Source organism: Hydrogenophaga sp. GW823-FHT04C09 (assembly GCF_058796355.1).
The window spans coordinates 54,560-168,600 of sequence record NZ_JBXAIO010000010.1; the positions used below are offsets into that span (position 1 = coordinate 54,560).

The 114,041-nt window shown below is 69.1% G+C and carries 99 protein-coding genes (2 of these 99 running past the window's edge); 59 read left to right on the plus strand and 40 right to left on the minus strand.

What is annotated here, in order from left to right; genetic code table 11:
• Window positions 1-2,473: the 3' portion of a sulfatase-like hydrolase/transferase gene (locus AC1Q9M_RS22895; RefSeq protein ID WP_492435918.1), read on the plus strand. The gene continues 224 nt to the left of window position 1, outside the view; only the last 2,473 of its 2,697 coding nucleotides appear in the window; the start codon falls outside the window, past its left edge; the stop codon is at window positions 2,471-2,473.
• 16 nt (window positions 2,474-2,489) lie between these two features.
• Here the strand turns inward: AC1Q9M_RS22895 and AC1Q9M_RS22900 are convergent, their stop codons facing one another.
• Genes AC1Q9M_RS22900 through def form a run of 5 tightly spaced genes read right to left on the minus strand, consistent with a single transcriptional unit; the run spans window position 2,490 to window position 5,614 of the window.
• A complete protein-coding gene (locus AC1Q9M_RS22900; RefSeq protein WP_291121731.1) occupies window positions 2,490-2,825 on the minus strand; it encodes an AzlD domain-containing protein in 336 nt (111 codons plus the stop codon).
• On the minus strand, window positions 2,818-3,561 hold the full coding sequence (locus AC1Q9M_RS22905) for an AzlC family ABC transporter permease (RefSeq protein ID WP_382153081.1): 744 nt from the start codon (window positions 3,559-3,561) through the stop codon (window positions 2,818-2,820). Before AC1Q9M_RS22905 ends, AC1Q9M_RS22900 begins: the two co-directional genes overlap by 8 nt.
• Window positions 3,561-4,541: a methionyl-tRNA formyltransferase gene (gene fmt, locus AC1Q9M_RS22910; RefSeq protein WP_492435921.1), complete on the minus strand. Its 981-nt coding sequence runs from the start codon at window positions 4,539-4,541 to the stop codon at window positions 3,561-3,563. Before fmt ends, AC1Q9M_RS22905 begins: the two co-directional genes overlap by 1 nt.
• Window positions 4,542-4,580: 39 nt before the next feature.
• Entirely contained in the window at window positions 4,581-5,096 is a 516-nt protein-coding gene (locus AC1Q9M_RS22915) for a hypothetical protein (protein ID WP_382322269.1), read from the minus strand.
• Window positions 5,093-5,614, minus strand: coding sequence for a peptide deformylase (gene def, locus AC1Q9M_RS22920; protein ID WP_291121735.1), 522 nt, complete (start codon window positions 5,612-5,614; stop codon window positions 5,093-5,095). The genes AC1Q9M_RS22915 and def overlap by 4 nt, the downstream gene beginning before the upstream one ends.
• 221 nt (window positions 5,615-5,835) lie before the next feature.
• Between def and AC1Q9M_RS22925 the strand changes: the two genes are divergently transcribed.
• Entirely contained in the window at window positions 5,836-7,071 is a 1,236-nt protein-coding gene (locus AC1Q9M_RS22925; protein ID WP_492435923.1) for a LysM peptidoglycan-binding domain-containing protein, read from the plus strand.
• Between the two features lie 8 nt (window positions 7,072-7,079).
• A complete protein-coding gene (gene dprA / locus AC1Q9M_RS22930; RefSeq protein ID WP_382322270.1) occupies window positions 7,080-8,186 on the plus strand; it encodes a DNA-processing protein DprA in 1,107 nt (368 codons plus the stop codon).
• A gap of 16 nt (window positions 8,187-8,202) precedes the next feature.
• On the opposite strand, the gene AC1Q9M_RS22935 is transcribed toward dprA, so the two are convergent.
• The 5 genes from AC1Q9M_RS22935 to AC1Q9M_RS22955 all read right to left on the minus strand — a co-directional run bounded on the left by AC1Q9M_RS22935 (window position 8,203) and on the right by AC1Q9M_RS22955 (window position 17,665).
• Window positions 8,203-10,599, minus strand: a complete 2,397-nt coding sequence (locus tag AC1Q9M_RS22935; RefSeq protein ID WP_492435925.1) for a DUF1631 family protein — start codon at window positions 10,597-10,599, stop codon at window positions 8,203-8,205.
• 83 nt (window positions 10,600-10,682) lie between these two features.
• A complete protein-coding gene (gene secF, locus AC1Q9M_RS22940; RefSeq protein WP_382322271.1) occupies window positions 10,683-11,636 on the minus strand; it encodes a protein translocase subunit SecF in 954 nt (317 codons plus the stop codon).
• A gap of 15 nt (window positions 11,637-11,651) precedes the next feature.
• Window positions 11,652-13,526, minus strand: coding sequence for a protein translocase subunit SecD (gene secD / locus AC1Q9M_RS22945; RefSeq protein ID WP_291121740.1), 1,875 nt, complete (start codon window positions 13,524-13,526; stop codon window positions 11,652-11,654).
• Window positions 13,527-13,619: 93 nt separating this feature from the next.
• The gene (gene yajC / locus AC1Q9M_RS22950) at window positions 13,620-13,946 is read right to left on the minus strand and encodes a preprotein translocase subunit YajC (RefSeq protein ID WP_291121741.1); all 327 of its coding nucleotides are present in this window, start codon (window positions 13,944-13,946) and stop codon (window positions 13,620-13,622) included.
• 119 nt (window positions 13,947-14,065) lie between these two features.
• Window positions 14,066-17,665: an indolepyruvate ferredoxin oxidoreductase family protein gene (locus AC1Q9M_RS22955; protein ID WP_492435928.1), complete on the minus strand. Its 3,600-nt coding sequence runs from the start codon at window positions 17,663-17,665 to the stop codon at window positions 14,066-14,068.
• 182 nt (window positions 17,666-17,847) lie between these two features.
• Here AC1Q9M_RS22955 and AC1Q9M_RS22960 point away from each other — a divergent pair, with 182 nt between their 5' ends.
• The 7 genes from AC1Q9M_RS22960 (at window position 17,848) to AC1Q9M_RS22990 (ending at window position 23,762) form a co-directional block, all read left to right on the plus strand.
• Complete coding sequence (locus tag AC1Q9M_RS22960) at window positions 17,848-18,351, plus strand: Lrp/AsnC family transcriptional regulator (RefSeq protein ID WP_382325775.1); 504 nt, start codon at window positions 17,848-17,850, stop codon at window positions 18,349-18,351.
• Window positions 18,352-18,558: 207 nt separating this feature from the next.
• Window positions 18,559-19,149, plus strand: a complete 591-nt coding sequence (locus AC1Q9M_RS22965) for a hypothetical protein (RefSeq protein ID WP_291121743.1) — start codon at window positions 18,559-18,561, stop codon at window positions 19,147-19,149.
• Between the two features lie 131 nt (window positions 19,150-19,280).
• Entirely contained in the window at window positions 19,281-19,940 is a 660-nt protein-coding gene (locus tag AC1Q9M_RS22970) for a hypothetical protein (RefSeq protein WP_382153060.1), read from the plus strand.
• Window positions 19,937-20,398 (plus strand): hypothetical protein, encoded by a 462-nt coding sequence (locus AC1Q9M_RS22975; RefSeq protein ID WP_382322273.1) that lies wholly within the window; start codon window positions 19,937-19,939, stop codon window positions 20,396-20,398. Before AC1Q9M_RS22970 ends, AC1Q9M_RS22975 begins: the two co-directional genes overlap by 4 nt.
• 7 nt (window positions 20,399-20,405) lie before the next feature.
• On the plus strand, window positions 20,406-21,224 hold the full coding sequence (locus AC1Q9M_RS22980) for a COG1470 family protein (protein ID WP_382322274.1): 819 nt from the start codon (window positions 20,406-20,408) through the stop codon (window positions 21,222-21,224).
• A gap of 8 nt (window positions 21,225-21,232) precedes the next feature.
• Entirely contained in the window at window positions 21,233-23,209 is a 1,977-nt protein-coding gene (locus AC1Q9M_RS22985; RefSeq protein ID WP_382322275.1) for a hypothetical protein, read from the plus strand.
• Between the two features lie 85 nt (window positions 23,210-23,294).
• The gene (locus tag AC1Q9M_RS22990; RefSeq protein ID WP_382328024.1) at window positions 23,295-23,762 is read left to right on the plus strand and encodes a hypothetical protein; all 468 of its coding nucleotides are present in this window, start codon (window positions 23,295-23,297) and stop codon (window positions 23,760-23,762) included.
• 126 nt (window positions 23,763-23,888) lie between these two features.
• Here AC1Q9M_RS22990 and AC1Q9M_RS22995 read toward each other — a convergent pair whose 3' ends face one another.
• Window positions 23,889-24,317, minus strand: coding sequence for a helix-turn-helix domain-containing protein (locus AC1Q9M_RS22995; RefSeq protein ID WP_382153045.1), 429 nt, complete (start codon window positions 24,315-24,317; stop codon window positions 23,889-23,891).
• A gap of 352 nt (window positions 24,318-24,669) precedes the next feature.
• Between AC1Q9M_RS22995 and wbaP the strand changes: the two genes are divergently transcribed.
• The 17 genes from wbaP to AC1Q9M_RS23080 are packed head-to-tail and all read left to right on the plus strand — an operon-like array spanning window position 24,670 to window position 44,074.
• Window positions 24,670-26,256: an undecaprenyl-phosphate galactose phosphotransferase WbaP gene (wbaP, locus tag AC1Q9M_RS23000; RefSeq protein ID WP_382322278.1), complete on the plus strand. Its 1,587-nt coding sequence runs from the start codon at window positions 24,670-24,672 to the stop codon at window positions 26,254-26,256.
• Window positions 26,256-27,236, plus strand: a complete 981-nt coding sequence (gene fcl / locus AC1Q9M_RS23005; RefSeq protein WP_382322279.1) for a GDP-L-fucose synthase — start codon at window positions 26,256-26,258, stop codon at window positions 27,234-27,236. The genes wbaP and fcl overlap by 1 nt, the downstream gene beginning before the upstream one ends.
• A gap of 19 nt (window positions 27,237-27,255) precedes the next feature.
• The gene (gene gmd, locus AC1Q9M_RS23010) at window positions 27,256-28,407 is read left to right on the plus strand and encodes a GDP-mannose 4,6-dehydratase (RefSeq protein WP_382322280.1); all 1,152 of its coding nucleotides are present in this window, start codon (window positions 27,256-27,258) and stop codon (window positions 28,405-28,407) included.
• Window positions 28,408-28,427: 20 nt separating this feature from the next.
• On the plus strand, window positions 28,428-29,771 hold the full coding sequence (locus tag AC1Q9M_RS23015; RefSeq protein ID WP_492435934.1) for a lipopolysaccharide biosynthesis protein: 1,344 nt from the start codon (window positions 28,428-28,430) through the stop codon (window positions 29,769-29,771).
• On the plus strand, window positions 29,768-31,363 hold the full coding sequence (locus AC1Q9M_RS23020; RefSeq protein ID WP_444687707.1) for a GMC oxidoreductase: 1,596 nt from the start codon (window positions 29,768-29,770) through the stop codon (window positions 31,361-31,363). The genes AC1Q9M_RS23015 and AC1Q9M_RS23020 overlap by 4 nt, the downstream gene beginning before the upstream one ends.
• Window positions 31,360-32,295, plus strand: a complete 936-nt coding sequence (locus AC1Q9M_RS23025) for an aldo/keto reductase (protein ID WP_492435937.1) — start codon at window positions 31,360-31,362, stop codon at window positions 32,293-32,295. The genes AC1Q9M_RS23020 and AC1Q9M_RS23025 overlap by 4 nt, the downstream gene beginning before the upstream one ends.
• Window positions 32,292-33,557, plus strand: a complete 1,266-nt coding sequence (locus tag AC1Q9M_RS23030) for an O-antigen ligase family protein (RefSeq protein WP_492435939.1) — start codon at window positions 32,292-32,294, stop codon at window positions 33,555-33,557. The genes AC1Q9M_RS23025 and AC1Q9M_RS23030 overlap by 4 nt, the downstream gene beginning before the upstream one ends.
• On the plus strand, window positions 33,554-34,666 hold the full coding sequence (locus AC1Q9M_RS23035; protein ID WP_382322285.1) for a glycosyltransferase: 1,113 nt from the start codon (window positions 33,554-33,556) through the stop codon (window positions 34,664-34,666). The genes AC1Q9M_RS23030 and AC1Q9M_RS23035 overlap by 4 nt, the downstream gene beginning before the upstream one ends.
• Window positions 34,663-35,817: a polysaccharide pyruvyl transferase family protein gene (locus tag AC1Q9M_RS23040; protein WP_382322286.1), complete on the plus strand. Its 1,155-nt coding sequence runs from the start codon at window positions 34,663-34,665 to the stop codon at window positions 35,815-35,817. Before AC1Q9M_RS23035 ends, AC1Q9M_RS23040 begins: the two co-directional genes overlap by 4 nt.
• A 5-nt stretch (window positions 35,818-35,822) precedes the next feature.
• Entirely contained in the window at window positions 35,823-36,386 is a 564-nt protein-coding gene (locus AC1Q9M_RS23045; RefSeq protein ID WP_492435942.1) for an LbetaH domain-containing protein, read from the plus strand.
• A complete protein-coding gene (locus AC1Q9M_RS23050; RefSeq protein ID WP_492435944.1) occupies window positions 36,379-37,335 on the plus strand; it encodes a nitroreductase family protein in 957 nt (318 codons plus the stop codon). Before AC1Q9M_RS23045 ends, AC1Q9M_RS23050 begins: the two co-directional genes overlap by 8 nt.
• 11 nt (window positions 37,336-37,346) lie before the next feature.
• Window positions 37,347-38,321 (plus strand): glycosyltransferase family 2 protein, encoded by a 975-nt coding sequence (locus AC1Q9M_RS23055; RefSeq protein ID WP_492435946.1) that lies wholly within the window; start codon window positions 37,347-37,349, stop codon window positions 38,319-38,321.
• Window positions 38,322-38,332: 11 nt separating this feature from the next.
• Window positions 38,333-39,199 (plus strand): LamG domain-containing protein, encoded by an 867-nt coding sequence (locus tag AC1Q9M_RS23060; protein WP_492435948.1) that lies wholly within the window; start codon window positions 38,333-38,335, stop codon window positions 39,197-39,199.
• Window positions 39,196-40,458 (plus strand): glycosyltransferase WbuB, encoded by a 1,263-nt coding sequence (locus tag AC1Q9M_RS23065; protein WP_382322291.1) that lies wholly within the window; start codon window positions 39,196-39,198, stop codon window positions 40,456-40,458. The genes AC1Q9M_RS23060 and AC1Q9M_RS23065 overlap by 4 nt, the downstream gene beginning before the upstream one ends.
• A complete protein-coding gene (locus AC1Q9M_RS23070) occupies window positions 40,437-41,201 on the plus strand; it encodes a polysaccharide biosynthesis/export family protein (RefSeq protein WP_382322292.1) in 765 nt (254 codons plus the stop codon). Before AC1Q9M_RS23065 ends, AC1Q9M_RS23070 begins: the two co-directional genes overlap by 22 nt.
• Before the next feature lie 13 nt (window positions 41,202-41,214).
• Window positions 41,215-43,605: a GumC family protein gene (locus tag AC1Q9M_RS23075; RefSeq protein ID WP_492435951.1), complete on the plus strand. Its 2,391-nt coding sequence runs from the start codon at window positions 41,215-41,217 to the stop codon at window positions 43,603-43,605.
• Window position 43,606: 1 nt separating this feature from the next.
• Complete coding sequence (locus tag AC1Q9M_RS23080) at window positions 43,607-44,074, plus strand: J domain-containing protein (protein ID WP_382153001.1); 468 nt, start codon at window positions 43,607-43,609, stop codon at window positions 44,072-44,074.
• Here the strand turns inward: AC1Q9M_RS23080 and mltA are convergent.
• A complete protein-coding gene (mltA, locus tag AC1Q9M_RS23085) occupies window positions 44,014-45,282 on the minus strand; it encodes a murein transglycosylase A (RefSeq protein WP_492435954.1) in 1,269 nt (422 codons plus the stop codon). The two genes, AC1Q9M_RS23080 and mltA, sit on opposite strands and share 61 nt — an antisense overlap.
• Between mltA and AC1Q9M_RS23090 the strand changes: the two genes are divergently transcribed.
• On the plus strand, window positions 45,215-45,367 hold the full coding sequence (locus AC1Q9M_RS23090) for a hypothetical protein (RefSeq protein ID WP_382152996.1): 153 nt from the start codon (window positions 45,215-45,217) through the stop codon (window positions 45,365-45,367). The two genes, mltA and AC1Q9M_RS23090, sit on opposite strands and share 68 nt — an antisense overlap.
• Window positions 45,368-45,382: 15 nt before the next feature.
• Here AC1Q9M_RS23090 and AC1Q9M_RS23095 read toward each other — a convergent pair whose 3' ends face one another.
• The 4 genes from AC1Q9M_RS23095 to AC1Q9M_RS23110 are packed head-to-tail and all read right to left on the minus strand — an operon-like array spanning window position 45,383 to window position 53,158.
• On the minus strand, window positions 45,383-46,012 hold the full coding sequence (locus tag AC1Q9M_RS23095; RefSeq protein WP_382152994.1) for a response regulator transcription factor: 630 nt from the start codon (window positions 46,010-46,012) through the stop codon (window positions 45,383-45,385).
• On the minus strand, window positions 46,009-48,102 hold the full coding sequence (locus AC1Q9M_RS23100; RefSeq protein WP_444687721.1) for a two-component system sensor histidine kinase NtrB: 2,094 nt from the start codon (window positions 48,100-48,102) through the stop codon (window positions 46,009-46,011). The genes AC1Q9M_RS23095 and AC1Q9M_RS23100 overlap by 4 nt, the downstream gene beginning before the upstream one ends.
• 11 nt (window positions 48,103-48,113) lie before the next feature.
• Window positions 48,114-48,920 (minus strand): carbon-nitrogen hydrolase family protein, encoded by an 807-nt coding sequence (locus tag AC1Q9M_RS23105; protein ID WP_444687722.1) that lies wholly within the window; start codon window positions 48,918-48,920, stop codon window positions 48,114-48,116.
• Between the two features lie 29 nt (window positions 48,921-48,949).
• Window positions 48,950-53,158, minus strand: coding sequence for a YhdP family protein (locus tag AC1Q9M_RS23110; protein WP_492435957.1), 4,209 nt, complete (start codon window positions 53,156-53,158; stop codon window positions 48,950-48,952).
• Between the two features lie 14 nt (window positions 53,159-53,172).
• Between AC1Q9M_RS23110 and glnE the strand changes: the two genes are divergently transcribed.
• Both glnE and AC1Q9M_RS23120 read left to right on the plus strand, forming a co-directional pair.
• Window positions 53,173-56,052, plus strand: coding sequence for a bifunctional [glutamate--ammonia ligase]-adenylyl-L-tyrosine phosphorylase/[glutamate--ammonia-ligase] adenylyltransferase (glnE, locus tag AC1Q9M_RS23115; protein WP_382322298.1), 2,880 nt, complete (start codon window positions 53,173-53,175; stop codon window positions 56,050-56,052).
• Window positions 56,053-56,066: 14 nt separating this feature from the next.
• Window positions 56,067-56,669 (plus strand): rhomboid family intramembrane serine protease, encoded by a 603-nt coding sequence (locus AC1Q9M_RS23120; protein ID WP_492435960.1) that lies wholly within the window; start codon window positions 56,067-56,069, stop codon window positions 56,667-56,669.
• A 30-nt stretch (window positions 56,670-56,699) separates the two neighbouring features.
• On the opposite strand, the gene AC1Q9M_RS23125 is transcribed toward AC1Q9M_RS23120, so the two are convergent.
• A complete protein-coding gene (locus tag AC1Q9M_RS23125; RefSeq protein WP_291111587.1) occupies window positions 56,700-57,545 on the minus strand; it encodes a ferritin family protein in 846 nt (281 codons plus the stop codon).
• Window positions 57,546-57,755: 210 nt separating this feature from the next.
• Between AC1Q9M_RS23125 and AC1Q9M_RS23130 the strand changes: the two genes are divergently transcribed.
• From AC1Q9M_RS23130 to AC1Q9M_RS23170, 9 genes are all read left to right on the plus strand, one after another.
• Window positions 57,756-58,352 carry a glutathione peroxidase gene (locus AC1Q9M_RS23130; RefSeq protein ID WP_382322300.1) on the plus strand — a complete coding sequence of 199 codons (597 nt, stop codon included), beginning with the start codon at window positions 57,756-57,758 and terminating at the stop codon, window positions 58,350-58,352.
• A 338-nt stretch (window positions 58,353-58,690) separates the two neighbouring features.
• Window positions 58,691-60,115, plus strand: coding sequence for an NAD(P)/FAD-dependent oxidoreductase (locus tag AC1Q9M_RS23135; protein ID WP_382322301.1), 1,425 nt, complete (start codon window positions 58,691-58,693; stop codon window positions 60,113-60,115).
• On the plus strand, window positions 60,112-60,921 hold the full coding sequence (locus AC1Q9M_RS23140; RefSeq protein WP_444687726.1) for a DUF1365 domain-containing protein: 810 nt from the start codon (window positions 60,112-60,114) through the stop codon (window positions 60,919-60,921). Before AC1Q9M_RS23135 ends, AC1Q9M_RS23140 begins: the two co-directional genes overlap by 4 nt.
• Window positions 60,918-62,147, plus strand: coding sequence for a class I SAM-dependent methyltransferase (locus AC1Q9M_RS23145; RefSeq protein WP_444687727.1), 1,230 nt, complete (start codon window positions 60,918-60,920; stop codon window positions 62,145-62,147). Before AC1Q9M_RS23140 ends, AC1Q9M_RS23145 begins: the two co-directional genes overlap by 4 nt.
• A gap of 10 nt (window positions 62,148-62,157) precedes the next feature.
• Entirely contained in the window at window positions 62,158-62,721 is a 564-nt protein-coding gene (locus AC1Q9M_RS23150) for a chalcone isomerase family protein (protein ID WP_492435964.1), read from the plus strand.
• Complete coding sequence (locus tag AC1Q9M_RS23155) at window positions 62,718-64,034, plus strand: MFS transporter (protein WP_492435965.1); 1,317 nt, start codon at window positions 62,718-62,720, stop codon at window positions 64,032-64,034. The genes AC1Q9M_RS23150 and AC1Q9M_RS23155 overlap by 4 nt, the downstream gene beginning before the upstream one ends.
• Before the next feature lie 9 nt (window positions 64,035-64,043).
• Window positions 64,044-64,583: a DUF3833 domain-containing protein gene (locus tag AC1Q9M_RS23160; protein ID WP_444687730.1), complete on the plus strand. Its 540-nt coding sequence runs from the start codon at window positions 64,044-64,046 to the stop codon at window positions 64,581-64,583.
• Window positions 64,584-64,666: 83 nt separating this feature from the next.
• On the plus strand, window positions 64,667-65,431 hold the full coding sequence (locus AC1Q9M_RS23165) for an SDR family NAD(P)-dependent oxidoreductase (protein WP_492436017.1): 765 nt from the start codon (window positions 64,667-64,669) through the stop codon (window positions 65,429-65,431).
• A gap of 7 nt (window positions 65,432-65,438) precedes the next feature.
• Window positions 65,439-65,879, plus strand: a complete 441-nt coding sequence (locus AC1Q9M_RS23170; RefSeq protein WP_382322307.1) for a nuclear transport factor 2 family protein — start codon at window positions 65,439-65,441, stop codon at window positions 65,877-65,879.
• 93 nt (window positions 65,880-65,972) lie between these two features.
• Here AC1Q9M_RS23170 and AC1Q9M_RS23175 read toward each other — a convergent pair whose 3' ends face one another.
• A complete protein-coding gene (locus AC1Q9M_RS23175; RefSeq protein ID WP_382322308.1) occupies window positions 65,973-66,587 on the minus strand; it encodes a glutathione S-transferase C-terminal domain-containing protein in 615 nt (204 codons plus the stop codon).
• Window positions 66,588-66,712: 125 nt separating this feature from the next.
• Here AC1Q9M_RS23175 and purB point away from each other — a divergent pair, with 125 nt between their 5' ends.
• Window positions 66,713-68,140: an adenylosuccinate lyase gene (gene purB, locus AC1Q9M_RS23180; protein ID WP_444687731.1), complete on the plus strand. Its 1,428-nt coding sequence runs from the start codon at window positions 66,713-66,715 to the stop codon at window positions 68,138-68,140.
• Here purB and AC1Q9M_RS23185 read toward each other — a convergent pair whose 3' ends face one another.
• Window positions 68,141-68,563 (minus strand): DUF3717 domain-containing protein, encoded by a 423-nt coding sequence (locus AC1Q9M_RS23185; protein ID WP_291111565.1) that lies wholly within the window; start codon window positions 68,561-68,563, stop codon window positions 68,141-68,143.
• A 442-nt stretch (window positions 68,564-69,005) separates the two neighbouring features.
• Here AC1Q9M_RS23185 and AC1Q9M_RS23190 point away from each other — a divergent pair, with 442 nt between their 5' ends.
• Window positions 69,006-69,758 carry a TerC family protein gene (locus AC1Q9M_RS23190; protein WP_382152949.1) on the plus strand — a complete coding sequence of 251 codons (753 nt, stop codon included), beginning with the start codon at window positions 69,006-69,008 and terminating at the stop codon, window positions 69,756-69,758.
• A 94-nt stretch (window positions 69,759-69,852) separates the two neighbouring features.
• Complete coding sequence (locus AC1Q9M_RS23195) at window positions 69,853-70,203, plus strand: phage holin family protein (RefSeq protein WP_382152946.1); 351 nt, start codon at window positions 69,853-69,855, stop codon at window positions 70,201-70,203.
• Between the two features lie 26 nt (window positions 70,204-70,229).
• Here AC1Q9M_RS23195 and AC1Q9M_RS23200 read toward each other — a convergent pair whose 3' ends face one another.
• Window positions 70,230-71,924 (minus strand): M48 family metalloprotease, encoded by a 1,695-nt coding sequence (locus AC1Q9M_RS23200; protein WP_444687733.1) that lies wholly within the window; start codon window positions 71,922-71,924, stop codon window positions 70,230-70,232.
• Window positions 71,925-71,981: 57 nt separating this feature from the next.
• On the opposite strand from AC1Q9M_RS23200, the gene moaC reads away from it, so the two are divergent.
• Window positions 71,982-72,479: a cyclic pyranopterin monophosphate synthase MoaC gene (gene moaC / locus AC1Q9M_RS23205; RefSeq protein WP_382322311.1), complete on the plus strand. Its 498-nt coding sequence runs from the start codon at window positions 71,982-71,984 to the stop codon at window positions 72,477-72,479.
• A 10-nt stretch (window positions 72,480-72,489) separates the two neighbouring features.
• On the opposite strand, the gene tfpZ is transcribed toward moaC, so the two are convergent.
• From tfpZ to sucC, 9 genes are all read right to left on the minus strand, one after another.
• Window positions 72,490-73,251 carry a TfpX/TfpZ family type IV pilin accessory protein gene (tfpZ, locus tag AC1Q9M_RS23210; RefSeq protein WP_382322312.1) on the minus strand — a complete coding sequence of 254 codons (762 nt, stop codon included), beginning with the start codon at window positions 73,249-73,251 and terminating at the stop codon, window positions 72,490-72,492.
• A gap of 11 nt (window positions 73,252-73,262) precedes the next feature.
• Window positions 73,263-75,092 (minus strand): PglL family O-oligosaccharyltransferase, encoded by a 1,830-nt coding sequence (locus AC1Q9M_RS23215; RefSeq protein WP_492435970.1) that lies wholly within the window; start codon window positions 75,090-75,092, stop codon window positions 73,263-73,265.
• A 74-nt stretch (window positions 75,093-75,166) separates the two neighbouring features.
• Window positions 75,167-75,646, minus strand: a complete 480-nt coding sequence (locus AC1Q9M_RS23220; RefSeq protein ID WP_492436019.1) for a pilin — start codon at window positions 75,644-75,646, stop codon at window positions 75,167-75,169.
• A 195-nt stretch (window positions 75,647-75,841) separates the two neighbouring features.
• Entirely contained in the window at window positions 75,842-76,645 is an 804-nt protein-coding gene (locus AC1Q9M_RS23225) for a 3',5'-cyclic-nucleotide phosphodiesterase (RefSeq protein ID WP_492435972.1), read from the minus strand.
• A gap of 187 nt (window positions 76,646-76,832) precedes the next feature.
• A complete protein-coding gene (locus AC1Q9M_RS23230; RefSeq protein ID WP_382152925.1) occupies window positions 76,833-77,462 on the minus strand; it encodes an FHA domain-containing protein in 630 nt (209 codons plus the stop codon).
• A gap of 50 nt (window positions 77,463-77,512) precedes the next feature.
• A complete protein-coding gene (locus AC1Q9M_RS23235) occupies window positions 77,513-78,298 on the minus strand; it encodes a Stp1/IreP family PP2C-type Ser/Thr phosphatase (RefSeq protein ID WP_382322316.1) in 786 nt (261 codons plus the stop codon).
• A 10-nt stretch (window positions 78,299-78,308) separates the two neighbouring features.
• Entirely contained in the window at window positions 78,309-81,002 is a 2,694-nt protein-coding gene (locus AC1Q9M_RS23240; protein ID WP_492435975.1) for a CHASE2 domain-containing serine/threonine-protein kinase, read from the minus strand.
• 228 nt (window positions 81,003-81,230) lie between these two features.
• A complete protein-coding gene (sucD, locus tag AC1Q9M_RS23245) occupies window positions 81,231-82,124 on the minus strand; it encodes a succinate--CoA ligase subunit alpha (RefSeq protein WP_291111541.1) in 894 nt (297 codons plus the stop codon).
• Between the two features lie 15 nt (window positions 82,125-82,139).
• Window positions 82,140-83,300 carry an ADP-forming succinate--CoA ligase subunit beta gene (gene sucC, locus AC1Q9M_RS23250; protein ID WP_444687736.1) on the minus strand — a complete coding sequence of 387 codons (1,161 nt, stop codon included), beginning with the start codon at window positions 83,298-83,300 and terminating at the stop codon, window positions 82,140-82,142.
• 171 nt (window positions 83,301-83,471) lie between these two features.
• Between sucC and argC the strand changes: the two genes are divergently transcribed.
• Both argC and AC1Q9M_RS23260 read left to right on the plus strand, forming a co-directional pair.
• Window positions 83,472-84,383, plus strand: a complete 912-nt coding sequence (gene argC / locus AC1Q9M_RS23255) for an N-acetyl-gamma-glutamyl-phosphate reductase (protein ID WP_444687737.1) — start codon at window positions 83,472-83,474, stop codon at window positions 84,381-84,383.
• A gap of 101 nt (window positions 84,384-84,484) precedes the next feature.
• Window positions 84,485-86,044: an MFS transporter gene (locus tag AC1Q9M_RS23260; RefSeq protein ID WP_444687738.1), complete on the plus strand. Its 1,560-nt coding sequence runs from the start codon at window positions 84,485-84,487 to the stop codon at window positions 86,042-86,044.
• Window positions 86,045-86,053: 9 nt separating this feature from the next.
• Here AC1Q9M_RS23260 and recX read toward each other — a convergent pair whose 3' ends face one another.
• Both recX and recA read right to left on the minus strand, forming a co-directional pair.
• Complete coding sequence (gene recX, locus AC1Q9M_RS23265; protein WP_382152914.1) at window positions 86,054-86,515, minus strand: recombination regulator RecX; 462 nt, start codon at window positions 86,513-86,515, stop codon at window positions 86,054-86,056.
• 17 nt (window positions 86,516-86,532) lie between these two features.
• Window positions 86,533-87,654 (minus strand): recombinase RecA, encoded by a 1,122-nt coding sequence (gene recA / locus AC1Q9M_RS23270; RefSeq protein ID WP_382322321.1) that lies wholly within the window; start codon window positions 87,652-87,654, stop codon window positions 86,533-86,535.
• 134 nt (window positions 87,655-87,788) lie between these two features.
• Here recA and AC1Q9M_RS23275 point away from each other — a divergent pair, with 134 nt between their 5' ends.
• From AC1Q9M_RS23275 to AC1Q9M_RS23285, 3 genes are all read left to right on the plus strand, one after another.
• Window positions 87,789-88,307, plus strand: a complete 519-nt coding sequence (locus AC1Q9M_RS23275; RefSeq protein WP_382328000.1) for a MarR family transcriptional regulator — start codon at window positions 87,789-87,791, stop codon at window positions 88,305-88,307.
• A gap of 100 nt (window positions 88,308-88,407) precedes the next feature.
• Complete coding sequence (locus tag AC1Q9M_RS23280; RefSeq protein ID WP_382152905.1) at window positions 88,408-89,082, plus strand: response regulator; 675 nt, start codon at window positions 88,408-88,410, stop codon at window positions 89,080-89,082.
• Window positions 89,083-89,197: 115 nt separating this feature from the next.
• Window positions 89,198-90,577 carry a sensor histidine kinase gene (locus AC1Q9M_RS23285; RefSeq protein ID WP_382163823.1) on the plus strand — a complete coding sequence of 460 codons (1,380 nt, stop codon included), beginning with the start codon at window positions 89,198-89,200 and terminating at the stop codon, window positions 90,575-90,577.
• Window positions 90,578-90,581: 4 nt separating this feature from the next.
• Here AC1Q9M_RS23285 and AC1Q9M_RS23290 read toward each other — a convergent pair whose 3' ends face one another.
• Both AC1Q9M_RS23290 and AC1Q9M_RS23295 read right to left on the minus strand, forming a co-directional pair.
• On the minus strand, window positions 90,582-91,232 hold the full coding sequence (locus AC1Q9M_RS23290) for a glutathione S-transferase family protein (protein ID WP_382322323.1): 651 nt from the start codon (window positions 91,230-91,232) through the stop codon (window positions 90,582-90,584).
• 22 nt (window positions 91,233-91,254) lie between these two features.
• Window positions 91,255-94,200, minus strand: coding sequence for a DNA topoisomerase III (locus tag AC1Q9M_RS23295; protein WP_382327996.1), 2,946 nt, complete (start codon window positions 94,198-94,200; stop codon window positions 91,255-91,257).
• A gap of 97 nt (window positions 94,201-94,297) precedes the next feature.
• Between AC1Q9M_RS23295 and AC1Q9M_RS23300 the strand changes: the two genes are divergently transcribed.
• Genes AC1Q9M_RS23300 through AC1Q9M_RS23310 form a run of 3 tightly spaced genes read left to right on the plus strand, consistent with a single transcriptional unit; the run spans window position 94,298 to window position 96,424 of the window.
• Window positions 94,298-94,837: an SET domain-containing protein gene (locus AC1Q9M_RS23300; protein ID WP_382322325.1), complete on the plus strand. Its 540-nt coding sequence runs from the start codon at window positions 94,298-94,300 to the stop codon at window positions 94,835-94,837.
• A gap of 16 nt (window positions 94,838-94,853) precedes the next feature.
• Window positions 94,854-95,657 (plus strand): biotin--[acetyl-CoA-carboxylase] ligase, encoded by an 804-nt coding sequence (locus AC1Q9M_RS23305; RefSeq protein ID WP_382322326.1) that lies wholly within the window; start codon window positions 94,854-94,856, stop codon window positions 95,655-95,657.
• The gene (locus tag AC1Q9M_RS23310) at window positions 95,651-96,424 is read left to right on the plus strand and encodes an SPOR domain-containing protein (RefSeq protein ID WP_382322327.1); all 774 of its coding nucleotides are present in this window, start codon (window positions 95,651-95,653) and stop codon (window positions 96,422-96,424) included. Before AC1Q9M_RS23305 ends, AC1Q9M_RS23310 begins: the two co-directional genes overlap by 7 nt.
• A 19-nt stretch (window positions 96,425-96,443) precedes the next feature.
• Here the strand turns inward: AC1Q9M_RS23310 and AC1Q9M_RS23315 are convergent, their stop codons facing one another.
• From AC1Q9M_RS23315 to tkt, 5 genes are all read right to left on the minus strand, one after another.
• A complete protein-coding gene (locus AC1Q9M_RS23315) occupies window positions 96,444-98,012 on the minus strand; it encodes a S8 family peptidase (RefSeq protein WP_444688133.1) in 1,569 nt (522 codons plus the stop codon).
• A gap of 481 nt (window positions 98,013-98,493) precedes the next feature.
• Window positions 98,494-99,390 (minus strand): alpha/beta hydrolase family protein, encoded by an 897-nt coding sequence (locus AC1Q9M_RS23320; RefSeq protein WP_382322329.1) that lies wholly within the window; start codon window positions 99,388-99,390, stop codon window positions 98,494-98,496.
• A gap of 10 nt (window positions 99,391-99,400) precedes the next feature.
• Window positions 99,401-100,003 (minus strand): TetR/AcrR family transcriptional regulator, encoded by a 603-nt coding sequence (locus AC1Q9M_RS23325; RefSeq protein ID WP_382322330.1) that lies wholly within the window; start codon window positions 100,001-100,003, stop codon window positions 99,401-99,403.
• 113 nt (window positions 100,004-100,116) lie between these two features.
• A complete protein-coding gene (gene gap, locus AC1Q9M_RS23330) occupies window positions 100,117-101,115 on the minus strand; it encodes a type I glyceraldehyde-3-phosphate dehydrogenase (protein ID WP_492435982.1) in 999 nt (332 codons plus the stop codon).
• Between the two features lie 44 nt (window positions 101,116-101,159).
• Entirely contained in the window at window positions 101,160-103,253 is a 2,094-nt protein-coding gene (tkt, locus tag AC1Q9M_RS23335; protein ID WP_444688989.1) for a transketolase, read from the minus strand.
• Between the two features lie 206 nt (window positions 103,254-103,459).
• On the opposite strand from tkt, the gene AC1Q9M_RS23340 reads away from it, so the two are divergent.
• From AC1Q9M_RS23340 to AC1Q9M_RS23370, 7 genes are all read left to right on the plus strand, one after another.
• Entirely contained in the window at window positions 103,460-104,164 is a 705-nt protein-coding gene (locus AC1Q9M_RS23340; RefSeq protein ID WP_382325778.1) for a nucleotidyltransferase family protein, read from the plus strand.
• A 45-nt stretch (window positions 104,165-104,209) separates the two neighbouring features.
• Window positions 104,210-105,607, plus strand: a complete 1,398-nt coding sequence (locus AC1Q9M_RS23345) for an aminopeptidase P N-terminal domain-containing protein (protein WP_382322332.1) — start codon at window positions 104,210-104,212, stop codon at window positions 105,605-105,607.
• 132 nt (window positions 105,608-105,739) lie between these two features.
• Window positions 105,740-106,924, plus strand: coding sequence for an imelysin family protein (locus tag AC1Q9M_RS23350; RefSeq protein WP_492435985.1), 1,185 nt, complete (start codon window positions 105,740-105,742; stop codon window positions 106,922-106,924).
• A 148-nt stretch (window positions 106,925-107,072) separates the two neighbouring features.
• Window positions 107,073-108,566: a di-heme oxidoreductase family protein gene (locus AC1Q9M_RS23355; protein WP_492435987.1), complete on the plus strand. Its 1,494-nt coding sequence runs from the start codon at window positions 107,073-107,075 to the stop codon at window positions 108,564-108,566.
• The gene (locus AC1Q9M_RS23360) at window positions 108,563-109,657 is read left to right on the plus strand and encodes an imelysin family protein (RefSeq protein WP_492435989.1); all 1,095 of its coding nucleotides are present in this window, start codon (window positions 108,563-108,565) and stop codon (window positions 109,655-109,657) included. Before AC1Q9M_RS23355 ends, AC1Q9M_RS23360 begins: the two co-directional genes overlap by 4 nt.
• A complete protein-coding gene (locus AC1Q9M_RS23365) occupies window positions 109,647-110,762 on the plus strand; it encodes a DUF1513 domain-containing protein (RefSeq protein ID WP_492435991.1) in 1,116 nt (371 codons plus the stop codon). The genes AC1Q9M_RS23360 and AC1Q9M_RS23365 overlap by 11 nt, the downstream gene beginning before the upstream one ends.
• Window positions 110,763-110,859: 97 nt before the next feature.
• Window positions 110,860-111,774, plus strand: coding sequence for an AraC family transcriptional regulator (locus AC1Q9M_RS23370; protein WP_382322337.1), 915 nt, complete (start codon window positions 110,860-110,862; stop codon window positions 111,772-111,774).
• A 3-nt stretch (window positions 111,775-111,777) separates the two neighbouring features.
• On the opposite strand, the gene AC1Q9M_RS23375 is transcribed toward AC1Q9M_RS23370, so the two are convergent.
• Window positions 111,778-112,698, minus strand: a complete 921-nt coding sequence (locus tag AC1Q9M_RS23375; protein ID WP_382322338.1) for an AraC family transcriptional regulator — start codon at window positions 112,696-112,698, stop codon at window positions 111,778-111,780.
• Between the two features lie 107 nt (window positions 112,699-112,805).
• Here AC1Q9M_RS23375 and AC1Q9M_RS23380 point away from each other — a divergent pair, with 107 nt between their 5' ends.
• Window positions 112,806-113,798, plus strand: a complete 993-nt coding sequence (locus AC1Q9M_RS23380) for a carbon-nitrogen hydrolase family protein (protein ID WP_492435994.1) — start codon at window positions 112,806-112,808, stop codon at window positions 113,796-113,798.
• 5 nt (window positions 113,799-113,803) lie between these two features.
• Here the strand turns inward: AC1Q9M_RS23380 and AC1Q9M_RS23385 are convergent, their stop codons facing one another.
• Window positions 113,804-114,041 carry the 3' end of an amidase gene (locus AC1Q9M_RS23385; RefSeq protein ID WP_382322340.1) on the minus strand. 1,268 nt of this gene lie beyond the right edge of the window, so only the last 238 of its 1,506 coding nucleotides appear in the window; its start codon lies beyond the right edge, outside the window — the gene reads right to left on this strand; its stop codon occupies window positions 113,804-113,806.

A 114,041-nucleotide genomic window follows, 5' to 3' on the forward strand; every position in this document is an offset into this window, starting at 1 on the left:
GCTGCTGCTCTGCGCCTGGGCCTGCTGGCCCGGGCTGCAGATGCCCCGGCGCGAACGCTGGACCGTGGTGACGCTGGCCACGCTGTCGCTGCTGGCGGTCAACCTGGTGAAGAACACCAGCCTGACCAGTTGCCCCTGGGACCTGCAGGCCTTCGGCGGACCGGCCCGCTGGGTGTCGCACTGGGCCTGGGGCGTGGCCGACGGCGGCCCGGGGCGTTGTTTCCCGGGCGGCCATGCGTCCAGCGGTTTCGCGTTCATCGGCCTGTGCCTGCCCTGGCTGGACGCGCCGCCAGGCACGCCCCATCGCCCGCGCGCGACCGGCCTGCGCTGGCTGGCCGCCGTGCTGTTCGTGGGCGGGTTGGCGGGTGCGGTGCAAACCCTGCGGGGAGCCCATTTCCCCAGCCACACGCTGTGGACGCTGCTGATCTCCGCCGGCGTGTCGTGGGCGGGCTGGCGGCTGGCCCAGCCGTGGCTGACCCCGTCGAAGAGCGCACGGCCTGCGCCGGCCGTGGGGGAGGCCGATCACCCACCTCGCCGGCCCCGCCCGACCCACCTCCTCGCCGTGCTGCGCCCCCTGCTTATGCCCATGGCCTGCATGCTGGCGGTGCTGTGGCTGTCGCGCGCCGGGCTGGCCTGGTGGCAGGCCGACCGCATCGCCCAGGCCCAGGCGGCGCCATTGGTGTGGTGGGAAGGCTTGCGCTTTGACGCGGTGCTGATGGGCCTGGCCTGGGTGTTGCCCGCCACGCTCACGCCCTGGATGGCCACCCACCGGCGCAGCCAGCGCGCGTGGGGTGTCTTCCTGCGCGTGTATGGCGGCATCGCCCTGCTGCTTGTGGTCTTCATGGAACTGGCCACCCCTGCCTTCGTGCTGCAGTACGACAGCCGGCCCAACTACCTCTTCGTGGAGTACCTGGGCTACGCGAAGGAAGTGGGCGGCACGCTGATCAAGGACTATTGGGCGCACCTGCTGACCACGGCGGTGCTGCTGCCCACCATCGGCTGGGCCTATGTCCGGCTGACCCGCCGCGCGCCGCACCCACCCGCAACCCTGCGGGTCTGGCAGGCCGGGCTGCTGTCGGCGCTGCTGTTCGTGGCGCTCGCGATCTGCGCACGCGGCGCGCTGGGGCACCGCCCGGCCAACCCCGCCACGGCGGCCGTGACCACCGACCACCTGGTCAACGAGTTGCCCCTGAGTTCGCTCTACACCGTGACGTACGCGATCTACCAGTCGCGCAAGGCCGAAGAAGGCGGCATCACCTACGCCGAGATGCCGCAGGATCGCGTGATCGACATCGTGCGGCGAGAAACCGGGCTGCCGCCCGGCGCCTTCACCGACCCCGCTTCGCCCCTGCGCCACACGCTGACCAGCCCGCACCCGCGCGAGCGGCCGCTGAACCTGGTGATCGTGCTCGAAGAAAGCCTGGGCGCCGAGTTCGTCGGCCGCCTGGGAGGCCTGCCGCTCACGCCGAACCTGGACCGGTTGGGCGACCAGGGCATCTGGTTCGACCAGCTCTACGCCACCGGCACGCGTTCGGTGCGCGGCATCGAGGCGGTGGTGGCGGGTTTTCCGCCGACCTCGGCGGTGAGCACGGTGAAGCTGGCGAAATCGCAGCGCGACTTCTTCACGCTGGCCAGCTTCCTGAAGCCCAGGGGCTACGAGTCCACCTTCTACTACGGCGGCGAATCGCACTTCGACAACATGCGCAGCTACTTCATGGGCAATGGCTTCGACCGCGTGGTGGAGCAGAAGGACATGCCCGCCAGCGCCTTCATCGCCACCTGGGGCGCGTCCGATGGCGACCTGTTCGATGTGGCCCACCAGCGCTTCAGCCAGCAGCCCGCCGACAAGCCCTTCTTCGCCCTGGTGTTCAGCTCGTCCAACCACGCGCCCTTCGAATTCCCGGACGGCGGCTTCGAGCTGCACGAGCAGCCGAAGAACACCGTGAACAACGCGGTGAAGTACGCCGACCACGCCCTGGGGCGCTTCTTCGACCAAGCGAAGCAATCCGCCTACTGGGACAACACCCTCTTCCTCGTGGTGGCCGACCACAACTCGCGCGTGTACGGCCCCTCGGTCATCCCGATCGAGCGCTTTCACATCCCCGGCCTGATCCTGGGCGGCGCGGTGCGCGCACCCGAGCGCATCCGCACGGTGGCCAGCCAGATCGATCTGGCGCCCACGCTGATCTCCATGATGGGCCTGAGTGGCGAGGTTCCGCTGACCGGCCGCGACCTGAGCGACCCGGCGCAGCGCACCCGGCCCGGCCGCGCCATCCTGCAGTTCGACAAGATCCAGGCCTACATGGAAGGCTCCCACGTGGCGGTGCTGCAGCCCGACAGCCCACCCCGGCTCATGAGCTACCGGGATGGCCAGCTGAAGGACAGCACCGAGAGCCACCCGGCCCTGGTGGACAAGGCGCAGGCGCATGCGCGCTACGCGCAGTGGGCCTACCAGAAACAATGGCACCGTTGAAAAACGGTGCCGGACCTCACCAGCCCAGACCCAGGCGCAGCGGCAGGTAGACCGCCATGCCGCAGACGATGGTGCCGAGCACGCCGCGCTTCCAGAAGAACCAGGCCATGCCGGCGGCCGCGGCGAACAGGCGCGCGTCCTTCCAGGTGGTGATGAGCGCGCCCTGGTTCATCACGATCTCGGGAACGATCACCGCCGCCAGCGCCGCGATGGGCGCGTACTGCAGGCCGCGCTGGGCCCAGTGCGGCAGGCTCCAGGGCTTGCTGGAGATGAAGAAGAAGCCGCGCGTGATCACGGTGATGCAGCCCAGCGCGACGATGGTGAGCAGGGTCCAGGGATCGAGGTCAAACATGGTGTGCCCCCTGCCCCGGCGCCTGGGGTCTGAATTTCTCGAGCACCAGGCAGATCGCCACCGCGCTCGCGATTGCCACCAGGATGTTGAGCTTGAGCGGCAGCGCCCAGGCCGCGACCGCCGCCGCGCCGGCCACGCCGGCCGAAACGAAGCGCAGCTTCGATGAGGCCAGCGAGCACAGCACGCCCAGCAGCGCAAGGATGCCGGCGAAGCCCAGGCCCCAGGCCACGGGGATCGCGTTGGCCAGGGCAATGCCGGCCAGGCTCGCGCCCATCCAGGCCACGTAGTTCACCGCGCAGTTGCCCATGAGGTAGGCCTGCTGCTGCGCCAGCTCTTCCTCGTTGGTGCCCGGGTGCGGGTAGCGGCGCGCGAAGAACACGTAGCTCAGGTCGCCGGTGATGTAGCCCTTGATCAGGCGCTCCCAGCGCGGCAGGTGCATCAGGTAGGGCCGCAGGTGCGCCGAGAACACGACGAAGCGCAGGTTCACGCAGAAAGCCGCCGCCAGGATCACCCACAGCGGTGCGCCCGCGGCGATCATGGGCACGGCGGCGAGTTGCGCGCTGCCGGCGTAGACGATCAGCGTCATGAGCACGGCCTCCAGCGCCGACAGGCCGGACTGCACCATGGCCACACCGGTCATCAGGCCCCAGGCACCGATGCCCATGGCCACCGAGACCTGGTCGCGCACGCCATCCCAGTACTCGGGGCGGTCGCGGTATTCACGGCGGTGGAACATCAGGGCGCCTCTTTCGGCGAGGGCGCGGCGTCCAGCACCTGACCGGGTGCGAGCGCAAACCCGCGCAGGAACTCCGCCGCCGCGAGGCGCTTGCCGCCCGCGCGTTGCAGCTCGGTGAGCACCAGCACACCGCCGCCGGTGGCCACGCGGATGCCATCGGCGTCCACCGCCAGCACCTGGCCGGGCGTGCCCTGCGCCGCTGCGGCCTCGGCGTGCGCGGACCACACCTTGATGGCCTCGCCCGCCAGCGCCGTGGCAGCCCCCGGGAAGGGGTTGAACGCGCGGACCCGGCGCGCCAGTGTCTCGGCCGGCGCGGTCCAGTCGATCGCGGCCTCGGCCTTTTCGATCTTGTGCGCGTAGGTCACGCCCTCGGCGGGCTGTTTCTCGGCCTTCAGGCCACCACAGGCGGCGATCTCCAGTGCTTCCACGATCAGGCGCCCGCCCAGCGTGGCCAGGCGGTCGTGCAGGCTGCCGGTGGTGTCCTGGGCCTGGATGGGCAGGCGCTCGATCAACAGCATGTCGCCGGTGTCCAGGCCGGCGTCCATCTGCATGATGGTCACGCCGGTCTGCGCGTCGCCCGCCTCGATGGCGCGGTGGATCGGCGCCGCGCCACGCCAGCGGGGCAGCAGCGAGGCGTGGATGTTCAGGCAGCCCAGGCGTGGCGTGTCCAGCACCCACTGGGGAAGGATGAGCCCGTACGCGGCCACCACCATGGCATCCGCCTGCGCGGCCTCGATGGCGTCACGCGCCGCCCGCGCGTCGTCGGGGTACTTGCCGTCCAGCCGCAGGCTGCGCGGCTGCGCCACGGTGATCTGCTGTTCCTGCGCGAGTTGTTTGACGGGCGAGGGCTGCAGTTTCATGCCGCGCCCCGCCGGCCGATCGGGCTGGGTCAGCACCAGTGGCACGCGAAAGCCGGCGGCGAGCAAACGCTCGAGCGCCACACGCGCGAATTCCGGCGTGCCGGCAAAAATGAGGTTCATGAAGAAGAAAAGGGACCGATGGCGCGACGCCGCGCGGCATCAGGGATGGGACACGGCGTCGACGGGATCGCCGAGCACCTGGTCGTCGGAGAACATCAGCTGCCGCACCACACCCGAGGGGTCCAGGTGCACATGCACCAGGCGCGGCCGCGTGGCTTCCAGGAAGCGGTAGCTCCAGACCTCGCCATCGAAGCGCGCCACGCGCTCCACCATGGCCGGGCGACCCATGCCGCGCAACACGTCTTCGCGCGTCCAGCGGCCGATCTCGATGTGCCGCAGCAGCCAGCCCGCGTCCATCACCTGCTCGTACCGCACCAGGCGGCCATCGGGTCCGAGATCGAGGTTGTGCACCCAGGGGCCCGAGGGCTGACCCGAGTACTGCAAGCGCGTGCCCGCGGGCAGCGTGTGAACCAGCGTCGGCCGGCCCAGCCGGGTCTCGATCTCGCTGCGCGGCGTGCCCGTCGCCACCTGTTCGGGCATCAGTGAACAGCCCGCCAGTGCCAGCGCGCTCACCACGACCAGGCCACGCAGCGAAGAAGCCAGAGAGATGTTCATGCGCGCAATGCCTCTCGTTGAGCCTTAACAAGTTTGGATTTGATGCGATCGCGCTTGAGCGGCGAGAGGTACTCCACAAAGACCTTGCCGAGCAAGTGGTCCATCTCGTGCTGGATGCACACCGCCAGCATGCCCTGGGCATCGATCGTGCGCTCCACACCGTTGCCGTCGAGCGCGCGCACCCGCACGGCGATCGACCGCTCCACGCCGTCGTAGATGCCGGGCACCGACAGGCAGCCCTCTTCGCCCTTGCGCTTCTCCGGGCTGGCCCATTCGATCTCGGGGTTGATCAGCACCAGGCGCTCGTCGCGCGTCTCGCTCACGTCGATCACGATCAGGCGCTCGTGCACATCCACCTGCGTGGCCGCCAAGCCAATGCCATTGGCGTCGTACATGGTCTCGAACATGCGCTCGATCAGCGAGCGGATGCGATCGTCCACCGCCTTGACCGGCTGGGCCACGGTGTGCAGGCGCGGGTCGGGGTAACGCAGGATGGGCAGAAGCGACGGCGAATTCATGAAAATCGGGTGGGTTCGGGACAGGTCCAGGCAGGGGCCTCCATTGTCGCGGGGCGACGGCTGGCGGCAAGCCGGTGACAGGCGGAAGACGATGTCGCTATTTTCGCCACTTTTGCGACGGCGCGTGAAATCCCTCCGCCATATACGTTGCCCAATCAATGGCTTGGGCGCAAAATCAAAAGCGACTTGTCAAGACGCGATCGCCGCTCAGGGGCCACTTCATGCCATTGCAAACCCGCCAGTCCGCCGAATTTTTCTTCTTGCGCCAGCGACGTTCGCTGGTCTGTGCCGCCGCCGTGCTGGCCACCTCGATCACCGGCAGCGCCTTGGCGCAGAACTTCCCGATCACCCCCGGGCAACGCGCCACCGCCGACCAGGTGGCGCAGAACGGCGTGCCGCTGTCCGAACTCGCGCCCAATGCGCCCGACAGCTACACCATCAAACGCGGCGACACCCTGTGGGCGATTTCCGGCGTGTTTCTCAAGACGCCGTGGCGCTGGCCCGAGCTCTGGGGCATGAACCGCCAGGACATCCAGAACCCGCACCGCATCTACCCCGGCCAGGTGCTGTACCTGATCAAGTCCGGCGACCGCGCCATCCTCAGCACGCGCCCCGCCGGCAACGGCGACCCGGCCACCGTTCGCGTGTCGCCCCGCACCCGCTACGAAAGCCTGGGCGACTCGGCCATTCCGCCGGTGTCGCTGCAGGCCATCGAGTCGTTCCTGACCGAACCCATGATCGTCGACGAAGCCACCTTCGCGCGCGCACCGCGCATCGTGGCCACGCAGGAAAACCGCGTGCTGCTCACCCGGGGCGACCGCGCCTATGCGCGCGCCCTGTACGGCGACGGCCCGCAGAACGAACCGCTGCGGGTCGTGGACGGCAAGTCGATCGACTACCGCGTGTTCCGCAACGCCACCCCCCTGCGCGATCCCACCACGAGCGAAATCCTGGGCTACGAAGCCCAGTATCTGGGCAAGGCCCAATTGGTGAGCGGCGAGACCCAGCGCCCGGCCGCCGACGGCAAGGCCCCGGCCGAGATCGTGCCGGCCTCCATCGACATCGTCGCGGCCAAGGAAGAGATGCGCATCGGCGACCGGCTGTTGCCCGAACCGGAACGCGAACTCAGCCACTTCGTGCCACGCGCGCCCGACACGCCACAAAGCGGCCAGATCGTCTCGGTGTATGGCAACGCGGTGCGCTATGCGGCCCAGAACCAGGTGGTCTCCATCAACCGCGGCCGCGCGCACGGCATCGAGCGCGGCCATGTGCTGGCGCTGCAGCGCGAAAGCAGCCTGATCACCGACACCACCGACCAGACCCGTCCGCAACTGCGCCTGCCCGGCGAGCGCAACGGCCTGATGATGGTCTTCCGCACCTTCGACAAGGTGTCCTACGCGCTGGTGCTGCAGATCACCGACGGCGTGAAGGTCGGCGACCGCTTCGTCAACCCCTGATCGGCGCGATGCCCCGACCCGAGTTGGCCGCCTGGTTGCGGCTGCTGCTCACGCCAGGCGTGGGCCTCGACTCCGCGCGAAAACTGCTCGCGGCCTTTGGCCTGCCCGAAGCGGTCTTCGCGCAACCGGCCTCGGCCTGGCAGGCGGTCGTCGGTGCCCGCGCGGCGAGCGCGCTGGAGCAGCCCCCCGAAGACCTCGAGGCGCAGGTGGATCGCACGCAGGCGTGGCTGGCCGACGCCGCGGACCGCCACATCCTGACCCTGGGCGATCCGCTCTACCCGCCCGATCTGCTGCAGATGGCCGATCCGCCGGTGCTGTTGTACGTGCTGGGCGACGTGCAGGCCCTGCACCACCCCCGGCGGCTGGCCATCGTGGGCAGCCGCAACCCCACACCCCAAGGCGAAACCAACGCCCGCCAGTTCGCGCAAGCACTTGGGCAGGCCGGGGTCTGCGTGGTCTCGGGCCTGGCCCTGGGCGTGGATGGCGCCGCGCACGATGGCGCGATGCTGGGCGGCGCTCCCACGGTGGCCGTGGTGGGCACCGGGCTGGACCGCGTCTATCCCAAACGCCACCTGGCCTTGGCCCACCGCATCGGGGCGCAGGGCGCGATCGTCAGCGAGTACCCCTTGGGCACCCCCCCGCTGCCAGCCCATTTCCCGCAACGCAACCGCATCATCGCCGGCTTGTCGCAAGGCACGCTGGTGGTGGAAGCGGCCGTGCAGTCCGGCTCGCTGATCACCGCGCGGCTGGCGGCGGAGCAGGGTCGCGAGGTGTTTGCGATCCCGGGCTCGATCCATGCGCCGCAATCGCGCGGCTGCCACGCGCTGATCCGCCAGGGCGCCAAGCTGGTCGAGTCGGCGCAGGACATCCTGGAAGACCTGCGCTTCGCCGAACCGGTGCCGCCGGACGACAGCGCCGGGCCGGGCAGCGACCACGGCGCCAAGGAAGACAGCCTGTTGCGGGCCATGGGCCACGATCCGGTGAGCCTGGATGCCTTGCAGGCCCGCACCGGTCTGGACACGGCGCACCTGCAGGCGCGCCTGCTCGAACTGGAACTGTCGGGAGAGGTGGCCCGCCTGCCGGGCGGGTTGTTGCAACGGCAGGGCCAGGGCTGAGCCCCGGCAGGCCCGCTCAGTTGAGCAGGCGCTCGGGGTTGGCCTCGAGCTTGGCCATCGCGTCGCGCGTGGCGCGCACGGTGAGGGCCTCTTCCTCGCTGGGCACCAGCAGGCCAGCCTGCAGGTAGGACGCCACACGCATCGCCTGGATCAGAAAACAGCGCCCACCGTTGGTCACGAACAGGTAGAGCTGGCCACGCTCGCTGCGCCAGGCCAGTTGCACGCTGTTGAGCTTGCCGTTGTGGTCCAGGCCGAACCACGAACCGATCTGCAGCTCCACCGCCCAAGAGCGCATCGCCTCGTTGGGCTGGCTGCCTCCCTGGTTGATCACCTCGATGTTGCTGGCGTCCACGCCGGTGATCATCTCGATGCTCTCGGTGTCCAGGTCCAGGTCGCCCACACCGTTGGCCGGCAGGTAGTCTTCCAGGTTGGCCAGCCGATCGGACAGGTTGTCCAGGCTTTCCTGCGAGATGGGTTCGGTGCGCGACATGAAGGCATCGGCCAGCGTGTCGCTCACCGACTTGATGTGCTGGTCCTGCAGCGAGGTGGGGAAACCCAGCAGCCCCATGCCATGGCGCAGGCGCTGCAGCAGGCCGGGCAGTTGCTGGATCACGCGGGCGCGGTCGTTGCGATTGGGCTTGGCGCTGGCCGCCCACAGCAGGTCGGACGCGACCTGCTTGAGCGAGGTCGTCTCTTCGTGCTTCAGGCCGTACTTCACGCTGGCCACGGCCAGCACATCGACCCACACCTTGAACAGGAAATCGCGTACCTCGTCGCGCACCGGCACATCGTCCAGCAGCTTGCGCAACTCGATCGTGTACTGCACCGACAGGGTTTCCTTCTGCTCCACCTGCTGCGCGACGCTCACGAAGCGGCTGGCGCTGCCTTGCTCGCTGAGGTAGGTGGAGAGGAATTTCTGGAACTCGTCGAACACCAGTTGGAACACGCGCCGCCCGGTTTCGGGGTATTGCTCGATCACCTGCACCACGCGCTTGATCTCGGCCTCCAGCGCGGCCGAGCCGACGTTGGACTCGAAGCCCATCACACAGGAGCCCATGCGGTCGATCAGGCGGCGCGCCGGGTGCTGCAGGGCGCTGAAGAACTCGGGTTCGGCCAGCGCAACACGCAGCACCGGGATTTGCAGCCGCGCGAACCAGACCCGAACGCTCGGCGGAATGCGCTCTTCGGCCAGGATGCTCTGGAACATCAGCGCCACCACCTCGATGGTGGCCTTTTCGGTCGGCGTGCTCGCGGCCTGCTTGAGTTCGGCGGTGCGCTGGCGCAAGGAGGTGGCGACCCGCTCCACATGCGAGGCGTCCACATACACCGCGCCCACACCCGAGGAGCCGGACACGTAGAGACCCGCGGCCACGCTGGGCGACGCCACCTGATGCTGGATCGCCTGCTGCAGACGGGGCGAGGGCGGCAACAGCTGTGTGGCCTCGAAATCGCCACCGACGCGGTCGATCAGCATGCGCTTGAGACGCCCGACCACGCCCTGCGCCCGCATGCGCGCCCGCGCCAGCGGAGACGTGCCCGTCATGAGCCGGGTTTCATCGTGCACACCCATGCCGGACGATGGTGCGCCCGCGCGGCCAGCACCGAAGTTCGATCCCGGCCCCATGCCGGACACACCGCCAGGCGCGGAGGCGGGCATGGACGCCGGCCCGCCGGCCATCCGCTGTCCCGCCGTCATCGGGCGCGGCGCGGTGGTGGCCGCCGCCGACGCGTCGCGGCGCACCACCGGACCTTCGCTGCGGCTGCCCGGCACCCGCTTGACCAGGGCCTGCAGGTCGATTTCCTTCATCACCCCGCTGGCCACCAGAAACTCGTTCGCGGCCTTGTAGGCCTCATGCAGCTTGGTGGCCATGACCGGCGCCAGCGCGTCCTGCACCAGCACCCAGGCCTCCCGCGTCATGTGAGCGTCCAGCCACTGGTCCACCAGGATGCGCGCGGTGACGTCGGGCAACAGCACGTCGCCCCGAGGCAGCTCCAGCCGGCCTTCCAGGTGCTGGATGCGCAGGCGCAATTCGTTGAGTTCGGTGGACGACTTGTCGAGCACCTGCATGGCCAGGCGCGAGGCCAGGATCTGGTCGTCGATCGCGCCTTCGGCCACCAGCTCCAGCTGGCCCGAGACACTGGTGGGACTGCCGGAGTTGGAGAAGCGCGGCAGCAGCGAACGCTGCAGCGCCTTGCGGCTCTGGTTGAGCCAGGTGGTCTGGTTTTTCTGGAACCCGGTCCATGCGTCGCGACGGGCCTGCATGTCGCGCGCCGAGCCGGCCTGATCGAGGATCGAGGTCAGCCGCGTGTCACAGACCTTGACCCATTCGGGAAGCGCCCGTCCCACATGAACCACGAAGAGTTCACGTGCCTGTTTGGCCAGGGATGAAACGTGCTGATCGGGCGGCGACACAATGTGTGCAGTATGACACGATTGGATTCATCCACAGGCGCCAGGCGCGCGAGGCGCGCTGTATAAGGCGCGCGCTTTCGCGCTTAAACGACAGCACCGGCGTTCGGGTCGTCCGGATCGCCTTCGGTTTTGCTGCTGGTCTTGACCAGGTCTTCGCGCTTGATGCCCAGCCACATCGCCATGGCCGCGCCGACGAACACCGACGAGTAGATGCCGAAGCAGATGCCGATGGTCAGGGCCAGGGAGAAATAGAACAGCGTGGGGCCGCCGAACACCAGCATGGACAGCACCATGGCCTGCGTGGACCCGTGGGTGATGATGGTGCGGCTGATGGTGGAAGTGATCGCGTGGTCGATCACCTGCTGCGTGTTCATCTTGCGCTGGCGCCGGAAGGTCTCGCGGATGCGGTCGAAGATCACGACCGACTCGTTGACCGAATAGCCCAGCACCGCGAGCACCGCCGCCAGCACGGCCAGCGAGAACTCCCACTGGAAGAAGGCGAAGAAGCCCAGGATGATGACCACGTCATGCAGGTTGGCCACGATGGCCGAGACCGCGTACTTCCATTCGAAACGGAACGCGAGGTAGATCATGATGCCCACGATCACCAGCCCCAGCGCCAGCAGGCCGTTGGTCACCAGTTCCTGGCCCACCTGCGGGCCGACGAACTCGGTGCGGCGCAGCTCCACGGCGGGGTTCTGCGCCTTGAGGGCCGCGAGCACGGTCTCGCTCTGCTGACTGGAGGTCTTGCCCGCCTGCACCGGCAGGCGCAGCAGCACGTCGCGCGAGGTGCCGAAGTTCTGCACCGGCACATCGGCGTAACCCAGCGATTCGATGACCTTGCGCACCGAGGTGAGGTCGGCCGGCTGTTCGTAGGCCACCTCCATGACGGTGCCGCCCGTGAACTCGACCGACAGGTGCAGGCCGCGCGTGGTCAGGAAGAAGACGGCGGCGATGAAGGTGAGGAAGGAGATCGCGTTGAGCAACAACGCGTTCTTCATGAACGGGATGTCGCGGCGGATGCGGAAGAATTCCATGGCGTGAGGTCCTGATCAGTCGGCCTTGGCCGTGGCGTTCTGGGCGTCGGGACGCCAGACGGTCCCGATGGAAACGGTCTTGAGCTTCTTCTGACGGCCGTACCAGAGGTTGACCACGCCGCGCGAGAAGAACACCGACGAGAACATGCTGGTGAGGATGCCCAGGCAGTGCACGACGGCGAAGCCGCGCACCGGGCCGGAGCCGAAGATCAGCAGCGCGATGCCCGCGATCAGCGAGGTGACGTTGGAGTCCAGGATGGTGGACCACGCGTGGTCGTAGCCCGCGTTGATGGCCATCTGCGGTGAAGCGCCCCGGCGCAGTTCCTCGCGCACGCGCTCGTTGATCAGCACGTTGGAATCGATGGCCATGCCCAGGGCCAGCGCCATGGCGGCGATGCCGGGCAGGGTCAGGGTGGCCTGCAGCATGGACAGCAGCGACACCAGCAGCAGCACGTTGAAGCCCAGCGCGATGCTGGAGAACACGCCGAACAGGGCGTAGTAGATGCACATGAACACCACGATCGCGATGAAGCCCCACAGCACGCTGTGGAAACCCTTGGTGATGTTCTCGGCACCGAGGCTCGGGCCGATGGTGCGCTCTTCGATGATTTCCATCGGCGCGGCCAGCGAACCGGCGCGCAGCAGCAGCGCGGTGTCGTTGGCTTCCACCGTGGTCATGGCGCCCGAGATCTGGACCCGGCCACCGCCGATTTCGCCGCGGATCACGGGCGCGGTGACGACCTCGCCACGGCCCTTCTCGAACAGGATGATGGCCATGCGCTTGCCGACGTTCTCGCGCGTGACGTCGCGGAACACGCGCGCGCCCTTCGCGTCCAGCGTGAGGTGCACGGCCGCTTCCTGGGTCTGGCTGTCGAAGCCGGCCTGGGCATCGGTGAGGTTCTCGCCAGTCAGCAGCACTTCGCGCTTGACGACCACCGACTGGCCGCCGCGCTCCGGATAACGCTCGGCACCGAACGGCACCGGCCCGGTGCCGCGCGCGGCCGCCTGGGCTTCCATGCTCTCGTCCACCATGCGCACTTCCAGCGTGGCGGTGCGGCCCAGGATGTCCTTGGCCTTGGCCGTGTCCTGCACACCCGGCAGTTGCACGACGATGCGGTCGGCGCCCTGCTGCTGGATCACCGGCTCGGCCACGCCGAGTTCGTTGATCCGGTTGTGCAGCGTGGTGATGTTCTGCTTGAGCGCCTGCTCCTGCACGCGCCGCGCGGCTTCGGGACTGATGGTGCCCACCAGCCGGAAGTCGGCCGTCTCGGTGACCTGCAGGTCGGCGAACTGGGTGCGGATCAGGTCGCGTGCCGCGCCCAGGGTCTGGGCGTCACCGGCGCGCAGCTCGATGGTCTGGCCGCTGCGGTTGATGCCGCCATGCCGCAGGCCCTTTTCGCGCAGCAGGGTGCGCAGGTCGGTGGCGAGCACGTCGGCGCGCCGCTGCAGGGCGGCCTGCATGTCCACCTGCAGCATGAAGTGCACGCCCCCGCGCAGGTCCAGGCCCAGGTACATGGGCGAGGCGCCCAGGGAAGCGAGCCAGGCCGGTGTGCGGGGCAGCAGGTTGAGGGCCACCACATAGCTGGCATCGGCCGGATCCGGGTTGAGCGCTTTCTCCAGGGCATCGCGCGCCTTGAGCTGATCGTCGGTGCTGTCGAAGCGGGCCTTGACCGAATTGGCATCGAGCTGGATGCGCGTACTCTGCACGTTCTGCGCCGCCAGCGCCTGCTCCACCCGAATGACCGTGCTGGGCTCGATGCGCACCGTGGACCGGGCCGCCGAGACCTGCACGGCAGGCGACTCCCCGAACAGGTTGGGCAGCGCATAAAGCGCACTGATCAGCAGGGCGACCAGGATGATCGCGTACTTCCACAGCGGGTAACGGTTCATGGTGAAGCCGGGCCTGAGGCCTGGAGTTGTTCAGCGGAGGCGAAAGCGCATTTCAAGGGCCCGGTCCGACACAGCGGCGCCGGGCCGGCTTGCTCAGACGCTCTTGATCGTGCCCTTGGGCAGCACCTGCACGACGGCGGTGCGTTGCATCTGGACTTCCATGCCGTCGGCAAGTTCAACGCCCACATAAATCTCGCCGATCTTGGACACCTTGCCCAGGAAACCACCGGCGGTGACGACTTCATCGCCCTTGGCCAGGGCCGAGACCATGGCCTTGTGCTCTTTCTGGCGCTTCATCTGGGGGCGGATCATCACGAAGTACAGCACCACGAACATCAGCACCAGGGGCAACATGCCCAGCAGGGTGGATTGGGTGTCGCCAGCGGCTGCGGCTTGGGCGTAAGCGGAGGAAATGAACACGGGAGGTCTCCAACAGGTTCGGGGTCAGGACAACGCCAAAGGCCCGGGGCCGCCTGGATGAGGCGACGCCGGGCACTCCGGACTCAACCGTCGATTGTATGCCGGGGTGGTTCCGCGGATCAGGCGGCGCGGGCCAGGTTCGGCGCCGCTTCGGGCTGGCGCCATTGCTGCAGCAGGCCTTCCCGGCGGCTGCGCGCGGCGGCGAGGTGACGCTCCTTCACATGGCCAAAGCCCTTGATCTGCTCGGGAAGGCGCGCGATCTCCACCGCCAGGGCGTGGTTCGTGCTGGTCAGGCCGGTCAGCAGGGCCTCGACATCGGAGCGGTACTGCCCGATCAGGGCCCGCTCGGTGCGGCGCTCTTCGGTGCGGCCGAAGATGTCCAGCGAGGTGCCACGCAGGCCCTTGAAACGCGCCAGCAGCTTGAACACCTTGAACATGAAGGGGCCGAACGGCTGCTTGACCAGTTCGCCCCGCTCGTTCTTCTTGGCGATCAGCGGTGGGGCCAGGTGCACCTTGAGCTTGTAGTCGCCTTCGAACTGGCTGGCCAGGCGGGCGTGGAACGCCGGGTCGCTGTGCAGGCGGGCGACCTCGTACTCGTCCTTGTAGGCCATGAGCTTGAACAGGTTGCGCGCCACGGCTTCGGTCAGCGTGGTCTTGCCCAGCGAGGCTTCCGACGCGCGCACGCGGTTCACGAAGTGCCGGTACTGGTCGGCGTAGCCGGCATTCTGGTAGCCGGTGAGGAAGTCGACGCGGCGGGCGATCAGGTCGTCGAGCGAGTCGCGCTTCTTGAACTGGATCACCTGCTCGCCCGCCCCGGCCTTCTGCCACAGCGCGGCCACGGCCTGCAGGTCGTGCGCGGCGCGGCGGCCCCATTCGAAGGCCGCCTTGTTCTTGTCGATCTGCACCGCGTTGAGTTCGATGGCGCGCATCAGCGAAGCCAGCTCCAGCGGCAGCCAGCCCTTCTGCCAGGCGTAGCCCAGCATCATGGGGTTGGTGTACAGGCTGTCGCCCATCAGGCGCGTGGCCGCCGTCTCGGCGTCGAACGTGCCCACCGCATCGGCCCCCAGGCTGTGCACCAGCGCGTCCACGCAGGCCTGCGCCGGGTTCTGCCAGTCGGGGTTCTTGACGAAGGCCGCGGTGGGCGTGGCGTTCACGTTGAGCGCCACGTGCGTGCGGCCGGCGCGCAGGCGGGCCCAGGTTTCCTTGTTCGCGCTGACGATCGGGTCACAGCCCAGGATCAGGTCGGCCGACGCGGCCGACACGCGGGTGGTGCGGATGTCGTCCTGCCGTGCGCCGATGAGCACATGGCTCCAGGTCGCGCCGCCCTTCTGCGCCAGACCCGCCGCGTCCTGCGTCACGATGCCCTTGCCTTCCAGGTGCGCGGCAACACCCAGCAGCTGGCCAATGGTGATGACACCGGTGCCGCCCACGCCGGCGACGATGATGCCCCAGGCCTCCGCGTCCAGGGTGGGCAGCACGGGCAGCGGCAACGCGCCACCGGTCCATTCGAGCTTGGCCCCGCCTTTTTCCTTCTTGCGCAACTGGCCGCCTTCGACAGTGACGAAGCTCGGGCAGAAGCCCTTCACGCAGGAATAGTCCTTGTTGCAGGTGCTCTGGTTGATGGTGCGCTTGCGGCCGAATTCGGTCTCCAGCGGCTCGACGGACAGGCAGTTGGACTGCACGCCGCAGTCGCCGCAGCCTTCGCACACCAGCTCGTTGATCACCACGCGCTTGTCCGGGTCGACCATGGTGCCGCGCTTGCGGCGGCGGCGCTTCTCGGTGGCGCAGGTCTGGTCGTAGATGATGACCGTGGTGCCCTTGATCTCGCGGAACTCGCGCTGCACGGCATCGAGCGTGTCGCGGTGCTGGATCGCAATGCCCTCGGGCAGGCCCTTCACACTGTCGTACTTCTCGGGTTCGTCGGTGACGATGGTGATCTTCACCGCGCCTTCGGCGCGCATGCTCTGCGCGATTTGGACCACGCTGTGGCCTTCAGGGCGCTCGCCCACCTGCTGGCCGCCGGTCATGGCCACGGCGTCGTTGTAGAGGATCTTGTAGGTGATGTTCACACCGGCCGCGATGCTCTGGCGCACCGCCAGCAGGCCGCTGTGGAAGTAGGTGCCGTCGCCCAGGTTGGCGAACATGTGCTGGTCGTGGCTGAACGGCTGCTGGCCGACCCAGGGCACGCCTTCGCCGCCCATCTGGGTGAAGCCCACGGTGGCGCGGTCCATCCAGATCGTCATGAAGTGGCAGCCGATGCCGGCCATGGCGCGCGAGCCCTCGGGCACGCGCGTGCTGGTGTTGTGCGGGCAGCCCGAGCAGAACCACGGCTGGCGCTCGGCGCCGGCCACGCCCTGCGTGAGCAGGGTCTGCATCGACTGCTCCTGCGCCGTCAGGATGGCGAGCTGGGCATCGATGCGCGCCATCACGTCCTCAGGGACGCCGCCGATCTTCTTGAGGCGCTTGGCCACGGCGCGCGCGATGATGGCCGGTGAGAGGTCGGCGTTGGCGCGCAGCAGGGTGCGCGCGCTGGGGTTGGGCATGCTCCATTCGCCACCGCTGAAATCGCCCTCGACCTCGTCGAACTTGCCCAGCACGTTCGGGCGCACGTCGGGGCGCCAGTTGTAGAGCTCTTCCTTGAGCTGGTACTCGATGACCTGGCGCTTCTCTTCCACCACCAGGATCTCGCGCAGGCCGGTGGCGAACTCGCGCGTGGTCTGCGCCTCCAGCGGCCAGACCACCGACACCTTGTGCAGGCGCAGGCCGATGCGGCGGCAGGTCTCGTCGTCCAGCCCCAGGTCCAGCAGGGCCTGGCGCGTGTCGTTGTAGGCCTTGCCGCTGGCGATCAGGCCGAAGCGGTCGTTCGGCCCGGCGATCACGTTGTGGTTGAGCTTGTTGGCGCGCACATAGGCCAGCGCGGCGTACCACTTGTAGTCGAACAGGCGGGCTTCCTGGTCGAGCGCGTGGTCGGGCCAGCGGATGTGCAGGCCACCGGGGGGCATCTCGAACTCGGGAATGACGATGTTCACGCGCCCGGGATCGATTTCGGCCGTGGCGCTGGATTCGACGATCTCCTGGATCGTCTTCATGCCGGCCCACACGCCGCTGAAGCGGCTCATGGCCAGGGCGTGCAGGCCCAGGTCCAGGATGTCCTGCACCGAGGTCGGAAAAAACACCGGCAGGCCGCAGGCCTTGAAGATGTGGTCGCTCTGGTGCGCGGCGGTGGAGCTCTTGGCCACGTGGTCGTCGCCGGCCACGGCGATCACGCCGCCCCAGGGCGTGGTGCCCGCCATGTTGGCGTGCTTGAAGACGTCGGAGCAGCGGTCCACGCCCGGGCCCTTGCCGTACCAGATGCCGAACACGCCGTCGAAGCGGTTGCTGCCCGCTGGCGCGAAGCCCAGTTGCTGGGTGCCCCAGAGCGCGGTGGCGGCCAGTTCCTCGTTCACCCCGGGCTGGAACACGATGTTCTGCGCCTTCAGGTACGGCGCCGCCTTCTGCAGGGCCTGGTCGTAGCCGCCCAGCGGCGAACCCCGGTAGCCGCTGATGAAGCCCGCGGTGTTCTTGCCCAGCAAGGCGTCTCGCTGGCGCTGCAGCATGGGCAGCTTCACCAGCGCCTGCACGCCGCTCATGAAGGCGCGACCGTGATCGAGTGCGTATTTGTCGTCGAGGGTGACCGTCTCGAGCGCGCGGCGGATGTGGTCGGGCAGGGGGGCGTTCATCGGCTTGTCTCCGTGGGGGATGTGGGGCCTGCTTCGTGGGCGGGTCGTGAACGGGGTGTGCAACGGGTAGATGCACGCCTCCAGTGTGGCGCACAGTGTATGCCCCAGTGCGCGATAGGTGTTTGCGTTTCATGCCTGTTTTCACGATGATCGAGAAAGATTCATTCCCAAAACAGGCCATCATGGAAACACTCGATAAGTTCGACATCGCCATCCTGCAAGAACTGCAAAGCGACGGCCGCCTCACCAACGCCGAGCTGGCGCAGCGTGTGGGCCTGTCGGCCGCGCCGTGCTGGCGGCGCGTGCGGGCGCTCGAGGAATCGGGCTTCATCCGGGGCTACCGCGCGGAGATCGACCGCGAAAAGATCGGCCTGGGCGTGCTGGCCTTCGTGCGCCTGGACGCCGACCGCAACAGCGGCGACGTCACGCGCACCCTGGAAAACGCGATCCGCCGCATCCCCGAGGTGGTGTCCTGTCATTACATCAGCGGCTCCGGCACCTTTGAGCTGCAGGTGGTCAGCCGCGACCTGAACCACTTCAGCCAGTTTGCCCGGGAGGTCCTGCTCAACCTGCCCAACGTGAAAGACCTGCACACCAGCTTCTCCCTGGGCGAGGTGAAGTCCGGCAGTGCACTTCCGTTGCAGCACCTAGTAACCAGAAGTACGAACACGGCAAAAGGTGCGTGAACTTGAGCACTTTTTTCGCCGCTCGCCTTCGTTTTTTTACCGTCGGTTAACAAAGTCGCCGTAAGTGCTTGAAAAGTGTGAAATTTTTCCTCGGCCACATATTGATCCTCGAAGTGACTTTCCGTAACATCCGCCCATCACCCACCCGTGGGCCGCGTACCTAAAAGTGCTCAGACCCCACTTCTGCACCGTCCTGAAGGAAACGTCGTGAAAAAAGCCCTGTTGCTCCAATCCGCCCTGGCGCTGGCCTTGGCCACCCCGCTGATGGCTTCGGCCGAATCCCAGCTCGTCACCGGCGCGGGCAGCGCGGTGGCCCGCCTGGACTTCCGCGTGACGATTCCCCGGGTGCTGTTCCTGGCCGTGGGCACCGGTGCCGGCGCCTTCGCGACCAACACCACGATCGACACCGTGACCTTCGACTACACCAGCAACCCGGCCGCCGTCGGCACGGGTGCGACCGCCGGCGCGGTCACCGGCAACGTGGTGCCGGTCCGCGTGGTGGGCAACAACGGCCAGGTCACCCTGGCCGCGTCCACCACCGGCGCGCTGACCAACGGCACGGCCGACACCATTCCCTGGTCCGAGATCTCGGCCACCAGCAACCTGGCCGCGCTGCCCAGCCCGGCCATTCCGAACACCGGCGCGGGCGCGGCCTCCAACGTCACGCTGTCTTCGGGCACCAAGATCACCGACCGCACGGCCAACTGGACCTTCAGCTACGCCAACTCGGCCGTGGTGGCACCCGGCACCTACGGCACGACCAACGGCCGCGTGACCTACACCGCCTCCATGCCCTGAGTCTGCGCGGCAGACCTTGAGAGGGCGGCCCCACCGCCGCCATCGGCCTCCCGGAGGGTTTGCCCCGTGCAACCCTCCGTCGCCATTTCAGGCGCCAAGCTTTTTCGGACAGCCACGGTCAGCCAGACACCATGAAGCGCACGACAACCCGATCCAGCCAGGCCCGCCTCGCGGCGGCCGCCGGCCTGGCTTTGTTGTGTCTGGCGGAAATGGCCGCCGCGCACGCCTGGTCGCTGACGATCACCTCCGGCAGCCGCCGCCTGTTCCTGCACGTGGGCAACGGCGCCATGAGCGGCACCAGCGGCACCTTGAATGGCACGGCCGGCACCAGCGGGCCCGTCAACCTGGTACAGGTCACCGTGCCGGCGGCGCAGCTGGGCAATGGCACGGACCTGGCCATGACCAGCGACAGCACGCAGTCCACCAGCCTGTACGCCGACGGCTACACCACCTGCCCCACGCCCGCCAGCCAGGTCATGGTGGGCGCCGGCTACCGCCGCAACAGCGGCTCGGCCAACGCCACACTCACCGTCTCCTCGCCCACCAGCCTGACCAACGCGGGCGGCGACACCATTCCCTTCACCGAGATCAGCTGGACCGTGTCGGCCCCGGGCAGCGGCGCGCCCAACGTGATCCCGGCCGGCACCTTCAACGGCGGCACGCAGACGCTGGCGACGGTCCCGGGCAACACGTATTTCGAGAACTGCCACTCCTACGTCTACGCCAACAACGCGGTGCGGGCAGCCGGCACCTACAACGGCCGGGTGACCTACACCCTGAGCAGCCCATGACGGCTTTCCGACGCTTCGCCCTGGCGACGCTGTGTGGCCTGCTGACCAGTACCGCCTGGGCCAACCCGCACCGCCTGGACGACTCGCTGAGCCACACGGTGCCACCCAACGTGCAGATGCAGTGGCTGCCCCTGAAATCGGGCCAGCCCTTCGCGGGCGGCATGGAAGCCTGGCTGCGCGTCAACATCCGCATCGACACGCGCGACTGGATCGGGCGCAGCGGGCGCATCTACATGGTGCTGCCGCGCGACGAGGCCTCCACCGTGGAAGCGGTCTGGACCACCCAGGGCCGCCTGCAGGCGGGCCGGCTGGTGTCGGGCGAGCGCGCGCTGGTGCATGCCGGCCCGATCACCACCCCCACGCTGGAAGACCAGTTGCAGGTGCGCCTGCGCTCGAACGCCGACTGGCAGTCGAACAGCCGCCGCCTGAATTTCCATTTCGAACTGGATGCCGACTGATTCCGCCATGCGCCCTGCATTCCTGAGCCTCTTTCGCTGCCCCGCCCTCGCGCTGGGCGCCCTCGCCCTGGCCAGCGCCTCCCACGGCGCGTTCGCGCAGGGCTTCGCGGCCTACATCACGCCCCCGCGCTTCGAGGTGCAGGTCGCGCCCGGTCAGAACCTGCGCCAGGTGGTGGAGATCCAGCACGTGGGGCAGCAAAAAGGCAACTACCGCATCTACACCAACGACTGGACCTTCCTGCCCGACAACTCGGTGGCCTTCAGCGACGCGCTCGCCGCCGACAGCTGCCGGCCCTGGGTCGCGGTCGAGCGGCGCGAGCTGACGATCGAGCCCGGCGCGCGCTACCGCTACCGCTTCGAGATCACGCCCCCGCCGGGCACGCCGGCGCGCGAGTGCCGCTTCGCGCTGATGATCGAGGGCCTGGAGCCCGCGCGCGTGCAGGGCGACCTCAATTTCCCCGTGGGTGGCCGCATCGGCGTGATCGTGTACGCCACCATCGGCGACGCCACCCCGAAGCTGGAGATCACCGGCACCCGCGTGGCCCAGGTGGATGGCCAGCCCAGCGCCGTGGTCGAGGTGCGCAACCTGGGCAATGCCCACGGTCGCCTCGAAGGTTTCGTCAACGGCACCGACGCCAGCGGCGCGCGCTTCGAGATGGCGCCGGCCGACCTGCCCATCCTGCCGGGCGAGACGCGGCGCATCGCGATCACGCCGGTCGCCGAGAACGGCAAACCCACGCCCACGGTGCGCTTTCCGCTGACGGTCAAGGGCAACCTCGAATGGGGCAAGAACCGCCTGCCGCTGGACGCGAGCTTCGCTCCATGAGGGGGCTGGTGCCGCGCCCGTCCCATTGCCTGCTGGCGCTCCTGGGTGCATCGACCCCCTGGCTGGCGGCCTGGGCGCAGAGCGCGGCCCCACCTCCCCCCTCCCCCACCAGCGCACCCGCCTACGAAGACCGGGTGATCGAGGGCCTGCCGCCCGAACCGGCGGAGGACGCCGAGGCCTATGCCTACGACCGCCAGGGCTGGCCGCGTTTTCTGCGCCTGGAGACCCGCCTGGGCACCCAGCCCTTCGACGCGGCGCGCAAGACCCGCATCGGCTATGGCATCTACGGCCTGCTGGAGACGCCCAACCACGGCTCCCTCTCCATCGACGGCACCTACGCGCCCAGCGACAGCAGCGGCACGCTCACGCTGCGCCAGCGCGCGATGCCGCTCTCCGGCGGCTGGCTGATGAGCAACGAGCTGGGCGTGATCAACCCGCCCACGCCCGGCATCCTGCGCCTGCCCGCGCGCATCTACCTGCCTTCGGCCATCGTGCAGGGCATCAGCACCGAGTGGGAGAACCCCGGTGCCGGTCTGCAACTGCAGGCCAGCACCGGTGAACCCGGCCGGCTGGACTTCCTCCCGGCCAACGGCTTTCGCAAGCTTCCGGGCCAGCGCACCTCGTTCGGTGGGCAATGGCGCCTCAACGCGGACGGTGCGAACCCCCTGTCCCACCAGGGCTGGACGCTCGCCCTGCAGCACGAGGACGCGCGCAAGGTCTCCAACCTGGACGTGCCGCTGCAGGCCAGCGACATCGTCGACGCCAACTCCACCCTGCTGGCGCTGCGGCACGAAGGTGCCGAGCACCGCATCCAGGGCCAGGTGCTGCGCACCCAGGCCAACAACCTGAACGGCGCGCGCAGCGGCTTCTGGGTCGACGGCGAATGGGACGACGGCCCGCGCCGGCACGGCCTGGGCGCCTACCGGCTCGAGCAGGACCTGAGCTGGGCCAACCTGCCGCTGGCCAACGACCTCGTGGGCGCCTACGCGCGCACCAGCTGGCGCACGCGCCAGTGGTCGGCCGAGGGCTCGGTGGACTGGCTGGACTCGATCAGCGGGCGCAGCGGCAGCGGTTTCTTCGCCACCGGCTCGGCGCGCTGGCGCCTCAACCGCGACCACACCGTGGGCGCCGGCACCACGGTGCGCCGCTTCGACGGCGACGCCTGGAGCAGCTACGGCGACTGGCGCTTCCAGAACGGCTGGGGCCACAGCGGCCTGCGCCTGGAGTTCGTGCACAGCGACAACGAGGCCAACTCGCGCTGGCTGACCTGGGACCAGGAATGGCTGGTGCCGCAGAGCTGGGCCGTCTCCACCAGCCTGGGCACCGGCGCCTACGACGCCTACCAGGGCCGCCCCCGGGAATCGGTCTGGAGCGCCGCGCTCAGCGTGTCCGCGCCGATCACGAACAAGGCCAGCCTGCGCGGCAACCTCAACACCGAACACAGCAACACCGGGCAATCGCGCCACAGCCTCAACCTGGGCGGCCACTGGCGCATCGACCCGCGCTGGAGCGTGGAGGCCAACTACAACCGCTCCACCGGCCGCAGCCGCTTCAACCCCTCGCTGGACCCGCTGGCGCCGCCGCTGGCCATCGTGATCCCCGAGTCGGACCGCTCCTTCTACGCCGTGCTGCGCTACGAGCTCGAAGCCGGCAGCCGCAACGTGCCGCTGGGCGGCCGGGCCAGCGACGGCGGCGGCCGCATCGTCGGTACGGTGTACTTCGACGCCAACCGCAGCGGCACCCAGGAAGCCAGCGAACAGGGCGTGCCCAACGTCACCGTCTACCTGGACAACCGCTACGCCGTGCGAACCGACAGCCAGGGCCGCTTCGAATTCCCCTTCGTGGCCGGCGGCCCGCGCACCGTGAGCGTGCGCGGCGAGACGCTGCCACTGCCCTGGAACGTGGTGGACCAGGGCCAGGCCAAGGTCGACGTGCGCCTGCGGGAAAGCGCCTCTGTCAGCATTCCGGTGCAGCGCAGCGAGTGAACCCGCGCCGGGCATGCCCTTGCGGCGCGCCAGCCTTCCCCGAGCAGGGGTATTAAGTTTGGAGGAAGTGGGCCGATAGTGGGTCATGCCCCCCCACCGCCTCGCCCTCCCCGCACTGGCCGCCAGTGCCCTGATGCTGGTCCCCGCGACCAGCATCGGCGAGAGCGTGCTGGTGCCTCAGGGCAAGGCCGGCGCCTCGCTCGACTTCCGCATCGTCATCCCGCCCATCATGCGGGTCATTGAAAACAGCCACCCCCAACTGCTCGACACCGCCGACGGCAAGGCCAGCGCCGAACAACGCCTGGTGGTGATGTCCAACATGAAACGGGGCTTCTGCGTCTCGCTGCGGCGCGCCGCGCCCCAACTCGGCACCTGGGAGCTGCAAACCGCCCCACAAAGCGGCGTTCAGCTCAGCCCGGTGGCCGACGGCTACCGCCTCTGCGGCACCCGCCCGGGGCAATACACCGTGCTGCTGCAGCACCGCTTCGGCACCGGCGACAGCCGCGCCAACGCGCTTCACTGGCCGGTGCAGACCGACATCTCGGCCATTTAACCGTTCGTCGTGGCCGCTGGTCCACGAAAACGGGTTTCGGGATGTAAACCCCTCATCCGCGCGCAAACGGCCATTCAACAGGTCAATTGCTGCACTGCGCCATTTTGGTCTGCACTTATGACTTGATCACTCCGCCGCGTGCGGTTTGATGCCATTGCGCTGCCACACCCGGCGGATGGTGGTGGCGCCCAGACCCAGGTAAGAGGCCAGCGTGCGCGTGCTCCACTGCGCGGCTTCGGCCGGTTGTTCGTGCAGCGTCGTGCTCACGATATGCGACTCGAGCGCCGACGTCACGCTCGGTGTGCGCCCCGAACGCGGCGCGTCCTGCAGCAGGACCTCGAGGCCGCCTTCGATGAAGCGCCGCCGCCACAAGGCCACCTGCCGCCGATCGAGCTTGACCTCGTCCGCAATGTCCTTGTTCTGCCAGCCCTGCGCCGCCAGCAGGATGACGCTGGCGCGCTGCTTCACGCGGGCCTCGACCCGCCGTCCCTGGGCCAGCGTGCGCAAGGCACGCTCGGTTTTTGCATCCAGCTCGATCGCTTCGGCCACTCGCATCGCTTCACCTCCTGGCGCATTGTGAGTCCGCTCAAAAACATAAGTTCCATCAATTAAGGCGCACACCCCTCGCACGGCACTTGGCCTCGCATCGAAGCAAGGTTCAGTCCTACACAAGCCTCGTGGCTTAACTCAAAGCTCGTTACATCTCGCGCTTTTTCGTGGCCTAAAAAGAAAAGGCGAACGCAGCGCTGCATGCCTGCGAACCGTCAACGAACCCAGGGAGTGCACCTATGCCGTGCTTCAGTCACCCGTTATTCCTGTGCGCCGCGCGCGCTTTCCGAGTGCATTCCATGCACCGGCATGGGGCCCCGCCATCGGCCCGTTCCATCTTCAGCGGGCGCTGACTGACATGGCCCGCGCGCGCACCCATCCCCGGGAGAGGCCGTCACCCTCGCCCGCGCCCACCGAAGCCGGCCCGGGCGTCGTCGTCCCGCTCTACAACGAACACGACCTCGCCCGCAGCCTCACCCCCTGGGCCGATCTCGCGCGGCGCCAGCAGAAGGTCAAGGCCTGGCTGGTGCTCACCGATCTGTGCGTGCTCGCGCTGTGTTTCGTGGCGGGCCGCCTGCCCGCGTGGCTGCGCGACGAGATCAGCCTCTCGCAGGCCATGAACGTGTGGTGGGCCGCCAATGGCCACCTGCGCCTCACGCTGTTCGCCGCGGTCGCGCTGACCATGGTGAGCTGGATGTGGACCGTGCAGGGCCACTACTCGGCGCACCGCCGCAAGCCCTGGTGGGACGAGACCCGCCAGCTGATCCAGGTGATCGTGCTCGCGGCCTTGCTCGATGCCATGGTCATCTACCTCGCCAAGTGGCCGCTCTCGCGCCTGTGGACCGGCGCCACCTGGGGCCTGGTGCTCGTCCTGCTGCCGCTGTCGCGCCTGGCCGTGCGCCACGGGTTGCTGCGCGCGGGCCTGCTCGCGCAACCCTATGTGCTCATCGGCCACCCCGACGACGTGGAGAAGGCCGCGGCCGCCCTGGCCAGCGAGCCGCTGCTGGGCTACAAGCCGGTGGCCGTGGTCTGTCCCGACCCCGGCGCGCGGCTGGTCCAGCTCGGCGGCGGGCACGTCGCCGCACCGACCGCGCTGACCCCGGGCGTGCGCGAGTTCCTCGCCCGGCCCGGGCCCCACCAGCTGGTGGGCGTGCTCGGCATCCGGGACAACAACTGGCTGCGCGAACTCGCCGAGGAGCTCATGCTCACGCGCGACGACCTCGTCATGGTGCCCGCGCTCGGCGGCCTGCCCATCTACGGCATGGAGGTCTCGCACTTCTTCAGCCACGACGTGCTGCTGCTGCGCGCGCGCAACAACCTCAACCGGCGCGGTCCGCAGGTGCTCAAGCGCGCGCTCGACATCGTGGGCGCCACCGCCCTGCTGGTGCTGCTCGCACCGCTGTTTGCCTGGGTCGCCTGGCGCATCAAGCGCGACGACGCGGGGCCCGCCTTCTTCGTGCAGAAGCGCGTGGGCGTGGACGGCCAGCTGTTCGACTTCATCAAGTTCCGCAGCATGGTGATGGACGCCGACGGCGCCCTGGAGCGCTGGAAGACCGAGAATCAAAAACTCTACGTGCAGTACCTGGCCAGCAACTTCAAGCTCGCCAACGACCCGCGCATCACGAAGATCGGCCGCCTGATCCGCCGCACCAGCATCGACGAGCTGCCCCAGCTCATCAACGTGCTGCGCGGCGACATGAGCCTGGTCGGCCCGCGCCCGCTGCTGGCGCGCGAACTGGACGAGTACGGCAAGAGCATCGCCGCCTACGGCAAGGCCCGCCCCGGCATCACCGGCCTGTGGCAGATCAGCGGCCGCAGCACCAGCACGTTCCAGCACCGCATCAACATGGACCTCTGGTACGTGCGCAACTGGTCGCTCTGGTACGACCTCGTGATCATGCTGCGCACCGTGCGCGTGGTCCTCAGACAAGAAGGAGCCTGCTGATGAACACCCCTGACACCATTTACGTCGCCGGTCACCGCGGCATGGTCGGTTCGGCCATCGTGCGGCAGCTGCGTGCGGCCGGCCATCCCGCCAGCCACATCGTCACGCGCACGCACGCCGACCTCAACCTGACCGACCAGGCCGCCGTGCGCGCCTTCTTCGCGCGCACCAAACCGCAACAGGTCTACCTCGCCGCGGCCAAGGTCGGCGGCATCCACGCCAACAGTGTGTTCCCCGCCGACTTCATCTACCAGAACCTCATGATCGCGGCCAACGTGATCGAGGCCGCCTTCTGCAACGGCGTGCGCAAGCTGCTGTTCCTCGGCTCGAGCTGCATCTACCCCAAGCTCGCGCCGCAGCCCATGAGCGAGCACGCCCTGCTCACCGCGCCGCTGGAAGCCACCAACGAGCCCTACGCCGTGGCCAAGATCGCCGGCATCAAGCTCTGCGAAAGCTACAACCGCCAGTTCGGTGCCAGCCACGGCGTGGACTACCGCAGCGTCATGCCCACCAACCTCTATGGCCCGGGCGACAACTACCACCCCGAGAACAGCCACGTCATCCCCGCGCTGATCCGCCGCTTCCACCAGGCCCGGATGGCGGGCACGCCCGAGGTCGCCATCTGGGGCAGCGGCAAGCCGATGCGCGAGTTCCTCTACGTCGACGACATGGCCGCCGCCTGCGTGCACGTGATGAACCTGGCCAAGGCCGACTACGAGCAGCACACCCAGCCCATGCTCAGCCACATCAACGTGGGCTCCGGGTCGGACCTGACCATCGCCGAGCTCGCGCACAGCGTGGCCCGCATCACCGGCTTCGAGGGCGGCATCCGCTTCGATGCCAGCAAGCCCGACGGCACGCCCCGCAAGCTGATGGACAGCAGCCGCCTGCACAGCCTGGGCTGGCAGGCCAAGGTCGATCTCCCCGCCGGCCTGGCCCTTACATACCAGGACTTCCTGCAGCACGCCGCCGCCCACTGACCTTCGCGAGCCCAACACCATGACCCAGAACCCGCCCATCCCCCACACCCAGCCCAAGGTCGCGCTCATCACCGGCGTCACCGGGCAGGACGGCTCCTACCTCGCCGAGCTGCTGCTCGAAAAGGGTTACATCGTGCACGGCATCAAACGCCGCAGCAGCCAGTTCAACACCCAGCGCGTGGACCACATCTACCAGGACCCGCACATCGACGACGCGCGCTTCCACCTGCACTACGGCGACCTGAGCGACACCAGCAACCTGATCCGCATCGTGCAGGAGACCCAGCCCGACGAGATCTACAACCTCGGCGCGCAAAGCCATGTGGCGGTGAGCTTCGAAAGCCCCGAATACACCTCCGACGTGGACGGCCTGGGCACGCTGCGCCTGCTCGAAGCGATCCGCATCCTCGGGCTGGAGAAGAAGACCCGCTTCTACCAGGCCAGCACCTCCGAGCTCTACGGTCTGGTGCAGGAAATCCCGCAGAAGGAAAGCACGCCCTTCTACCCGCGCAGCCCCTACGCCGTGGCCAAGCTCTACGCGTACTGGATCGTGGTGAACTACCGCGAGGCCTACGGCATGTACGCCTGCAACGGCATCCTGTTCAACCACGAATCCCCGCGCCGCGGCGAGACCTTCGTCACCCGCAAGATCACGCGCGGCCTGGCCAACATCGCCCAGGGGCTGGAGCCCTGCCTCTACATGGGCAACCTGGATTCGCTGCGCGACTGGGGCCATGCCAAGGACTACGTGCGCATGCAATGGATGATGCTGCAGCAGGCACAACCCGAAGATTTCGTCATCGCCACCGGCGTGCAGTACAGCGTGCGCCAGTTCATCGAGATGAGCGCGCGCGAGCTGGGCATCACCCTGCGCTTCGAGGGCCAGGGCGTGAACGAACAGGCCATCGTGCAGGCCGTCGAAGGCGACAAGGCGCCGGCGCTGCGGCCGGGCCAGGTGATCGTGAAAGTGGACCCGCGCTACTTCCGCCCGACCGAGGTGGAAACCCTGCTGGGCGACCCGGCCAAGGCCAAGAACACGCTGGGCTGGGTGCCCCGGATCGCACTGCAGGACATGGTGACGGAGATGGTGGTCTCCGACCTGGCCGACGCCCAGCGCCACGCCCTGCTCAAGCACCACGGCTACGCCGTGGCCGTCTCCAGCGAACACTGAGCACCCCGGTGCCGATCCCCATGTCCGCCCCCTTGCGCACCGCCCCCACCCGCCGCGCGTCCATCGCGCGCCGCATGGCCTCGGGCGCGGGCGCCTACGGTTATGCGCAGGCGGTGAGCATCGGCACGCAACTGGTGGCCTTGCCGGTCTTCCTCCACCATTGGGACATGGCCACCTACGGCTACTGGCTGGCCCTGACGGCACTGCCCTTCTACCTGTCGATGGCCGACGCCGGCATCTCCACCGCCTCGTGCAACCGGATGATCGGTCTCATCACGCAGGGCCAGAAGGCGCGCGCGGCCGGGGTGTTCCAGAGCGCCGTGGCCTTTCTGCTGAGCGTCTCGCTGCTGGCCCTGCTCGCGGTGGGCGCCGCGCTGCTGCTGTTGCCCGACACCACCTTGCAGGCGCCGCAGTGGAAGGCCGTGCTCATGCTGCTGTCCCTCAGCGTGGTGCTCAGCCTGTTCTGCAGCCTGGCCGAGGTGGTCTACAAGGCCACCGGCGGCTACGCGGCGGGCACCTACCTCGTCACCACCGGGCGCCTGGTCGAATGGGCCGGTGGCCTGGCCGGTCTGGTGCTCACGCAGACCTTCATCGGCGTGGCCAGCTCGGCCCTGCTGGCCCGGCTGGGCTACACGGCGCTGAGCATCGGCCTGAGCCAGCGGCGCACCGATTTCCTGCGCTGGGGCGTGGCGCGCGCCAGCTGGGCCGACGTGCGACAGACCGCCGCGCCGGGTGCGCTGTTCTTCTCGATCTCGATGACCAACGCGCTCAGCCTGCAAGGTTTCACCCTGCTGGTGGCGGCCACGCTGGGCCCCGCCGCCACCGCCGTGTTCAACACCTACCGCACCGTCGCCCGGGTCGTGGTGCAGGTCACCAACGCGCTGAGCAACCCGCTCTGGCCAGAGCTCACCGCCCTCAAAGGCCAGCAGGACTACCACGCCTTCTGGAAGCTCTACCGCCGGGCCAAGCACCTGGGCCTGCTCATCGCCGCCGCGGGCGCGCTGCTGGTGTACCTGGTGTCGCCCTGGCTGCTCGAGGTCTGGACGCACGGCCAGATTCCCTTCACCGCCACCAGCATGGCGCTGTTCCTGCTCTACGCCGCCGTGTGCTCGGCCACCCAGGTCCCGCGCGTCGTGCTCATGTCCATCAACCGCCATGCCGGCCTGGCCGCGCAGAGCCTGATGGCCGCCGTGGTCTCGCTGGTGGTGGCCTGGCTGGTCTGGCGCAGCGCCGGCATGACGGGCGTGGTGGCCGCCATGGTGCTGGGCGAGGCCCTGGTCTGGCTCACCGCCACACGCGCCGTGCGCCGCCTGCACCGCCAGCACCGGCTTCAGGGCCCGCCGGCCACAGGGGTCGCCGCATGATCATCGACCTGAACCACGCCCCGCCACCGGAGACCGCGCAGGACGTCGTCATCGTCGGCGGCGGCACGGTGGCCCTGTTGCTGGCCGTGCTGCTCGAGCGCCAGGGCCAGCGCGTGACGGTGCTGGAGAGCGGCGGCGGCGGTTTCGAAACGCCGGCCCAGGCGCTCAACGACGCCACCGTCGTCGGTCGGGCCCACAGCGGCATCGCCGTGGCGCGCGGGCGCGCGCTGGGCGGCACCTCCAACCTCTGGGGCGGCCAGCTCACCGGCTTCGTGCCCTCGGATTTCGAGGCCCGCGCCGGTGTGTCGGACGCGCCCTGGCCCATCACCTACGAGGAACTGCTGCCCTGGTACGAGGCCGTGGCCAAGGAACTGCGGCTGGCCGACGCGCTCGACGAGCACACGCCCCAGGCGCGCAAGCTCTTCGGCGGCGGCTACCCCGACATTCCCGGGTTCACGCTGTTCCTCACGCGCTGGCTCAAGGAGCCCGCCATGGCGCGCCACTTCCGCGAGCGCCTGCAGAACGCGCCCAAGCTCACGGTGCTGCTGCACGCCCACGCCACGGGCCTGGACCTGTCGCCCGACGGCGAGCGCGTCAGCACGGTCCGCGTGGCGCGGCCCGACGGCAGCCTCACCGCCATCGCCGGCCAGCGCGTGGTGCTGGCCAACGGCACCATCGAGATCGCCCGCCTGCTGCTGGCCAGCGCTGCCGAGCAGCCTCAGGCGCCCTGGGTCGGCAACCCCTGGGTGGGCGCCGGCTTCCAGGACCACCTGGAAATGCGCGGCGGGCGCGTGCACCCGCTGGACAAGCCGCGCTTCCTGCGCACCTTCCAGAACATCGTGCTCGGCGGCCACAAGTACCAGCCCAAACTGCGGCTGGCCAGCGCCGGCGCGGGCGCCCTCGCCGCCGACCCGGCGCTGCAGGTCACCGGCTATTTCGCGTTCGAGTCCAGCATCGCCGAGCACCTGCAGCACCTGAAGGTGATGGCCAGGTCGCTGCGGCGCGGCGCGCTGCCGCGCCAGGGCCTGGGCGAGCTGTTGCGCCACCTGCGCGGCATGGGCAGCGCCTGGCTGCCGATGGTCGTGCAGTACCTGCGGCACCACCGCATCCACAACCCGGCCGACCGCGGCGTCTGGCTCGTCATGCACGCCGAGCAGCTGCCGCGCCACGACAGCCGCATCACCCTCGACCCGCAGCGCAAGGACCGCTTCGGCATGCCGCTGGCCAAGCTGGACTGGCGCATCGGCGGCCAGCCCGAGCTGCGCGCCATGGCCGGCTTCATGCGCCGCATCGGCGACAGCCTGCAGGCGGCCGGGCTGGCGCGGGTGGAGATCGACGCGCTGCTCGCCAACGAGGACGCGCGCGCGCTGGACCAGGCCACCGACACCTACCACCAGTGCGGCGGCGCCCGCATGGGCCACCACGCGCGCGACGGCGTGGTCGACCGCGGGCTGCGCGTGTTCGGCACGGACAACCTCTACGTCGCCGGGGCCGCGGTGTTCCGCACCTCCAGCTACGCCAATCCCACCTTCACCGCCATGGCGCTCACGGCCCGGCTGGCCGAGCAGCTGCGCCCGGAGGTCCCTGTATGAACCTCACCGCCAACGACCTGATGACCCAGCGGCTGGGCTTCGGCTGCGGCCGCCTCAACGGCGGCGCCGACAAGGCGACCTCGCTGCGCCTGATCCACGCCGCGCTGGACCAGGGCATCCGCCACTTCGACACCGCGCCGCCCTATGGGCTCGGCGCGTCCGAATCCGTGCTGGGCGAGGCCCTCAAGGGCCGGCAGGAGGACGTGACCGTGGTGACCAAGGCCGGGCTGGCCCGCCCCGCCTCGCCCGGCCTGATGCAGAAGGCCCGGGCCGTGGTCAAGCCGCTGGCCCGCTGGGTGCCCGGCCTGCGCCAGGCCGTGCTCAAGGGCATGGCCCGGCGCGCCCCCGCCGGCAACTTCGACACCGGGTTCATCGCCCAGTCCTTCGAGGCCAGCCTGCGGCAGCTGCAGCGCGAGCGCGTGGACTGCCTGCTGCTGCACGAGGCGCAGCCGCACCACACGCTGGCCCCCTTGCGGGAGCTGCTCGATCGCTACGTCGCCCAGGGCCAGCTCGGTGCCTACGGCAGTTCCACCGGCGCACCGATGAACCAGCTCGTGCGCTTCGGCGCCGTGTCGCAATACCGCAGCCCGGCCCCGGGCGCCGAGTGGACACCGGTGGCCGCGGACGACGTGCTGCACGGCGCCCTGCGCTTCGTGGCGCCGGCCATCGGGCCCGCGATGGCGCGCGACCCCCAGCTCAAGGCCCGGCTGGCCAGCCTGCTGCCCGAAGGCACCGACCCGGCCAGTGCCACCGGATCGCTCGCCCTGGCCTATGCGCTGGCCCGTTTCGAGAGCCGGCTGCTCATCTCCACGCACCAGCCGCAGCGCCTGACCCGCACCGTCGACGAACTGCGGCACATCACGGCCTCGCCCGAATGGCTGCCCGCCATGTCGGCCCTGCACTGCGCCTTCAAGCGGGCGCCCGCGCCATGAGCCCGCTGCTGCGCCTGCTCTCGCTGTGGCTGCTCGGCCTGGCCGTCTACCTGGGCGGCTGGTACGTGGAAGGCCCGGCGTTCCAGGCCGTGCAGATGGGCTCGGTCGCGCTGTTCATCGGTGCCGGTTTCCTGGCCCTGCTGGCGGGGGACACGCGCCGCATCGAGCTCAGCACCGCCGAGTACATCGTGGGCGGCGCTTTCCTGTTCGCCATGCTGGTGGCCTTCGCGCGCGAGAACACGATGTCGGTCGCATACGGTGCCATGTTCCTGATGGTGCTGGTCTCGGCCGCGGTGCTGGCGCGCCAGCCCTGGGGGCCCAGCGTCGACCAGGTGTTCCGGCGCGTCTACATCGCCCTGATCGCCTCCGTGCTGGTGGTCCAGCCGGCCGACTACCTGACCTCGGTGGTGGGCACGGTCGAGCGCAGCGTGGGGCTGGTGCGCTTCACGCCGCTGGGCATGCACCCCAACCTCGCCGGCCTGGTGTACGGCGGGGGCAGCCTGCTGTTCTTCCAGCACTTCCTCGGCAGCACCCGCGCCCACCAGAAGCTGTTCGCACTGGCGATGTCCGGGCTGTGCCTGAGCATGGTGCTGGCCGCGTCCGCGCGGGCCAGCCTGCTGGCCCTGGGGGTCACGGGCGCCGTCGCCGTGCTGCTCATCGCCTGGCGCGGCTCCCGCCGCGCGCGCACCGCCCTGGGCCTCGCGGCCGTCGGCGCGCTGGCCCTCGGCCTGGCCAAGGCGGGCGCCATCGCCGGCTACCTGAGCACCATCCTGGACCTGGACTCGCCCACGCGCGGCACGGCCTCGGGCGCGACGGGCCGCGAGGACCTGTGGCGCGACGGCATCGAGCTCGTGTTCTCCGACCCGGTGCTGTTCTTCACCGGCCGGGGCGTGCGCGCCGCCGGCCCCGAGGTGATCGGCTTTCCGGTGGAGAGCTCCTACATCAACCTCGCGCTCGAACACGGCGTGGTGCTGGGCGGGCTGATCGCCCTGACCTTCCTGTTCACCGCATGGCGCGCCCTGCGCCGCGGCTTCGACACCGGCGCGATGAACCCGACCCTCTTCCTCTGCGGCTCGATGCTGTTGTTCGCGCTGGTGCAGTCGGTCTTCAACCGCTACCTGATCGCGGTCGGCAACCCCTTCTCGCTGCTGATCCTGTTGCTGCTCCTGCAACTCAACCTCGGCCCGCCCCGGCTTCGCGCCGCGGCCCTTCCTCCATCGCCAGGCCCCGTCCTGCGCCACCCCGCGGGATTCTCACCATGACCTACGTCTTCTGGCATTCCTACCTCATGTTCCACCAGGCCGCGTACATCCGTGCCCTGGCCGAGCTGCCCGGCAACACCGTGCACTGGTGCGTGACGCAGGACCTGCCCGCCTACTACCGCGACCGCGGCTACCCGGTGCCCGACACCGGCCAGGTCCAGGTGCACCGGGCGCCCACGCCGGCCCAGACCGCCGAGCTCGCTTCGTTGCCCGGCTCGGTGCAGGTGTTCTTCGGCCTGCGCGGTTTCGCGCTGCCGCTGGCCGCCTTCCAGGCCAGCCTGGGCGCGCCGGTGCACCGCTTCCTGATGACGGAGAACCGCTACGAGCCGGGCGCGCGCCTGCTGCCTCGCTGGCTGGCCTACACCTGGGACGCGCTGCGCTACCGCCGCCACCTCAGCGGCGTGTTCTGCATCGGCCACTCGGGCCGCTACGGCGGCGCGCGCTTCTTCTCCGCCTGCGGCTACCCCCGCGAGCGCATCGTGCCCTTCGTGCACGTGGTGGACTGCACGCCGGTGCGGCACGCGCCGGTGCGGCGCGGGCACAAGGAGATCCTCTACGCGGGCCAGCTGATTCCGCGCAAGCGGATCGATGTGCTGCTGCAGGCGTTCAGCCAGCTCGCCGTGCCCTCGGCCCACCTGCGCATCATCGGGCAGGGCCAGGAGGCCGCGAACCTCCAGCAGCTCGCCCATGAACTCGGCATCGCCGAGCGGGTGGATTTCTCGCCGGCCCTGCCCAACGCCGAGACCGTCGCGGCCATGGCCGCCGCCGACGTGCTGGTGCTGCCCAGCCGCTTCGACGGCTGGGGCGCGGTGGTCAACGAGGCCTTGATGGTGGGCACGCCGGTGATCTGCAGCAACCGCTGCGGGGCCAGCGACGTGATCGAGAACGGGCGCAACGGCTACGTGTTCGAGGCCGGCAACGCCCGCTCGCTGCGCGAGCGCCTGCAAAGCATCTGCCAGGACTTCCACTGGAACCGCGCCGCGCTGGCGGCCGCCGAGTCCACCCGCCTGGGCGGTGCCGCGGTGGCCGCGCGCTTTCAGAAGAACGTCCTGCGCCTGCTGGCCGCCGAGCCGGCCAGCCTGGCCTGGAAACCGGAGGTGTCCCAATGAACATCGGCATTCTCACCTTCCATTTCAGCGACAACTACGGTGCCGCGCTGCAGGCCTATGCCCTGCGCCGCTGGTTGACGGAGCGGGGCCACCGCGCCAGCTTCATCGACTACCGGCCCGCGCACATCGAGCGCGGCGGGCGCCTCTGCGTGCCCACCTCGCCGGCCAAGCTCAAGGCCGACCTGAAGGTGGTCTACCTGGCGGTGTCCTCGTTCCTCCACCAGCACTTCGGCCACCGGGGCCAGCGGGAGAAGTTCGTGCGCTTCCGGGAACATTTCCTGGGCATCTCCACCGATGCCGCGCCCACGGACAACGGCGCCTCGCTCGCCGCGGCGCAGGCCTACGACCTGATCGTGGCGGGCAGCGACCAGATCTGGAGCCCGTCCCAGCATTTCGGTTTCGACCCGAACTACTTCCTGGCCTTCGCGCAGTCGTTCCGGGCCCGCAAGATTTCATACGCCGCGAGCTTCGGCCGCGACCGCGTGTCCCCGGACGAGGCCGCGCAGCTGCCCGAGCTGCTGCACCACTTCGACGCGATCTCGGTGCGCGAGGCCTCCGGCGCCACGCTGGTCGAGCGCACCACCGGGCAGCGCCCCGCCAACGTGCCCGACCCGACCCTGCTGCTCAACAGCTACGCGGAACTGACCGACCCGGCGCCCACCGCCGGCCCCGGCACCGAGCCCTACCTCTTCTGCTACGGGCTGCGCTCGCCCGACAACATCCGCCAGACCGCCGAGCTCGTGGCCAGCCAACTGAGCTGCCCCATCCTCTCGCCGCACAACCCGCACCGGCGCTGGGTCGAGATCGGCCAGACGGTCTATCCCGATCCGGCCGAGTGGGTGGCCCTGGTCAAGAACGCGCGTTTCGTCGTGACCAACTCGTTCCACGGCACCGTGTTCTCGCTGCTGTTCAAGAAGCCCTTCATCGTGGCCGGGCTGACCGGCGACAAGGCCGCCGCCAATGCCCGCGCCATCCACCTGCTGCGGGCCGTCGGTCTGGAAAACCGTTTCGCGGCGTCGTTCTCGGCGCAGCAGACCGAGGCCCTGATGGCCACGGCGATCGACTGGGCCGCCGTGGACCAGCGGCTGGCGGACCTGCGGCAGGCCGGCAACGAATTTCTGAACGGGCAACTGAAGGCGGTGGCGCCATGAACCCCATGAGCGACTTCGGAGCGCTGAGGTACCGCAACCGGTTCAGCTCCACGGACAAGCTGCGGCGCTGGGCCTGGGAGCTGGTGTGGCTGCTCGGGTTCCGGCCCACGCCGCGCTGGGCCCTGCACGGCTGGCGGCGCTTCCTGCTGCGCTCGTTCGGGGCCCAGGTCGGCACCGGTTGCCGCATCGCGCCCTCGTGCCGAGTCTGGGCGCCGTGGAACCTGAGCATGGGTGAGTTCTCGGCCCTCGGCGACGGCGTGGACTGCTACAGCATGGACCGCATCACCCTCGGCTCCAAGGTCGCGGTCAGCCAGCGCACCTTCCTGTGCGCCGGCTCGCACGACATCCGCTCCCTGTCCCGGCCCCTGATCACCGGCCCCATCACGATCGAGGACCACGTGTGGATCGCGGCCGAGAGTTTCGTGCACCCGAACGTGCTGATCCGGGAAGGCGCCGTCATCGGCGCGCGCTCGGTCGTGACCAAGGAGATGCCGGCCTGGTCCGTCTGCGCCGGCCACCCGTGCCGCAAGCTCAAGGACCGCGTGGTGAAGGAGCGCCACCATGTTTGACAAGCTGCTCAAGGTGGCCGGCATCTTCAGCGAGGCCTTTCGCGACGCCGTGCTGTTCCTGCGCTTCAACTCGTACTCGCCCTTCGTGGACCCGTCCCGGCGCGCGTTCTACAAGATCCTCATCGAGGCCCACACGATCGAGAAGGGCCTGTCCCTGCCGAACCCGAAACCGCTGTTCGGCAAGGACAAGATCCGTTTCGTCATGAACGCGCTGTCGCGCTACGACATCCGGCACTCACCGATTCCCGCCCACATGTCGCTGGGCGCGCTGGACGCCTACGTGAACTTCCACGCCAAGGCGGGCCTGAGCGACCCCTTGCTCGACGAGATCTCGGGCTACCTGAAAGCCTGGGAAGCCAAGCTGCCCAGGCCCTGGAAGGGCGGCACGCGGGACTACTCCTTCCTGGGCCAGCCGCTGAACAACCTGCAGCAGCTGATGGCCAGCCGCTCGAGCATCCGCACGATGCGGTCCACGCCGCTGCACCCCGACCGCATCCTGGAGGCGATCGCGCTCGCGCAGCTCGCGCCCTCGCAATGCAACCGCCAGTCCTCGCGGGTCCATGCCTACCAGGACCCCGCCCTCATCCAGCAACTGCTGGCGCTGCAGGGCGGCTCGCGCGGCTTTGCGGAAACGGTCGGCAACCTGTTCGTGGTGAGTTCGGAGATCTGCGCCTGGGGTGGGCCCGGGCAACGCAACCAGGCCTACGTCGACGGCGCGCTGTTCGCCATGTGCCTGATGTTCGCCTGCCGCTCCATGGGCTGGGGCGCCTGCCCGCTGAACCTGGCGATCGACCACAAGACCGAGGCCGCGATCCGCCGCGCCGGCGGCATCCCGGCGGGCGAGCGGCTGATCATGATGATCGCCTTCGGCGAGCCGGCGGCGCCCGACACCAAGGTGGCTTTCTCGCCGCGCAGGCCTGCGGCGGAAATCGCCACCCTTCACGCCTGAGGAGCCCCCCGATGAACATCACCGCCGTCATCCTGACCTACAACGAAGCCCTCCACCTGGAGCGCGCCATCCGCTCCATCCAGGCGTTCACGGACCAGATCCTGGTGGTCGACTCCGGCTCCAGCGACGGCACAGCCGAGATCGCGCAACGGCTCGGGGCCGAGGTCCACACGCACGCCTTCGTCAACCAGGCCCGGCAGTTCCAGTGGGCGCTCGACACGCTCGACATCCGCGGCGAGTGGGTGCTGCGCCTGGACGCCGACGAAATCATCGAGCCCGACCTCGCGCGGGAGATCAGCGAAAAACTGCCGCAGCTGCCGGCCGAGGTGGTGGGCGTGAACCTCCAGCGCAAGCACATCTTCATGGACCGCTGGGTGCGCCACGGCGGGCGCTACCCGCTCGTGATGCTGCGGCTCTGGCGCCATGGCAAGGGCCGCGTGGAAGACCGCTGGATGGACGAGCACGTGGTGGTCTGGGGCGGGCGCACCGTCACCTTCGACGGCGGCTTCGCCGACCACAACCTGCACGACCTGAGCTACTTCACCGACAAGCACAACAAGTACGCCACGCGCGAGGCCATCGAGGTGCTCAACCAGCGGCTCGGCCTGTTCGCCCGCGACGAGGCGCTCAACGCGCGCAGCGCCTCGTTCCAGGCCTCGTTCAAACGATGGGTCAAGGAGCGTGTCTACAACCGCATCCCGTTCACCGTCAGCGCCACGCTGTATTTCCTGTACCGCTACATCGTCCAGCTCGGTTTTCTGGACGGCCGCAGCGGCCTGGTCTACCACTTCCTGCAGGGCTGTTGGTACCGCTTCCTGGTGGGCGCCAAGGTCATGGAGCTGGAACGGGCCGTGGCCCATCTGCACGACGACAAGGCCGCCATCTGCGCCGAATTGAGCCGACTGACCGGGCACAAGCTGGTGGCCCGAAGCGAGGCCGTGGCGCCCACCGACGTGCGCGACCCGCAGCTCGCCCCCCGACTTTGAAAAGGACCGGCATGCACACCCCCACCCCGTCCCAGTTCATCACCGCCCTGTGCCTGGCGTGGCCCGCCTGGGCGCACGCCAACGACGCGCTGATCTGCCAGGACGCCTCGACACCGGAAGGCGCCACGCAGGTGGGCGCGCTGCAAGCGCTGTTCCGCGATTGCCCCCGGGTCGACGACGTGGACTTCACGGGCCGGGCCGACGGGCGCAAGTACTACAACGGCCTGTACTTCACGCCGCCGAAAGACCGCAGCCTCTACGAGCAGGCCGACGATGGCGTGGTGCTGCAGCGCGGCGGCGTGATGGCCACCGCGAAGATGAGCTCGCACCCCGGCCAGTTCCCCTTGCTGCGCGGCGACCGGCCGTTCTACATCGAGGCGCAGGTCGCGATCTCGTCCAACCACCGCGACAACTTCCCGGCGATCTGGCTGATGCCGATCGAGCACAACCTGCGCATGGAGGACGTGTACGAAGGCGATCCGAAGAGTTTCGAGCGCTGGTTCGAGCTGGACATCGACGAAGGCGGCTTCGGACCGGGCGGCCACCACACCGCGATTTCCTGGACCGGCATCTTCCCCAACTACAAGAAGATCCAGAACCCCAACCCGACCTCGAAGGAGCCGCTGGACCGCACCCAGCCCAACGTCTTCGGCGTCTCCTATTCCCCCGACACCCTCACCGTGCGCTGGTGGCTCAACGGCCGGCAGGTGCTGGAGGCGGGCCCGCCCTACGTGCCCGAGATCGCCCGGCGGCAGAACTTCTACCTGATCGTCTCCGCGCAAAGCCACAAGAACGTCAGCCACTACCAGATGAAGTTCATGGGCGTGCGCGCCTTCGTGGGCGGCGCGGTGGCATCGAAAGCGAAAGGCCGGCCGTGAAGCTGCTCATCTACGGCATCAACTTCGCGCCCGAACTCACCGGCATCGGCAAGTACACCGGCGAGATGGCGCAGTGGCTGGCCGCCGCGGGGCACGAGGTGCGTGTGATCACCGCGCCGCCCTACTACCCGGCCTGGAAGGTGGGCGAGGGCCACAGCGCCCGGCGCTACCGCACCGAGTCCTGGCAGGGTGTTCGGGTGATGCGCGCGCCGCTGTGGGTGCCGCACCAGCCCGGCGGCCTCAAGCGCCTGCTGCACCTGGGCAGCTTCGCCCTGAGCAGCCTGCCGGTGCTGTGCGCGCAGTGGCGCTGGAAACCCGACGTGGTGTGGGTGGTGGAGCCGCCCCTGATGTGCGCCCCCGCCGCGGTGGCCTTCGCGTCCCTGCGCGGCGCCAGCAGCTGGCTGCACATCCAGGACTACGAGGTGGACGCCGCGTTCGACCTGGGTCTGATCCAGGGCCCCACGCTGCGCCGCTGGGTCGAGCGCGCCGAGCGCTGGCTGATGCGCCGCTTCGACCGCGTCTCCACCATCTCGGGCCGCATGGTGGACCGCGCGCGGCGCAAGGGCGTGGCGGCCGAGCGGGTGCTGCACTTCCCGAACTGGGTCGACATCAGCGGCATCACGCCGCTGGCCGCGCCCAGCGCCTACCGCGCCGAGCTGGGCCTGGCGCCCGACGCCGTGGTGGCCCTCTACTCCGGCAACATGGGCAACAAGCAAGGCCTGGAGACCCTGGCCGAGGTGGCCCGCCTGCTGCAGGACGAGCCGCGCATCCAGCTGGTGCTGGGGGGCAACGGCTCCGGCCGGGCCGATCTGCAGGCGCGCTGCGCGGGCCTGCCCAACGTGCGCTTCCTGGACCTGCAACCGCTGGACCGCCTGAACGACTGGCTGGGCCTGGCCGACGTGCACCTGCTGCCCCAGCGCGCCGATGCCGCGGACCTGGTGATGCCGTCCAAGCTCACCGGCATGCTGGCCAGCGGCCGCGCCGTGCTCGCCACCGCGTTGCCCGGCACCGAGCTGTGCCGGGTGGTGGTGCAGGACGCCGCCTGCGGCCTCGTGGTACCGCCCGAGAACCCGGCCGCCCTGGCCGACGCGCTGCGCGCACTCGCGGCCGACCCGGTGCGCCGCGCCGAATGGGGCGCCAACGGCCGCCGCTACGCGGAGGCCGAGTTGAGCCAGGACGTGGTCCTGCGCCGCTTCGAAATGCAATTGCTGGCCTTGGGCCAGAAAGGGGAAACGCTATGCGCCACCAGCTCTTCATGACCCTCCGGCCCTGGGTGTTCTGGGCCACCGGGATGCTGATCCTGGCCGCGGCCGGGCCGCTGCAGGCCCAGACCCAGACGCCCGTGGCGGCGGACGCCGCGAAGGCGCAGGCCGTGCCGGCCAGCGCGCCGCTGGACCCCAACGGGGCCACCCTCGGGCCCACGCCCTCACCCGCCGAGGGCGTGGACGCGAACTACCGCATCTCGCCCAACGACCTGATGGCCTTCGACGTGTTCGGCGTGCCCGACATGAAGCGCGATGTGCGCGTGAACGCCTCGGGCGAGGTTTCGCTGCCGCTCATTGGCCAGGTGCCGGTGGCCGGGCTCACGGCGCAGGCCGCGGAGCGGCTGATCGCCCAGCGCTACCAGGAGAAGTACCTGCAGGACCCGCAGGTCTCGCTCTTCATCAAGGAGTTCACCACGCAGCGCGTCGCCATCGAAGGCGCGGTGATCCGGCCGGGCATCTACCCGGTGACGGGCCAGCTCACCTTGCTGCGCGCCCTGGCCTTGTCGGGCGGCTTCGCGCCCTACGCCGACATCAACCAGATCGTCGTCTACCGCCACGGCAGCAGCGGCGCGCGCGAACAGTTCACCTACGACCTCGACAAGGTGCGCGCGGGCCAGGAGAAGGACCCGAACATCCGCTCGGACGACGTGATCGTGGTCCAGCGCAACGCCCGGCGCACCGCGCTGAGGGATTCGCTCTTCAGCGACATCCTGAGCACGCTCAACCCTTTCAAGTGACGGGAGATCCGCCATGGCCACCGACCAACACCCCCTGCCCTTCGTGCCCGACCCGAGGGACGCGCTGGGCCCGCACCGCGAGGCCGCGCCGTCCGAGCGGGCGCGCTCCCGCGGCGAAGCCATCGCGCTGACCGAGGACCGCATCGACCTGCGGACCCTCTACCGCGCGCTGGTGCGGCGCAAAGGGACCATCCTGGGCATCGCCGTCCTGGGCACCCTGGCCGCCGGCGTGTACACGCTGAGCCTCACGCCGCAGTACGAGAGCTCGGCCATGCTGCAGATCGACCGCGCGGCGCAGAAGGTGGTGGGCTTCAACACCGAGGTCGAGGTGGAGGAGGGCCCGCTGTCCGATCAGCTGCAGCTGCGCACCCAGGTGGAGCTGCTCAAGAGCCGCAGCCTGGCCGAGCGCGTGATCGATGAAATGGGCCTGCACAAGCCGGGCGCCATGAGTTCACCGCCCTCACCGGACGTCGCCGAAGCCGCCGGGGTGGTGAGCGGCACCGGGCTGCTGGACCAGGCCGCGGCCCTGGCCCGCCAAGCGTGGAGCCAGCTGCACGCGCTGATCGCCCCGGTGCCGTCCAGCCCCGAGTCGTTCAGCCGGGCGGGCACGTTGGCGCAGTTCCAGCAGGCGGTCACCGTGGAGCCGGTGCGCAACTCGCGCCTGGTGCAGGTCAGCGTGCGCAACGCCGACCCGGATCTGGCCGCCGCCATCGCCAACACCATGGCCAAAGCCTTCATTGCCATGCACATCGAGCGCCGGCTGGACTCGTCGATCTACGCGCGCCAGTTCCTGGAGGAGCAGATCCGCCAGAGCAAGGCCAAGCTGGAAGCAAGCGAGCGCGTCATCAACGAGTACGCCAAGAAGAACCAGATCCTGAACCTGGGCGACAAGGGCAGCGCCACCACCCAGACCTTCGTGGACTTCTCCACCGCGCTGACCCAGGCGCAGCAGGAGCGCATCAAGGCCGAGACGCTGTACAACCAGGTCCGGCTCAACCCCGAGAGCGCGCCCCAGGCGGTGGTCAACGAGGCCATCCGCGCCTACAAGGAGCAGCGCGCCCGGCTCGAGGCCGACTACGCCAAGAACCGCAGCGTGTTCAAGCCGGACTACCCCGCCATGGTGCAGGCGCGCGCCCAGATCGCCGAGCTCGATGGCCGCATCAAGACCGAGGTGAACAACATCCTCTCCAGCATCCAGGGCCAGTACATGGCCGCCGTGAAGGCCGAAGAGCAGCTCAAGAACAAGGTGGCCGCCAGCCGCAGCGAGGTGCTCACCGTGCAGGACCGCAGCGTGGACATGAACCTGCTCAGCCGCGAGCTGGACACCAACCGGCAGGTGTACGACAGCCTGCTGCAGCGCCTGCGCGAGGTGAGCGTGACCGCGGGCATCACCACCAACAACGTGAGCATCGTCGATCAGGCGGCGGTGCCGCGCTTCCCGGCCTCGCCCAACCTGAAGATCAACATCGGGCTGGGCCTGGTGCTGGGCCTGTTCCTGGGCATGCTGGCCGCCCTGCTGCGCGAGCAGATGGACGACTCGGTCAAGAGCGCCAACGACATCGAGGGCTCTTACCAGCTGCCCCTGCTGGGCCTGATCCCGTTCACCCGGGGCCCCCGGGTGCGCCGCGAACCGGTGGCCCTGCTGGCGCACCGCGAGCCGCGCAGCACCTTCGCCGAGTCCTACCGCTCGGTGCGCACCGTGCTGCAGTTCGGTTCGCCCGACGGCCCGCCCCAGCGCTTCATGGTGACCAGCTGTGGCAACGGCGAGGGCAAGAGCACCACCGCGCTCGCGCTGGCCATCAACTTCGCCCAACTCGGCCAGAGGGTCCTGCTGATCGATGCCGACATGCGCAAGGGCGGGCTGCACAAGATGCTCAAGCTGTCCAACGAGCGCGGCCTGTCCAGCCTGCTGGAGGCCGACCGCGCGATCCAGGGCGTGATCCAGGAGACGGCGGTGGCGAACCTGGGGGTCATCACTGCGGGCCCCACGCCGCCCGACCCGGTGGAGCTGCTGATGGGGCCCCGGCTGGGCGCCCTGCTGGAGCAGGCGCAGGCCCTGGGCTACACGCAGGTCGTGATCGACGGGCCGCCGCTGCTGGGCCTGGCGGACGCGATCGTGCTGGGCAACCAGATCCCCAACATCGTGCTGGCGGTGAAGGCCGGCGGCACGCGCAAGGACAGCATGAAGGACGCGCTGCGCCGCCTGCGCACCGCCGGCCTCGCCCCCATGGGCGTGGTGCTCACGCACGCCCGCAACGAGCACAGCAACGACCACGCCTACGCGGCCTACTACGGCCACGGCGCCCCGCCCGCGCCCAAGCCGGCACCGGTGCGCAGCCCGGCCCCCGTCGCGTTGCCGCCGGGCACCCGCATCGAGCCCACGCTGGACACATCCGCCGCCTGACATGACCCCGCCCGACGGGAGACGCCTGCTGCCGGCCCTGCTGGCCTTCGAGCGCGCGCCCGGCCGCTACCCCGTGGCGCTGCGCGAACCGCGCCCGCTGTTCGCGCACATCGACAGCGTGATGCGCCTGGCCGCCGGGCGCCCGGTGGAGGGCCTGCCGGCGGCCGCCGCCCACAACCCCGAGCTGCGCCGCGCGGCGCGCTTCTTCGTGCGCACGGTGATGCTGCGCCCGGGCTCGGACCCCTACACCCTGCTGGGCCTGACGCCGGACTTCGAGCCGGCGCAACTGCGCGAGCACTACCGGCTGATGATCCGCCTGACGCACCCGGACTTCGAAGCCGCGGGCGAACGCTGGCCCGCCGGCGCGGCCACGCGGATCAACCTGGCCAACGACCTGCTGTCACTGCGTCAGCGCGGCCACAAGGCCCACAGCTGCAGCGGCTGCTTGAGCGCGGCGGCCGTGAGATAGGCCTCGTCGCTCCAGCCGCCCCAGCCCATGAACAGGTCGGCGCGCACCGCGCCCACGATGGCGCCGCCCGTGTCCTGCGCCATCACCAGGCGCTGCGCGTTCATCGTCGGGCCCTGGGTGGCCAGCCATACCGGCGTGCCATAGGGAATGCTCTGCGGATCGACCGCGATCGAGCGCCCGGGCGTGAGCGGCACGTTCTGCGCACCGCGCGGGCCGAAGCGCGCGTCCAGCTCCGACAGCGCCTCTTCGCGGAAGAACACGGTGCGCGGGTTGCTCCACAGCATCTCGTTGAGGCGCTGCGGGTTCTGCAGGGCCCAGGCCTTGATGGCCGACCACGAGGCCTCGTTGATGGCGCGCTGGTCGAGCAGCCAGCGGCCCACGCTCTGGTACGGATGGCCGTTGTGCGCCGCGAAGGCCACCCGCACCTGGCGCGTGCGCCCGTCGGCCTCGGCGATGTTCAGGCGGCCCGAGCCCTGGATCTGCAGGATCAGCGCGTCGATGGGGTCGGCCAGCCAGGCCACGGCGCGCCCCTGCAGCGCGGCCTGCGCGGCGGGCAGCGTGTCGATCTCCTGGCGGCTGTGCCAGGGCTGGCCGGGCCGCAGCCCCGGCGGCGGGCCATAGAGCGGCACGCGGTAGGTGGCGGTGGGCACGCGGCTGGCGGCCATGATGGGCTCGTAGTAACCGGTGAGCAGGCCGGCCGGCAGGCTGCCATCGACCTCGGTGACGCGGTAGGGCAGGAAGCGGCGCATCACCCAGGCCTGCTGCTCGGCGGCGGTGGCGATGGAGAGCTGGCGCACTTCGGCGCACAGGCCCGTATGGCCCGCCACCGGCCGCTCGCAGCCGCGCACCCAGGCGTTCCACACCTCGTGCAGGCTGTCCTGCCCCCAGCCGGGCAGTTCGCTCCAGCGCACCGGCACCCAGCGGCTCTTGCCGCGCAGCATCGGGGCGGGCAGCACCGTGTCGTCGGGCGCCGCCACCACCGGGGGCACCCCGGTGACCGGAGGCGGCATGGGGGGATAGGTGCGGGGGTCAATCGCGCAGGACGCCAGGCTTCCTACAATCAGGGCGCTCCCGATCCAGCGCAGCGCCCTCTGGCCGCTGCCGTTCTTTCCACCCCTCGCAGAAACGCCATTCCTTCCCATGACCCTGTTGTTGCTTGAAGCGCTTGGCGCGCTGGTGTTGCTGGTGTTCATCGTGTGGTGGACCATGTTTTCGGGTCGCAAGAAAGGCGAGTTGCCCGAGGAAGCGGCGCCACGCGAGAAGGACGAAGCCCCGCCATCCCGGCGCGACTGAGGCGAACGCCGCCGCTCACGGCGGGCGCAGCACGTTGGCCAGTTCGACCGCGGACTTCACGCCCATCTTGTCGAACACGCGCGAGCGGTGCACCTCCACCGTGCGCACGCTGATGTTGAGCTGGTCGGCCACCAGCTTGTTGGGCAGGCCGGCGATCACCAGGTCCATCACGTCGCGCTCGCGATCGGTCAGGCTGTCCAGGCGCTGCTGCAGCTCGCGCTGGATGCGCTGCTGGGCCAGCACCTGGGCCGAGCGGTCCAGCGCCTGCTCGACGCGGTCGACCAGCGCGTTGTCCGAAAACGGTTTCTCGCAGAAGTCGAAGGCGCCGCGCTTGACGGCGTCGACCGCGGTGGGCACGTCGGCGTGGCCCGAGAGAAAGATCACCGGCACCGCAGCCTTCCAGGGCAGCTGCTGCATGCGCTCGAACAGCGTGAGCCCGCTCATGCCCGGCATGCGCACGTCGAGCACCACGCAGCACGGCGCCTCGGGCGCCTGGGTCCACACGGCGGCCTCGGCCTGGAAGGCCTCGGCATGGTCGTAGCCTTCGCTGAGCAGGCGGCGCGTGCGCAGCAGCCAGGCCAGCGCCTGGCGCACCTCGGCGTCGTCGTCGACGAGGTAGATCTTCGCGTCGGGATGCTGCGTCATGCGCCCGATGATAGAGGAGCGACCTGCACCGGCGCCGCGGGCAGGGTGAAGCGGAACACGGTGCCGCGCGGCTCGTTGGGCTCGTGGGTGAGCGCGCCGCCGTGCTGCTCGATCACGGTGCGGCACAGGCTCAGCCCCAGGCCCATGCCTTCGGCGCGGGTGGTGAAGAAGGGCGTGAACAGCTTGGCCTGCACCTCCTCGCTCAGCCCCAGGCCATGGTCGGTGACGGAGAAGGCGACCCAGGTCTTCTGCGGCAGGCCGCCCGGCGCGAGGCCCGAATGCAGGCGCGCCTGCCCCACCTCCAGGCGCAGCACGCGCAGGCTCATGCGCGAGGACGGATCGGTCAGCGGCATGGCCTGCATGCCGTTGCGCGCGAGGTTGAGCAGCACCTGTTCGACCATGGTGCGGTCGCACAGCACCGAGGGGCACTCGGGCGCGACCTGGATCTGCAGGCGGATGCCCTGCTTCTTGGCCTGCAGGCTCAGCAGCGGAAGGATGGCGTCGATCAGGCTCTTGGGCGTGACCGCCTCGCGCACCTGTTGGCGCCGCCGCACGAAGTCGGCCACGCTCTTGATGACGCGCGCCGCGCGCTCGGCCTGCTCGCCGATGCGCCGCACGGCCTGCATCAGGTCGGCCTGCACCGGGTCGGCCACCGCCGCGCCCGAGCCCTCGGGCTGCTCCAGCAGGTTGAGCGTGCCGCTGGCGTAGCTCGAGATCGCGGCCAGCGGCTGGTTGAGCTCATGGCTCAGCAGCGAGGCCATCTCGCCCATGGTGGCCAGGCGCGCGGTGGCCTGCAGGCGCTCCTGCGAGGCGCGGTTGAGGTCTTCCACGCGGCGCTGCTCGGTCAGGTCCAGGATGGCGCTCATGAAACCGGTCTGCTTGCCCTGCGCATCGATCAGCGGCGCCTCGATGATGAGCACCGGGAAGCGCGTGCCGTCCGGCCGCTGGAACACCGACTCGTAGCCCTCGCGCGGCAGCACCTGCCCGGCCAGCCGCACCATCTGGCGCTGCTGGTACTCGTCCACCAGCTCGGGCGGCCACCAGGGCGCCGGCAGGCCGGTGCCCACGAGCTGTTCGGCCGTGAGGCCCACCATGTCGCAGAAGGCCGGGTTCACGTAGGTGATGCGGCCCTGCATGTCGCGCGCGCGCAGGCCGGTCACCAGCGAGTCTTCCATCGCCTTGCGGAACGCCAGGGATTTGGCGACCTCCATCTCGGCGCGCTGGCGGCGGCGGATGTCGCGCCCGAGCAGGAACAGCACCGACAGCAACGCCAGCGAGAGCGCGCTGACCATGGCGGTGAGCACATTGGGGAACAGGCCGCGCAACAGGCGCGGGCTCTGCAACTGCAGGATCAGCGTGTGGCCCGGCAGGTCGAGCACCTGGCGCGCGGTGAGGGTGCGGCGCGTGCCGGTGACGATGCTGTGCAGGGCCAGGCGCGTGCCGTCGGCCTCGTTGAAGGCCAGCCCCCGGCCGCGCAGCAGGTCGCGGTTGGTCAGCTCCGAGAGCAGGCCGGGCAGCGAATAGGTGGCCACCAGGAACCCATTGGGCAGGCCGGCGCGCGCCACCGGCAGGCACATCTCGATCAGTTCCAGGCCCTTGCCGTGGCGCAGCGGCCAGAAGTAGCTGCTCGAGTAGGCCGGCCCGGACAGCCGCCGCGCGTGGTCGCAGGCCAGGCGCACTTCGGGCAGGGCCTGGTCGCGGTCCAGGTAACCGAACAGCTCGGGGATGAAGGGCGTGTCGCGCGCGGCGGTCACCTGTTGCGCGTTGTCGCGCCATTCGAGCCGAACGATTTCCCGGTGCTGCGCCATCAGCTCGGCCGCCGGGAAGGCCCAGGAATCGGCCGTGGGCGCCACGCTGTGCAGCGACTGCAGGGTCTGCACGTTGCGCACCAGGCTGCTGCGGATGTCGCTCACGAGCGAGGCCGCGTCCTGCTCCAGCGCGGTCTGGTCGCGCGACTCTTCGTACTCCGCGGCCAGGAAGATCAGCACCCCCAGCAGCGTCACCACCAGCAGCAGCAGCGCCGCCCACAGGCGCCAGCGGAGCGAGCGAAGGCTTTCGCGCCACGCGCGGATGAAGTGCGGGCGCTCCATGGTCGACAGGGTCAGAGGCGGCGGTGCTGCAGCGAAGGCAGTTGTTCGCGCACGCTGCGCAGGCGCTCGATGTCCAGGTCGGCCAGCACCACGCCGGGGCCTTCGGCCTGCAGCGCCATCACCTCGCCCCAGGGGTCGATCACCATGCTGTGGCCCCAGGTGCGGCGGCCGTTCTCGTGCACGCCGCCCTGGGCGCTGGCGATCACGAAGGCCTGGTTCTCGATCGCGCGGGCGCGCAGCAGCACCTCCCAGTGCGAGCGGCCGGTGGTGTAGGTGAAGGCCGCCGGCACGAGCAGGATGTCGGCGGCGAGCATGCGGTAGAGCTCGCCAAAGCGCAGGTCGTAGCAGACGCTCTGGCCCACGCGCCAGTCCTGGCCTGCGTGGTCGCGGCACTCGAACACGGTGGGCGTGTCGCCCGCGACCAGCACCGTGGCCTCGTCGTAGTGCTCGGTGCCGTTGTCGTAGCGGAACAGGTGGATCTTGTCGTAGCGGCTGGTGCTCTCGCCGCGCGGGTCGTAGACCACCGAGGCGTTGGCCGCGTGGCTGGGGTCGTCGGTGGCCATGGGCAACGTGCCGCCGACGATCCACATCTTGAGGTCGCGCGCGGCGTCGGAGAGGAAGTCCTGCACCTTGCCCAGGCCGGGCGTTTCGGCCAGCACCAGCTTGTCCTCGTCCCTGGCGCCCATGAAGCAGAAGTACTCGGGCAGCACCGCGAGCTCGGCCCCACCCGCGGCGGCCTGGCGCAGCAGGCGCAGGGCTTCGCTGAGGTTGACGTCCAGGCTGATGCCCGAAACCATCTGGATGGCGGCGACTTTCATGCGGTGTCCTTTCGGTGAAGCCTGACAGCTTACTGCAGCACGGGCGTGGGGTCGCGCGGTGCCGCGGCGGCCGGTGAAGCCCGCTCGACCTTGTCCACCTGCGGGTCGGCCCAGCTGCCGGTGATGCGGAACTCCTGCGTCGTCGCCGACTGCAGCGGCTGACGCAGCAGGAATTGCGCCAGGAAGGTGCCCAGGCCGATGGCCGGGTTGATGGCGGTGGCGATCAGCGAGGCGGTGCCGGCGTTGATCTCGGGCACCACCACCACCTTGAGGTCCTGCTGCTCGCGCGCGATGTCGGCGCTGCCTTCCATCAGCACGGCCGCGTTCACGCCCTTCATCTGCAGGTTGTTGGTGTGCAGCACGCCCCGCTCCAGGCGCGCGTCGCCGCGCACGAAGTCGAAGGCGAAGCCTTCGGAGAACACATCTCGGAAGTCGAGCACCAGGCGGCGCGGCAGGGCCTGCAGGCTGAGCACGCCCAGCAGGCGCCCGGCGCCGGGGTCGACCTTGAGGAACTGGCCGCGCTCGATGTCGGCGTGGATCTGGCCCGACAGGCTGGGGTAGTCGATCGCCAGCGGCGAGCCGATCCAGCCGATGTTGCCCTCGAGCCGCCCCTTGCCGCCGCGCACCAGGCCCTCGCGGCCGAAGCGGGTGAGCAGCTGGCCCGAGTCGTCGATGTCGAGCCGGAAATTGAGCGCGGTGCGGCGCTGGCCGGCCGCACCGGCCCCGGCGGCGACCCAGTTGCCGGTGGCGCTCAGGCGCGCCTCGGGCGAAGCGACGCGCAGCCGGGTCAGGCGCCATTCGCTGCCGCGCAGCGGCCCGCCGCGGTTGATGGCCTCGACCTCCACGCGCCCCAGGTTGCGGCCGGCGATGGTGAGCTCGTCCACCGCGATGTCCAGCGAGGGCACGCTGGTGGTGGGCTGCTCCAGCAGCTGTTCGACCTCGGTCGCCGCCGAGGGCTCCAGCTGCAGGCGCTTGAGGCGCGCGTACACATTGCCCGCCGTGCCCGGGCCCGACTGGCGCACCGACACGTAGCCGTTGAGCTCGTTGGCGTCGATGTTGGCCTGCCACTGCGCACCTTCGCGCGAGCCCCCCAGCACCACGCGGTGGAATTGGCGCCCGCGCACCGTGAGGCGGTCGGCGCGCACCGCCAGCGTGGTGGGCAGGTAGGCCAGGCTGGCGTTCTGGTCGCTGACCGGGCCCACGCGCGGCAGCACCGTGGCGCCGGCCGTGGCCGCCGTGCGCACGTCCACCCCCGTGGTGGTGTTGAACGCGCGCTCCCAGGCATCGGTGTCGAGCTGCGCGAGCTGCACATGGGCGGCCACGCCCTCGGGCGGCAGGGACGCGGCGGTGTTGTCGCCCTCCACGCCGACCGCGATGGCGCCGCGCAGCACCCGCGGCTCGCCGCTGCCGAGTTCGCGCTCGTACTGCAGCGAGGCCACCGGCGCCAGCGAGGAGCCGAGCTGAATCGCCAGCCGGTCGGTGCGCGCGCTCTCACCCGCCACGTTGAGCACGTGGTTTTCGTAGCGCAGCGGCAGGCTGGCCTCGGCCGCCTTGTTCAAGGGCGCCGGCAGGTTCAGCGCCAGGCCCTGCAGGTTGCTCGTCACCTGCAGCTCGGGCACGCCCGCGCGAAAGCCGAGCTGGGCCGTGTAGGCCGTGCTGCCGCTGGCGTGCTGGAACAGGCGCGAGACAAAACCCAGTCCGGCCTCGCGCAGGCCGTCGGCGCTGGCCAGGCCCTGGCCCCGGAACTGCACCTGGGCCGCGCCCTTGGCATCGACCTGCATGCCGCCCTCGAAGCGCAGGTCGCCGCCGTACACCCGGGCCTGGGCCGCCTTGACCGAGAAACCGGTTTCGCTGAAGGCCAGGTTGCCGCTGGCGCGCCCGAGCAGGGGCGCATCGGGACTGATCTGCAGGTCGTTGCCGTCGAGCTTGACGGTGCCGCTGACCTTGGTGGCGTGGGGGTCGGCCAGCGGCAGCTGGAGCGCGAACCCCACTTGCGCTGCCCCGGCGCCGGTGCGGGCCCGCGCCAGCGCCTGGCCCGTCATGGCGTTGAGCGGCGAGCCCTGCACGAAGCCCAGTGCCTCGTTCGCCGGCCCCTGGGCCTGGGCGTTCACTTGCAACACACCGTCGTGGCCCAGGTGCTCGATGCCCACCTGTCCCTTGCTCAGGCGCACGCCGGGCGCGTTCGCCACGCCGCCTTCGAGCGCGCTGAGCTTGAGCGAGGCGCGATCGAGCAGCAGCTCGCCCGAGACACCGCGCAGCGCGGGCCAGGCCGCTTCGCCCGCTTTCTGCAGGTAGGCCGGGATGTAGTCGAAGTCCACGTTGCGCAGCGGCGCGCTGATGCGGAACTCGCCGCGCTCGCCGGGTTTCTCGAAGGGCACGTGATCGACCAGCCCCTGCACGCGGAACTCGACCCGGTTCGAGCTGCCGCCGCGCACCGCCTCGCGCACGTAGTGGCGCGCATCGGCATTCACGGTGAGCGGCAGGTAGCGGTGCACGCGCGTGGCGTCGGCGCGGGTGAGCGTGGCGGTGAGGTCGAGCACGCCCGGAAAACGCGAGGCGGCCGAGCCGGCCGGCACCTCGCTGGTCTGCCAGCGCACCTGGGCCGTGCCCTCGGCATCGGCGTTGCTCAGGCGCACGTTGTCGAGCTGGGCTTCGATGCGCTCGCCCTGCACGCGCCAGGAAAAATCGGCCTCCAGCTGATCGACCGGCACACTGGGGTCTTCGAACACATCGGGCAGTTCCACGGTGCCGTCCGCCACGCTGATGTGCGCCCGGCCGCCCGCCTGGTTGAGGTCGAAGTCCACCGTGGCGCCCGAGATGCCGGGGCGACCGGGCAGCGGGAAACGCCCCGAGATGGACATGCGGCCGCTGGGTTCGCCCGCGACCGACAGGCCGCTGACCCGCCCCTTGGCCTGGTAGCTCGCCAGGTCCCAGCCCGACGGCGGCGCCGCGCCGGCCGCGCGCTGCCAGCGGGCCGAAAAGCCGTCCACCCGGCCCACCGGCCGCAGCTGCTCCAGCCGCTGGTGCGCTTCGGCCGGCAGGGGCAGGCGGCTGGCGAGGGCCGCGAGCGCGCCCAGCTCCAGCCGCTCGGCGCTGAGCTCGGTGCTCGCGCCCTGCTGCCCGGCCAGGGCGGCCGTGTGCTGCAGGCGCAGCCGGCCGCTGGGCCACTCCACGCCCTCGCGGGTGCGGAAACGCAGGTCGTCGGTGGCCACATTGAAGCCCGCTTCGGACCACTGCGCGGCCAGCCGGCCCTGCAGTTCGTCGATCGCCAGGGCCGGCAGCTCGGGGCCGAGCTGGGCTTCCACGTCGCGCAACGCCAAATCGGTCGTAGCGCCCGCCACGGCCCCGTTGACCACGTCGGCCCAGGCGCGCAGCGCGCCTTGCCCGGCGCGCACGTCAACGCCCCAGGTCGACAGGTCCGCGTAGGCCCGCAGGCGCGCCACGTCCACATGGCTGAAGTCCGCGTACAGCTCGCCGCCCCAGTTGTGCCAGATCGATTGACCGGGCGCGCGGCCACCGAGCTCGATCAGGGGCTCGCGCAGGCGCCCCCGCACGCTCAGGCCCTCACCCCATTCGGCCGGCGGCGTGGCGTCGAGCCGGAACTGGTGCGTGCGGGCTGTGTTGCGCACCACGAAGCTCAAGGCCCCCAGGGCCAGCGGGGGTTGGGCGCGCAGCTCGTCCGTCCAGCGCACGGTGCCGTTCTGGATGACGAACTCGCGCAGGGAGAAGAACCAGTCGGCGGCGCGGCCGTCCTGCTGGCCCGGGCCCGCGATGTCGAGCCCGGCCACCTCGATGCGGCCCTGCGCGGTGCGCCGCACGTCCAGCACCGGCTGGTCGATCACGACCTGTTCGAAGTTGCCGTGCCAGAGGGAGCGCACCGACACCGCGGTGCGCACCAGCGGCAGGTGCAGGGCGACGCGGCCATGGGGATCGAACAGCTGCACGTCGCGCAGCTCGAAAGACGGCATGAAGGCGGGCAGGAAACCCAGGCCGCTGGTGGTGTTGTCGGCCCGGATCTCGCCCACCTTCACCGGAGCACCCACCGTGCTGCTGGCCCATCGTTCCAGCTCAGGGCGCCATTCGCCGATTCGGGGCACAATCCACCAATTCAGCGCTGCCCAGGTCAGCACGAAGAGGCCCCAGGCCAGGAACACGAGCCACAAGCAAAGCCGGGCCACCACCGAAAGTGTCTTGAGGGTTCGCGTGGCAGGGGCGATGGGAGCCGGGCTTTGATTCATGTCCACCGCAAATTATGACGGCCAGCCATTTCACAGGTTCCACAGCGGAAGCGCCCGTTTTGTCATCAAATGTGAACCCCTGTCCGCCGCTCTCGGCCCAAGACCGCCAGGCCGAGCACTCGCGCTTCGTGCAGCGGGTGCGCCGCCGCTACGCCACTGAACTGCCCTGCCTTCCCCCGGGAGAACCCGTGCTCGCCAGCATGCGGGCCTGCCTGGGCGTGCTGCGCGAGCGCGGCCTGCCGGTGCCCGCCGCCCTGCGCGTGCTGCGCCAGCTGGTGCTGGAGCGCCTGGTGGTGCTCGACTGCGAGCAGGGCGCGCCGCTGGCCGTGGTCACGCGCGCCGTCACCGAACTGGCCGAACTCGCGCTCGACGAAGCCTGCACCCTGGCCTGTGCCGATCTGGACGAGCTGCACGGCGCGCCGCAGTTCACCACGCCCAAGGGCGAGCTGCAGCGCGCGCAGCTGTGGGTGATCGGCATGGGCAAGCTGGGCGCGCGCGAGCTCAATGTGTCGAGCGACATCGACCTGATCTACGTCTACGACCAGGACGGTGAGACCGCCGGCAACGCCCAGGGCCGCCAGCGCATCAGCAACCACGAGTACTTCGGCAAGGCCGTCAAGCACATCTACAACACCGTGGGCGAGACCACCGAACACGGCAACGTGTTCCGCGTCGACCTGGCCCTGCGGCCCAACGGCAACTCCGGGCCCAGCGCGGTCTCGCTCGGGGCGCTCGAAGAGTATTTCCTGGTGCAGGGCCGCGAGTGGGAACGTTTCGCCTGGCTCAAGAGCCGCGTGATCGCCCCCACCGCCTGCGTGCAGGACCGCAGCGCCAGCGCGCTGCGCGGCACCGTGCTGCCCTTCGTGTTCCGCCGCTACCTCGACTACGGCGTGTTCGATGCCTTGCGCACGCTGCACCGGCAGATCCGCGACCACGCGTCCAAACGCGCCGCCGGCAACCCGGGGCGATCGAACGACGTGAAGCTCTCGCGCGGCGGCATCCGCGAGATCGAGTTCACCGTGCAGCTGCTGCAGGTGGTGCGCGGCGGCCAGTTCCCCGAGCTGCGCACGAGGCCCACGCTGGATGCGCTGCAGCGCCTGTGCAAGGCCGGCCTGATGCCGCCGGCCACGGCCACCGCGCTGGCGCAGGCCTACGAATTCCTGCGCCGGGTCGAGCACCGCATCCAGTACCTGGACGACCAGCAGACCCACGTGATGCCCACGCGCGACGACGACCTGGCCTGGCTCGCTGCCACGCTCGGTTACCCCGACGTGTGCGCCTTCCTGCACGCGCTGGATGCGCACCGCGAGCTGGTGGCCCAGGAGTTCGACACCCTGCTCGGCGGCCCCACCAACGGCGGCTGCAACGGCAAGGGCTGCGGCAGCAAGAAGAACGGCGCCAACGGCCGCAGCGCGGTCGACGACCTGCAAAGCGTGCTGGAGCAGCTGCCCCCGGCCTTCGCGGCCCGCGTGGGCCAATGGCTCGAACACCCACGCGTGCTCGCGCTGCGCGAGGACACCCGCGCGCGCCTGGTGCGGCTGGTGCAGCGCACCGGGGCCTGGATCGACGAAGGCCGCGTGAGCGAAGAGGCCGCGCTGCGCATGGCCGACTGGATCGAGCCGCTGCTGCGCCGCGAAAGTTACCTCGCCCTGTTGCAGGAACGGCCCTCGGTGCACGAGCGCCTGCTGCGCCTGCTGGGCGCGGCCAAGTGGCCCGCGCGTTACCTGATCAAGCACCCCGGCGTGATCGACGAACTCGCCAGCCAGCAGCTGCTGACCGACCGCTTCGATGCCGCGCAGTTCGAGGACGAGCTGGAGGCGCGGCGCACCGCACTGCGCTCCACCGGCGAGGACGATGAAGAAGCCCTGCTCAACCTGCTGCGCCGCGCGCACCACGCCGAGGTGTTCCGCACCCTGGCGCGCGACGTGGAGAAGGTGCTCACCGTCGAACAGGTGGCCGACGACCTCTCCGCCCTGGCCGACTCGGTGCTGCGCACCACCGCGCGCTGGTGCTGGGCCCGCCTCAAGAGCCGCCACCGCGACGAGCCCAGCTTCGCCATCATTGGCTACGGCAAGCTCGGTGGCAAGGAACTCGGCTACGGCAGCGACCTGGACATCGTCTTCGTCTACGAGGACGAACACGAGAACGCCCCCGAGATCTACGCCGCCTTCGTGCGCAAGATGATCAACTGGCTCACGGTGAAGACCGGCGAGGGCGACCTGTTCGAGATCGACACCGCGCTGCGGCCCAACGGCAACTCGGGCCTGCTGGTCACCAGCTTCACGGCCTACGCCAACTACCAGCAGCAGCGCGGCAGCAACACCGCCTGGACCTGGGAACACCAGGCCATGACGCGCGCGCGTTTTGTGCTCGGTGGTGTGGCCGAGAGCCCGCCGCCGGGCCGCCCGCCGCAGAGCGGCGGAGCGTGGGGGCTCTCCCTCGCCGGCCGCTTCGACGCGGTGCGCGAGGCGGTCATCACGGCCGAGCGCGACGCCGCCTCGCTGGCCGCCGAGATCGTCGCCATGCGCGGCAAGGTGCGCGCGGCGCACCCGGTGCGCGGCGAACGCTTCGACGTGAAACACAGCCCGGGTGGCATGGTGGACGTGGAGTTCGTGGTGCAGTACCTGGTGCTGCTGCACTCGCGCGCGCACCCCGAGCTGCGCGCCAACACCGGCAACATCAACCTGCTGCGGCGCGCCGAAAGCGCGGGCCTGCTCGAGCCCGGCATGGGCGAGGCCGCGGCCCGCGCCTACCGCGAGCTGCGCCAGATCCAGCACACCGCGCGGCTGGACGAAGCGCCCACGCAGGTCGATGCGGCGCAGGTCGAAGAAGCCGCTCGCGCGGTGCTGGCGATGTGGCAACACGTGCTGGGCCGCGTCGCGTCGACCGCTTGAACGGTCGACCCGCCGTGACACCGTGGCACGGCAGCTGGTTGTGGCTTTGCGGCCTGCATGCCGCGCTCAGCCTTCTGGTGTGGTGGTCCCCTCCCGGCGTGGCCGACGCGCTCACCTGGCGCGCGGGCGAATGGACGGCACGGCCCTGGACGCTGTGGAGCAGCGCCTGGGTCCACCTGAACCGCCCCCATCTCGTGGGCAACGTGCTGGCCATGGGCGGCGTGGCCGCCGCGGGTTGGGTGCTGCGGCCCGGTGCGCGCTGCACGCTGGCGTGGCTGCTGGCCTGGCCACTCACGCAGGTCTCGCTGCTGCTGTGGCCGCAGGTGGGCTACGCGGTCGGCCTCTCCGGCCTCATGCATGCCGGCGTTCTGGTGCTGGCGGTGCAGGTCGCGCTGCGCCGCCTGCCCATCCGTGGCGCGCGGTTCTGGGGCGGGCTGCTGGTCGTGGTGGTGCTGACCAAGGTGCTGCTCGAACGGGGCTGGTCCCAGCCCATCGTGTGGGACGCCGACAGCCACCTGTCGGTGGTGCAGGCCGCGCACGTCACCGGCGCCTTTTGGGGCGTGGTGCTGGGGCTGGCGGAACCCCTGCTGAAGCGCCCACGAAAAAGCCCGCCGTAGCGGGCTTTCAGGCACGGGGCGCGCAGGGCCTCAGGCCGCCGACGGTGCCGCGGTGACCGAGACCGCCTTGCGGAAGCGGTTGAGCTCCTGCACGGTCTTGAAGCTCTGCTCCATCAGCAGGCTCATGTTGTGCAGGATGCGATCGACCACGCGCGTTTCCCACACCGCATCGAAGTTGATCTGCTTGTCCAGCCAGTGCTCCAGCCACTCGGGATTGGGCAGGCGGCTCTGGATGGTGTCGTTGGGGAACAGGTTCTTGTTCACGTGCAGGTTGGTCGGGTGCAGCGCCTGCGCGGTGCGGCGCGCGCTGGCCATCAGCACGCCCACCTTGGCGAAGGCCGAGCGGGCCTCGTTGCCGAACTTGCCGATCGCGCGCTTCATGTAGCGCAGGTAGGCGCCGCCGTGGCGGGCCTCGTCCTGGCTGAGCGTGCTGTAGATCTGCTTGATCACGGGTTCGGTGTGCCACTCGCTGGCGCGGCGGTACCAGTGGTTCAGGCGGATCTCGCCGCAGAAGTGCAGCATCAGCGTCTCCAGCGGCGGGGCCGGATCGAACTCGAAGCGGATGTCGTGCAGCTCCTGCTCCGTGGGCACCAGCTCGGGGCGGAAGCGGCGCAGGTACTCCATCAGCACCAGCGAGTGCTTCTGCTCTTCAAAGAACCAGATCGACATGAAGGCCGAGAAATCGGAATCGTCGCGGTTGTCGCGCAGGAACATCTCGGTGGCCGGCAACGCGGCCCACTCGGTGATGGCATTCATCTTGATGGTCTGCGCCTGTTCATCGGTCAACGCGCTGGCGTCGAACTTGTCCCAGGGGATGTCCTTGTCCATGTCCCAACGCACGGATTCGAGTTGTTTGAAGAGTTCAGGATAGAGCATGGTGGTCTTTCTTAACGCGGACATTCTATGCGGCGGGCTTTCACGGCAATGACAAACCACCCCATCGTTCGGGACTTGCCCCCTCGGAAAGTTCCGATGGCACCGGTTTGAATCCACCCAGCCGCCACCTGCGTAGTGGAGATCAGACGCGCTTGAGTTTGCGACAGGCCCATGTTGGAATGAATTTTTTTGACCCCCTGGAGTTGCCGCATGAAGAACCTTGAATTCCTGGGCCTGGCCCTGGCCCTGTCCGTCGCGCTGGTATTCGCCACGGTGCCGCCCGCCGCGGCCCAGACCACGCCCGCGCCCACGAGCGCCAGCTGCCCCGCGCTGCTGCAGCACCGCTTCGACCGCCTGCAGGACGAAAAGCCCCAGTCGCTGTGCCAATACAGCGGCAAGGTGGTGCTGGTGGTGAACACCGCGAGCTTCTGCGGTTTCACCAAGCAATACGAAGGCCTGGAGGCGCTCTACGCGCGCTACCAGTCCCAGGGTCTGGTGGTGCTGGGCTTCCCGGCCAACGACTTCGGCAGCCAGGAGCCGGGCAGCAACCAGGCCATCGCCGACTTCTGCGAGAACACCTTCGGCGTGAAATTCCCGATGTTCAGCAAGACCAGCGTGGTCGGGCGCGACACCAACCCGCTGTACCGCCAGCTGGCTGAAAAGACGGGCGACCACCCGCGCTGGAATTTCCACAAATACCTGATCGCGCGCGACGGCCAGACCGTGCGCAGCTACGCCAGCGGGGTCGACCCCAAAAACCCCGCATTCGTCAAGGACATCGAAAAGTTTCTATCGACCAAATTGTGACTGATGAGTCACAATGAAAACCAACAAGTATTTCAACGCGAGTTGCCACCATGCCCCTGCCCAGCCATTCCCGCTCTGCGCGCCCGACGACCGGGGCATGGAACTTTTCTCGCGCACCGGGCGTCGTAAACAGCAGGCCGGACAGCGTGCCGGCCGCCGATTTCCGTTTTGTACTGCGAAGCCTTCCGGGTCTGCGTGATCCGGCTGCAATCCCGAGGCGCTTCTCCTCCTCCTCCCTCCCTCCCTTGTTCGTCTGGGGGCGCTTCGCAGTCTTTTGTATTGGCCTCCGTGGCCGCCGCACCCGTCGGTGCGCGGCCCACCGGCCGTGAGGTCCGTCCATGCAGCCGGGCCTCTTCCCCACCTCCGTCTCTCCTGCGCGCGCCGCCATCTCCCGGCCTTCGCGCGTGGCCATCGTCGGCTCGGGCATTGCCGGCCTGGCCGCCGCCCACACCTTGCAGGGCCTGGCTGACGTCACGCTGTACGAGGCGGGCGACCATTTCGGCGGCCATGCCCACACGGTGGACGTGACCCTGACCGATGCCTATGGCGTGCCCACCACCTTTGGCGTCGACACCGGCTTTCTGGTGCTCAACGAGCGCACGTACCCCAATCTGCTGGCCCTGCTCGCCGCGCTGGAGGTGCCGACCGCCCGCGCCGACATGTCGTTCTCGGTCCAGGTGCCGGGTGCCGGGCCCGGCGGCGACGCGCTCGAATGGAGCGGCAGCGACCTGTCTTCCGTGTTCGCGCAGCGCCGCAACCTGGCCAACCCACGCTTTCTGCGCATGCTGGCCGACATCGCGCGCTTCAACCGCGTCACCACCCGCCTGGCCGAACGTGGCGACGACCTGCGGCCCGACAGCCCCCTGCTGCAACCACTGGGCGATTTCCTGCGCGAACAGCGCTTCTCGGCCGAATTCCGCGACTGGTACTTCCTGCCCATGATGGGCTGCATCTGGAGCTGCCCGACCGACCAGATGCTGGCCTTCCCGGTCGCCACCATGGTGCGCTTCTGCCACAACCACGGCCTGATCCAGGTCAGGAACCGGCCGCAGTGGCACACGGTCGCGGGGGGCGCCCGCCAGTACGTGAGCAAGATCCTGCGGGGGGTGGGCGACCTGCGCCTCCTCACGCCGGTGCAGCAGGTGCTGCGCGACGACGAGGGCGTGCGCGTGGTCTCACCCGGCCATGTGGACCGCTTCGACGCCATCGTGATGGCCTGCCACAGCGACCAGGCGCTGCGCCTGCTCGGCGATCAGGCCTCGGTGGCCGAACGCGAGCTGCTCGGCGCCATCCGCTACCAGCCCAACCGCGCCGTGCTGCACACCGATGCCTCGGTGCTGCCGGAGAACCCGCGTGCCTGGGCGGCCTGGAACTACGAGCGCGCGCCCAGCGCCGATCAGGAATCGGCCAACGTCTGCCTGCATTACCTGATCAACCGCCTGCAGCCGCTGCCGGTGCCGCAACCGGTGGTGGTCTCGCTCAATCCGCAGCGCGAGATCAACCCCACGCAAGTGCTGGGCGAGTACGCCTACGAGCACCCGGTGTTCGACCTCGGTGCCATTCGCGCCCAGGCCGGCGTGCCGGCCTTGCAGGGCCATCGCCACACCTGGTTCGCCGGTGCCTGGACCGGCTATGGCTTTCACGAGGACGGGCTCAAGTCGGGCCTGCAGGCCGCGCGTGGCCTGATCGATGCGCACCACCTGGTGCCGCTGGCCAACGAGCGCGAGCTGCGCCGGGCCGCGCTTCCCGGGGTGTTCGCATGAACGCGGCCGTGGCGCAGCTGGGCTTCGGCCAGGTGCGCCACACGCGCCACCGGCCCCGGCACCACGCGTTCGCCTACGCCACCTGCTTTCTGATGCTGCCCATGCGCAGCCTGCGCGCGCACGGCCCCGGCGCGCTGGCGCGCAACCGAAGTGCCGCGCTGAGCTTTCACGACACCGACCACGGCGATGGCCGCGCCGACAGCCTGGGCTGGCTGGACGAGGTGCTGCACCAGCACGGCATCCACGACGCGCAGGGCGAGGTCTGGCTGCACACCTACCCGCGCATGCTGGGCTACAGCTTCAAGCCGGTGAGTTTCTGGTACTGCCATCGCCCCGATGGTTCGCTGCGCGCGGTGCTCGCCGAGGTGAACAACACCTTTGGCGAACGCCATTGCTATTTGCTCGACGCGCCCCGCTATGGCCAACCCTGCGAAACCGCCAAGGTGTTCCACGTCTCGCCGTTCTGCCCGGTGCGCGGGCGCTACCGTTTCGTCTTCATGCGCACGCAAGGCCCCACCGCCCGCACCGTGGCGCGCATCGACTACTTCGATGGCGTGGGTGAGGCGGCCCTGCTCAACACCAGCGTGAGCGGTGAACTGCTGCCGCTCGATGCCCGCACGCTGCGCCGCGCGCTGTGGTCCCACCCCGCCATGACCCTGGGCGTGATCGCCCGCATCCACTGGCAGGCCTTGCGCCTGTGGTGGCAGAAGGCCCCGTTCTTCCGCCAGCCGCCCGCGCCGGGCGACTTCGTGACCGCCGCCGTGCCCTCGGCGCCCACCGTGACCGCCGAGCCGCGCCAACCATGAACAGCACCACCGCCTCCCGCCGCCCCGTGGACTTCGAACTGCCGCGCAACACGCCGGCCGCCGCGCGCACCGTCCTGCAACTGCTGCAGCGCCTGGTGCACGGCAGCCTCACGCTGCAGCTGCCCGACGGCTCGGTACAGCGCTTCGGGCAGTCCGACGGACCGCACGCGAGCATGAGGCTGCACAACTGGAACGTGTGCAGCGCCACGCTGAAATCGGGCGACATCGGTTTCGCCGAAACCTACATCGCCGGCGACTGGAGCACGCCGCACCTCACCTCGCTGCTCTCGCTGCTGGTGGCCAACCGCCGCGAGGTCGAGGACATGGTCTATGGCTCCTGGCTGGGCCGCCTGGCCTACCGCGTGCGGCACCTGCTCAACCGCAACTCCAAGGCCAACAGCCGCAAGAACATCCACGCGCACTACGACCTGGGCAATGCGTTCTACCGCCTGTGGCTGGACGAGACCATGAACTACTCGTCGGCCTGGTTCGAGACGCCGGACCAGCCGATGGTGATGGCGCAGCACGCCAAGGTGCGCCGCGCGCTGCGCCTGGCCGGTGTGCGCCCGGGCGACCGCGTGCTGGAGATCGGCTGTGGCTGGGGCGCCCTGGCCGAGAAGGCCACCACCGAGTTCGATGCCTCGGTGGTCGGTGTGACGCTGTCGACCGAACAGCTGGCCTTCGCGAAACAGCGCCTGCAGGCCATCGGCCGCCAGGACCGCGCCGACCTGCGGCTGCAGGACTACCGCGACATCCCCGACGCGCCGTTCGACGCCATCTGCTCGATCGAGATGGTCGAGGCGGTGGGGCGCTCGTATTGGCCGACCTACTTCCAGACCGTGGCCCGCCTGCTCAAGCCCGGTGGCCGGGCCTGCATCCAGAGCATCGTGATCGCCGACGCGCATTTCGACCGCTACATCAAGGGCACGGACTTCATCCAGCAATACATCTTCCCGGGCGGTTGCCTTCCCTGTCCACGCGAGCTGCGCGCCCAGGCCGCGCAGGCGGGGCTGGAAGTGGTCGACGAGTTCGCCTTCGGCCAGGACTACGCGCGCACGCTGTCGATCTGGCGCGAGGACTTCCTGCGCGAACAGGAGCGCGTGCTGCAACTGGGCTTCGACCAGCGCTTCCTGCGCATCTGGGAGTTCTACCTCGCTTATTGCGAGGCGGCGTTCGAGCAGCAGAGCGTGGACGTCGTGCAGTACACGCTGCGCAAGCCGGCCTGAGGCCCGCGCCATGCCCACCCGCCCTCTTCACCTGTCCGTGGCCCTCGCGCTGCTGGTGGGGGGGCCCGCAAGCGCGCAGCCCGCGCCAGCCCCCATGCTGAGCGCGGCGCTGCAAGACCAGACGCTCAGCGGCAGCGCCCGCCTTCGGTACTGGGGGTTCGACGTCTACGACGCGCGCCTGTATGTCGCGCCAGGCTTTGACATCCAGCGCTTCGAAGACCAGCGCTTCGGCCTGGAACTGAGCTACCTGCGCGGCTTCAAGGGCGCCGACATCGCCGAGCGCTCCATCGAGGAAATGAAAGGCCTGGCCCGGCTGGACCCCGCGCAGGCCCAGCGCTGGCAAGCCGCGATGAGCGCCCTGTTCCCCGAGGTGCGGCGCGGCGACCGCCTCACCGGCGTGCACGTGCCGGGCAGCGGCGCGCGCTTCTACGTCAACGGCCAGTGGCTCGGCGAGATCGCCGACGACGCCTTCTCGCGCCGGTTCTTCGGCATCTGGCTCTCGCCCAGGACCTCGCAGCCGCGCCTGCGCGAGGCCCTGATCCAGTCCCTGGGCGGTCCGCCGCGCGCACCATGAGCGAACCCGCCGCCCGCTTCATCGGGCCAGGCGCCTGGCGCCATGGGCTGCGCTACGGCCTGCTGGGCCTGCCGCTGGCTTTCGTCGCGTTGCCGCTGTACGTGATCCTGCCCAACCACTACGCGCGCGCGTTCGGCGCGCCGTTGGCGGCCCTGGGGGCGGTGCTGCTGGCCGCGCGGCTGATCGATGCCGTGCTCGATCCCTGGATCGGGCGCTGGTGCGACCGCCTCTTCGCGCGCTCGATCGCGGCGGTGTTGGGCGCGGCGGCCGGGGCCGCGCTGGTGCTCGCAGGCGGGCTGTGGGGTCTGCTGTTTCCGCCGGCCGCCGTGCGCGAGGCCGGCAGCGCGACCCTGCTCGGCTGGGCGGGCGGGCTGATGGCCCTCACCTACATCGCCTACAGCGTGATCTCGGTGGCGCACCAGGCCTGGGGCGCGCGCCTGGGCGGCGACGAGGCCCAGCGCAGCCGCGTGGTGGCCTGGCGCGAAGGCCTGGCCTTGCTGGGCGTGCTGATCGCCGCCGTGCTGCCCGCCACGCTGGGACTGGGCGCCACGGTCTCGGCCTTCGCCGTGCTGCTGGCGCTGGGCTGGTGGGCCTGGAGCCGCTCCACGCGCCCGCTCGACCGGTCCATGGCCACCGCGGCGGGTGGCCCCTCCCCGCTGCGGCAACCCGCGTTCCGGCGCCTGCTCGCGGTGTTCGTGATCAACGGCACCGCCAGCGCCGTGCCGGCCACGCTGGTGCTGTTCTTCGTGCAGGACCGGCTGCAGGCACCGGCGGCGGTGGAGCCGGCCTTCCTCGCCACCTACTTCCTGTGCGCCGCGCTGTCCATGCCGCTCTGGGTGCGGCTGGTCGCCCGCCTCGGTCTGGCGCGCACCTGGCTCGCGGGCATGGGCGTGGCGGTGGCGGTGTTCGTCTCGGCGGCCCTGCTCGGCGCGGGCGACGTGCTGCCCTTCCTGATCGTGTGCGCCCTCTCGGGCGTGGCGCTGGGCACCGACCTCGCCCTGCCCGGCGCGATGCTCGCCGGCCTGATCGGCCGGCTGGGTGAACGCGGCCAACGCGAGGGCGCGTACTTCGGCTGGTGGAACTTCGCCACCAAGCTCAACCTCGCGCTGGCCGCGGGTCTCGCCCTGCCGCTGCTGGCCTGGTTCGGCTACGCCCCGGGCACGCGCGACCCCACCGCGCTGCAGACCCTGACCATCGCCTACTGCCTGCTGCCGTGCGCGCTCAAGCTGCTGGCCGCAGGCACGCTGTACGCGCTGATCATCCGGCCCGAGCAAAGGCTAGCGCCACCGCGCCCCTCCCTGTCCACGAACTGAAAGACCGCCATGCAACGACGCCATTTGCTCGCCGCCGGCATCGCGGGCGCCGCCGCACTCTCGGGCTGCGCAGGCCCGCAGATCGCGCAGTACGCCGGCGAAAAACCGGTGCTCGACCTGCGCAGCTATTTCAACGGCACGCTCGACGCCTACGGTGTCTTCACCGACCGCTCGGGCGAGGTGATCAAGCGCTTCACCGTGGTCATGCGCTGCCAATGGAACGGGGACGACGGCGTGCTCGACGAGGCCTTCACCTACTCGGACGGCACGACACAGAAGCGCGTGTGGCGCATGAAGCACCTGGGCAACGGCCGCTTCAGCGGCACCGCCGACGACGTGGTGGGCGCCGCGCTCGGTGAGCAGCAGGGCAACGCCTTCCGATGGGGCTACACGCTGCGGCAACCGGTGGACGGCAAGACCTACGAAGTGCAGTTCGACGACTGGATGTACCTGATGGACGATCGCGTGATGCTCAACAAGGCCACGATGAGCAAGTTCGGCATCCGCCTGGGCGAGGTCACGCTGTCGTTCGTGAAGCGCCGGCCATGAGCACCCCCAGGACCTTCGTCGATGCGCCCATGCCGCCCCCTCGGGCGGCGAGCGGTGCGCGCGGCTTCTCGCTGTTCGGTCCCATGAACCCCCGCATCACCGACTGGCGCGGTCTGCGCGTGTGGCTGATCGGCGCTTCCAGCGGCATTGGCGAAGCCACCGCCTCGGCCCTGCACGCACGCGGGGCGCAGGTGCTGCTGTCGGCTCGCAATGCGCCCGCGCTGAACGCTTTCGTGGCCGCGCACCCGGCCGCGCAGGCCTGGCCGCTGGACGTGACCGATGCCACCGCGGTCATGCGCACCATCGACCAGATCCTCGCGCAAGGCCCGCTAGATCTGGTGCTGTACTGCGCCGGCCACTACCGCGAGATGCGCGCCACCGACATGGACCTCGCCGACCTTCGGCGCCACGTCGACATCAACTACCTCGGCGCGCTGCACGTGCTCGACGCCGCCGTGCCCGCGATGGCGGCGCGGGGCCATGGGCACATCAGCCTGATCAGCAGCGTGGCGGGTTTTCGCGGCCTGCCCAAGAGCCTGGCCTACGGCCCGACCAAGGCCGCGCTCACCCACCTCGCCGAGACGCTGTACCTGGACCTGCAGCCCCTGGGCCTGGGCGTGAGCGTGGTGCATCCCGGCTTCGTGAGCACCCCCCTGACGGCCCGCAACGGCTTCACCATGCCCGCGCTGATCACACCTGCACAGGCGGCCCAGGCCATGCTGGCCGGCTGGGGCCAGGGCGCGTTCGACATCCACTACCCCAAGCGCTTCACGCGCTGGATGAAGCTGTTGCGCCTGCTGCCCTACCGCGCGTACTTTCCGGCGGTGCGCCGCATCACCGGGCTATAACCCGTTCATGTCCACCGACCACCGCGCCGCCATCGACCACCTCTGCGACTGGTTCGAGTCGCTCTCCCCCGGCTCGCTCGCCCGGCTCGGCGAGTTCTACACGCCGGACGCGCGCTTCAAGGACCCGTTCAACGAGGTGCAGGGCATCCCGGCCATCACACGCGTGTTCGAACACATGTTCGACAGCCTCACGGCGCCGCGCTTCATCGTCACGGGCCGGCTGGTGGACGGCGCGCAATGTTTTCTGGTGTGGGAGTTCCGCTTTCGTTTTCAGCGCTTTGACACCGTGACCGAGCAGGTGGTGCGCGGCGGCTCGCACCTGCGGCTCGCGCCCGACGGCCGCGTCAGCGACCACCGCGACTATTGGGACGCGGCGGAAGAGCTGTACGAAAAACTGCCTGTGCTGGGCGGGCTGATGCGCTGGCTGAAGAAGAAAGCGCAGGAGTGAGCGGCTTTCGGCCAGGATGCCGCGGAACTGGCTTTGCCAGGCCGCAGGCATCGCCCCCTGGGGGGTGACGCGCCGCAGGCGCGGCGCGGGGGGTTAGGCCGGCCTCGTGTCGACGAAGCTCTGGCGCAGGTTGAGCTTCTCGGCCAGGCGGGCCAGGTTGGGGTACGGCGAGCGCCAGTCGATGCTGGCGAAGCGGAAGTCCAGGTAACCCAGCGCGCAGCCCACGGCCACGTCGGACAGGCTGAAGTGGATGCCCGAGCAGAACGCCTTCTCGCCCAGGCCCTGGCTCATGGACTTCAGGCTGGCGTCGATCTTGGCGCGCTGGCGCTCGATCCACGCCTCGCTGCGCTCGCCATCGCCACGGCCGGGCCAGGTGGCTTCGAGCCGGGCCAGCACGGCGGCGTCCAGCAGGCCATCGGCCAGGGCTTCCCAGGTCTTGACCTCGGCGCGTTCTCGGCCTTGCGTGGGAATCAGCTTGCCCACCGGTGAAAGGGTGTCGAGGTACTCCACGATCACGCGCGAGTCGAACACGGCCTCGCCGCCTTCCATCACCAGGCAGGGCACCTTGCCCAGCGGGTTGGAGGTCATGATGGTGGTGTCGGCGGACCACACGTCTTCCAGGATGAACTGGTAGTCCAGTTTTTTCTCGGCCATGACAACGCGCACTTTTCGCACGTAGGGGCTGGTGATGGCGCCGATGAGTTTCATGGGGAATGGAATGGTCGTTGGACTGGGGAACACGATTCTAGCCAGCGCCAGGGGCACCCCCTCGGACAGCGGACACGGCGCCCGGCGGTGGGCCCGCCGCCGGACGGGCCTCCTACAATCGTGGGATGCGCCCGACCACCTCTTCTCCCGCCACGCCCGCCCACACCATCCCCGGCGCCCCCAGCGCCATTTCCGCCCTGTCGCCGCTCGACGGCCGTTACGCCGGCCGCCTGGCCAGCCTGCGCCCCTTCATGAGCGAGCAGGGCTACATGCACCGCCGCGTGCAGGTCGAGATCGCCTGGTTCATTGCGCTCTCCGACGCCGGCCTGGCCGAGTTCAAGCCGCTCTCGCCCGGCGCGCGCACCTACCTGCTGGGCCTGGTGAAGAACTTCAGCGAAGCCGATGGCCAGGCCATCAAGGACATCGAGAAGGTCACCAACCACGACGTGAAGGCGGTCGAGTACTGGATCAAATCGCGCTTCGAAGCGCGTCCTGAACTGGAGAAGGCCGCCGAGTTCGTGCACTTCGCCTGCACCAGCGAAGACATCAACAACACCAGCCACGCCCTGCAGCTCAAGGGCGGGCGCGACGCCGTGCTGCTGCCCGCGCTGGACGCGGTGATTGACAAGCTGCGCGAAATGGCCCACGCCTACGCGGCCGTGCCCATGCTCAGCCGCACGCACGGCCAGACCGCCAGCCCCACCACCGTGGGCAAGGAAATCGCCAACGTGGTGGTGCGCCTGAGCGCCGCACGCGACCGCATCGCCGGCGTCAAGCTGCTGGGCAAGATGAACGGCGCCGTGGGCAACTACAACGCCCACCTGAGCGCCTGGCCCGAGTTCGACTGGGAGGCGTTCAGCCGCAACGTGATCGAACAGCCCGAGCCGCTCGGTCTGGGCCTGACCTTCCAGCCCTACAGCATCCAGATCGAGCCGCACGACTACATGGCCGAGCTGTTCGACGCGGTCGCGCGCACCAACACCATCCTGATCGACCTCTCGCGCGACATCTGGGGCTATGTGAGCCTGGGCTATTTCAAACAACGCCTGAAGGCGGGCGAGATCGGCTCGTCCACCATGCCGCACAAGGTCAACCCGATCGACTTCGAGAACGCCGAAGGCAACCTGGGCCTGGCCAACGCGCTGCTGCGCCACCTCTCCGAGAAGCTGCCCATCAGCCGCTGGCAGCGCGACCTGACCGACTCCACCGTGCTGCGCAACATGGGCGTGGCCCTGGGCTACGCGGTGCTGGCCTACCACTCGATGGGTGTGGGGCTGGGCAAGCTCGAACTCAACGAGGAAGCCATCGCCGCCGACCTCGATGCGTCCTGGGAAGTGCTGGCCGAGCCGATCCAGACCGTGATGCGCCGCTATGGCGTCTCGGGCGCCTACGAAAAACTCAAGGAAGTCACGCGCGGCAAGACCGTGACCGCCGAGGCGCTGCACGAACTCATCCGCAGCCTGGACATTCCCCAGCCCGAAAAAGACCGCCTGCTGGCCATGACCCCGGGCAGCTACGTCGGCAAGGCCACCGAGCTGGCGCGGCGCGTCTGACTACCGCCCGGAACCGGGCTCTTCCAGCGCGCGCTCGGCGTAGCGGTTGAAGCGCCAGGCGTCGCCTTCGATGGTGATGCGCCGCCAGCTGGCGCGTTTCTCACCGGGGGTCATCTCGGTCCAGCGCTGCACTTCGTCGAAACGCCGGCCACAGCCCTTGCAGACCTCGTCGCCCTGGCTGGTCGAGCAGATCGCGATGCACGGCGTGTCGGGCGTGGTTTCGTACCAGGCCAGCCAGGCCTCGCGGGCGCGGGCGGGCAACGTGGCCTCGTCGGCCTCGGTCTCGTGGAACCAGATCATCAGCGCATACACCTCGGCCAAAGCGCGAAGCTCCTTGCACAGGGAGACACCGTCTGGCGAGGGTGAGCGCTCACGCCAGTAATTGATCGCGGCTTCGATGTCGGTGATGTGGATGCCGGCCATGGGGTGTGGATCATAGCCAGTCTGGCCCTTCGATGAACGCACCGGCAACCGGAACCAACCCCGGCCTTGTGGTAACTGCGTACCCGTCCCAGGCACCGGACGCGGTAACGGCCCGCTACAATCGCGGGTCTCGAAGGGGAGTAGCTCTCCGCTCCAGCGCTTGCCGCTGGACATTCGGGTTGTCGTCAATACGAAGCCACCGCTTCCGGCAACCCGGGCCCGGCAATCACCTTGCCGGGCTGAGCAAGACCTTTGATAGGCCCCATGGGCCGATCAAGGCATGTCCATCCCCTTCGCCAGCGCAGTTGCGCCATTGCGGGCGGATGACACAGCGCCTTCCGATCGACCATGGTGGTCGATACATGAGAAGAGAAGGCCGGGCGGATGGCGACGAGATCGGCTCGCGCCCCCACCCATTTGGACAAACGACAACGAGGAATTTATGGATTTCCTGACATCGCCCGCGTTCTGGGTCGCCCTGGGACAGATCATCATCATCGACATCCTGCTGGGTGGCGACAACGCGGTCGTGATCGCGCTGGCCTGCCGCAAGCTGCCGCCCGCACAGCGCACCAAGGGCATCATCTGGGGCACTTTCGGCGCCATCGTGCTGCGGGTCATCCTGATCGCCTTCGCGATGACGCTGCTGACCGTGCCGTTCATCAAGCTCGTCGGCGCGCTGCTGCTGGTGTGGATCGGCGTGAAGCTGCTGGCCCCCGATGACGAGGCGCATGGCGACATCCAGGGCAGCGACAAGCTGTTCGCCGCCATCAAGACCATCATCGTGGCCGACCTGGTGATGAGCGTGGACAACGTGATCGCCATCGCCGGTGCCGCACAGAACGCGGGCGAGCACTCGTTCCTGCTGGTGGTGCTGGGCCTGCTGATCTCCATTCCCATCATCGTCTGGGGCAGCACCATGGTCATCAAGCTGATGGCCCGTTTCCCGATCATCATCACCCTGGGCGGCATGCTGCTGGGCTGGATCGCTGGTGGCATGCTGGTCACTGACCCGGCCTTCGTCACCCCCGACAAGTGGACCTTCATGCCCAAGCTCGGCACGGTGGATGAGAAGGGCATGGCGGTCATCTCCGACACGCTGTACTGGTCGGCCCACGTCGTCGGTGCGCTGTTGGTGCTCGCACTGGGCAAGTGGATCTCCTCCCGCCGTCCGCCGGTGGTGCACGAAGGCTGAGCCGGCCTTTCGAGGTCCTGACACACCAGGGCGGCGTCCGACAGGGCGCCGCCCTTTTTCTTTTCAACGAGCGACCAGTGCTATGCTGGTCTGCATGAAACTCATCCTGACTTGGCTGCTCGCGGCCTGCGCCCTGCTGGTGGTGGCCTACATCTACCCCGGCGTGCAGGTGCAGAGCTTCACCTCCGCCCTGATCGCCGCGGCGGTCATCGGCCTGTTCAACGCCGTGCTGCGGCCCATCCTGGTGATCCTGACCTTGCCCGTCACCATCGTCACGCTGGGCCTCTTCCTGTTCGTCATCAACGCCCTGATGTTCTGGGCGGCGTCGGGTGTGCTCGATGGCTTCCGCGTCAACGGCTTCCTGGCCGCGCTGCTGGGCTCGTTGATCTACTCGGTGTTGATGCTGGTGGTGAGTTCCGCCATGCGCTCCATCGGCTCGCGCTGAGCCGATCGGTCGGCCCGTCACCGGGCCTACTTCTCTTCGCGCACAGACTCGCGCAACTGCGCCTCGACTTCACGACGGCGGCTGTCCACGATGGCCAGTTCCATGCCGTCCGCGCGTTGCGCGGCGGGCAGCGCCTGGGCCGCCTTGAAGCGGTCCACCGCACCACCGAAGTCCAGGTGGGCGGCACGCGCCTCCGCCTCGGCACGGATGGCGCGCATGGTCTGCCCTTGCACGGCATAACCCCGTGACAGCGTTTGCCAGGCCACCGCGTCGCGCGGCTGCAGCGCCACCCAGGCCTGCAAGCGGCTGACCGCGCGCTGCGGCTGACCGGTGGCCAGCGCGGCCTGCGCACCGAGCAGGGCACTGGCGCGGGAGGTTCCCGCCAGGGCCTGGTCGCGCAGTTCCGCCAGCAGGGCCGCCTGCGCGGGAGGCAGGGAAGGCACACCGCCCGCGACGGGCGACAGCAAGATGTCGAGCAGCAGCGCATCCACCGTGGGGCGCGCCTCGGGCGCCACCGCCGTGCGCAACTGCTGCGCCAGCTCCAGAGCCAGATCGCGCTGTCCCAGGCGCAGTGCCGAGAGCGCGGCCGCGTAGCGGTCGCCGGGCGAGGCATTGGCCGATCGGCCATTGGCGAGCCAGGCGCGCTGCCGATCAGGACCGTTCTCCGCCAGCACCCTGGCGCGCGCCGACACCAGCACGTGCACGCTGCGCGAGGGCATGGGCAAGCCCACGGAGGCGCTGGACGCGCCCCGCGCGCCCGGCAGGTCCAGACGCAGGCCCAGGGGAGCGGTCGGTGCGGTGGCGCCGCTGGCATCCGGCGTGGTGGCCTTGATCGGGCCCACCTGGCCGCCTGCCGCCGCGGCCGGCCCGGAGGGCACCCGGGACCGCATGTCGGCAATGCGCTCCCCCGTCAACGGGTGGCTGCGCAGGTAGGGGAACGAGCCGTCGTCGTAGCGCGAGGACTGCTGCATCTTGTCGAACATGCTCACGAAGCCCAGGCCGTCAAAACCGGCGCCCGTGAGGACGCCAAAACCCACGCGGTCGGCCTCGCGCTCCATGTCGCGCGAGAAGTTCAGCTGCGTCTGTGCCGCGACGGCCGTGCTGCCCGCGATCGCGGCGCTGGCCACCTGCGGGTTGGACCCGGCCGCCAGCGCGCCCAGAATCATCGCCCCCATCATCCACGGCGCCATGCGCTCCTCGCGCGTCATCATGCGGGCGATGTGGCGCTGCGACACGTGGCTGAGCTCGTGCGCCATCACCGAAGCCAGTTCCTCGGGCTTGTCGGTGATCGCGATCAGGCCCAGGTTCACGCCAAGGTACCCCCCTGGCAGGGCGAAGGCATTGACGCGCTTGTCGCGCGAAACCACCAGCTCCCAGGCCAGGCGCTCGGCCAGTTCGGGCGGCACGTCACCTCGATCGCGCGCCGCGCCCAGCAGGGGCTGCCACAAGGCCTGCAGGTAGTCGCCGAGCACCGGATCGTCCAGGTAGTCCGGATCGCGGTAGATGTCGCGCGCGATGCGGTCCCCCAGGCGCCGTTCGGCCGCGATGGACATGCCATCGCCGTCGCCCAGGCTGGGCAGCGAGGAGGTGGACGTGCCGTCACGGACCGGCTGGGCGATCGAGGCCGGTGTGGGCAGCAGCATCGACGCCATGGCCAGCACGCCCAGGCCCAGGGCGGTGCGTCGAACAGGGGAAAGCAGCGACTTCGGTAAAAAACGCATCCCCGTATGATGCCGCCAACGCCCGACGGTTCTGTAAAGCCCGCGAAACAAGCCCCCATGACCGATACAAAAGCTTCCTCTCCCCTGACTCACTTCGACGCCCAGGGCCAGGCCCACATGGTCGACGTGGCGGCCAAAGCCAGCACCCACCGGGTGGCCGTCGCGGAAGGCCGCATCACCATGTTGCCGGCCACGCTGGCGTTGATCCAGGCGGGCACCGCGAAAAAGGGTGACGTGCTCGGCATCGCGCGCATCGCCGGCATCCAGGCCGCCAAGAAGACCAGCGACCTCATTCCGCTGTGCCATCCGATCGCGCTGACCCGCGTGGCGGTTGAATTCGACATCGAACCCGAGTCCCACAGCGTGCGCTGTCTTGCAACCGCCGAATGCACCGGTCAGACCGGGGTGGAAATGGAAGCCCTGTCAGCGGTGTCGGTGGCGCTGCTCACCATCTACGACATGTGCAAGGCCGTGGATCGGGGGATGGTGATGGGGGGGGTGCGACTGGTGGAGAAACGCGGAGGGAAGAGCGGGAGTTTTACGGCAGCCGCTTGACCTCTCACTCTCAATAGGGGTCCACAGGCAGAAAGAGCACGGGCCGTGCATCCAGCGGCGAGAGGATGGCGGTCCAGAACGCATGTCGGCTGGCCACCGGCAAGTAGCGCACGCCGTCCAACTTCAACCCCGCCGACGCCAGGCCGGCCTGAACCACCGGCGCGGCCTCGGGTTTGGCGGCAAGCAACGCGCTGAGCGGCTGGGCGGCCGACTGAATGGCTTGTGTCTGCGTGTCATACCCAACCCAGAGATCGGCACGCGCACCGATGTCCACGCCTTGCAAGGCCGCCATCGTCACCTCCATCCTTTCGGTTGCCGAGGCAAACGGGCGCACCGCCACCAGCTCGGGGCCACGAACCGGCAGTGAGCGGAATTCGGGCGCGCTCTGAGCCAGCAAGCCCGGGTCGACGTCGATCGCGTGAATCACTCTCAGGCGATCGATCTCGAAGGCCAGGTACACCGGCCGGGCCTGGAACACGGTCCAGGCGCCATACGACAAGGCGCCGACCTGCACGAGCGCAATCAGGGCCACGTCCATGCGCAGCTCTTTGAGCGGCTTCTTCGCGGCCGCGACCGCGAAGGTGCACACGGGACCCAGCACGACGTCCACGGCCGCCACGAGCAGGAACAGGTTCAAGCCGCCCGCCAGCACCCGGTAAGGGTGGGGGTACCAGACGAAGAAGATCAACCCGCCCACCACGAGCAGGATCAGGGCACTGACCAGGAAATGTCCGATGGCCCACTTGAATCGGTATCGAAGAGCTGCGTGCATGACGGAGAGACTCACGGGGTTGGCAAGGAAACCTGGGGATTGTCGGACGGCGCAAGGGGCAGGGGCTCGGAGCGATCCAAGGTTTCCGGCGCCAGCTGGAAGGACGTGCTGCGTCCGGCGTAGTCCGGCCAGTTCAACGAGGCGAGCGAAGGATGCGCCCTCTGATCGCGCGCCCAGATGCCCTGCATCGTCACAACAAGGTCGGCACCCATGATGGCGTTGAGGCGCATCATCCAGACGCGCGCGGTTTCTTCCTCACCGGCAAGCGCATGGGCCTTGGCCGCGGCGTAATAGGCGGGCGGTGAGTTCACGCTGCGCGCCGTGTCCGAGATCCAGAGGAGCTCCTGCTCGCTCATTCCTTGGCGCAGCGGCAAACGATAGAGCACCAATTCGTCATGGATCTGGTTGAGCACGCGCGGCTTGTGCACTTCGATGTCCGGCCGCTTGCCCACGCCGTTGCTCTCAAAGCGCCACTCGGTGTAACGTTCCTGGTAGGGGAAATAATCCGCCGATATCCAGCCTGCCACGCCCAGAGTCACCACCCCGGCAACGCCCCAAGACCACCCGGGCAACGAAGGCCCATTCGAGGCGACCCGCACCGGCATCAACCAGCCGGCGAACAAAGCGGCTGGGGCCATGAAATAGAGAAACTGGTGCGGCAACTCCAACATGGCATGCACACCCAAAGCCACCACCACGGCGAGCGCAAAAACGTTCTCGGGCCGCTTCGGCAGTTCTAGCAGCCGCTTGCTCAGCCAGAAACCAAGGGCGCCCAGCAACAACAGCCCCATGGGAATCCCCAACCAGAGAAACACGTCGAGGACGGCGTTGTGTGCGTGAGCGAAGCGCTGGCCGATGTACAACTCGGGTTGTAGATGCGCCACGGCCACGTAAGCAAAGCCGCCATCGGTCAAACCGTAGCCGAACCATGGGCGCTCAAGAAGGGCTGCGCCAAACGCCCGCCAGGCATCAATTCGGGCACCATCAATGGCCGTCAGGCGCGCTTCGGCATTCTGTTGCCCCCCGAGGCCCAGCCAGTTGGCCACCTCCTTGAAGTTCAGTAACCACAGGATCAGCACCACCAGGATCGAACACCAGACGATCCAAATGGTCCTCCGCCCCTCGCCCTTCAACGCCAAGGCCAGCAGCCCGGTCACAACGGCCATCTCAAGTAATCCGGCGCGCGACTGGGTGAGCCCGATGCCGATACCGATCCAAACAAACAGCAACACGAACGTGGCCAGCGAGAGCATGCGGCGATGGCGGAACCAGGTCAGGGCGATCAGCCCCCAGACCTGGATGGTCGCCAGCTGGTTGGGCTGCAGGATCATGCCGGAAGGGCGCTCGCGGTCACTAATGGGGGTGACCAACAGCAGCACCAGGGAGTCGAAATCGCCGGAATACCACTGCAACCATTGAATCCATTGCACGGGCACATTAAGTGCCGCCCCCAGGGCCAGGGCAGCGAAGACGATATCTATAAAGCGGCGACTTTGGTTCAATCTCGCGGCATGGCCGCACAAAAAGGCCAGCAGGGAGGCGGCCACATAGGCGGAAGAAACCGCCGCTGTACCGGCCTTGGGCATCAGCTCAGCGGCCCACTGCCCCCAAGGCACTACGATCAGCAGCCCAAACACACCCGCAAAGAACGATAGCGGCACGCGCCAACGGGTCTGCCAGGCAAGTACGATGGCGATCAGCCCCAACGCCACCACCATCACGAGCTCGTGGTGAAACGCGTTCCAGGGCAGCTGATGGTTGGGCATCAACCAGGCCAGCGACAGCAGCACGGCTGCAAGAACGTTCTCGACCTGCTGAAAACGGGTGTAGTGCTGCAGCATTGTGGCGGCCGGGGAATAAAAAAGAAAGGCCGCAAAGCGGCCTTTCCATGTGTGTCAAATATCGCCGCGAGCGATTAGGAACGGCAAGAACCCGGGAGGTACTTGGCAAGCATTCCTTCGGTGGTGTCAGGGCCGCAGTTCCAGCTTTGAATGACGCTGCCGCCGCCGGTCGTACCGACCAGGGCTGCACCGGAGACAATTGGAACCAGACGAATCCGGTTGGTGGTGGCAGTCACTTGACCACCGATATTGGCCGCGTTGCCAACGATCGTGATAACGCCGTTTTCATCGGCGCCGCCCGATGCCACCATTCGCGTTGGGGTGATGGAGCAAGAGGCGGGGATGGCCGAGGCTACGTTGATGCCAGGCGCGGTCTGAACCACTTCCGTGATCGAGGTGCGGCAGGAAGAAGCCGCCAGGATCACTTCCGACACGCGCGCACGCACCGTGTAGTCTTGGTAAGCGGGCAACGCGACGGCCGCCAGAATACCGATGATGGCCACCACGATCATCAATTCGATCAGGGTGAAGCCTTTTTGAATGGCACGGTTCAATTTCATGGAGAACTCCTTGGGAGGCAGGGGTTGGGATAAGAACGGCCTCCTATCAGCACGCCCCGTGCCAGCCCGAAATGCCACGCTTTTTGAGGTCTTTTTAACGCTTCACCCTGCATCAGTGACATTTGGTGACCCCTGCATCGGCATGCGACCGACAATTTTTGTCACCTCGCCTTCAGGCAACGGCTTTTGTCACAACTCGAAGGTCTGCCCCGCGCTGAGCCAGCGGATGTCGTGGCGCACATCGCCCGCGCGGTTGGGCGCTTCGTCGAAGCGGCGGATCTCTTCCATGATCAAACCGGTTTCCGCCGGCTTGGTGTGGGTGATGTAGATCGGGTAGCGCTGACGGCCATCGATCTGCTCCAGCTCCTGCGCCAGCAGGCTGGGAGCCAGGTGCAGGCTGCGCTGCGCGAGGGCGTGCTCCCGGTCGCTGAAGGCGGTTTCGATCACCAGCAGGGCCACAGGGAGCTGGTTGACGCGCTGCCAGAACGCTGGGTTGCGCCCGGTGTCGCCACTGAAGACCCAGTGACCCGAGGCGCTGGCGGCGGCAAAGCCGACCGCCGGCACGGTGTGCACCGCAGGCAAGACCTCGACCGACTTGCCGCCGACATGGAGCACCTCGCCGACCGCAATGGACACGAAGCGCATGAGCGGCGTGTCCACACTGGGAATGGCGGAGAAGTCGGGCCAGATCAGGTTGTTGAAGATGTGCACCTTGAGCGCGGCGATGGTGCCGGGCAGCGCGTGCACCTGCAGCGGCGCAGCGCCACTGGCCAGGCGCCGGGCGGCCACGGCATCGAGCATGAGGGGCAGCGCGGCCACGTGATCCAGGTGCGAATGGGTGAGCAGGACGTGGTCCACCCGCGCCATCTCATCCAGGGTCAGGTCGCCCACGCCGGTACCGGCGTCGATCAGGACGTTGTCGTCGAGCAGAAAGGACGTGGTGCGGCAACCATGGGCGATGGCGCCAGAGCACCCCAGTACGCGGACCCTCATTTGGCAGCTTTGGCAGTGGCATGGCCGGGACCGCCGGCACATTGGATGGGGAAACTGGTTGCCTCAGACCGAACAAGCCGGGCCGGCAACCGACTGCCGAAGGCTACCCGTTTGACCAGGCGCCGGAAAGGACTTTTTTGGCATTTCTGCCGATGGCCGCCATGCCCGGGCATGGCTCGGGTTCGTCTCAGTGCTGGACGAACTGCATCTGCGTGCCGGCCAGTTCCAGCAGGTCGCCATGGTGCAGGTTCACGGCGTCGGTCCCGATGGGGCTGCCGTTGATGGTGGGCTTCTGCGTGCCTTCGACCAGGGCCACCACATAACCATGGGGCCGGCGCGTGATGGCCGCCACCGCCACACCGGGTTTGCCAATGGTGGTCACCACCTTGACCAGAGGCACTTCACGACCGGCCGCGGTGCCGGACATGACCTTGATCGCGGCGTTGCCCAGCGGTGCGCCCTGGGAGTCGCCGGCCTCCACCACGGAGCCGGCGTTGATGACGGTGGTCTTTTCGTAGGTTTCGCTCGCGCCTTCGTGCACGAACTTGATCTTGTACTTGCCGATTTCGACGGCATCGCCGTTCTGCAGCTGCTGCTTCTTGATCGCCTTGCCGTTGACGTAGGTGCCGTTGGTGCTGTTGAGGTCTTCCAGAAACACGTCCATGCCCGACATCTGCATCACGGCATGCTCACCGCTGACCGCGAGGTTGTCGATCACGATGTCGTTGTAAGGACGCCGGCCCAGCGTGGTGCGGTCTTTCGTGAGTTGCACTTCCTTGATGACGACACCGTCGATGGAAACGATCATTTTCGGCATGGCCGACTCCTCTGGAACCTATTGATTGAATTCTGAAATGGCGCTGGCGATTACTTGCCGAGCATCCGCGAGAGCAGGCCTTTGCGGATCGGCTTCGATCGAGCATACGCCAGTATCACCGAAATATTGTCGCGTCCACCGCAGTCGTTGGCCCCGTCCACCAGGGCCTGCGCCTTTTCCTCCAGCGTGCCCGCGGTCACCAGAATGGCGGCAATGCGCTCGTCACTCATCATGTCGCTGAGCCCGTCGGAACAGAACAGATAGAGGTCTTCGTCCTCGACCCGGTACTCGTTAACCTCGAGCAACACCGTGTCTTCCACCCCCAGGGCGCGGGTGACCAGGTTCTTGTGGGTGGCGTACTGGGCCTGCTCCAGCGAAATGAGCCCGGCGTCGATCTGCTCCTGCAGCAAGGAGTGATCCCGCGTGATCTGCACGAAGCTGCCGGCGCGCAGGCGGTAGCAGCGCGAGTCGCCCACATGGCCGATCATGGCGCGCGCGCCATGGAACACGCCCATGACCAGGGTGGTGCCCATGCCGGCGTATTGCGCGTTGGAATTCGCGGCGTTGAAGATGGACCGGTTGGCGTTGTCGATGCAGATTTCCATGGCGCGCTTGAGTTCGCGCGCGCTGGCCTCATGCCCCCCCTCGGACATCCATCGCCCGAGCTCGGTCCGGATGAAGGTGGTCGCCATCGCGCTCGCGACTTCACCCGCGTTGTACCCGCCCATGCCATCGGCCAGCACCACGATCTGGTTGTCGGGATCGAGGGCCACGGAGTCCTCGTTGTTGTCCCTGACCAGACCCGGATCTGTCAGACAAAAATACTCAAAAATCATATTGTTGGATTTATAAGCGGATATCGAAGCTGACTGTCTCGGGCTCGCGCGACGAAACCGGCACCGGCGTGACAACTGTGGCAAGCACCGCGTTTTCATGGCCGTGCCCATGGGAAGCGGGCACGGTCTGAGGCGCCATGTGAACGTCGGGGGACGTCGACAGGGCGGCGATGGTCTTGCGGAGGTCGGCGGCGATTTCGAGCCCTGTCTGGTACCTTTCCGCAGGCGATTTCGACAGGGTCTTGCTCAGTATATCGGCCAGTTCCGGCGGCAATTCAGGACGTCGTTCACGCACATCGGGCGCGGGCTGGTTGGCGATCTGGTACATGAGCGCGGCCATCGAATCGCCCCGCATCGGCAAGCTGCCCGTGAGCAACTGGAACAGCATGACCCCCAGCGAATAGAGGTCCGAGCGGCCGTCCACGCGCTGGCCGGCCAGCTGCTCGGGCGACATGAAGCTCGGGGTGCCCAGCACCATGCCCGTGCGGGTCTTGCTGGACCCGGTGATGCGCGCGATGCCGAAGTCGGTGACCTTCACCGAATCGGTGGCGGGGTCGTACATCACGTTGGCGGGCTTGATGTCGCGGTGCACCACCTGCTGGCGGTGCGCATGGTCCAGCGCCAGCGCCACGCGCTCGCCGATGGACAGCACGGCCGCGACCGGCAACAGCTGTCCGTCGCGGGTGTGCGCCGCGAGGTCGCGCCCCTGCAGGAACTCCATCGCGATGTAGGCCAGGTCATGCTCTTCGCCCGCATCGAAGATGGTGACGATGTTCGGGTGCTGCAGCCGCCCGGCCGTTTCGGCTTCGCGGAAGAAGCGTTCGCGCACGTCGGCCAACTCCGAGCCTTCGAACTCGGCGCTCAGCGCCAGCGTCTTGATGGCCACGGTGCGCCCGATCTTCGGATCCAGGCCCTGGTACACCACGCCCATGGCGCCCTTGCCCAGCTCCTTCTCGATCCGGTATCGGCCCAGCATGGGTTTCTCGACACGCTCATCGCCGAGCACCAGCGTTCCGCCTGGATGCGACGAGCCCGGCCCCAACACCACCGTGTTCGAAAGATGCCTGGTCCGCTGAAGGCGTGCCACCACATCGGCGTCGGCGTGATCGAGTCGGGTCATGTGCTCGTACACCGCTTCGGCCTTGTTGAGCTGGCGCTTGCGCTCGAAGTCCAGCGCGAGGTGCCGGAGGTTGTCCATCAGCGCGGGACTGAAGGGCACGCGGCGCAGGCGGTCGAACGCCATGTCGAGCTGGCCCTGACCCTGCAGCGCCAGGCCCATCATGCGGTTGGTCTCGGCCGACTCCTCGTCCGCCTTGATCTTGCCCGCTTCCGTTGCGAGGAAGCGCCGGGTGGTGAGCGCGAGGTGCCCGATCAGCAGCAGCGCGACCGGGAACACCAGTTGCAGCCAAATCGCAGCCGACGCCAGCAGTTGATATTCGGCCCCCAGCAGGAGCAGGAACAGCCCAGCTGTCACCACGGCGCCCGCAGCGGCGGACAGGCGCGGCAGCAACGCCACCAGATGCGCCACGACCACCAGCAACACGCCCAGCACCGCCAGACCACCCCAGGCCGGCTGGGCGATGAAATGCCCATTGAGGAGGCTGGAAGTGATGTGCGCGAGGATGGCGGCGGGGGACATCGCCGGCGACACCGGGGTGGTGAAGAGCGTGCCCACGCCCGCGGCGGTCGCGCCGATGATGACCACCTTGTCGGTGTACTTGCTGGCGGGAATGCGCCCGGAGATCACGTCGTAGAAGGAGTCCACCGTGAAGGCGGGCTTGCCGTCGCGATCGGCGTAGAACTGCGGCAGCAGGCGCGCCGCCTCGTCGGTCGGCAGGCGGGTCGGGCCCAGCTGCACGCCCTCGCCCGGCCACAGGCGGATGTCCTCCATGCCCAGGTTCAGGCTGTGCGCCGCGACGCTCAGCGCCATGGACGGCACCGCGTAACCATCGAAGTCCACCAGCAGCGCTTCCCGGCGCACCGCGCCGTCGGCATCCTGAATCTGGTTGAGGTGGCCCACCGCCCGGGCGGCCTCCCCCACGGCGGGCAGGGGCTGTTGCGTGCGTTGCGCCGGCAGGCCGAAGCCGCTGTCGTCGGCCAGCGCGCTGCGCTGGGCGAAGGCGGGCAAAGGCGCGTCGGGCCGGCCCAGCGGCTCACCCAGGGTGAACACCGAAGGCACGATCACGTTGCCCGCGCGCGCCATGCTGGCGACCAGCCGGGCGTCGGTATCCAGGCGCTGCTCGGCCTCGCCAATGAATCCCAGCAGGCGCTGGCGCGACACGGCGCCCAGATCGGGCAGCGGTGTGGCGCCGGGTGCCATGCCGTCGAGCTGGCCGCGCAAGGCCCGCAGCTGGGCCAGGCCCCGGTCGGTCTGCGGTTCGAAGAAGAAGGCGGTGTGAGCGACGGTCTTGGCCTTGGCCGCGCTGAGCTGGTCGATCAGCTCCGCATGCACCTCGCGCGACCAGGGCCATCGCCCGATGTTGGCAATGCTCTGGTCGTCGATCGCGATGATGGCGATGCGCTCACTGGGCTGGCGGCTGCTGGCCGCGCTGGCAACGTCGTAGAAGCGGCGTTCCAGGCCGTCGAACAGGTCGGTCGAAGCGTGCAGCGCGAAAACGGCGAGCACCACCCCGAGGCCCAGGCAGGCGTCGGATCGCCAGATCCGGCCTCGGCCTTGCAGGGGTTTCGTCTTGCGGGTGGACACGTCGCGCATTCTCCGGGTGGGTTCGCCTGCAGGTCGCCGCGAACTGCCCAAAGGTCAGAGACAAGCGCACCGTCGGTGCCGGCAAATCGCTGGCATCCTGGATGTTGCATTTTGTTGCAATCAGGTTCGGCCGAGCAAGCGCCTTTGTGGATTCGGCACCTCAATTTCCGTGCGGACATAAAAAAAGGCAACGCAAGCGTTGCCCTTTTCACACCCTCGAGGGGTGGCTCAGAGCTGGGCCTTGAGCAGCTTGCCCAGTTCCGACGGGTTGCGCGTGATGATGAAGCCGGACTCTTCCATGACGGCAAGCTTGGCATCGGCCGTGTCGGCGCCGCCGGAGATCAGCGCGCCCGCGTGGCCCATGCGCTTGCCGGGAGGCGCGGTCACGCCCGCGATGAAGCCCACCACCGGCTTCTTCATGTTGGCCTTGCACCAGCGGGCCGCGTCGGCCTCGTCCGGGCCGCCGATCTCACCGATCATGATCACGGCGTCGGTGTCGGGATCGTCGTTGAAGGCCTTCATCACGTCGATGTGCTTGAGGCCGTTGATGGGGTCGCCACCAATGCCCACGGCGGTCGACTGGCCCAGGCCCACTTCCGTCAGCATGGCCACGGCTTCGTAGGTCAGCGTGCCGGAACGGCTCACCACGCCGATGCGGCCCTTGCGGTGGATGTGGCCGGGCATGATGCCGATCTTGATCTCGTCGGGCGTGATCAGGCCGGGGCAGTTGGGGCCCAGCAGCAGGGTCTTCTTGCCGCCGGCGGCTTCCTTGGCCTTCATCTTGTTGCGCACTTCGAGCATGTCGCGCACCGGGATGCCTTCGGTGATGCAGATGGCCATGTCCAGGTCGGCTTCCACGGCCTCCCAGATGGCGGCGGCGGCGCCCGCGGGCGGCACGTAGATCACCGACACGGTGGCGCCGGTCTGCGTCGCGGCTTCCTTGACGGAGGCGTAGATCGGGATGTTGAAGATCGACTCGCCGGCCTTCTTCGGGTTCACGCCGGCCACGAAGGCGTTCTTGCCGTTCGCGTATTCCTGGCACTTCTCGGTGTGGAACTGGCCCGTCTTGCCCGTGATGCCCTGGGTGATGACCTTGGTGTCTTTGTTGATGTAGATGGACATGATGTTTCTCCGGGCTTACTTGACGGCAGCAACGATCTTGGTCGCCGCTTCGGCCATGGTGTCTGCGGCGATGATGGGCAGGCCGGATTCGGCCAGCAGCTTCTTGCCCAGCTCTTCGTTGGTGCCCTTCATGCGCACCACCAGCGGCACGGACAGGTTCACGGCCTTGCAGGCGGTGATCACGCCGGTGGCGATGGTGTCGCACTTCATGATGCCGCCGAAGATGTTGACCAGGATGCCCTTGACGTTGGGGTTCTTGAGCATGATCTTGAAGGCTTCCGTCACCTTCTCGGCGGTGGCGCCACCGCCCACGTCCAGGAAGTTGGCGGGCTCGCCACCGAACAGCTTGATGGTGTCCATGGTGGCCATGGCCAGGCCGGCGCCGTTGACCAGGCAGCCGATGTTGCCGTCCAGGCTGATGTAGGCCAGGTCGAACTTGGAGGCTTCCACTTCGGCCGGGTCTTCTTCGTCCAGGTCGCGGTAGGCCACGATCTCAGGGTGGCGGAACAGCGCGTTCGCGTCGAAGTTGAACTTGGCGTCCAGCGCCATCAGGTTGCCCTTGGAGTCGCAGTTCAGCGGGTTGATTTCCACCAGCGACGCGTCCGTGTCCATGTAGCACTTGTAGATCTTGGAGAAGATGTCCGCGGCCTGGTCGACGGAGGCGCCGGTCAGGCCGATGGCCGCGGCGACCTTCTTGCTCTGCTCGGTGGTGATGCCGGTCAGGGGATCGATCATCTCGGTGATGATCTTTTCGGGCGTGGCGTGCGCCACTTCCTCGATGTCCATGCCGCCCTCGCTCGAAGCGATCAGGGCCACCTTCTGCGTCGCGCGGTCGGTCACCAGCGAGACGTACAGTTCGTTCTTGATGTCGGCGCCGTCTTCGATGTAGAGGCGGCGAACCTTCTGGCCTTCGGGGCCGGTCTGGTGCGTCTTGAGCTGCATGCCCAGGATTTCGCCGGCCAGGCGCTTGACGTCGTCCACCGACTTGGCCACCTTCACGCCACCGCCCTTGCCACGGCCACCGGCGTGGATCTGGGCCTTGACCACCCAGATCGGGCCGCCGAGCTTTTGAGCGGCTTCCACCGCCTCTTGCACCGTAAATGCCGCAATGCCGCGGGGCACGGGCACACCAAACTGGCGCAAGATTTCCTTGCCTTGGTATTCATGGATCTTCATGAGGTGTCTCTCAGGAACAGGTAAAAGAGTGACGGCCGAACCGGGGTGGCCGCTGGGTGGGCACTGAAAACAGCAACCCGGGACTGTATCATGGTGCAACGCACCAAAAGCGCGCATTCGACGCGCGGGTTTGGTAATCCCCCTGAATCCAACTGACAAGGCAGAGCGGCCATGGCCAAGGTTTTCATCGACGGCGAAGCAGGCACCACCGGATTGCAGATTCGCGAGCGCCTGCAAGGCATGCCGCAGATCGAACTCGTGAGCATCGCACCCGAGCGCCGCAAGGACCCGGTCGCCAAGCGCGAGCTGATGGCGCAGGTCGATCTGGTCATCCTCTGCCTGCACGACGACGCGGCGCGCGAATCGGTCGCCATGATCGATGCCCTGCCCGGCCGGCAGCCCAAGGTCATCGACGCCTCCACCGCCCACCGCACCGCACCCGGCTGGGTGTTCGGTTTCCCCGAACTCGCGCCGGGCCAGCGCGACGCGGTGGTCAACGCCCGCCGCGTGGCCAACCCGGGCTGCTATGCCAGCGGCGCCATTGCCCTGCTGCGCCCGCTGGTCGACGCCGGCCTGCTGCCCGCCGACTACCCGGTCTGCCTGCCCGCCGTCAGCGGCTACTCGGGCGGCGGCCGCACCATGATCGAGGCCTACGAAAAAGGCGAAGCCCCGGCCTATGAGCTGTACGCCCTGGGCCTCAAGCACAAGCACATCCCGGAAATCCTGGCCTACACCGGCCTCACGCGCCGGCCCATCTTCGTGCCATCCGTCGGCAACTTCGCACAGGGCATGTTGGTGCAGTTGCCCCTGCACCTGGACACCCTGCCCGGCCAGCCCACGCTGGCCGACCTGCACGCGGCCTACGCAAAGCACTACGCGGGCAGTGAATGGGTGAGCGTGCAACCGGCGACCGAAGACGGCAAGCTCGACGCCCTGGCCTTGAACGACACCAACCAGCTCGAAATCCGCGTGTTCGGCAACGGCGAGGCGAAGCAGGCGGTGGTGGTCGCCCGGCTGGACAACCTGGGCAAGGGCGCCAGCGGCGCCGCGGTGCAGAACCTGAAGCTGATGCTCGGCCTGTAAGGCTGAGCGGCGGGTTGTCGAAACGCCCGGCCCTGGTTCGTCGTACCCCAGGATGGCGCCGGATCTCGGCGCGGTCCACCGCCGAACCTCGAGGAAACCCCATGCCTGCCACTCCGCCAGCCATCGAGATCGCTCCACCCCGGGCCACGCGCCGCGAATGGGTGGCGCTGGGCGTGATCGCCCTGCCCTGCCTGGTCTATGCCATGGACCTCACGGTGCTCAACCTCGCGCTGCCCGCCATCAGCGCCGACCTGCGGCCTTCGTCCGCGCAACTGCTCTGGATCATCGACATCTACGGCTTCATGGTCGCCGGCCTGCTGATCACCATGGGCACGCTGGGCGACAAGATCGGGCGGCGCCGGCTGCTGATGATCGGGGCGATGGCGTTCGCGGCCGCCTCGGTGGCGGCGGCCCTGTCCACCACCGCGCAGGCCCTCATCGCCACGCGCGCGCTGCTCGGCATCGCCGGCGCCACGCTGGCACCGTCCACGCTCTCGCTCATCTCCAACATGTTCCGCGATGAGCGCGAGCGCCGCATCGCCATCGGCATCTGGATCTCGAGCTACTCGGTGGGTGGCGCGATCGGCCCGCTGGTGGGTGGCGTGATCCTGCAGTACTTCGCCTGGCCCGCGATCTTCTGGGCCGCGGTGCCGGTGATGTTGCTGCTGTTGGCGGTGGGCCCCTTCCTGCTGCCCGAGTACCGCGACCCCGAGGCGGGCCGGCTCGACCTGGGCAGCGTGGCGCTCTCGCTCACCGCCGTGCTCGGCGGCGTGTTCGCGCTCAAGCAGGCGGCCGAAGGCCATGTGGACGCGCCGACCTGGGTGGCTGCGGCGCTCGGCCTCGCGGCGGGCGTGGCCTTCGTGCGGCGCCAGCGCCGCATCGCCTACCCGCTGCTCGACCTGCGGCTGTTCGGCCAGCCCCGCTTCGCGGCCGCCATCTGCACCTATGCCCTTACCTCGTTCGCGATGTTCGGCGTCTACATCTTCATCTCGCAGCACCTGCAGCTGGTGCTGGGCCTCTCGCCCCTGGTGGCGGGCCTGTGCACCGTGCCCTGGGCCCTGTCGTTCGTGGTCGGTTCGATGCTGACACCGGCCATCGCGCAACGTTGTTCGGCGCCCCGCACCATGGTGACGGGGCTGGCGGTGGCAGCGGTCGGCTTCGCGGGCGTGGCGCTGGTCGATGGCCCCCATGGCCTTGCCGCGCTGGTCGTGGGCATGACGCTCATGGGCATCGGCATGGCGCCGGTGTTCACGCTGGGCAACGACATCGTCATCAGCTCGGCGCCGCCCGAGCGCGCGGGCGCGGCATCGGCCCTGTCGGAGACCAGCGCGGAGCTGTCCGGCGCCCTGGGCATCGCGGTGTTCGGCAGCATGGCCACGGGCCTCTACCGCGCCGGCATGGCGGGCCAGTTGCCGGCGGGCCTGCCCCAGGAGGCCGTGGCCGAAGCCTCGACCCTGGGCGGCGCGCTGCGGGTCGCCGAAAGCCTGCCCGCGCCGCTGGCCGAGGCCCTGGGGCTGGCCGCGCGCAGCGCCTTTGTCGATGGGCTGCAGGCCGCCGCGGTGCTGGGCACGGGCATCATGGTGGCCAGCGGCCTGCTGGCCTGGCGCATGCTGCGCCCGCCCCGGGCGCCGGGCGGCGCCTCGGCCACCCAGCCACGCTGACGCGCGCGTTCAGTCCTCGCTGTCGTCGGCAGGCGCGCCCTTCACCACGCGCCGCACCACCTCGGCGCCAAAGCCGCGCGTGAGCAGGAAACGCATCTGCTTGCCGCGCTCGGCGGCGTCGGCCGGCGGCCCGGCGAAGCGCTTGCGCCAGACCTCGCGCGCGCGCGCTTCTTCCGAACCCTGCAGGCCCGCCACCGCCTCGGCCACCGCCTGCGGGTCCAGCCCCTTGGCCTGCAGCTCCTGGCGCACGCGAGACGCGCCCAGGCGGGCCGAGCGCCGGTGCAGCACCGACTCCAGCACGCGCTGCTCGTTGATGAAGCCTTTGGCCTCCAGCTCGTCCAGCGCTTTCGCCAGCTCGCCAGGCTCGGTTTCGTGCACGCTCAGCTTGCGCTGCAATTCGGCGCGTGAATGCTCGCGCCCGGCGAGCAGGCGCAGCGCACGGCCTTTGAGGGAAATCTGGTCGAAGGCCATGCGCGCAAGGGCGGGGGTCAGGCCGCCGGCGTGGCGTCAACGTCCTTGGCCTTGGCCGCCTTCTCGGCCTTTTCGGCCTTGCCGCCCTTGGCGGGCGCCGGCGCTTCGTCCACCGGCAGCAGCGGCACGCCCAGTTCGGTGCGCACCTTGTTCTCGATCTCCACGCGCAGTTCGATGTTCTCGCGCAGGAATTCGCGCGCATTGTCGCGGCCCTGGCCGATCTTCTCGCCGTTGTAGGCGTACCAGGCGCCCGACTTCTCGATCACGCGATGCACCACGCCCAGATCGAGGATCTCGCCCTCGCGGCTGATGCCTTCGCCGAACAGGATGTCGAACTCGGCCGTCTTGAAGGGTGGCGAGACCTTGTTCTTGACCACCTTGACCTTGGTCTCGTTGCCGATCGCTTCCTCGCCCTTCTTGATCGTGCCGGTGCGGCGGATGTCCAGGCGCACCGAGGCGTAGAACTTCAGCGCGTTGCCGCCGGTGGTGGTTTCGGGGCTGCCGAACATCACACCGATCTTCATGCGGATCTGGTTGATGAAGATGACCATGCAGTTGGTCTTCTTGATGTGCGCCGTGAGTTTGCGCAGCGCCTGGCTCATCAGGCGGGCCTGCAGGCCGGGCAGCGAATCGCCCATTTCGCCTTCGAGTTCGGCCTTGGGCGTGAGCGCGGCCACCGAGTCGACCACGATCAGATCGACCGCGCCGGAACGCACCAGGCTGTCGACGATCTCGAGCGCCTGCTCGCCGGTGTCGGGTTGGGAAATGAGCAGGTCCTGCAGGTTCACGCCAAGCTTCTGCGCGTACTGGATGTCCAGCGCGTGCTCGGCATCGACGAAGGCGCACTGGCCGCCGAGCTTCTGCATTTCGGCAATGACCTGCAGGGTCAGCGTGGTCTTGCCCGAGGATTCCGGGCCGTAGATCTCGACCACGCGGCCCTTGGGCAGGCCGCCGACGCCCAGGGCGATGTCCAGGCCCAGCGAGCCGGTGGAGACGACCTGGATGTCCTCGATCACCTCACCCTCGCCCAACCGCATGATGGTGCCCTTGCCGAACTGCTTTTCGATCTGGGCCAGCGCGGCCTGCAAGGCCTTGGCTTTTTCGCTGTTGAGGGGGTTGTTCTTGACGGCTGCGTCCATGAGGGGCTCCTGAGCGGGTGGTAGAGGTTCGCAAAGCCTGTAAATGCGTACAGGCTGGATGCTTGAGCAGGAGTTTACAGGCAGGTTGAATTCGAACAAGGCGTTATTTGGTCAGTTTGCCTTACCATCAGCGAATGCCCGACACCGCCCCTGTTTTGCCCGACGACCGCTGGCGCGGCGGCCATCTGGGGCGCCTGATGGGCCTGGCGCTGCGCCGCTTCGACGAGCGCGTGCTCAGCCTGATGGCGCACGACGCCAACGTGCCGCTGGCGCTCTCGCACCTGGCGGCGCGGGCGCAGGTGGGCGCCGCGCACATCCACATCACGCGCCACCTGGGCCTGCACGGCTCGCGCCTGACCGAGCTGGCGCACCAGGCGGGCATGAGCAAGCAGGCCATGGGCGACCTGGTGACGCAGTGCGAGGCCTGGGGCCTGGTGCGGCGCGAGGCGGACGCGCGCGATGCGCGGGCACGGCGCATCGTGTTCACCGACACCGGGCTGCTGTGGCTGGAGGCGTTCCGCCAGGCCGTGGCCCAGGCGGAGGCGGAATTCCGCGCCCAGGTGGGCGACGCGGTGGCCACCGTGGTGGCGCTCGGCCTGGAGGCCTATGGCTCGGAATCACCCGGCGCGCGCGCGGCCGTGCCACCCCGCTGAACACCGTGCCGCAGGGGCCTGCGCGGCCTAAAATGGTTCGCCCGATGCCGGGCATTCCCCGATGAAGCGCTGCCCCGGCAGCCACCCAGGAGACCTTCCCATGCGCATCCTGATTGCCGAAGACGACCACGTGCTGGCGGACGGCCTGCTGCGCAGCCTGCGCGCCGCCGGCGCGGCGGTGGACCACGTCACCAGCGGCACCGAGGCCGACGCCGCCCTGCTGACCAACAACGAGTTCGACCTGCTGATCCTGGACCTGGGCCTGCCCCGGCTGCACGGCCTGGAGGTGCTCAAGCGCCTGCGTTCGCGCGGCTCCACGCTGCCGGTGCTCATCCTCACCGCGGCCGACAGCATCGAGGAGCGCGTCAAGGGCCTGGACTACGGCGCCGACGACTACATGGCCAAGCCGTTCTCGCTGCAGGAACTCGAAGCCCGCGTGCGCGCGCTCACCCGGCGCGGCATGGGCGGCTCCACCAACACCATCCGCCACGGCCCGCTCGAATACGACCAGGCCGGCCGCGTGGCCACCATCGACGGCAAGATGGTCGAGCTCTCGGCGCGTGAACTCGGCCTGCTGGAGGTGCTGCTGCAGCGCGCCGGGCGCCTGGTGAGCAAGGACCAGCTGGTCGAGCGCCTGTGCGAGTGGGGCGAAGAGGTGAGCAACAACGCCATCGAGGTCTACATCCACCGCCTGCGCAAGAAGATCGAGAAGGGCCCGATCCGCATCGCCACCGTGCGCGGTCTGGGCTACTGCCTTGAAAAAATCGCCGGCTGAAACCGAGGCTTTGATCGAGGCCGCACCGCCGCCGGTGGCGGGCCGCCCCATCCCGAAGTCGTTCGGCCTGTTCCAGCGCGAACAGCGCAGTCTGTTCGGCGAGATCCTGGACTGGATGCTCACGCCGCTGCTGCTGCTGTGGCCGCTGTCGCTGGCCCTGACCTGGTTCGTGGCCCAGGGCATCGCGAGCAAACCGTTCGACCGTGCGCTGGAGTTCAACCTGCAGGCGCTCACGCAGTTCGTGGCGAACCAGAACGGGCAGATCAGCTTCAACCTCAACGCGCAGGCGCGCGACCTGCTGCGCGCCGACGACAGCGACCTCGTCTACTACCAGGTGATCGACCCGCGCGGCAAGCTCGTCAGCGGTGAGCTGGACTTTCCCCGCCCGCGCGAGGACGAGACGCCCGAGGCCGGCCGCGTGCTGCTGCGCGACGACGTGGTGCGCGGCGACGAGGTGCGGGTGGCCTACACCTGGCTCGAACGCAACGACGCCCAGCACCTGGTGCTGATGCAGGTGGCCGAGACGCGCGGCAAGCGCTCCACGCTGGCGGCCGAAATCATCAAGGGCGTGATGGTGCCGCAGTTCGTCATCCTGCCGCTGGCCGTGCTGCTGGTGTGGCTGGCGCTGGTGCGTGGCATCCGCCCGCTCAACGAGCTGGAGCAGCGCATCCGCGCGCGCAAGCCCGACGACCTGAGCCCGATCGAGGAGTCGGCCATCCCGCAGGAGGTTGCGCCGCTGGTGTCGTCGATCAACGACCTGCTCACGCGCCTGAAGGCCTCGCTCACCACGCAGCGGCGCTTCCTGGCCGACGCGGCGCACCAGCTCAAGACGCCGCTGGCCGGCCTGCGCATGCAGGCCGAACTGGCCCAGCGCGAGAGCAACGCGGAGGAAATCCACAGCTCGCTCAAGCAGATCGCGCGCTCCAGCTCACGCGCCACGCACACCGTGAACCAGCTGCTCGCGCTGGCGCGCGCCGAGACCACCGGCCGCACCCTGCCCAGCGCGCGCGTGGACCTGGCGCGCCTGGTGCGCGGTGTGGTGCAGGACTCAGTGCCGCGCGCGCTGGAACACGGCATCGACCTGGGCTGCGAAGGCCCCGAGGAGGTGCCGGAAGACTGTCTGATGGACGGCAACCCCATCCTGCTGCAGGAGATGGTGCGCAACCTGGTGGACAACGCGATCAACTACAGCGGGCGCGGCGGCGTGGTCACCGCGCGCGTGCTGATCGACCCGTTCAGCGGCGTGCAGATCCTGCAGGTGGAGGACAACGGCCCGGGCATTCCCGAGAGCGAACGCGAGTTCGTGCTGCAGCCGTTCTACCGTGCGCTGGGCACCAACGTGGACGGCTCGGGCCTGGGCCTGACCATCGTGCAGGAGATCGCGCAGCAGCACGGCGCCACGGTGCTGATCGACAGCGCGCACCCCGAGCGCAACCCGCCCGGTCTGCTGGCCTCGGTGCGCTTCACCCCGAAGACGCCCCGACTGCCGGCCTGAACGTTCAGGCCTTGGGCTTGTAGATGTTGAGCATCAGCTTTTCGCGCTCGACCGCGCGCGCCACCGGCGGCAGCGCGGCGAAGCGCTGGGCCAGGTCCCAGGTCGCCGGCTGGGTGGTGGGATCGATGCCGGCAAAACCGCCCCAGCGCAGCAGCGTGAGCGCGTAGGCGTCCAGCGCGCCGGGGCGCTCGCCCATCATCCAGGGCGAGGCCTGCCTGGCCATCACCTCGATCTCGTCCAGCAGGCCCTTGTAGGTCTTGGCGGCGTGGGCGCGGATCGCCTGCTTGGCGGCCTCGTCGTCGGTGAACTTGTCCGGCATGAACACGTGCGTGAAGGTGGGGTGCACGGTGTTGTTCATCCAGGTCAGGGTCTGCAGCGCGCGCGTGCGCGCCAGGCCGGACGCCGGCAGGATGCCCGCCTCGGGCAGCTTCGCATCGAGGTGCAGCAGGATGGCCACGATCTGCGTGATCACCTGGCCATCGTCCACCAGCACCGGCACCTGGCCACGCGGGTTGATCGCCAGGTACTCGGGGCTGCGCTGCTCGTTCTTGTGCAGCTTGACGCTGTGTGGCTCGAACGCGGCGCCGGAGAGCTCCAGCATGCTGTGGGGCACGAAGGAACACGCGCCGGGGGCGAAATAGAGAGTCAGGCTCATGCGGAAATCCTTTTGGAAACAATCAGGTCAGGTGCTGGCCCACGATGCCCGCGATCTCGAACATGGTGACCTGCGGCTTGCCGAACACGGCGGCGAGCTTGGCATCGGCGTTGACGCGGCGCTTGTCGGTGGCGTCCTGCAGGCCGTTGGCCTTGATGTAGTCCCACAGCTTCTTCACCACCTCGGGGCGGGACACCGGGCCTTCGCCGATCACCGCGGCCAGGGCGGCGCTGGGCTGCTTGCCGCTGGCCGCCGTGGTCTTGCGCGGTGCCTTGGGCGTCTTGGCCGCCGCGGCTTTCTTGGCCGCGGGTGCCTTCTTGGCGGGCGCGGCCTTCTTCGCCGGGGCGGCCTTGGCCGGCGCGCCGGCGGCGGTCTTGCGCGGCGGGAACTTGCTCGCGCGCGGCTCGAACTCGAAGTTCACCTTGCCGGCTTCCTTGTCCCAGGCCAGGAAGGCCTTGAACGCGCGGCGCGTGCGCATCGAAACGAACTTGTCGAGCAGGTCGGTCTTGCCGGTCTCCAGCAGCTTGCTCATCTGTTCGCGCGCCACCGGCTGTTGCAGGATGATCTTGCCACTCTTGAAGTCGCAGGTCGGCGTGGGCTGGGCCAGGGTCGGCACCGATTTTTCGCACACGTAGTTGCTGCCGTGCTCGTGCACCGGGCTGCCGCACTTGGGGCAGGCGCCGAGCGACTCGCTGCCGGTGAAGTCCACCAGCTCGCCGCTTTCTTCGCCCTTCTTGTCGTCGCCGAAGTCGAACTCCAGCTTCCAGTTCTTTTCTTCTTCGTTGAACTTGATCACGATCTCGGCCACGAAGGGCCAACCCGCCTTGGAGCGGAAACCTTCGAGCGGGCCGATCTTCTTGTCGCGCAGCAGCTGTTCGGCCTCCTCGGGCTCGAAGGTGCGCCCGGCGGGCGACTTGCCGAACGAGAAGCCGCAGCCCTCGCTGTTGCCGTCGGCGCCGGTGCAGGTGTAGCGGCGGTAGTTTTCCTTCACCACGCCGCCGCAGTTCGGGCAGGGCGTGGACAGCGTGGCGTAGTTGCCCGGAATGGTGTCGCGGTCGTATTCCTTGGCCTTCTTCACCATGCGCTCGGTCATGGCGGCGATCTCGCCCATGAAGGCGGCGCGGCTGAGCTGGCCATGCTCCATCTGCGCGAGCTTGTACTCCCACTCGCCGGTGAGCTCGGGCTTGGAGAGTTCTTCCACGCCCAGGCCGCGCAGCAGCGTCATGAGCTGGAAGGCCTTGGCGGTGGGGATGATCTCGCGGCCTTCGCGGAACATGTACTTCTCGGTCAGCAGGCCTTCGATGATGGCCGCGCGCGTGGCAGGCGTGCCCAGACCCTTTTCCTGCATGGCTTCGCGCAGCTCGTCGTCGTCCACCAGCTTGCCGGCGCCTTCCATGGCGCCCAGCAGCGTGGCTTCCGAATAGCGCGCGGGCGGCTTGGTCTTCAGGCCCTTGGGCTCGACGCTCTCGGTGCGCACGGTCTCGCCCTCGCGCACGGGCACCAGGTTCTGGCCCTTGTCACCGTCCTTGGCATCGGCCACGTCCTCGGCGGCCTCCTTGCCATAGACGGCCATCCAGCCCGGCTTCACGAGCACCTTGCCTTCGGTCTTGAAGTGGTGGTTCAGCACCGAGCTGATGCGCGTGGTCACCATGAACTCGGCGCTCGGGAAAAACACCGCCAGGAAGCGGCGCACGACCAGGTCGTACAGTTTCTGCTCGGCTTCGCTCAGGCCGCTGGGCGCCTGCAGCGTGGGGATGATGGCAAAGTGGTCGCTGACCTTGCTGTTGTCGAAGATGCGCTTGCTCGGGCGGATGTAGCTGTTGTCCAGCGCGGTCTTCGCGTGCGGCGCGAGGTGCTTCATGCCGCTGCCGGCCAGCATCTCGAAGGTCTGCCTGACGGTGGGCAGGTAGTCCTCGGGCAGGGCGCGCGAGTCGGTCCGGGGGTAGGTCAGGGCCTTGTGGCGCTCGTACAGGCTTTGCGCCAGTTGCAGCGTGGTCTTGGCCGAGAAGCCGAAGCGGCCGTTGGCCTCGCGCTGCAGGCTGGTCAGGTCGTACAGCAGGCCGCAGGCCTGGGTGGTGGGCTTGCTCTCTTCCTTGACGCTGGCGGCCTTGCCCCGCACCGCGTCGGCGATCGCCAGCGCCTCGCGCTGGGTCCAGACGCGGTCGGCGCGCAGCTCGGCGTCGGCATCGTCACCGGTGGGCTTCTTGAAGTTGGGATCGAACCACTTGCCCGGGTATTCGCCGGCCTCGGCCAGGAAGCTGGCGTGGATTTCCCAGTAGTCGCGGCTCCTGTGGGCGCGGATCTTTTCCTCGCGCTCGACCACGATGGACAGCGTGGGCGTCTGCACCCGGCCGACGGTGGTGAGGAAGAAGCCCCCGTCGCGCGAGTTGAAGGCGGTCATGGCGCGCGTGCCGTTGATGCCAACCATCCAGTCGGCCTCGGAACGGCTGCGCGCGGCATCGGCCAGGCCCAGCATCTGCTCGTTGCTGCGCAGCTGCTCGAAGCCGTCTCGGATGGCCGCGGGCGTCATCGACTGCAGCCACAGGCGCTGCACCGGTTTGCCCAGCGGCTGGTAGCTGCCGTTCTTCAGGCCGCCTGCGTACTGCTCGATCAGGCGGAAGATCAGCTCCCCCTCGCGGCCCGCGTCACAGGCGTTGATGAGGCGCGACACATCCTTGCGCTTGACGAGCTTGACCACCGCGGACAGCCGCGACTTGGTCTTGTCGATCGGCTTGAGTTCGAAGTACGGCGGCAGCACCGGCAGGTGCGCGAAGCTCCACTTGCCGCGCTTCACGTCGAACTCCTCCGGCGCAGCGATCTCCACCAGGTGACCCACGGCGGAAGTCACCACGTACTTGTCATTCTCAAAGTGGTCATCGTGCTTGTCGAACTTGCCCGCCACCGGGGTAAGCGCTCGCACGATGTCTTGGGCCACGGATGGCTTCTCGGCAATGACCAGGGTTTTCATCTCTACAATCGGCTTTCCACGCGCGTGTACACGCGCACATGGGCACGCGCACACCCGCGCGCACCTGCATGAAACAACCTTACCAAATATTTCGGCCGTGACGAAAAGCCCCCGCCAGACGCAGCCGCGCCCTTCTTCCACCAAGACCAAGGCCGCCGCCCCCGCCGCCAGCCGCCGCATCCAGACCCGGCGCTCCGGCGTGCATGGCAAGGGCGTGTACGCCGTGGTCGATCTGGCCGAGGGCGAGACGCTCATCGAATACGTGGGCGAGATCATCACCTGGGAGGAGGCGCTGCGCCGCCATCCGCACGACCCGAGCGACCCGAACCACACGTTCTACTTCCACATCGATGAAGAGCACGTGATCGACGCCAAGGTCGGCGGCAATTCGGCGCGCTGGATCAACCACAGCTGCAAGCCCAACTGCGAAGCCGACGTGGAAGACGGCCGGGTGTTCATCCGTTCGTTGCGCCCCATCCAGGCCGGCGAGGAGCTGTTCTACGACTACGGCCTGGTGATCGACGAGCCCTACACGCCCAAGCTCAAGGCCGAGTACCCCTGCTGGTGCGGCGCCAAGAAGTGCCGCGGCACGCTGCTCGCCCCCAAACGCGCGGGACGCGCGTCCAAGCTCGGCTAAGGACCTCTCCCCTCACATGGCAGACACCCTGACCCGTCACGCGGAAGCGGTCTGGGAAGCCGTGGTGCCCCTGCTGCCGGGCTTCACGGTGGAGGTGCTGCCCAGCATCGACTCCACCAGCAGCGAGCTCATGCGGCGCGCGCGCAGCGGCCTCATGGAGCCGGTGCTGCTGACCGCCGAGCAGCAGACCGCAGGGCGGGGCCGGCTCGGCAAGGGCTGGCACAGCAAGCCGGGCCAATCGCTCACGTTTTCCATCGCCCTGCCGCTGGCGCCATCGAACTGGTCGGGCCTGTCGCTCGCGGTGGGCGTGAGCCTGGCCCACAGCCTGCACCCCGACGTGCGGCTGAAATGGCCGAACGACCTCTGGCTGCACCAGCGCAAGCTCGGCGGCATCCTGGTGGAGACCGCCAGCACCGGTGACGCGGCGCAGGGCCAGCGCATGGTGGTGATCGGCGTGGGCATCAACATCGCCCGGCCCGAGGCCTCGGCCGTGGCCGCCCTGGTGCCCGACGGCTCGACCGTGGCCGCCATGGCGCCGGCCGGACTGGCCGAGGTCAGCGTGGGCATCACGCCCGGCGAGGTGCTCGAGCGCGTGGCGCCGCCGCTGGTGCAGGACGTGCTGGCGTTCGCCTCGCAAGGCTTTGGCGCCTTTGCGCAGCGTTTCGCCGGCCTGGACGCCTTGCAGGGCCTGGCCGTGCAACTCTCCGATGGCACCCGGGGCACGGCCTGCGGGGTGACCCCCGACGGTGCCCTGCAGGTGTTGACCGACCAGGGCATGTTGACCGTCACCAGTTCAGAAGTGAGTGTGCGCCCGTGTTGAGGTGGGCGGTCATCGTGCTGGTGCTGGCCAACGCGGGCTATTTCGCCTGGACCCAGGGCTACCTGGGCGGCCTGGGCCTGGCCCCGATCGAGCAGCGCGAGCCCCAGCGCCTGGCGCAGCAGCTCAGGCCCGAGGCCTTGCGCCTGCTCAATGGCCCCAAAGGAACGTCGGCCGACACCACCACTGCGCCGGAGCCCGAGACCGCGGCACCACCGGCCGCGCTGCCGGCCGCGGCGGTGGAAGCCGCACCGACGCCACCGGCCGCGCCCACCCCGACCCCGCCCACAGCGGCCGCCCCAGCGAGCGATGGCCCGCGCGCCTGCTGGCAGGCCGCCGGCTTCACCGAAGCCCAGGCTGAGCTGCTGCGCGCCGAACTCGCGCTGCTGGGCCTGACGGCGAACGGCTGGCAACTCAACGAGACCCGCAGCAGCGGCCGCTGGATCGTCTACATGGGGCGCTACGACAACACCGAGCAGGTGGAGCGCAAGAAGGCCGAGTTGCGCGGGCTGGGCGTGCAGTTCCGAGAGCTCACCGCGAATGGCCTGGCCCCGGGGCTGGCGCTGGGCACCTACTCCACCGAAGCCGCCGCGCGGCAGGCGCTGCAGCAGACCGAGCGCGACGGCGTGCGCACCGCCAGGGTGGCGCAGGAACGGGCGGAAAGCGTGTCGTTCGCGCTGCGCCTGCCCGCCATCACCGACGCCCAGCGCGCGGCAGTGGAAGGGTTGCGCGAGGCCATGGCCGGCAAGGCGCTGCGCCGCTGCAGCTGAGCCGACCGGCGGGCTCGGCTCAGACCCGACGGCGGCGGCGCTGGCACAGCGCCACGGCGATCACCCAGGCCCACAGGCTCAAACCCCAGAGATGGCCAGCGGAGCCACCACCTCCCCCGCTGCTGCTGGCGGCGAGCACGGGCATGGCCGCCACCGCGCGCACGGTGTCTTCACCCGTGCGGCCGAAGTTGTCCACCACGGTGAGCGAGAACACATAGCTGTCCTCCGCCACGAGCGTGCCCTTGGCCACCGCGCTGCTGGCCGACGAGAGCGTGACCGGCGGCCCGCTCACCTGCACCCACTGGTAGGACACGATGCTGCGACCGGGAATGGGCACGCTCTGGCTGCCGTCGAGCGTGATCACCGTGCCCGGCTCGACCTCGCCCACCGGCTTGATCACGACCGCCGGGCCGGTGGCCAGCTGCACCGAGGTGTTGGCGTCCAGCAGGCCGGCGCCGCAGGTGGTGGTGGTGCAGCCGCAGACGGCGCCCGCGCCCGGGGTGCCGCACGCGGCCAATCCCGTCACCACGTGAGGTCGGGCCCCCGCCTTCATGCGCTCGATGAGCTGGCGCGGGCTCAGGAAGGGGTTGACCGCCAGCATCAGGCTGGCGATGCCCGCGGCCTGTGGCGCGGCAAAGCTCGTGCCCTGCTTGTAGCCATACATGTCGACCCCTGGCGTGGTCGTGCCGCTGTTGTCGGTCGAGTACAGCAAGGTCGATGGGCCGGCATCGGTCGAGCCCCCGGGCGCGGCCAGCGCCACGCGGGTGCCGAAACTGGAGTACTCGGCCTTCGCCCCATCCTTGCGCACCGAAGCCACGGTCATGACCCGGCGGCAGTCGGCCGGGCGGGTCAGCGTGGTGTTCGAATTGCCGGCCGCCACGACGATGAGGGCGCCCGCGTTGGTGACCGCGTCGATGGTGGTCTGGTAGCCCGGCGTGCAGGCCGAATCGCCACCAAAACTGAGGTTGATCACGCGCGCCGGGTTCGGGTTGATCGGCAGGCCCGAGACCGGCAGGCCGGCCGCCCAGCGCAGGCCGTCGAGCAGGTCCGACAGGTGCGCGCCGCATTTGCCCGAGACGCGCACCGGCAATACCTTCGCGCCCCAGTTCAGGCCCGCGACGCCCTGGGCGTTGTCGGTGGCGGCGGCGATCTGCCCCGCGATGAAGGTGCCGTGCCAGGTGCTGTTGGACAGGTCGCAGCCCGCGAACAGCGGATTCGCCAGGTCGGCTGGGTGCACCCAGTCACCCGGGTCGCTCGGGTCGGGGTCGCGCCCGTCGCCGTCGTTGGACACGGCCAGCTCACTCACCAGGTCGTAGCCGGGCAGCAGCTTGCCGGCCAGATCCGGGTGTCCCGCCCGGATGCCGCTGTCGACCACCGCCACGACCGCCGTGGACCCGGAGGTGCTGCCGGTCGTGTCGCCCCAGGCGGGGGGCAGGTTCAGGCCCGTCAGGTTCACCAGATCGGGCGTCTGCAGGTGCCATTGCTGGGGAAACAGCGTGTCGCTGGGGGTGACGGGCGCGCCCAGGCGGGGCACCAGCACATCGGGCTCGACCCAGGCCACATCGGGATGCAGGCGCGCGCGGCGCACGGCGTTGTCCAGCGCCTGGCCACGCAAGGGCCGATCGAAGCGCAGCAGGCGGGCGTTGCCTGCCTCGCCGGCTTGGCCCGACGGCAGCCCGACCTCGCGCGCCCAGCGGGTCAGGCGCTCGCGGCCCTGGCGGGCGTTGCGGTCCCATTGCGAACGGGCCCGCTCACGTCCGGAGGCCCAGGGCCCCTGGTCCGTCGCGGTGTTCGATTCGAGTTCGTCGCCCTTGAAGCCGATGATCAGGCCGGCCGCCTCACGCCGGCTGGACGGCTCCTGCGCCATGGCGGGAGTGGCAATCAGGCCCGCCAGGGTGGCCGTGCACAGGAGCAGTGCTGGAAACAGTCGCCGCATGGAATGGGGAGGGCCGGAAGGGCAAGCGAGGCAAGGTGGGGGATGTGTCGAAACATTTTGACATGCCGGTCTTTCGCATGGCCTTTATCCCCTGGCGATTCGGCATTTCCGCACAGCTTTACAACACCCGCGCTCAGCGGCCGGCCAAAGGGGCGGCGGCGGGACGCAGCGCCTCGAACCAGTCGAGCGCCTCGTTCCACAAGGGCAAGGCCTTGGGCCGGAAGTAGCCCATGTGGCCGATCGGCCCCAGGCCCGCGCGGCGCGGGTCGATGGTGACGGCCCGCACCGAGGTGTTGCGGTAACCGGCCATGAAGGCATCGCGCGAGGCCGGTGGCGCCCAGGCGTCGTCCAGCGCGTTGGCGGCCACGATCGGGAAACGCACCTGGCCGAAGCGTTCGGTGGTGGCCTGCATCTGCGGGTCGTCGAAGAAGTAGCGCGGAAAGCGGCACCAGCCGCGCCACTGGCGGTACACGTCCAGCGGCAGGTCCTCGCCCATGCCCAGGCGGCTCCAGGGCAGGTAACCGGCGAACTTGGTCCACACCGGCCCCAGCACGCGCCACATGAACAGCACCCTCATGCGCTCCAGCGGTGGCATCCAGCCGTGCCAGCCGGCGCCGGTGGCGAAGGTGTAGGCGCCGTCCACCCAGTCGTGGTGCGGCAGCAGGCCCAGGGCATGACCGCCGTACGAATGGCCGACCAGGTACAGCGGCATGCCGTCCTGGCGCATGGCTTCGACGGCGGCGGCCAGGTCGAGCCGGCCCCAGTCGAGGTAGTCCATGCGAAAGCCCTTGAGCGTGGGCGGGGCCGACTCGCCGATGCCCCGGTAGTCCAGCGTGAGCACGTCGAAACCGCGGCGCGCGGCGTGTTCGGCGAAGCGCTTGTAGAAGCCCTGTGGCACGGCGGTCGCGCCCCCGATCACGAGGTGGGCGCGGGCCGGCGTGGGGCTGCGGTAGCGGCGGGCCGAGAGCGGATAGCCGTCGGCGGCGGTCAGCAGGAGGGTTTCGATGCGAACGTCCGGGGGGGTGCTCATGGGGATCTCCTCAAGTGGTGCCCGTTTCGCGCGGGCGGCGCGCGGCGAGCAGGCCCAGCAGCGTCTGGACGGCCTGCTGGATGGGTTCGGTGCTGTGGGCCACGCGCGCCTGCAACAGCCCGCCTTCGTAGGTGGCGACGATCAGCGCCGCCACACCCCGGGCCGACTCGCGCGGCTCGCCGGCCTGTTCCAGCGCCAGCGCGATGCGCTCGCGCAAGGTGGCAAAGGCCCGCGCCAGGGCCTCGCGCAGCGCGTGGTCGTCGGGCGTGCTCTCCAGCGCGACGGTCGCCAGCGGGCAGCCGGCGTGAAAGCCCGTGCTGCTCAGGCGCTGGGTCGCGCCCTGCATCCATTGCCGCGCGGCTTCGATCGGGTCGCCCTCCTTGGCCAGCAGGCCGTCCAGCCAGCCCAGCATGCGCGCGACCACATCGTCGATCGCGGCCACGGCGAGTTCGGTCTTGCCGCCGGGAAAGTGGTGGTACAGCACGCCCTTGGGCGCGCCGGCCTGGGCCAGCAGTTCGGTCAGGCCGATGCCGTGCAGGCCGCGCCGGCGCAGGGCGTCGGTCATGGCGGCGATCAGGCGTTCGCGGGTGCCGGGGGTGGGGGTGTCGGTCATGGGGCGCAATCTATAGACCGGTCGGTCTAGTGTCAATGCGCGCTTGTCGCCGAGGTGAACCGGGCAAGAAAAAAGCGCCCGAAGGCGCTTTTTCAAGTCGAGTGAGCTTGCGCTTACTTGGCGACAACGCGAACCATTTCGAGGCACTTGTTGGAGTAGCCCCATTCGTTGTCGTACCAGCTCACGACCTTGATGAAGGTCTTGTCCAGCGCGATGCCGGCGTCGGCATCGAAGATCGAGGTGCGCGTGTCGCCCCGGAAATCCGTCGCCACCACCTTGTCGGTCGTATAGCCCAGCACGCCCTTCAAGGCGCCTTCGCTCTGCGCCTTCATCTCCGCACAGATCTCTTCGTACGTCGCGTCCTTGTTCAGCTCCACCGTCAGGTCCACCACCGACACGTCGCTGGTCGGCACCCGGAAGCTCATGCCCGTGAGCTTCTTGTTGAGCTCGGGAATCACCACGCCCACGGCCTTGGCCGCGCCCGTGCTGCTGGGGATGATGTTCTCCAGGATGCCGCGGCCACCGCGCCAGTCCTTGTTGCTCGGGCCGTCCACCGTCTTCTGCGTGGCCGTGGCCGCGTGCACCGTGGTCATCAGGCCGCGCTTGATGCCCCACTTGTCGTTGAGCACCTTGGCGATCGGCGCCAGGCAGTTGGTGGTGCACGAGGCGTTGGAGATGATGGCCTCGCCCTTGTAGGTCTTGTCATTCACGCCGTAGACGAACATCGGGGTGTCGTCCTTGGAGGGGGCCGAGAGGATGACCTTCTTCGCGCCCGCGTCCAGGTGCTTCTGGGCCGTGACCTTGTCCAGGAACAGGCCGGTGGATTCGATGACGACGTCGGCGCCGACTTCGTTCCATTTGAGGTTGGCGGGATCGCGCTCCTGCGTCAGGCGGATCTTCTTGCCGTTGACGATCAGGGTGTTGCCCTCGACCTTGACTTCGCCCTTGAAGCGGCCGTGCACGCTGTCGTACTGCAGCATGTAGGCCAGGTAGTCGGGCTCGAGCAGGTCGTTGATCGCCACCACTTCGATGTCTTGGAAGTTCTGGATGGCGCTGCGCAGCACGTTGCGGCCGATGCGGCCGAAGCCGTTGATGCCGATCTTGATCGTCATGTCTCGTCTCTCCTGGAAGGTTTCAAAAAAGGGTTAACCAAAATTCACTTCGCGAGCACGGCACGCACCGTGTCCGCCACGTTCTGCTCGGTGAAGCCGAAGTGCTTGAACAGCACCGGCGCCGGGGCCGATTCGCCGTAGGTGTCGATGCCGACCACGGCGGCCACGCCGTACTTCCACCAGCCGTCGGTGGTGCCCATCTCGACCGCGATGCGCGGCACGCCGGCCGGCAGCACCGAGGCCTTGTAGGCGGCGGTCTGGCGGTCGAAGGTGGTGGTGCTGGGCATGGAGACCACGCGCACGGCGATCTTGTGCTCGCGCGCCAGCAGCTCCTGCGCCTTCAAGGCCAGCTGCACTTCGGAGCCGGTGGCGATGATCACGGCCTGCGCCTTTTTCTTCAGGCCCACTTCGGCCGGCTCGGCCAGCACGTAGGCGCCCTGGCTGATGTGGCCCAGGTCGTTCTTGGGCGCGTAGGGCAGGTTCTGGCGGCTGAGCAGCAGCGCGGTCGGGCGGCTGGCGTTCTCCAGCGCCACGGCCCAGGCCACGGCGGTCTCGGCCGTGTCGGCGGGGCGCCACACGTCCAGGTTGGGGATCAGGCGCAGGCTGGCCGCGTGCTCGATGGACTGGTGCGTCGGGCCGTCTTCGCCCAGGCCGATGGAGTCGTGGGTGAACACGTGGATCACGCGCTGCTTCATCAGCGCGGCCATGCGGATGGCGTTGCGGCTGTAGTCGCTGAAGGTGAGGAAGGTGCCGCCGTAGGGGATGAAGCCGCCGTGCAGCGCCACGCCGTTCATGATCGCGGCCATGCCGAATTCGCGCACGCCGTAGTTGATGTGGCGCCCGCCCTGGCCCTGCTCGTTCTTCACCACGTCACCGGCCATGTTGAAGCGCAGGCTGGGGGTGGACTTGGTGTTGGTGAGGTTGGAGCCAGTGAGGTCGGCGCTGCCGCCCAGCAACTCGGGCAGCGCGGCGGTGAAGGTCTCCAGCGCCAGCTGGCTGGCCTTGCGGCTGGCCACGGTTTCGGCCTTGGTGTGCGCGCCCACGGCGGCGTCCACCGCGACCTGCGCGAAGTTCTTCGGCAGCTCGCCCTTCATGCGGCGGGTGAACTCCTTGGCCAGCTCGGGGAAAGCGGCCTTGTAGGCGGCGAACTTCCCGTTCCAGTCGGCCTCCACGGCCTGGCCGGCGGCCTTGGCGTCCCAGGCGGCGTACACGTCCTGCGGCACCTCGAAGGGCTTGTGCATCCAGCCCAGGGCCTCGCGGGTCAGCTGGATCTCTTCGCCGCCCAGCGGCTCGCCGTGGGCCTTGGCGGTGTTGGCGCGGTTCGGGCTGCCCTTGCCGATGTGCGTCTTGCAGATGATCAGCGTGGGGCCAAAGGTGCCCATGCTGGCCTTGTTCTTGGCGTCGGCGATCGCGCGGTCCACGGCGTCGGTGTCGTGGCCGTCGATCGGGCCGATCACGTTCCAGCCGCTGGCGGTGAAGCGCAGCGCGGTGTTGTCGATGAACCAGGGCGTGACCTGGCCATCGATCGAGATGCCGTTGTCGTCGTACAGCGCGATCAGCTTGTTGAGCTTCCAGGCGCCGGCCAGGGCCACGGCCTCGTGGCTGATGCCTTCCATCAGGCAGCCGTCGCCCAGGAACACGTAGGTGTGGTGGTCGACGATGGCGTGGCCATCGCGGTTGAATTCGGCCGCCAGCAGCTTCTCGGCCAGCGCCATGCCCACGGCGTTGGTGATGCCCTGGCCCAGCGGGCCGGTGGTGGTTTCCACGCCGGGGGTGATGCCCACCTCGGGGTGGCCGGCGGTCTTGCTGTGCAGCTGGCGGAAGTTCTTGAGTTCGCCGATCGGCAGCTTGTAGCCCGTGAGGTGCAACAGCGCGTAAATCAGCATGGAACCGTGGCCGTTCGAGAGCACGAAACGGTCGCGGTTGGCCCACTGCGGGTTGGTCGGGTTGTGGCGCAGGTGGCGCCCCCAGAGGGCGACCGCCATGTCCGCCATGCCCATGGGCGCGCCGGGGTGGCCCGAGTTCGCCTGTTGCACCGCGTCCATGGCCAGGGCGCGGATGGCGTTGGCCTGGGTCTGGGCGGTCACGGCCGAAGCGGCGGGGGCGGTGCGGGTGGGGGTGCTGGCGGCGTCGGACATGGGGTGCTGGGGGAGGGTATGAGGAAGGAACAATTGCGCGGCGGCGCAAAACAGGGGATTTTATCGGGCCGCCCGGACCGGCGCCCCCGACGGCCGGCCGAGCCGCGCGCAGGCGCTCATAATTCCGGATGCGTCGGGCCCTGTGAACCCGGTACGCCCACCGTCCAACACCCATGACCCGACTTGCCACCGCCCCCATCCCGGCCATGCTGCTTGCCGCCGGGCGTGGCATGCGCATGCGCCCCTTGACGGACGAAACGCCCAAGCCTCTGCTGACGGTGCAGGGCCGGCCCTTGATGCAATGGCCGATGGAGGCCTTGCTGGCCGGCGGCTTCCGGCGCCTGGTGGTCAACACCGCCTGGCTGGGCGAACAGATCGACGCCTTCTGCGCCGACTGGCAGGCGCAGCACCCGGGCACCGAGGTGACCGTCTCGCGCGAAGGCCAGGACTTCGGCTACGCGCTGGAGACCGCCGGGGGCATCGCGCGCGCGCTGCCGCTGCTGGGCGATGTGTTCTGGGTGCTCGCGGGCGACGTGTACGCGCCGGAGTTCGCCTTCACGCCGACCAGCGTGGCCCGCTTCAAGGCCAGCGGCCTGCTCGCCCATCTCTGGCTGGTGCCCAACCCGCCGCACCACCCACGCGGCGATTTCGGCCTGAGCGCCGAGGGCCTGGCGCTCAACGAGGCCGAGATGCGCCACACCTACAGCACCATCGGCCTGTACCGCCGCGAGCTGTTCGAGGCGCCCTGGTGCGAGATCGTGCCGGGCAACCCGCAGGGCACGGCCGAGCCGCTGGCGCCGCTGCTGCGCCGCGCCATGGACGCCGGCCTGGTGAGCGCCGAGCTCTACACCGGCCCCTGGGTGGACGTGGGCACCCCAGAGCGACTCGCGGAACTGAACACCGCGGGCTGATCCCCACGCCCCACGGCGCGCGCCAAAACGCCGACAATGGCCCGCATGGACTCCACCACCCACACCACCCTGTACGCGGAGCGCCGTGCCCGCGTGGCCGCCCAGCTCGGGCCCGGCGGCATCGCCATCGTGCCCACCGCGCTGGAACGGCCGCGCAACCGCGACACCGATTTCATCTACCGGCACGACAGCTACTTCTATTACCTCACCGGTTTCACCGAGCCCAATGCCTGGCTGGTGATCACCGCCGAGGGCCAGACCACGCTGTTCTGCCAGCCCAAGGACCTGGAGCGCGAGATCTGGGATGGCATCCGCCTGGGCCCCGAAGCCGCACCGGAACACCTGGGCGTGAGCGAGGCGTTTTCCGTCGCCGAACTCGACCAGCGCCTGCCCAAATTGCTGGAGAACCGCCAGACCGTGTGGTACCCCTTCGCCACGCACGCGGGGCTGGAGAGCCGCATCAACGGCTGGCTGCAACCGGTGCGCGCGCGCGTGCGCTACGGCGCGCTGTGCCCCGAATCGCAGCGCGACCTCTGCGGCATCCTCGACGAACTGCGGCTGGTGAAGGACGCCTTCGAGCAGGCCACCATGCGCCGCGCCGCTCAGATCAGCGCCAAGGCCCACATCCGCGCCATGCAGCGCAGCGCGGCCATGCTGCGCGCCGGGCAGGACGTGCGTGAGTACCACCTCGACGCCGAGCTGCTGCACAGCTTCCGCGAACACGGCTCGCAGTACCCGGCCTACGGCAGCATCGTGGCCGCCGGCGCCAACGCCTGCGTGCTGCACTACCGCGCCGACGCCGCGCCGATCCGCAGCGGCGAGCTGGTGCTGATCGACGCCGGCTGCGAACTCGACGGCTACGCCAGCGACATCACCCGCACCTTTCCCGCCAACGGCCGCTTCACCGGCCCGCAGCGCACGCTGTACGACCTCGTGCTCGCCAGCCAGGACGCCGCCGTGGCCGCCACCAAGGCCGGCGCTCGCTTCGTCGATCCGCACGAGGCCACCGTGGCCGTGCTGGCCCAGGGCCTGCTCGACGTCGGCCTGCTGGACCGCAACAAGGTCGGCAACGCGCAGGACGTGATCGCCCACCGCGCCTACTTCCCGTTCTACATGCACCGCACCGGGCACTGGCTGGGCATGGACGTGCACGACTGCGGCAGCTACGTGGAGCCCTCCGAGCTGGGCAGCGTGAGCGAGCGCCAGGACCCGCTCAGCGGCGAGACCATCAAGGACCGGCCCAGCCGCGTGCTGCGCCCCGGCATGGTGCTCACCATCGAGCCCGGCCTGTACGTGCGGCCAGGCGAAGGCGTGCCCGAGCATTTCTGGAACATCGGCATCCGCATCGAGGACGACGCCATCGTCACCGCGACCGGCTGCGAACTCATCTCGCGCGACGTGCCGGTGAAGGCCGACGAGATCGAAGCCCTGATGCGCGCTTGACGCAGGTCAAGAGCACCGCCGATGGGCCCATCGGCGGCCGGGTCTTGGATATAGAGCAGGAATCATTCTCATTTACACTGTGAGACCCACCGGCGCTGCCGGCCCGATTCCTTCACTCCAAGCCCTTCCGCCATGAAACCCACCCTGCTCGTTCTGGCCCTGTCGGCCACCCTGTCCCTGCTGCACGCACCGGCCCACGCCCAGGCCGCCGCTCCCGCGGCCACGAGCGCACCCGCCGCCGCGACCTACGCCACCGTGGCCACGCACTACGCCGCGCTGGTGCACGCCAACTACAGCGACACCCTGGCCGCCGCGCAGGAGATGCAGACCACCATCAAGGCCTTCGTGGCCGCGCCCTCGGCCGACGGCCTGGCCGCCGCGCGCAAGGCCTGGCTGGGCGCCCGCGAGTTCTACGGCCAGACCGAGGCCTTCCGCTTCTACGGCGGCCCGATCGACGACGACAAGGGCCCGGAAGGCCAGATCAACGCCTGGCCGCTGGACGAAGCCTATGTGGACTACGTGCAGGGCAAGCCCAAAGCCGGCCTGATCGCCAACACCAAGTTCAAGATCACCAAGACCAACCTGGCCAAGTTCAACGAGCGCGGTGGTGAAGAGAACATCAGCTCCGGCTGGCACGCGATCGAATTCCTGCTGTGGGGCCAGGACCTGAGCGAAACCGGCCCGGGCAACCGCTCGTTCGAGGACTATGTGGACGGCAAGACCCCCAACGCCGACCGCCGCCGCCAGTTCCTCACCGTGGCCACCGAGCTGCTGGTGGACGACCTGAACTTCCTGGTCAAGGCCTGGGCGCCCGGCCAGAAGAACTACCGCGCGCGCTTCGAGAAGGGCGGCAAGGAATCGGTGCGCAAGATCATCGTGGGCCTGGGCTCGCTCTCGCGCGGCGAACTCTCGGGTGAGCGCATGGAAGTGGCGCTGAACTCGCAGGACCAGGAAGACGAACACTCCTGCTTCTCCGACAACACGCACCGCGACATCGTGACCAACGCCACCGGCATCCAGAACGTGTGGCTGGGCCAGTACAAGAAGCGCGACGGCAGCGTGCTGCAAGGCCCGGGCGTGCGCGACCTGGTGGCCGCCAAGAAGGCCGACCTGGCCGAGAAGACCACCGCGCAGATCGCCGCCTCGGTGGCGGGTGCCGAAGCCATTCCCGCCCCGTTCGACCGCGCCATCGCCAAGGGTTCGGCCGGCCGCCCGGCGATCGAGAAGACCGTCGCCAGCCTGGTGGAACAGTCCAAGCTGCTGGTGGAATCGGCCAGCGCGGTGGGCATCGCCAAGCTGACCCTCGTGGAGCCTTGATTCGGAACACCCCCCTGCGCCGCTGCGCGGCTTCCCCCCTCTCTGGCGCGCCTTCGGCGCTGGGAGGGGGGGACGGGGTCTCGGGCCGGCGGAGCCGGACCCTTGACCCCTCTGGATTGACGTTTCTTCTGTTGTCTAGGCCTTCATCATGTCGCTCCTTCCCACAGCCACGCGCCTTGCGCTCGCCATGGGGGTCCTGTTTTGCGGCTCCACCGCGCTCGTCCTGCACGCCGACGAAGCGCCCGACCCGTTGGGTGAGAAGACCGGTGGCGCGACCACGGTCTACGCCACCGGCAAGAACGCGTTCTCGTTTCCGCTGGCCAACCTGGACGATCCGGGGCGCACGCGCTTCGTGATCGGCAACTCGTTCTTCAAACGCAACTGGGTGGAGGCACCGGCGTCGACCACCGCGCGCGACGGCCTGGGCCCGCATTTCATCGCGCGGTCCTGCGCGGGCTGCCACGTGCTCGATGGCCGGGGCGAGCCGCCGGCCTGGAAGAACACGCTGGGCCCCGAGCCCGAAGGCACGGTGGCGCTGCTCATGCGCCTGTCGGTGGCCGGCACGCCCGACCCCAAGGCCGGCGTGCGGCCCGACCCGGTGTACGGTGACCAGTTCAACAACGCGGCGATCCAGGGCGTCAAGCCCGAGGGCCGGGTCGAGATCCGCCAACAACCCATTCACGGCCGCTTCGCGGACGGCACGCGCTACACGCTGCAAAAGCCGATCTACAAGCTGACCGACCTCGCCTACGGCCCGTTCGCACCCGGCCTCATGGTCAGCCCGCGCATCGCACCGCAGCTCGCCGGCATCGGCCTGATCGAAGCCATTCCCGATGCCGAGATCCTGCGCAACGCGCGCGAACAGGCGGCCGCGCCCGGCCCCATCAAGGGCCAGCCCAACCGCGTGTGGGACGTGTTCGCGCAGGAAGAGCGCCTGGGGCGCCTGGGCTGGAAGGCCAACGTCGCCACCCTCGCGCACCAGACCGCCGGGGCTTTCCATGGCGACATCGGCATCACCTCCAACGCCTTCCCGCACGAGACCTGCACGCCCACGCAGAAGGACTGCCTGGCCGCGCCGCACGGCGGCGGCAAGACCACAGGCCGCGACGGCATCGTGCCGGCGGCCAACGCGACCGCGCTGAAACCCGAGATCGACGACGAGACCCTGGGTCAGGTGATCTTCTACCAGGCCACGCTGGCCCCGGCGGCGCGGCGCAACGTGAACGACCCGCAGGTGCTGCGCGGCCAGGCGCTGTTCGCGCAGGCGCAGTGCGCGGCCTGCCACCGCCCGAGCTACGTCACGGCCGAAGGCCCGTTCCCGCCGCTCACCAGCCCCGCCCTCAAGGGCCAGCGCATCTGGCCCTACACCGACCTGCTGCTGCACGACATGGGCCCGGACCTCGCCGATGGCCGCCCGGACTACCTCGCCAGCGGCAGCCAGTGGAAGACGCCGCCGCTCTGGGGCATCGGGCTCATCAAGGACGTCAACGGCCACACCCGCCTGATGCACGACGGCCGCGCCAACGGCGTGCTCGAAGCCATCCTCTGGCACGGCGGCGAGGCCCAGGCGTCCAAGGAGCAGGTGCTCAAGATGAAACGGGCCGACCGCAGCGCGCTCGTGAAATTCGTGGAGTCGCTATGACAACGTCTGCTTTTGCCTTCCTTCGCAGCGCCACCGCGCTGGCCCTGGGCCTCACGCTGTCCGGCCTCGCGGCGGCGCAGAACGCCCCCATCGTGGCCGCGCCCTACTACTCGGCCGAGCAGGCCCTGCAGGGCGTGTACACGCACCACCTGCCGCCGCTGGCGCGCGACTTCCAGGTCCAGGCCGATCGCCTGGTCGAGACCACGGCCCAACATTGCAAGGGCCAGGCCACGCTGCCGGCCTTGCGCGCGCAATGGCAGGACACGCTGGTGAGCTGGGAGACCCTGTCCACGCCGGCCGTGGGGCCGCTGGTCACGCGGCGCTCGCAGCGCCAGATCGACTTCTGGCCCACCCGCCCGGACCTGCTGCGCCGCTCGATGGAGAAGGCGCCCAACACCCTGGCGGACATGGAGCGCGTGGGCACGCCCGCCAAAGGCTTTCCCGCCTTCGAACTGCTGCTGAACCAGTGGGCCGGCAGCCGCCAGCCCGCGCCGGCCCCGGCCTGCCGCTACGCCGAGCTGGTGGCGCAGGGCATCGCCGCCGAGGCGCGCGCCCTGAACGACGAACTCGGCCAATGGGCCACGAAGGAATGGGACGACGAGCCCGAGGTCACCACCGCCTCGCTGGCCGAATGGGTCAACCAGTGGCTCGCCGGCCTGGAGCGGCTGCGCTGGGCCCACATCGAAAAACCCATCACCACCCACCAGACCACCGGCAACGCGGCCAAGGGCGCGCCGGTGCCCTACGCCCGGCTCGACCGCGAGAGCAACCTGCGCGACTGGCGCGCGCAATGGCAGAGCTTGCGCCAGCAAGGCCGCCTGCCCCCCGGTGCGCAACCACCCGCCGCCGGCCAGGCCCTGGTGCCGATGGAGGCCCTGCTCATGGGCCGGGGCCAGCTCGCGCTGGCGCAGAAATGGGGCCAGGCGCTGGACCAGGTGACGGCGGGCATGGACAAGCTCACGCCGCGCTCGAACGAGCGCGAGCTGCTCGCGCTCACGAAGTCGATGAAGGCCGTGACCGTGCTGTTCCAGAACGAGGTCGCGGCCGCGCTCGACGTGCCGCTCGGGTTCTCAGATGCCGATGGAGACTGACACCGCCTTCTTGTTGTCGCGCCGCCAATGGCTGGTGGCGATGGCGGCCCTGGACCTCGCGCCGGCCTGGGCCGCGCGCGCCAGCACCGGCACGCGCCTGATCTCCGCCTGGCAGACGCCGAGCGAACACCACATCGGCGTGATCGCGGTGGACGGGGCGCGCTGGTCGGTGCAGCGCTCGCTCGCCGTGCCCACGCGCGCGCACGGCCTGTTGCTCGAAGCCGGTGGCAGCGTGCTGGCCGCCGCGCGCCGCCCGGGCGACTGGCTGCTGCGTTGGCATCCGGTGAGCGGGCAGACGCAATGGCACTGGATCGAGGACGACCGCCGCTTCAATGGCCACGCCGTCGCCAGCCCCGATGGCCAGACGATCTGGACCACCGAAACCGACCTCGACACCGCGCAGGGCCGCCTGGCCACGCGCGACGCGAAGACGCTGGAGAAATCCGCCGAGTGGGCCACGCAGGGCATGGACCCGCACGAGCTGATCGTGCTGCCGCAGCGCGTGGGCGAGATCCCGGTCGGCAGCCTGCTGGTGGCCAACGGCGGCATCCCCACGCTGCCCGAGACCGGGCGCAGCAAGCGCCAGCTCGACCGCATGGACGCCTCGCTGGTGGCGCTGGACCCGCGCGACGGTGCGGTGCTGGGCCAGTGGCGCCTGGACGACCCCTACCTGAGCATCCGCCACCTGGCCTGGGACCCGGTGTCGCGCACGGTCGGCATCGCGCTGCAGGCCGAGCACCCCGATGCCGAGGCCAAGCGGCGCGCGCCGGTGTTCGCCGCGTGGAACGGCCAGCGCCTGCAGGCCTCGCTGGCCCAGCCTGCGGTGCAGGGTTATGGCGGCGACATCTGCGCCCTGCCCGAGGGCGGTTTCGTGGTGAGCTGCCCGCGCGCGGACGCACTGGCCCTGTTCGGCGCCGACGCGCGCTGGTCGCAGAACCTCGCGCACCGCGAGGCCTATGCGCTCGCGGCCGACCAGGGCCACTGGTGGGCCAGCGGCGCCGAAGGCGTGTGGTGCGCGCCCGAAGGCACCGAGGCCCGCACCAGCACGCGCGGCGGCGAGCGCCTGCAGATCGACAACCACTGGGCCGTCTGGCCCCAGGCCTGAGGCGGGTACCCGCCTCCACACCAGCCTGTCAGCGGGTGCGGTGGCAGAATCAGGCGCCCGGCACGTTGGCGGCCGGAAGGGTGATCGCAAGCTGCCCATGAACACCGTCGCACCGCACCTGGCGAATGTGCTGTCCCGCTCGCCCAACTTCCACCTGGACCAGGTCACGACCTTGGGCGGCCGGTGCCGGGGCCGCCTCATTCACTGCACCTTCGAGGCCCACACGGTGGACATCCCGCCGCTGGACGAGGTGGTGCTGCTGGCCGCCAACCAGTACCGGCTCAAGCGCGCGCTGTTCGATTTCGGCTGGGGCTTTCGCGACCACTTCAGCAGCCACCCGCACCCACTGCACCTCTTCCCCGCGGGCAACGCCTACCGCTGGCTCAAGGACGGTTTCGCGGACGTGACCCTGCTCGCGCTCTCGGCCACCGACCTGGCCGCGCTGCTCGACGAGCTGGGCCACCGCAATCCGAACGACGGCCTGTGGGAGCTGTCGCAGCGCGGCTTCGCCAACCCGATGATCTACCAGGCGCTCACGCAGTTCATGCAGCAAGCCTCGGCGGACAGCCCGCAGATCCTGGTGGACAGCTACTGCACCGTGATCGCCAACGAGCTGGCGCGGCAATGGAACACGCGCGCGCCCGCCGGCCCGGCGGTGCGCAAGCTGCCCTCGGCCCAGCTCGCGCGGCTGATCGACCACATCAAGGAACAGCTCGCGCAGGACCTGAGCCTGGACGACCTGGCGGCCCAGACCGGGCTCACCAAGTACCACTTCATGCGCTGCTTCAAGGCCTCCACCGGCCGCTCGCCGCTGCAGTACGTGACCGAGTTGCGCGTGGCGCAGGCGCGCCGCCTGCTGGAGACCACGTCGCTGACGATGGAGGTGGTGGCGCGCCAGAGCGGCTTTTCAAACGCCGAGCACCTGGCCCGCGTGTTCGGCAAGGCCACCGGGCTTTCACCGCGCGCCTACCGCACGGCCCTGGGCGAGGTGCGCGCGCCGCGCCGGCACTGAGGCCTAGCCCCGCCGCTGGCGGCGATGCTGGGCGGGCGTGGTCTGGAAGTGTTTCTTGAAGGCGCTGGCCAGATGGCTCTGGCTGGAAAACCCGCTCTGCACCGCGATCTCGGCGATGGGCTCCGTGCCGTCTTCCAGCAGGCGCCTGGCGTGCTCCAGGCGCCGCAGAAGGATGTACTGGTGCGGGCTCGTGCCCAGGTGCGCGCGGAACGACCGCCACAGCTGGGTCGCGGGCAGGCCGGCACGCTCGGCCATGGCCTCCAACGAGAGATCCTCCGCCAGATGGTCCTCGATGTGATCGAGCAGCCGCCGCCAGCGGTGCACGCGCGGCCCGGGGACCGTGGCACTCTTTCGTGGCGTCAGGCTGGAATGGTGGCTGAGCAGCCGGCTCGCCAGCATGTGGGCCAGGTGATCGGCCTGGTAAGGGCTGGCGGCGTCGCCCTCGCACAGCAGCTCGAGGGTGGTCTCGGCCAGGTGGGCGATCACCGGGTCGTGCGTGCACAGCCGGGGGATGAGCTCACCGACCGACGAAGAACGCCGGTAGAGCTCGTCGGCCACCTGCCGAAAGATGGCGTCGTGGACATAGAGGTGCAGGATGCGGGGGCGGCCCGAGATCGCCCATCGGCTCGTGGATGCGCCGGGCAACACGCTGAACTGGCGCGGCCTCAGCACCGCTTCCCGGCGCACCCGGGACAGCGTGCGCGCCACCGGGCTGGCCGTCGACACGCAGTAGGCGATGCCTGCGGTCGACGCCACCGGCAGGTCCGCGCTCCAGGGCGCCTCCTGGACCAGCGAGGCATACAGGCCTCGCCACCGCAGGGATGCGCTCTCCCGCAGGAGCTGAACTTCCGAGCGCTGCGCGATGCCGTGGGTCTGGCCGGGCAGAAAGACATCATCCGGCCACGGAAGGGAGGGTGTGCTCATGGAACGATTTTGACAACGGCGAAGCGATTCCGATAGACCCGTTGGGGACCGCCCGCAGATGATCCGGCCACCGCAAGGTTCGCGGGGTTCTCACACAGGCTCACACCATGACCACTTCCTTTGAATCCGTGCGCGTCGCTGCCGTTCATGCCGCCGCGCCCTTCCTCGATCTCGAGGCCGGTGTTCAACGCACGATCGCGTTCATCCAGCAGGCCGCGGCCGGCGGCGCCCGCCTCGTCGCCTTTCCGGAAACCTTCCTGCCGGGGTACCCGCACTGGATCTGGTCCCACACCTCGAAGTACGCGGCGCCGCTGTTCGCGGAGCTGTACCGCAACGCCATCGAGTTCCCGAGCCCGCAGGCGGACCAGATCGCCGCGGCGGCCCGCGAGGTGGGCATCTGGGTCTGCCTGGGGGTCAATGAACGGGAGGGCGGCACGCTGTACAACACCATGGCCTGGTTCTCGCCGCAAGGGCGGCTGGTCGCCCGGCACCGCAAGCTGCACCCGACCAATGCCGAGCGCACCGTGTGGGGACGCGGCGACGGCCGCGATGTCTTCGTGGTGGACACCGGCTTCGCCAAGGTGGGCGGCCTGATCTGCTTCGAGCACAGCATGGACCTGAACCGCCATGCGCTCGCGGCCATGGGCGAACAGATCCACGTCGCCTCCTGGCCGGCCATCAACGCCACCCATGGCGACCCCAACGCGAGCGACTTCGACCACTACTCGACCACGCTGGCCGCCGCGCATGCGATCTGCGCCCAGACCTACGTGATCCTGGTGCAGGGCCGCGTGTCGGAAGAGATCGTCGAGCGGCTCGGCATGAAGCCGGGCCCGGACGCCCCCACCGTGGGCGGTGGCATCAGCGGCTTCATGGGACCCAACGGCAAATGGCTCGCCGAGCCGCACCGCGACACCGAAGCGGTGATCTTTGCCGATCTCGATCTGTCCATGATCGCGTTCGCCAAGTTCTTCGCCGACGGCGCGGGGCACTACAGCCGGCCCGACGTCTTCAGCTTCGACGTGAACCGCGCGCCGCAGACCGCGCTGCCCCAGTCCTCCGTGGTCCAGGGCACGGTGCGGGCGATGGAGGACGCCTGAACCGATCAGCCGGCGTGCAGCCGCTCGTGGCCGGCGGCCGCGCGCAGCACCAGCGCGTCGTCGAAGTGGCGGCCGATCAGCATCAGGCCCACCGGCTTGCCGTCGGTCTCGCCGCAGGGCACGCTGATGGCGGGGTGGCCGGTGAGGTCGAACGCGCTGGTGTTGGCCAGCATGGTCCAGCTGTGCTGGATCACGGCCGCCACGCCCGCGTCGGCCGGCGGGATCGGCAGCGTGGGAAACGGC

Coding starts and splice junctions, on each gene's coding strand:
- AC1Q9M_RS22900 (WP_291121731.1), bottom strand. CDS start 2,825: ATGTTTGACCTCGATCCCTGGACCCTGCTCACCATCGTCGCGCTGGGC.
- AC1Q9M_RS22905 (WP_382153081.1), bottom strand. CDS start 3,561: ATGTTCCACCGCCGTGAATACCGCGACCGCCCCGAGTACTGGGATGGC.
- fmt (WP_492435921.1), bottom strand. CDS start 4,541: ATGAACCTCATTTTTGCCGGCACGCCGGAATTCGCGCGTGTGGCGCTC.
- AC1Q9M_RS22915 (WP_382322269.1), bottom strand. CDS start 5,096: ATGAACATCTCTCTGGCTTCTTCGCTGCGTGGCCTGGTCGTGGTGAGC.
- def (WP_291121735.1), bottom strand. CDS start 5,614: ATGAATTCGCCGTCGCTTCTGCCCATCCTGCGTTACCCCGACCCGCGC.
- AC1Q9M_RS22925 (WP_492435923.1), top strand. CDS start 5,836: ATGCCATTGCAAACCCGCCAGTCCGCCGAATTTTTCTTCTTGCGCCAG.
- dprA (WP_382322270.1), top strand. CDS start 7,080: ATGCCCCGACCCGAGTTGGCCGCCTGGTTGCGGCTGCTGCTCACGCCA.
- secF (WP_382322271.1), bottom strand. CDS start 11,636: ATGGAATTCTTCCGCATCCGCCGCGACATCCCGTTCATGAAGAACGCG.
- secD (WP_291121740.1), bottom strand. CDS start 13,526: ATGAACCGTTACCCGCTGTGGAAGTACGCGATCATCCTGGTCGCCCTG.
- AC1Q9M_RS22955 (WP_492435928.1), bottom strand. CDS start 17,665: ATGAACGCCCCCCTGCCCGACCACATCCGCCGCGCGCTCGAGACGGTC.
- AC1Q9M_RS22960 (WP_382325775.1), top strand. CDS start 17,848: ATGGAAACACTCGATAAGTTCGACATCGCCATCCTGCAAGAACTGCAA.
- AC1Q9M_RS22970 (WP_382153060.1), top strand. CDS start 19,281: ATGAAGCGCACGACAACCCGATCCAGCCAGGCCCGCCTCGCGGCGGCC.
- AC1Q9M_RS22975 (WP_382322273.1), top strand. CDS start 19,937: ATGACGGCTTTCCGACGCTTCGCCCTGGCGACGCTGTGTGGCCTGCTG.
- AC1Q9M_RS22980 (WP_382322274.1), top strand. CDS start 20,406: ATGCGCCCTGCATTCCTGAGCCTCTTTCGCTGCCCCGCCCTCGCGCTG.
- AC1Q9M_RS22990 (WP_382328024.1), top strand. CDS start 23,295: ATGCCCCCCCACCGCCTCGCCCTCCCCGCACTGGCCGCCAGTGCCCTG.
- AC1Q9M_RS22995 (WP_382153045.1), bottom strand. CDS start 24,317: ATGCGAGTGGCCGAAGCGATCGAGCTGGATGCAAAAACCGAGCGTGCC.
- wbaP (WP_382322278.1), top strand. CDS start 24,670: ATGGCCCGCGCGCGCACCCATCCCCGGGAGAGGCCGTCACCCTCGCCC.
- fcl (WP_382322279.1), top strand. CDS start 26,256: ATGAACACCCCTGACACCATTTACGTCGCCGGTCACCGCGGCATGGTC.
- gmd (WP_382322280.1), top strand. CDS start 27,256: ATGACCCAGAACCCGCCCATCCCCCACACCCAGCCCAAGGTCGCGCTC.
- AC1Q9M_RS23015 (WP_492435934.1), top strand. CDS start 28,428: ATGTCCGCCCCCTTGCGCACCGCCCCCACCCGCCGCGCGTCCATCGCG.
- AC1Q9M_RS23020 (WP_444687707.1), top strand. CDS start 29,768: ATGATCATCGACCTGAACCACGCCCCGCCACCGGAGACCGCGCAGGAC.
- AC1Q9M_RS23025 (WP_492435937.1), top strand. CDS start 31,360: ATGAACCTCACCGCCAACGACCTGATGACCCAGCGGCTGGGCTTCGGC.
- AC1Q9M_RS23030 (WP_492435939.1), top strand. CDS start 32,292: ATGAGCCCGCTGCTGCGCCTGCTCTCGCTGTGGCTGCTCGGCCTGGCC.
- AC1Q9M_RS23035 (WP_382322285.1), top strand. CDS start 33,554: ATGACCTACGTCTTCTGGCATTCCTACCTCATGTTCCACCAGGCCGCG.
- AC1Q9M_RS23040 (WP_382322286.1), top strand. CDS start 34,663: ATGAACATCGGCATTCTCACCTTCCATTTCAGCGACAACTACGGTGCC.
- AC1Q9M_RS23045 (WP_492435942.1), top strand. CDS start 35,823: ATGAGCGACTTCGGAGCGCTGAGGTACCGCAACCGGTTCAGCTCCACG.
- AC1Q9M_RS23050 (WP_492435944.1), top strand. CDS start 36,379: ATGTTTGACAAGCTGCTCAAGGTGGCCGGCATCTTCAGCGAGGCCTTT.
- AC1Q9M_RS23055 (WP_492435946.1), top strand. CDS start 37,347: ATGAACATCACCGCCGTCATCCTGACCTACAACGAAGCCCTCCACCTG.
- AC1Q9M_RS23060 (WP_492435948.1), top strand. CDS start 38,333: ATGCACACCCCCACCCCGTCCCAGTTCATCACCGCCCTGTGCCTGGCG.
- AC1Q9M_RS23070 (WP_382322292.1), top strand. CDS start 40,437: ATGCGCCACCAGCTCTTCATGACCCTCCGGCCCTGGGTGTTCTGGGCC.
- AC1Q9M_RS23075 (WP_492435951.1), top strand. CDS start 41,215: ATGGCCACCGACCAACACCCCCTGCCCTTCGTGCCCGACCCGAGGGAC.
- AC1Q9M_RS23080 (WP_382153001.1), top strand. CDS start 43,607: ATGACCCCGCCCGACGGGAGACGCCTGCTGCCGGCCCTGCTGGCCTTC.
- AC1Q9M_RS23090 (WP_382152996.1), top strand. CDS start 45,215: ATGACCCTGTTGTTGCTTGAAGCGCTTGGCGCGCTGGTGTTGCTGGTG.
- mltA (WP_492435954.1), bottom strand. CDS start 45,282: ATGGTCCACCACACGATGAACACCAGCAACACCAGCGCGCCAAGCGCT.
- AC1Q9M_RS23095 (WP_382152994.1), bottom strand. CDS start 46,012: ATGACGCAGCATCCCGACGCGAAGATCTACCTCGTCGACGACGACGCC.
- AC1Q9M_RS23100 (WP_444687721.1), bottom strand. CDS start 48,102: ATGGAGCGCCCGCACTTCATCCGCGCGTGGCGCGAAAGCCTTCGCTCG.
- AC1Q9M_RS23105 (WP_444687722.1), bottom strand. CDS start 48,920: ATGAAAGTCGCCGCCATCCAGATGGTTTCGGGCATCAGCCTGGACGTC.
- AC1Q9M_RS23110 (WP_492435957.1), bottom strand. CDS start 53,158: ATGAATCAAAGCCCGGCTCCCATCGCCCCTGCCACGCGAACCCTCAAG.
- glnE (WP_382322298.1), top strand. CDS start 53,173: ATGACGGCCAGCCATTTCACAGGTTCCACAGCGGAAGCGCCCGTTTTG.
- AC1Q9M_RS23125 (WP_291111587.1), bottom strand. CDS start 57,545: ATGCTCTATCCTGAACTCTTCAAACAACTCGAATCCGTGCGTTGGGAC.
- AC1Q9M_RS23130 (WP_382322300.1), top strand. CDS start 57,756: ATGAAGAACCTTGAATTCCTGGGCCTGGCCCTGGCCCTGTCCGTCGCG.
- AC1Q9M_RS23135 (WP_382322301.1), top strand. CDS start 58,691: ATGCAGCCGGGCCTCTTCCCCACCTCCGTCTCTCCTGCGCGCGCCGCC.
- AC1Q9M_RS23140 (WP_444687726.1), top strand. CDS start 60,112: ATGAACGCGGCCGTGGCGCAGCTGGGCTTCGGCCAGGTGCGCCACACG.
- AC1Q9M_RS23145 (WP_444687727.1), top strand. CDS start 60,918: ATGAACAGCACCACCGCCTCCCGCCGCCCCGTGGACTTCGAACTGCCG.
- AC1Q9M_RS23150 (WP_492435964.1), top strand. CDS start 62,158: ATGCCCACCCGCCCTCTTCACCTGTCCGTGGCCCTCGCGCTGCTGGTG.
- AC1Q9M_RS23155 (WP_492435965.1), top strand. CDS start 62,718: ATGAGCGAACCCGCCGCCCGCTTCATCGGGCCAGGCGCCTGGCGCCAT.
- AC1Q9M_RS23160 (WP_444687730.1), top strand. CDS start 64,044: ATGCAACGACGCCATTTGCTCGCCGCCGGCATCGCGGGCGCCGCCGCA.
- AC1Q9M_RS23165 (WP_492436017.1), top strand. CDS start 64,667: ATGAACCCCCGCATCACCGACTGGCGCGGTCTGCGCGTGTGGCTGATC.
- AC1Q9M_RS23170 (WP_382322307.1), top strand. CDS start 65,439: ATGTCCACCGACCACCGCGCCGCCATCGACCACCTCTGCGACTGGTTC.
- AC1Q9M_RS23175 (WP_382322308.1), bottom strand. CDS start 66,587: ATGAAACTCATCGGCGCCATCACCAGCCCCTACGTGCGAAAAGTGCGC.
- purB (WP_444687731.1), top strand. CDS start 66,713: ATGCGCCCGACCACCTCTTCTCCCGCCACGCCCGCCCACACCATCCCC.
- AC1Q9M_RS23185 (WP_291111565.1), bottom strand. CDS start 68,563: ATGGCCGGCATCCACATCACCGACATCGAAGCCGCGATCAATTACTGG.
- AC1Q9M_RS23190 (WP_382152949.1), top strand. CDS start 69,006: ATGGATTTCCTGACATCGCCCGCGTTCTGGGTCGCCCTGGGACAGATC.
- AC1Q9M_RS23195 (WP_382152946.1), top strand. CDS start 69,853: ATGAAACTCATCCTGACTTGGCTGCTCGCGGCCTGCGCCCTGCTGGTG.
- AC1Q9M_RS23200 (WP_444687733.1), bottom strand. CDS start 71,924: ATGCGTTTTTTACCGAAGTCGCTGCTTTCCCCTGTTCGACGCACCGCC.
- moaC (WP_382322311.1), top strand. CDS start 71,982: ATGACCGATACAAAAGCTTCCTCTCCCCTGACTCACTTCGACGCCCAG.
- tfpZ (WP_382322312.1), bottom strand. CDS start 73,251: ATGCACGCAGCTCTTCGATACCGATTCAAGTGGGCCATCGGACATTTC.
- AC1Q9M_RS23215 (WP_492435970.1), bottom strand. CDS start 75,092: ATGCTGCAGCACTACACCCGTTTTCAGCAGGTCGAGAACGTTCTTGCA.
- AC1Q9M_RS23225 (WP_492435972.1), bottom strand. CDS start 76,645: ATGAGGGTCCGCGTACTGGGGTGCTCTGGCGCCATCGCCCATGGTTGC.
- AC1Q9M_RS23230 (WP_382152925.1), bottom strand. CDS start 77,462: ATGCCGAAAATGATCGTTTCCATCGACGGTGTCGTCATCAAGGAAGTG.
- AC1Q9M_RS23235 (WP_382322316.1), bottom strand. CDS start 78,298: ATGATTTTTGAGTATTTTTGTCTGACAGATCCGGGTCTGGTCAGGGAC.
- sucD (WP_291111541.1), bottom strand. CDS start 82,124: ATGTCCATCTACATCAACAAAGACACCAAGGTCATCACCCAGGGCATC.
- sucC (WP_444687736.1), bottom strand. CDS start 83,300: ATGAAGATCCATGAATACCAAGGCAAGGAAATCTTGCGCCAGTTTGGT.
- argC (WP_444687737.1), top strand. CDS start 83,472: ATGGCCAAGGTTTTCATCGACGGCGAAGCAGGCACCACCGGATTGCAG.
- AC1Q9M_RS23260 (WP_444687738.1), top strand. CDS start 84,485: ATGCCTGCCACTCCGCCAGCCATCGAGATCGCTCCACCCCGGGCCACG.
- recX (WP_382152914.1), bottom strand. CDS start 86,515: ATGGCCTTCGACCAGATTTCCCTCAAAGGCCGTGCGCTGCGCCTGCTC.
- recA (WP_382322321.1), bottom strand. CDS start 87,654: ATGGACGCAGCCGTCAAGAACAACCCCCTCAACAGCGAAAAAGCCAAG.
- AC1Q9M_RS23275 (WP_382328000.1), top strand. CDS start 87,789: ATGCCCGACACCGCCCCTGTTTTGCCCGACGACCGCTGGCGCGGCGGC.
- AC1Q9M_RS23280 (WP_382152905.1), top strand. CDS start 88,408: ATGCGCATCCTGATTGCCGAAGACGACCACGTGCTGGCGGACGGCCTG.
- AC1Q9M_RS23285 (WP_382163823.1), top strand. CDS start 89,198: ATGCTCACGCCGCTGCTGCTGCTGTGGCCGCTGTCGCTGGCCCTGACC.
- AC1Q9M_RS23290 (WP_382322323.1), bottom strand. CDS start 91,232: ATGAGCCTGACTCTCTATTTCGCCCCCGGCGCGTGTTCCTTCGTGCCC.
- AC1Q9M_RS23295 (WP_382327996.1), bottom strand. CDS start 94,200: ATGAAAACCCTGGTCATTGCCGAGAAGCCATCCGTGGCCCAAGACATC.
- AC1Q9M_RS23305 (WP_382322326.1), top strand. CDS start 94,854: ATGGCAGACACCCTGACCCGTCACGCGGAAGCGGTCTGGGAAGCCGTG.
- AC1Q9M_RS23320 (WP_382322329.1), bottom strand. CDS start 99,390: ATGAGCACCCCCCCGGACGTTCGCATCGAAACCCTCCTGCTGACCGCC.
- AC1Q9M_RS23325 (WP_382322330.1), bottom strand. CDS start 100,003: ATGACCGACACCCCCACCCCCGGCACCCGCGAACGCCTGATCGCCGCC.
- gap (WP_492435982.1), bottom strand. CDS start 101,115: ATGACGATCAAGATCGGCATCAACGGCTTCGGCCGCATCGGCCGCAAC.
- tkt (WP_444688989.1), bottom strand. CDS start 103,253: ATGTCCGACGCCGCCAGCACCCCCACCCGCACCGCCCCCGCCGCTTCG.
- AC1Q9M_RS23340 (WP_382325778.1), top strand. CDS start 103,460: ATGCTGCTTGCCGCCGGGCGTGGCATGCGCATGCGCCCCTTGACGGAC.
- AC1Q9M_RS23345 (WP_382322332.1), top strand. CDS start 104,210: ATGGACTCCACCACCCACACCACCCTGTACGCGGAGCGCCGTGCCCGC.
- AC1Q9M_RS23350 (WP_492435985.1), top strand. CDS start 105,740: ATGAAACCCACCCTGCTCGTTCTGGCCCTGTCGGCCACCCTGTCCCTG.
- AC1Q9M_RS23355 (WP_492435987.1), top strand. CDS start 107,073: ATGTCGCTCCTTCCCACAGCCACGCGCCTTGCGCTCGCCATGGGGGTC.
- AC1Q9M_RS23360 (WP_492435989.1), top strand. CDS start 108,563: ATGACAACGTCTGCTTTTGCCTTCCTTCGCAGCGCCACCGCGCTGGCC.
- AC1Q9M_RS23365 (WP_492435991.1), top strand. CDS start 109,647: ATGGAGACTGACACCGCCTTCTTGTTGTCGCGCCGCCAATGGCTGGTG.
- AC1Q9M_RS23370 (WP_382322337.1), top strand. CDS start 110,860: ATGAACACCGTCGCACCGCACCTGGCGAATGTGCTGTCCCGCTCGCCC.
- AC1Q9M_RS23375 (WP_382322338.1), bottom strand. CDS start 112,698: ATGAGCACACCCTCCCTTCCGTGGCCGGATGATGTCTTTCTGCCCGGC.
- AC1Q9M_RS23380 (WP_492435994.1), top strand. CDS start 112,806: ATGACCACTTCCTTTGAATCCGTGCGCGTCGCTGCCGTTCATGCCGCC.